Below are 115343 nucleotides of genomic sequence, written 5' to 3'. Positions count from 1 at the left end.
ACGCGACGATTCTGCTGACCGGCGAAAGCGGCACCGGCAAGGAAATGGTCGCCCGAGCGATCCACAAACATGGCAATCGCGCTGACAAACCGTTCGTGGCGGTCAACTGTGCGGCGATCCCCGAAGGCTTGCTGGAAAGCGAAATGTTCGGCCATCGCAAAGGCGCGTTTACCGGCGCCGTGGCGGATCGGATCGGGCGTTTCCAGCAGGCGGACAAGGGCACGTTGTTTCTCGATGAGATCGGCGAAATGCCCTTGGCGTTGCAGGCGAAAATCCTCCGCGCCTTGCAGGAACGGGTGATCGAACCGGTGGGCGATCCGCGCGAGCGCAAGGTTGATGTGCGGGTGATCGCCGCCACCAACAAGAACCTGCTGGACGCGGTCGCCAACAAGGAGTTTCGCGAAGACTTGTATTACCGCCTCAACGTGTTCCCGATCCCGCTGCCGGCCCTGCGCGAACGGGTCGAAGACATCGCCCCGCTGGCCCGGCATTTCGCGCATACGCTGGGTGCTGCGGCGGGTAAACGCTTCAGTGGTTTCAGCGCGGCGGCGTTGCAGGCGATGGCTAATTACTCGTGGCCGGGGAATATTCGCGAACTGCAGAATTGCGTGGAGCGCGCGACGATTGTCGCGAGCGGGTCGGTGATTGAAGAGGATGATCTGCCGGCTTATCTGTTTGCCTCACGGCCGAGTGACAGTGGCGTGCTGATTGAGAACAACGGCGTACCGGCGGACCTCGAAGCAGCGCTGGCGCAAGTGGAGAAAAGCTACATCCTGGCAGCCCTGCAACAGAGCAACGGCGTGCAAGCCGCGGCGGCGCAACTGATCGGAATTTCCGAGCGCAGCTTCTGGTACCGGCTGAAGAAATTGGGGATTCATGTGGACAAAATCGTCCGTTAGGCCCCGCTGATCGTTCCCACGCTCCGCGTGGGAATGCAGCCCTTGAGGCATTCCCACGCAGAGCGTGGGAACGATCACACGATCAGGGGGACGGGGTCAGTTGTTGACGGTGCCGCCCTTCGCCTCACTCATGATCTGCCGGATCGCCCCGACAAAGGTCTCCACCGGCTGCCCGCCACTGACCGCATATTGCCCGTTGAACACCACCGTCGGCACCGAACTCACACCCCGCGATAGCCACAACTGCTCCTCTTCGCGCACCTCTTTGACGTACTCGTCGGACGCCAGGATCGCCTCGGCCCGCTGCCGATCCAGCCCCACACTTTCAGCGATCTGCGCCAATTGCGGGTGATCGGACGGGTTACCGCCGTCGGTGAAATACGCCTTGAACAACGCCTCTTTCAGATTGAACTGCAACCCTTCCAGCCCCGCCCAGTAAAGCAGCCGATGGGCGTCGAAGGTGTTGTAGATGCGGCTGCTGCCGTCGGTGCGAAAGGCAAACCCGACCTCGGCGCCACGGGCGCGGATCATCTCGCGGTTTTTCTGCGATTGCTCGGGGGTCGAGCCGTACTTTTCGCTGATGTGTTCGGTGATGTTCTGGCCGTCGGGACCCATGTTCGGGTTCAGCTCGAAGGGCTGGAAGCGGATCTCGGCCTGCACCTCGTCACCGAGCAAGTCCAACGCTTGGGTCAGGCCGTACAAACCGACGACGCACCAGGGGCAGGACACGTCGCTGACAAAATCGATTTTCAGGGAGTTACTCATCGCGTACCTCGCAGGTTGCATCGCACCGGAAAACCTCAACGATACACCCGACTGCCCCAGGACCGCAGCCCTCCCCCTGTAGGAGCGAAGCTTGCTCGCGAAGGGGCCATCACATTCAACATTGATATTGGCTGACACACCGCTTTCGCGAGCAAGCTTCGCTCCTACGGGGAATGGGGGATTACAGGAGGTTCGGCGTCGCCACCGGTTCAATCTGCGCCCAATGCGAGGTGTCTTCGCGGTGGGTCTGCAAGTACGGCAACACCGCCGCCAGTAATGGCGCCTTGAATGCTTCCTGGAAACGATGGGCCATCCCCGGAATCAGTTTCAACTGACTGCCCCGGATATGCGCCGCCAGGTGTACGCCGTGCATCACCGGCAACAGCGGATCCGCCGTGCCGTGCACCACCAGCGTCGGCACCCGCAATTGGTTGAGCAACGCCACCCGGCTCGGCTCGGCGAGGATCGCCATGATCTGGCGCTTCACGCCTTCGGGGTTGAATGCCCGGTCGTACGAGGCCGCCGCTTGCTGCAACAACTCCTGCCGATCATCACTCACCGACGGACTGCTCAGGGCCGCAAGTAAATCGGCCTGTTGCTCCAGCGCCACCTCGCGATTCGGCGCCCCCCGGCGCGACAACAACTGCACCAGCGCCGCGCTCGGCGCCGGCAAGCCTTCAGCGCCCGAGCTGGTCATGATCAGTGTCAGGCTCTCGACCCGTTGCGGTGCCATCGCCGCCATATGCTGGGCGATCATCCCGCCCATGCTCGCGCCCAGCACGTGGAATTGCTCGACGTGCAAGGCATCCATCAGGCCCAGCGCGTCCTCGGCCATGTCCGTCAATGTGTATGGCGCCGAGACCGGCAAGCCCAGTTTGTAGCGCAGCACTTCGAAGGTCAGGTTGGCGTTGGCCGGGGTCTGGCGCCAGGTCGACAACCCGACATCGCGATTGTCATAACGAATCACCCGAAAGCCCTGCTGACACAGCGCAACCACCACCTCATCCGGCCAGTGGATCAGTTGCCCACCCAACCCCATCACCAGCAGCAATGCCGGATCGGAGGCACGACCGATGCTCTGGTACGCCAGGCTGACCTGGTCCAGATCGACATGTTCAGTCGGGACATTGACATCGCAACGCGATGCCGCAAAGGACGCCAGGCTGAAAAGCAGCGCCGCCAGAAAAAGAAATACACGCATGAAAAAACACCGAAACGCAGAACCCCAGTAGAGCGCGAGTCTGATGAAGTTTGTTCAAGCGCGCTGCCACAGTTGCGTGACAGTTTGATGAAGATTGCCGAGCGGTCGCCCCAGCGCCTTTACCGTTCCTGTCGGGAGAAAGGCAAACCACTCATCGGAAGCATCCCTTTACCTGTTAGTTCTGACAGTTGTCGGTCACCAGAGCTGAGTATTCAATCAACGAAGAGCAAACAAACCAATATCGCCATCCGCCGGAGACTTCCATGAGCATTGACAACCGGTCCGAAACTCCTCAAGCCCCGGCGGTCGCAGGCCTTACTCGCCCAGCACTTGAAATTCCCGGCGCGATTACGCTGGTCGAAGAAGCCGACGTTGGTGTCAATCGAGCCTTGATCGGAGCGCAAGGTCTAAAGATTGTCATCCAGTCCTATGCCCTCAACCCGGGCGATAACGTGTTGGTGTACATCGATAACCGGCTGGTTCTGGTGTGGCCGGTCGAGAACGATTGCGGCGGCCGGCCCATCAGCCAATACATCCCGGCGAAGTTGATACCGGAAGGATTTATCACCCTGACTTACAGGGTAAACGTTGAAGTGTCAGCCCCCTTGAAAGTACTGATCAAAACCCTGTTGCCCGGTGGCATCGATCCGCAACCGGACGCTGCGGGGCACTACCTGTTGGCCCCGCCGCTGCTTACCTCAACCACCCTGAACGGCCAACAGGATGAAACGGTTTATGTCGCGCCCTATGACGACATGCGCCAAAACGATGTGGTAACGCTGATCGTCGGCAACTCGGCCTTGCCCCACACCGTAACAGCCACCGAGGTCGGGCAGTCCCTGACGTTTACCCTGTCCAGGGATCTGGTGGGCAGCAATGGCGATGGCGGAGTCGTTCTGTACTACACAATCCGCGACGAAGTCGGCAATCGCGCCACCGATCATTCATTGAGTGTTTCGGTGATGATCCAGACCGGCTCTGCTGCGCCAATACCGCCGACGGTGACGGGCATTGGTGAGCAGAACACCCTCTATTTGAGCCAGTTGGGGAGCCAATCGGTCATCGTCAGCCTCGACACCCGGGCCTTTAGACCCGGCGACGTACTGACATTGTTCTGGATGGGGCTGGACCGCACGGGTATGCCCACGTCGCTCACCGAGGTGCAAACCCTGAAATCCCAAACGACGCTGGATTTCACCATTGCCAATGCGGTGATCCAGACGCTCGCCGGGGGGAGCGCCCGAATATTTTTTACCCGCACCGACGCCCAGGGCGGCAAGCAGCAATTACCGTCCAAGGAAATTCTCATTGTCGGTAACACGCGCAGGATCAGCGCCTCGAATGAGACACAGAATCAGGAGGCGGTTGGCGGTATCCTTGCGGCTCCTGAAAACAGCGTCCTGAAGATTATCCCGCCGATCATCCTGGGCAGGACTGAGCCGGTGGTGGGCGCCGACTGCGGGGTCGCGCTAGCGATTTACGATAACAACTTCCCCAACGGGGCCGACGTCATTATTGATTCCTTCGTTGGCGCGGCGGCGTTCGATGTCATCGACCTCCTGCTCAATGGGAACATCGTCGACACGGAGATCGTTCGACCCGGGACAGAGAATGCCCGGCACTCGATGACAATCCCCAACGGGCTACTCAACCCGAACGCCGTGAACACACTGGAGGCCACGGTCAGCCGGGTCAGTAACAATACCCAAAGGTCCACCCCACTGCTGGACGTCCTGTACAACGCCATCCGCCCCGGGAACAGGGACATCAATTCCATCCCTGGGCACTCGGAACTGCAACTGAAGTTGCCGCAAGACATACTCGACAATGGCCTGGACGCCGCGCGTGCAGCACTGGGTGTCGAGGTTAGCTTTTGCTATCCCTACTGCCGGGCGCACGATGTCGTCGAGTTGCGCATGGGAAGCCTCACCGTTCGCTTCACCGTCCTGCCGAGGGAGGCACCGCAGTTCGGAGGTATTGCGCCAATCTGCATCGTGCGCACGTTGACAGCGCAGCAGTTTCAACAGGCTGGCGACAGTCCGCAGTTCACTTTCACCTACACCGTTCATGACCAGATCACCAACGGTGCAGACCCGTCCGACCCGTTCTCGGTGCCCGTGGTGATTGATGTCGATCTCGCCGGGGTGCGTCGTCCTGCTCCGATTTTCTTCGATAACCCGAACGATACTGACTCGGCCATCATTGATCTGGAGCAGTTGGGCAGTAACAACCTGAGCATGCTGGTCAGAACCTTTGCGCCACAATTTGCTATCGGCGACACCATCAGGGCCAGGTACAGCAGCCCACCCAGTCCTGATTTCTTTGTGGACGGGACGATTACCGGGCAGTTCGGGCAACCCAACCCGCTTGCGTTGGAGGTACCCAACAACCTGGTGATCTCCGGGCGCTTGGTGACCGGCAGTTATGTGCAATCCAGAAGCGGGGTAGCGATTGCCAACTCGAGAATCGCCACGGCCCGCGTCATCGGCCAAGGCATGCCGGATTTGCCCCCCCCTATTGTGCTGGTCGCACCCAACGGCGTGCTGGATCCGAAGGACAACCCGCAAGGGGCCGTGGGTCGGGTGACCGTGCCAGGCTTCACCCCGGGCGATCAGGTGCAATTGGTTGTGCGCGGTAGCGCCGGTGACGGCTCTCCCACCTTCGCCCCCCTGCCCTTGAACGCTGCCGGTCAAGCGGATTTCCCGCTGAGCCTGGCCTTTATCAATGCCAATCTGGGGCAGGTTGTCAGGATCACCTACCTGTTGATTCGCGGTGCTGCCCAACAGGAATCACGTGTACTGGACCTCACCGTCCTTAACGTGACTGCCACGCCCACTATCACCTCGGTGACCTCCGGCGGCGGGGTTGTACCCGACCGAGGCCAGACCTACTACCGAAGCCTCGGCATCACCGGTACGGGGCCGACGGGCCAGTCGGTAGAGGTGCTTATCAACAACGTTCCGATCGGTCAGTACCCGGTCAATTCCAACAACGTATGGACCGTTCCCGCTCGGGTCTTCATTCCCACCACCCATACCATCACGGTTCGTACCATTGATGGCAGCAATAAGTCCTCGACACGCGTCGTCATCGTATTGGAAGGGCTGTCCCTTCATATCGCACAATTTGCCCACCAGGATATGGGCGGATGGACATGGGGTGGTGCAGGCAGGCACGACGATTTTTCCTGGAAAGCTTATCCTGCGCAAAACTATTACCACCTGCATAATTACACCTATACCAACAATTCAAGCGGGGTAGTTTTGCAGAGGACTTTCAACAACCTGACCCCAGGCGCCACCTACCTACTGTCGTCGGGCGTCTTCCGCTCAAATACACCGTACGTTCACCCTCAACTTCAGCTGGGAAACAGCGCGGGAGACCGTTCTCCCAATTACTACCTTTCCGTTATCCATCAGTTGATATCGATGCAACTCACGTTCATCGCGACATCTCCCGTGATGACGATGTATTACATTAACAATGAGGCTTCAGGAACCGGCAATGACTGGTACACAACGCATATTCAGGTGCAACGAATGAGTTTGTAAAACGCAACGGATCCATTTGATTGCGAATAAATATGCAAATAAGAGCAAGCAAATAGCAAATGACCAAATAAGGACCAAATAAGGGGACAGATCTATTTAATCCCCTTGATATTCAACCCAACAAAAAACCCGCTGACCGTCACCGGTTCAGCGGGTTTTTCATTGCTGCATCAACAACATCAATTCATTAAGCCAACTGACTGCGCAACTGCCGCGCCGCCGCCACCATATTCACCAGCGCCGCCTCAGTCTCCGGCCACGCCCGAGTCTTCAACCCGCAATCCGGATTGACCCACAACCGCTCAGCCGGAATGCGCTTCACCGCTTTACTCATCAACTTGACCATCTCGGTCGTGTCCGGTACCCGTGGTGAGTGGATGTCATACACGCCCGGGCCGATGTCGTTCGGGTAGTCGAAGGCTTCGAAGGCCTCGAGCAATTCCATATCCGAACGGGAGGTTTCGATGGTGATCACGTCGGCGTCCATGGCCGCGATGGATTTGATCACGTCATTGAATTCGCTGTAGCACATGTGGGTGTGGATCTGGGTTTCGTCCCGCACCCCGGACGCCGTGAGACGGAACGCTTCCACCGCCCAGTCGAGGTATTCCTGCCATTGCGCCCGGCGTAGCGGCAAGCCTTCGCGGAATGCCGCTTCGTCGATCTGCACGATCTTGATCCCGGCGTTTTCCAGGTCCACTACTTCGTCGCGCAGGGCCAGGGCCAGTTGTTGTGCCTGGATTTTGCGCGACACGTCTTCGCGCGGAAACGACCACATCAGCATGGTCACGGGACCGGTGAGCATGCCCTTCATGACCTTGTCGGTCAGGCTCTGGGCGTAGGTAATCCAATCGACAGTCATGGCGTTCGGACGACTGAGGTCACCGTAGATGATCGCCGGTTTCACACAGCGCGAACCGTAGCTCTGGACCCAGCCGAACCGAGTGAACAGGTAGCCGTCCAGTTGCTCGGCGAAGTATTCGACCATGTCGTTGCGCTCGGCTTCACCGTGCACCAGCACGTCCAGGCCCAGGCGTTCCTGGACTTGCACCGCGTGGCGGATTTCGCTGTGCATGGCGTCGGTGTAATCGTTGGCCGACAGCTTGCCCTGCTTGAAGGCCTGGCGAGCGAGACGGATCGAACCGGTCTGCGGGAACGAGCCGATGGTGGTGGTCGGGAATGCCGGCAATTGCAGGCGAGCACGTTGTTGTTCGATGCGCTTTGCAAACGGCGAATGCCGTTGGCTGTCCTTGGCGCCGACAGCGGCGATGCGCGCCTGAACTTCAGCTTTGTGGATGCGTGGCGATTGCGCACGGCTGGCCTGGATCGCCCGGCTCTCGGCCAAGGCCGTTTGCACCTTGGGTGATTGCGGGTCGTTCAAGGCATCGCGCAGCACAGCAATTTCCCCGCACTTCTGCACCGCAAAGGCCAGCCAGGATTTCAGCTCGGGATCGAGTTTGTCTTCACGCTCCAGATCAACAGGGCTGTGCAGCAACGAGCAGGAACTGCTGACCCACAGGTTGTCGCCGAAGCGCTCTTGCGCCGGTTGCAGTTGCGCGAGGACTTGCTCCAGTTCGCAGCGCCAGACGTTGCGACCGTTGACCAGACCCACCGAGAGAATCTTGTAGGTCGGCAGGCGATCCAGCACTTGCCCGAGTTGATCCGGCGCGCGCACGGCATCGATGTGCAGGCCTTGCACCGGCAGGCTGACGGCCAGGCCGAGGTTATCTTCCAGGCCGCTGAAGTAGGTGGCGACCAGTTTGCGCAGCGGCGAGTACTGCAGAATGTGGTAAGCGCGCTCGAAGGCACTTTTCCAGGCTTGTGGCAGGTCGAGGGTCAGGATCGGTTCGTCAATCTGCACCCATTCCACGCCTTGCTCGGCGAGGCGACCGAGAATTTCGTTGTAGACCGGCAACAGACGTTCCAGCAGGTCGAGTTTGTCGAAATCGTTGCCTTTGGCCTTGCCCAGCCACAGGTAAGTCAGCGGGCCGATGATCACCGGTTTGACGTTGTGGCCCAGGGCCTTGGCTTCCTCGACTTCGTCGAACAACTGTTCCCAGCTCAACTTGAACTGTTGGTCAGCGCTGAATTCCGGGACCAGGTAGTGGTAGTTGGTGTCGAACCACTTGGTCAGCTCTTGGGCGTATTGCGCTTTAGTGTGTTCACCGCCGCAGCAGCCAGTGGTCGCGCCGCGAGCCATGGCGAACAGGGTGTCGAGGGTTGGCTGGCCGCTTGCGCCAAGGGTGCTGTCGAAACGCTCGGGTATCACGCCGAAGACCAGGGAATGGCTCAGCACTTGGTCATACCAGGCGAAGTCACCAACCGGCAGCAGGTCGATGCCGGCGTCTTTCTGCAATTGCCAGTGGGTGGCGCGCAATTGGCGGCCGACGGCTTTCAACGCGTCCTGATCGAGATCGCCCTTCCAGTAGGATTCCAGGGCTTTTTTCAGTTCGCGGTCAGCGCCGATACGCGGGAAACCAAGTGTGTGGGCCAGAGCCATGGTGAATTTCTCCCTTTCAAAGATGATGTAAAACGTGGCCCTATTGTCGACACCCAAGCCAACATGAGACAAACTCAACCTTTTCGTGTTGATCACAAGTTTTCCTCATGGAGCCCCCGGTGCTTGAAATCCGTCACCTGAAGACCCTGCACGCCTTGCGCGAAGCCGATAGCCTGGTGGATGCAGCCGACCGCCTGCACCTGACCCAGTCCGCCCTGTCTCACCAGTTCAAGGAACTGGAGGAGCGCATGGGCATGCCGTTGTTCGTGCGCAAGACCAAACCGGTGCGCTTCACCAGCGCCGGTTTGCGTTTGCTGCAACTGGCCGACGCCACCCTGCCACTGCTGCGCGGCGCCGAGCGTGATATCGCGCGGCTGGCCGGTGGCACCGCCGGGCGTTTGCACATGGCGATCGAGTGCCACAGTTGTTTCCAGTGGCTGATGCCGACCATCGACCAGTTCCGTGATGCCTGGCCGGAAGTCGAACTCGACCTGGCCTCGGGCTTCTCCTTCGCCCCGCTGCCGGCCCTGGCCCGTGGCGATCTGGATTTGGTGGTGACCTCCGATCCGCTGGAACTGGCCGGGATCACCTATGTGCCGTTGTTCACCTATGAAGCGATGCTCGCGGTGGCCAATCAGCACCGCTTGGCAAACAAGGCGTACATCGTTCCGGAAGATTTGCTCACCGAAACCTTGATCACCTATCCGGTGGAGCGAGATCGGCTGGACATCTTCACCCGCTTCCTGGAACCGGCCGATGTGGAACCGGCGCAGGTCCGCACTTCGGAACTGACGGTGATGATGATGCAACTGGTGGCCAGCGGTCGCGGCGTGTGCGGCATGCCCCATTGGGCGCTGCATGAATACAGCTCACGGGGTTATGTGAAGGCCAAGCGGCTGGGCGAGAAAGGCTTGTTTGCGACGCTGTATGCGGGGATTCGCGCGGACATGCTGGATGCGCCGTACATGCGCGATTTCCTGCTGACGGCCAAAGACACCTCGTTTTCGACCCTCGACGGCGTAAGCGCGGTTCGCTAACACCGTACGACTGATCGTTCCCACGCTCTGCGTGGGAATGCCTCAACGGACGCTCCGCGTTCGGCTGTTGATGGGACGCGGAGCGTCCCGGGCTGCATTCCCACGCGGAGCGTGGGAACGATCAGGTCCACGGTGGCTTCAGAGCTCGCGCCACATGTGGATTTTGTCGAAGTAGTCCTCGCCGACCCGCACAGCTAAAGGCTCGAGGCCGTACTGGATGAAGCCGCAGCGCTGGTACAGCTTGAACGCAGCTTCATTACCCGCCGTCACGGTCAATTGAATCAACCTCAATCCGGGATGGTTCTGCGCCTCGGTCAACGCCGCCTGCACCAGTTCAAACCCCACGCCACGCTGACGAACCTTGCCAGACACATACATGCCGAACAACGTCGCCTTGTGCCGGGCTTTTTCCCGAGGTTCGAACGCCAGGCCGACGATGCCCGCCAACTGGCCGTCCTCGAACGCGCCGAACACCACGTCCAGCTTGCTGGTCAACCGCGACTCCCACCAACTCAACGGCATCACCGCGCGTTCACGCACGCTGGAGGTGAACGCCTGCGGGTGCAAGTCGTAGGCTTCGAGCATCAGCGCCCGGTAGTCCAGGGCATGGCTGGCATCCAGTCGTTCAATCCACATGGTCAAGCCGTCCTGCGTTGCTCAAGCATCAGTCGCACCGCGAGTGCCGCCAACACGAAGCCCATGAAATAACGCTGCACGGCCAGCCAGGTCGGGTTGTTGACGAACCACGAGGCGATGCCCGCCGCGAATACGGCGATCAACAGGTTGACGCAAAAACTCACGCTGATCTGGGTCAGCCCGAGGACGATGCTCTGGGTAAACACCGAGCCGTGTTCCGGGCTGATGAATTGCGGAAACACCGACAGGTAAAACACCGCGATCTTCGGGTTCAGGGCACTGGTCAGAAAACCCATGGTGATCAGTTTGCGCGACGAATCCGGCGGCAACTGCTGGGCTTCGAACGGTGAACGCGCGCCGGGTCTGACTGCCTGCCAGGCCAGCCACACCAGGTATAGGGCGCCGGCCCATTTCAGCACTTCATAAGCCATCGGCACCGCCAGGAACACCGCGGTCAAACCGGCCGCGGCGGCGAACAGGTGCACGAAGAACCCCGCCACCACTCCGAGCAACGAGGTCACGCCGGCCTTGCGCCCCTGACAGATCGACCGGGAGATCAGGTAGATCATGTTCGGCCCCGGCGTCAGTACCATCAGCAACGCGGCGGCGGCGAAGATCAGCAAATCTTGAAGCGGGATCATGGGGCAGTCCTTGGTCTTGTCTTGGTCAGGCGATCGCGGTCAACGAGGCTCGATAAAACGGCAGGATCACGTCCCGTGTCAATGGTGCCAGCGTGAGTTGGCCGTCGGTGGCAGGATCGATCCAGCGTACCTCTTCGATCTCGGCCGCCGGGCAGACGTCTGAATCGATGGTCAGCAGGAAGAGTTCGGCCTGGACGACAAAACCCGGTTCGTTGGCGGCCGGCGCCGAGAACCGGCCCAGATAAGTGGCTTGCGCGGTGTCGATAACCAGGCCCAGTTCTTCTTCCAGTTCGCGGGCCAGGGCGTGGGCCGGTTGCTCATGGGGCTCGATCTTGCCGCCCGGTTGCATGAAGGCCTGGGTGCCACGTTTGCGTACCAACAGGGTGCGGCCGTCGGGACCGATCAACAGGGCGGCGGCGATGTGGATGATGCGGGGCTCAGTTGACATGGATCGAGGTTGGCCTAGGTTAAAAGGCCATAAGAATAACCTGTAGGAGCCAGGCTTGCCCGCGATGGCGTCCGTGAAATCGCCATCGCGGGCAAGCCTTGCTCCTACAGGTCTACGACGTTTCGCGCTCCAGAAGTGCTTCGACTTCCTCGGGGACTTTCACGAACACGCTGTACTTCGCGCCTTCCATGGTTTCAAAGGCAATCAATTTATCCACCAACGGCCCGTTCAGCACTTTGCCGGCATTGAGCAGCAACATGCCGTTGTCGGCATTGAGGTTGCGCGCCAGGATCATGCCCGGCGCCAGGTCGCGGGTGGTCAGCACTTTGACCGTTGGATCGGCCAGGGTCACGTCACTGAGGTACGCGGCGCAGACCTGAATGAAATCCTCGACCAATTCCGGATCGTAGAGCCGCCCGGCATAGCTGCGGATATACACCAGCGCTTCGTCGCTGTTCATCTGCCGCTCAAGGATCAACCCGCGCTGCAATTCGATGAAATCCACCGCCAGTTTCAACAACCGCGAACCAAACGGAATCGCTTCACCCTTGAGCCGGTCCGGAAACCCGCTGCCGTCCCAACGTTCCTGATGGTGCAGGATCAGCCGCGCGGCATCCTTCATCGGGTCGAGGGTCATCAGCAGCGATTCGCTCTGCTTCGGATACTCGCGATAACGGTCGCGATCAAGGTGATGCAGCATGTCCGACGGCGTGATCATCATGCTGTCGGTCCAGCTCAGCTTGCCGATGTTGTAGAGCGCGGCGGCCATGGTCAGGTCGCGGCTGGTGCCTTCGTCCAGGCCGTGGAGTTTGCAGTACACCCGCACCAGCTCGATGATCTGGCGGTTGGTCTGCTTGGCCGGCGGCAGGCGCAGGTTGGCCAGCAACGAGAACACCTCGGTGCCGGTGACATAGCTGTGTTTGAGCTCTTCATAGGCCAGGTCAAGCATGTCGGCGGTCTGTTGCAACTCGGACGTGCGCGCCGCGACGTGTTTTTCCAGGGTGGAATTGAGGGTTTTCAGCTGATCGTTCTGCTGCCGGGTCAATTGCACCAGGCGCCGGCGTTCGCGCTCGGAGTGCTGGTGTTCCAGGGCCTGGCGCAGGGTCAGGAGCATTTCCTCGTCGTTCCAGGGTTTGCTGATGTAGCGGTGAATCTGCCCGTCGTTGATGGCTTTAATGATGGTCGGCAGGTCGGCGTACCCGGTGAGCAGGATGCGCGTGGTGGTCGGATAGAGCTGATGGATGTGCGCCAGCAGCGTCGCGCCGTCCATATTGGGCATGCGCGCGTCAGTCATCACCAGGTCGATGCTGTGCTGCGCCATGAGCTCCAGGGCCTGGGCACCGCTGGTGGCCAGCAGCACATCGAAGGGCTGGCCGCGTAACAGGCGCCGCAGGCTGTTGAGGATTGATTCCTCGTCGTCGACCAGCAACACCTTGGGTTTATCGGTCAAAGTCGTAGGGAGTTGCTCTTCCATGGCGTCACCTCGAGTGAAACGGGTCTATCGCGTGTCAGGCCACGGCAAACATCCACTCTTGCCGGAGCCTGAGCTACAGGCTAGATGATTTTCAGACACTGCCCGCAACTCATTCATTCCATTCCCCCAAGCGAACTCCAGACAAAGGACTATGCTCAGCTGACTCGGATCCACATTCTGTAACCGTTCGGCCAGGTGATCAGGGAAAGGATGCCCCTATGAACAGACCGTTTCGAACCGCTGTCACCCAGGGTGCATGCCTATGAATGCGCTGCTGACACGGACCAACCGACGAATCCTCATCGTCGACGATACCGCTTCGATCCATCAGGATTTCGCGAAGATCCTCAGCCCGCAGTCGATTGAAGACGAAGATCTGGACAGCACCGAACGGGCGCTTTTCGGATCAACGGCGGCCGTCACCCTGCAAAGCTTCAGCCTCGACTCGGCCTTTCAGGGGCTTGAAGCCCTGGACATGGTCGAAACGGCGCTGGCCAACGACATGCCCTACGCCATGGCCTTCATCGACATGCGCATGCCGCCGGGCTGGGATGGCCTGGAAACCATCGAACGGCTGTGGCAGGTCGACCCCAAGCTGCAAGTGGCGCTGTGCACCGCTTATTCCGACTATTCCTGGGAAGACATCGACGAACGTCTGGAGCTGGGCGATCGCCTGTTGATCCTGAAAAAACCCTTCGATGCCATTGAAATCCGCCAGATGGCCAGTGCCCTCACCGCCAAATGGCAGATGACCGAAGACGCGGCGCTGAAAATGTCGCTGCTCGAGCAAGCGGTCGAAGAACGCACCCTGGAGCTGTCCGATGCCAACATCATTGTGCAAAACAGCCCGACCATCCTCTATCGACTGCGCGGCGAGCCGTCGTTCCCGCTGATGTACATCTCCCACAACATCACCAAGTACGGGCACATCGCCGCGCAACTGGTGGCGTCGGCCAATTGGTCCAAGGAGCTGATTCACCCGGACGACCTGTCGAAAGTCGACGACGCCATGGAGCGGGTACTGGACCGGCATGCCGAGGGCGCTTCCATCGAGTTCCGCATGCGCACCGGCGACGGCGCCTGGCGCTGGGTCGAAAACCGCTACATCCCGGTGCGTGACGCCGAAGGACGCTTGCTGGAGGTCGAAGGCATCATCCTCGACATCACCGAACGCCGGCTCGCCGAAGAGAAAATCGCCTTGCTCGCCCGCACCGACGGACTGACCGGGCTGGCCAACCGCGCCACGCTGATCGAGCGCTTGCACCAGGCGTTCGCCGCCAACCGTCGAGGCGCCACCGCGTTTGCGATTTTTTACCTGGACCTGGACCACTTCAAGCGTATCAACGACACCCTCGGCCATCCGGTGGGCGACCTGTTGCTGCAAGAAGTCGCCCGGCGGATCAAGGCCTGCGTGCGGGAAAACGACGTGGTCGCGCGCCTCGGCGGTGACGAGTTCGCGATCCTGCAGCTCGATGTCAGCGACCCGACCCAATCCGCGGCGCTGGCGGTCAAGGTCCGCGATGCGCTGGTGCAGCCCTACTCCCTGGGCGGCAACGATGTGCGGGCCTCGGTGAGCATCGGCATCAGCAGCTGCACCCCGGACATGCTCAGTGCCGACAGCCTGCTGACCCAGGCCGACATGGCGCTCTATCGCTCCAAGGAGCAGGGCCGCAACCAGTACCACTTCCATTCCGAGGAGATCAATCAGGAAGTGGTCGAGCGCATGACCATCGCCAGCGACCTGAAAACCGCTATCGACAACGAAGAACTCGAACTGCATTACTGGCCGGAAGTGGACCTGAGCACCGGCAAGATCCTCGGCATGGAAGCCCAGGTCAGCTGGAACCACCCCACACGCGGCTTACTCGAAGGCCCGGCGTTCCTGCCGGCGGCGGAAAAAACCGGGACCATTGTTGCCCTCGGCCACTGGGTGCTGGATCAGGCCTGCCGGCAGATGCGCCAGTGGCGCGACGAGGACATGGCGCCGCCGGTGATTGCGATCAAGCTGTCCCTGGCCCAGCTCAAGAGCGGTCCCGAGCTGATCTACGACGTGCTGCGCACCACCGCGCGTTGGGAACTGTGCCCGTGGGATTTACGCTTCGACGTCACCGAAGCGACCCTGGCCCAGACCAAATGGACCCACAACGATGTGCTGCCGCGCCTGCGGGAGCTGGGGGTGAAGATCGCCATCGACGACTTCGGCACCGAGTATTCCTCGTTCGATTACCTCAAGACCTACCAGGTCAATCACCTGAAACTGGCCCAGGCCTTTATCGACACCGCCGCCCAGGATCCGGCCAGCGCCAATACCTTGCGCGCGATCATCAACTTTGCCCGTGACGTGGGGATCGGCATCATCGCCGAGGGCGTCGAAACCCAGGAGCAACGCAGTTCGCTGATGGCCACCGGTTCGCCGATGAACGCCCAGGGCTATTTCTTCAGCAAGGCCGTCAGCAGTCAACAGGCCGCCGAACTGCTCAAGGCCGGGAGCATCGTACCTTCAGGTAACGAGCCAGGTTCGCCCCTGGACAACCTGCCGCGTTCGACGGAGGACAACGGATGAAGGCCCCCTTCGTACGGACCAACCGGCGCATCCTGATCATTGACGACACACCGTCGATTCATCTGGATTTTCGCAAGATCCTCGACCCCGACGCGGAAGAGGAACAGACACTGGCCGGCACCGAAGAAGCGCTGTTCGGCACCCTGCAACCGGACCGGCTGACTTTTCAGCTCGACTCCGCCTACCAGGGCCAGGAAGCCCTGGACCTGGTCAAGCGCGCCCGGGCCGAAGGTCGCCCCTATGCGCTGGCCTTCACCGACATGCGCATGCCACCGGGCTGGGACGGCCTGGAAACCATCGAACAACTGTGGAAAGCCGATCCGAGCCTGCAAATCGCCTTGTGCACCGCGTATTCGGATTACAGCTGGGAAGCCATGGCCGAACGGCTGGAATTCGGCGACCAGTTGTTGGTGCTGAAAAAGCCCTTCGACAGCCTGGAAATCCGCCAGATGGCCAGTGCCCTGACCTGGAAATGGCAGATGGCCCAGGACGCGGCAATGAAAGTCCTGAGCCTGGAGCAGACCATCGAGGCTCGGGTGCATGAGCTGCTCAAGGTCTCGCACCTGTTGCAGTACGACATCCTCACCGAGTTGCCCAATAGCACGTTGCTGGGCGATCGGCTGAACCAATCCCTGGCCCTGTCCCGGCGTCATGACAAACAACTGGCGGTGATGTTTCTCGGGCTCGACCGCTTCAAGCGCATCAACAATGCCCTGGGGCATCCGGCCGGCGACGAAATGCTCAAGCGTGTCGGCCAGAGCCTGGTGGCGACGGTGCGGGAATCCGACTCGGTGTTTCGCTACGGCTCCGACGAGTTCGTGGTGATCCTGGCCGACGTGCGCCACCCGCAGCAGACCAAGGGCATCGCCGAAAAACTGTTGAATGCCATCCGCGCGCCGCAACACATCGCCGGCCACGACCTGAGCGTGACCGCCAGCCTGGGGATCAGCATTTACCCCGAGGATGGCCTCGACGCCATCGTGCTGATCAAGAAAGCCGAAACGGCGATGCGCAACGTCAAGGAAAACGGCCCGAACGATTTCAGCTTTTTCATCGACGAAATGAACCAGCGCGCCCGGGAGCAGCAGAGCATCGAGTCGGGGATTCGCCTGGCCCTGGAACGCAATGAATTTGTCCTGCACTACCAGCCGAAAATCGACTTGAGCAGTGGTCAGGTGGTGGGCGCCGAAGCACTGATCCGCTGGAAAAAACCGGGGCAAGGCTGGGTCTATCCATCGGACTTTATCGCGGTGGCCGAAGACAGCGGCCTGATTGTGCCGCTGACCAAATGGGTGATGGCTCAGGCCTGTCGCCAGGCGTGTATCTGGAAGACCGCCGGGCTGCCGAAAATCTGCATCTCGGTGAACGTCTCGGCCATCGACTTCCGGCAGCGCGACTTTGTCGAGAGCATCGAGTTGATCCTCAAGCAGACCGGGATGGACCCGACCTTGCTCGAACTGGAGATCACCGAAGGCGTGTTGATGCAGAACGTCGATGCCACCGTGACCGCGCTGAACCGGATCAAGGCCCTGGGCGTGCGCCTGGCCATCGATGACTTCGGCACCGGTTATTCCAGCCTCAGTTACCTGCGCCGGTTTCCCATTGATGTGCTGAAAATCGACCAGTCGTTCATTCGTGGCCTGAGCCGTGACAGCAGCGACGCCGCCCTGGTCAGCGCCATCATCAGCCTGGGCAAGAGCCTCAAGCTGACCGTCATCGCCGAAGGCATCGAAACCCTCGAACAGCTGGATTTCCTCAAGGCCCACCATTGCGAGGAAGGCCAGGGTTACTACTTCAGCAAAGCCGTGGCGCCGGATGCTTTTGCGCATTATCTGATGTTGGTGAAGCCGCTGCCTTCAGCCCAGACATGAGCGACGCACTACGACACCCAGGCCAACCGCCAAGGAATCATCCGATGTCGCCCTCCCCTGCCTTTGCACTCGCGGTGTTTGTATTGGCGATCAGCCTGACCGCCAGCGGCGCACCGCTGGACGAACCGCTTAAACCGTTACCCGCCGTGCCACAACAGAATCCCCTGCGGGTCGAACTCGGTCGCCAGTTGTTCAATGAGCCACGGTTGTCGGTCAACAACAGCCTGTCCTGCGCCGGTTGCCATCGACTGGAAAGCGGCGGTGCCGACAACAAGCCGTTTTCCATTGGGTTCAACGGCCACCCGGTGGCCGTTAATACCCCTAGCGTGTTCAACGCCACCCTGAACTTCCGGCAGTTTTGGAATGGCCGGGTCGGCACCCTGGAAACCCAGGTCCACGAAGTGGTGCAGAGCCCCGCCGAAATGGGCAGCAACTGGGAACACGTGGTGCAGACGCTGAGCGCCGACCCTATCTATAAAGCCGCGTTCGCCAACGCCTACCCGGACGGCGTGACCATGGGCAATGTGCAAAATGCCCTGGCCACCTACGAGCGCACGCTGCTCAGTGCCAACTCGCGCTTTGATCAATACCTGCAAGGCAATACCGACATTCTGACGCTCGATGAAAAGTACGGTTATCAGCGCTTCAAGGACTACGGCTGCATTACCTGCCACCAAGGGGTGAACATCGGCGGCAACATGTTCCAGAAATTCGGGGTCATGGGCGATTACTTCCAGACACGGGGCAACCCCACCGAATCCGACCTGGGACGCTACCTGGTGACCAAGGATGAAGAGGACCGCAACGTGTTCAAGGTCCCGAGCCTGCGCAACGTCGCCGTGACCGCGCCGTATTTCCATGACGCCTCGGCAACAACCCTCGAAGAGGCGGTGGATGTGATGTTCACGTTCCAGCTCGGGCGCGTGCCTTCGGACGAAGACAAGGCCCTGATCATCCTGTTCCTCAAGACTCTGACCGGTGAATGGGAGGGCAAGCCTTTATGAGAATGTCCCGCCGTCGCAGCATGGTACTGCTCAGCCTGATAGCCCTGGGCCTGGCCTCGACGCTGCTGTTCCTGTACCTCAAATCCAGCTCTGACCAGACCTCGACCTACACCGAATCCCGGGACGTGATTACCCGGATGAAACAACTCAACGCGCAGTGGGAAACCGAGATCCTCAAGGCCCGGGTCGCCATCAGTCACAACTACGATCCGCTGGTCTCGCCCCTGACCGAGATGACCCAGCTGTGGGAGCGGTTCGACAGCATGGAGTCGAACCATGGCCGCAACGACTCGCCTGCCTGGAACAAAAGCCATGACGCCTACCTGGCCGCCATCCAGGAAAAAACCCGCCTGGTGGAACAGTTCAAGTCCCACAACGCGGTGCTGCGCAACTCCCTGGCGTTTTTACCGACCGCCGAGGACGACATCCAGCAACCCCTGACCCAAGTGACCGATGGCGACCAACTGCAACTGCACAACATCGCCACCGACACCTACGACCTGGTGCTCAGTGCCCTGGAGTTCGCTCAGGTCACCTCTGACGACAAGGCCGCGGATATCCTGTTGGGCCTGAATAAAATGGGGGTGAACAAACTGCGGCTGCCGGAGCCTTTCCACAGCCCCGTCGATATTCTGAACAACCACATTGCGCTGATCCTGCGCGAACAACCGATCGTCAACCGCCTGCTGGAAAACATCGAAGCCATCCCCGTCGCCGAACGCCTGGACGACATCACCAACCTGCTGAACGAAGATCAGCAGCAGTCCGATGCGGTCTATCAGCGCTACCACTTCTACATGCTGGTGTTTTCGGTGCTGCTGGTGCTGGTGCTGGTGTATCTGGCGATCCGGCTGATGCGCAGTTACACCGAGATCAGCCGCGTCAACAAAGCGCTGCAAACGGCTAACGATGACCTGGAACTACGGGTTGAAGAGCGCACCCGGGAACTGCGCGATACCCAGAGCGAACTGCTCGACACCGCGCGCCAGGCCGGCATGGCCGAGATCGCCACCAACGTGTTGCACAACGTCGGCAATGTGCTCAACAGCGTGAACATTTCCGCTGATCTGGTTACCCGCAAACTGCGCAGCAGCAAGGCTTTGGGGCTGGGCAAGGCGATGCAACTGATCAACGAACATCCCGCAGACCTGGGCAGTTTTCTCAGCGAGGACGCCAAGGGCAAATTACTGCCCGGCTACCTCAATCAACTGGTGGACGCGATTGCCCTCGAACAACAGGGCATGACCGACGAACTGGCCCAACTGACTAAAAGCGTCGACCACATCAAGGACATCGTCGCCACCCAGCAATCCTACGCGGGCGCCAACAGCCTGATGGAACCGCTGCACATCAGCGAATTGCTGGAGGACGCCCTGCGCATGAACTCCGGCGCCCTGACCCGACACCACGTCACGGTGGTCAAGGAGTACAGCGACGTACCCCGGGTCATGGGCGACAAGCACCGCTTGCTGCTGATCCTGATCAACCTGATCAGCAACGCCAAATACGCGATGTCCGATCTCAGCGACCGTCCTCGGCAGATGACCCTTGGGGTGAAAATCGTCGACGACACGATTCTGCAAGTCAGCGTCAAGGATGACGGCGAAGGCATCCCCGAGGAAAACATGACGCGAATCTTTGCCCACGGGTTTACCACCCGCAAGGAGGGCCATGGTTTCGGCCTGCACAGTTGTGCCCTGGCCGCCATCGAGATGAACGGCCACCTCACCGCCCATAGCGACGGGCCAGGCAAAGGTGCACAGTTCACGCTGCAGATTCCTTTGAAAACCGTAGCAGGTGACGCATGAAAGAACTTTCGAATCGACGCATTTTGTTGATCGATGACACACCGTCCATTCATGTCGACTTTCGCAAGATCCTCACCCCGAACCCTGTGCAACACGTGGAACTGGATGAGATGGAGGCCGCGCTGTTCGGCGCTGAAGCCAAATCCGCCAGCGCATTGTTCGAACTGGACTCGGCCTTCGGCGGCCAGGAAGGCCTGGGCAAACTCAAATTCGCCATGAAGGAAAACCGTCCCTACGCCATGGCGTTCGTCGACATGCGCATGCCCGATGGCTGGGACGGCGCGCAGACCATCGAACACTTGTGGCAGGAAGACCCGCGCCTGCAAGTGGTGGTGTGCACCGCCTATTCCGATTACTCGTGGGATGAACTGCTCGACCGTTTGCAGGCCCATGACCGGCTGCTGATCCTGAAAAAGCCGTTCGACAATATTGAAGTACAGCAGATGGCCAATACCCTGCTGACCAAATGGGACATGACCGAACGCGCCTCGGTCCAGATGCACCACCTGGAGCACCTGGTGGACCAGCGCACGACGCAGTTCAAACAGGCCAGCGAAGCCTTGCAGCGGGAAATCGACGAGCGCAAACAGCTTGAATCGCAACTGGTGCAATCGGAAAAACTCGCCTCGCTGGGGCAGCTGGCGGCCGGCGTCGCCCATGAAATCAACAACCCCATCGGCTTCATTTCCTCCAACCTCGGTTGCCTGGAAGGCTACTTCAAGCAACTGCAGGAAATGCTCGACGCCTACCGCAGTGCCGAAGAGGCGATTACCTCAACCGAGGTGATGGAGCGCCTGGGCGTGCTGCGCGAACGCATCGAGCTGGAGTTCCTGCGCGAAGACATTCCGCTGCTGATCAAGGAGTCCAAGGACGGCATCAGCCGGGTCGGGCAGATCGTCAAGGATCTGAAGGATTTCTCCCGGGTCGACTCCAACCAGGAATGGCAGTGGGCCAATCTGCAACAGGGCATCGACTCGACCCTGAACATCGTCGCCAACGAACTCAAGTACAAGGCCGACGTGGTGAAGGCCTATCAGGTGCTGCCGGAAATCGAGTGCCTGCCGTCGCAAATCAACCAGGTGATCATGAACCTGATCGTCAACGCCTCCCAGGCCATCGGGGCGGAACGCGGCACCATCACCCTGAGCACCGGGCTGGCGGGGGAAACCGTGTGGATCGAAGTCGCCGACACCGGCTCGGGCATCGAGCCGCAGACGTTGCAGAAAATCTTCGACCCGTTCTTCACCACCAAGCCGATTGGCCAGGGCACCGGGCTGGGGTTGTCACTGTCGTACGGGATCGTGAAAAAGCATCACGGGGATATTTCGGTGCGCAGCGTCGTCGGGACGGGCACGACGTTCCGCGTCGAACTGCCAGTGCGCCAGACCAAACTGGCGAGCTGAACACCAGTCCTGTAGGAGCGAGGCTTGCCCGCGAAGAACGATGACGCGGTGTGTCAGACCCGCCGCCTTCGCGAGCAAGCTTCGCTCCTACAGGTATATGCAAGTCAGGTGGCTTCCTGGAAATCCATCTCCGGCGGCTGGCGACGGAACCCGCCCGTCAGCACCGCCAGGTACACCACGCCAATCGCCAGCCAGCTCAGGCCCAGGTAAATCGCCAGGTGATCGAGGCTGACCATCAGCCACAGGTCCGCGACCAGGCCAATGAACGGGAACACCAGGAACAGCACTAGCTCACGCGGGCCTTTCTTCTCGCCGCCGATCCAGTAATGGAAGATCACCGACAGGTTCACCAGGCTGAAGGCCAGGAAGGCGCCGAAGTTGATGAACGAGGTCGAGGTGGTCACGTCCAGTTTCAGGGCGAGCAACGCCACCACCGCGCACAACAGGATGCTGTTGACCGGCGTGCCGAATTTCTCATGCAAGGTGCCAAAGAACGACTTGGGCAACACGCCGTCGCGGCCCATGGCAAAGAGCAACCGCGAACCACTGGCCTGGGCCGACAGCCCCGACGCGAATTGACCGACGATCAGGCCGATGAGGAAGATTGAGACGAACAGGTCGCCGCCAATGTTGCGGGCAATTTCATAAGCCGCCGAGTCGACACTGTCGAACTGGAACGACGGGTGGGCGATCTGCACGAAGTACGACACGCCGACAAAAATCAGACCGCCGATCAGGGTAATCAGCATAATCGCCCGGGGAATGGTGCGGCGCGGGTCGCGGGTTTCCTCGGTCAGGGTGCTGACCGCATCAAAGCCCAGGAACGAGTAACAGGCGATGGCCGCGCCGCTCATGATCAGCGGCAGGTGCATGTCGCCGTTGAAGAACGGTTTGACTGTCCACAACGGTGTGCTCGCATCGCCGCCGATGTAGTGGATGCACAGCGCGACGAAGGCGATCAGTACCAGGAATTGCACCAGCATCAGCAAGGCATTGATGCCGTTGGCCAGTTTCAGGCCGACGATATTGATCGCGCTGGTGATGCCGATGAACGCCAGCACCCAGATCCACTGCGGCACGGCCGGGAACGCGGAGTTGAGGTAAGCCGCGCCGATCAGCCAGATCGCCATCGGCAGGAACAGGTAATCGAGCAGCACCGCCCAACCGGCGATGAACCCGAGTTTCGGGCTGATGGCTTTGCGCACATAGCTGTAGGCCGAGCCGGCGACCGGAAACGCGGCGGCCATGCGCCCGTAGCTCATGGCGGTGAAGAACATCGCCACCAGCGCCGCCAGGTAAGCGGCCGGGACCATGCCCGCGGTGGATTGAGCGAGGATGCCAAAGGTGCCGAGCACAATGATCGGCGTCATGTAGGCGATGCCGAACAGCACCACCGAACCCAATGACAGGGTGCGTTGTAAACGAGCCATGAGCGACTACTCCGAATTTATTAGATTTATGGCAGAGCCGAGTTCGGCGCAATGATCGTTCCCACGCTCCGCGTGGGAATGCCCGCGTCCCCTTCAGAGCCGAACGCGGAGCGTCCGTGGAGGCATTCCCACGCAGAGCGTGGGAACGATCGGATCAACTTACTTCCCTGGAATCAGCAACTCCCGCAATCCATTGGCATGCTCAACAATCTCCCCCGGCAACTTCAGCCGCTGATCATCCAGATACCGATAATCCTGCCGCGCCGCCGCCAACCGGTTCAGGTCCAGCTCCACCGCAAACTGCCCCTCCTCGCGCCCGGCTTCGAACAGCAACGTACCCAGCGGATCCACCAGCGCACTGCCGCCGGCAAACAACAAGCCGCCATCGCCTGCTTCCACCCGGTTGACCATCAGCGCAAACGCCTGGTTTTCCTGGGCGCGGGCCATGATCGCGGTGCGGTGAGTCGGGCCGTACGGGTCCATGTTGCCGTTGGTCACCAGCAGCACTTCAGCGCCCAGTTGCGCCAGGGCGCGGGCGGTTTCGGGGAATTCGATGTCGTAGCAAATCAGCAGGCCGACCCGCACACCGTTCCACAGACAGGTGGCATAACGATCACCGGGTTCGTAGACGCCGCGATCCGAGGCCCACAAATGCGTCTTGCGATAACGCAGGGCAATGCCTTCGGGAGTAATCAGCAGCGTGGTGTTGTAGAAACGGCCGTTGTCGTTCTCGGCCATGCCCACCACCACCGCGATCTTGCGTTCGCGGGCGGCGGCGATCACGGCGCTGACGGTCGGGCCGTCCAGCGGCTCGGCGACCTGGGCCACGGTCTCTTCCGACGCAAAGCCCATCAAGTGGCCTTCCGGGAACATGATCAGTTGAGTGTCGGCGGCGCAGCCGGCAATCGCAGCCAGGGCGCGTTCGAGGTTGTAAGCCGTGTCATTGTCACGGCCCGCCAATTGGGCGAGTTCGACCTTCATGGGTATTCCTTGTTATGAGCGCCGGGGATGCAGAAAGATTGCCCGGTCGTTGTCTGTGCGCCAGTATGCGCAGCAAGCAACCGGCCAGGGAATTACGCGGCCGGGGTAACCCGATAGGGGTAGATGCATGACTCTCTCGCTGGATGACATCGCCTGGCACCGTTCGGTGGGGCAACTGATCGACGCCCTCGACAAGCCGAACTTCTGGACGCAACTGGTCCGGTTGCTGGATCAGTACGTGGATTTCGACAGCTGGGTGGTGCTGCTTTTCAGCGCCGACCAGCACCCGCAGGTGTTCGCCGAATGCCCTGGCGAGGACGGCAGCCCCGATCAACTGTTCCAGGATTACCTGCGCGGCTTGTACCTGCTGGACCCGTTCTACATCGCCTGCCGCGAACAGTCGCGCACCGGGCTCTATCGCCTGTCGGAAGTGGCGCCGGAGCACTTCGAGCTGACCGAGTATTACCAGCGCTACTTTCGTCTGAATGTGGTGGCCGACGAAATCCAGTTCAATTGCCAGCTCGAAGGCGACCGTACGCTGTGCCTGTCGTTGGGCAGCAAGCAGCGTTTCAGCGGCCAGCAGATCGCCTTGCTGTCGCTGATCCAGCCGTGGGTGCTCGGCCTGTTGCGCCAGCGCCTGCCCTATGAAATCAACGAAGTCGTGGCCCTGGCCCCCGCGCCGCCGCAGGTCGACTGGCGGGTGCAGCTGGAAGCCTCGGTGCAGCAACTCAAAGGCGCGCAACTGACCGCCCGGGAACTGGATGTCGGGCGTTTGATGCTCAGCGGTTGCTCCAGCAAAGAAATCGCCCGTAAGCTGGAAATCTCCGTAGAAACCGTGAAAGTCCATAAGAAACACATGTACAGCAAGCTGGGGATCAAGTCCCAGTCGGAGCTGTTTTCGATATTCCTGCAGGCGCAAAACGCCTGAAACACCACCGTCCCGTAGGAGCGAAGCTTGCTCGCGAAGAGGCCGTCAAATTCAACATTGATGGTGGCTGATACACCGCTTTCGCGAGCAAGCTTCGCTCCTACAGGGATAGCGTGTTGCACATAACCGAGTCCGAACCCAGGGAAACCGTATGAGCCTGTCACTCCTGAGCCGCTACGCCTTCTTTGCTGCCTGTGTGATTTTCACCCTCGCCAGCCTGCCCTTCCTGCAACACGACTGGCTCTGGCCGATCACCGCCATCACCGGCGTGCTGAGCCTCGTCGGCCTGTTCGACCTGCTGCAAAGCCCCCACGCCGTGCGCCGCAACTACCCGATCCTCGGCAACATCCGTTATCTGGTCGAAGGCATCCGCCCGGAAATCCGTCAGTACCTGCTCGAATCCGACAGCGACGCCCTGCCCTTCTCCCGGGCCCAGCGTTCGCTGGTGTATTCGCGCGCCAAGAACGAAAGCGCCGACAAACCGTTCGGCACGTTGATTGACGTGTATCAGTCCGGCTTCGAATTCATCGGCCACTCGATGCGCCCGGCACCACTGAGCGACCCGAGCGGTTTTCGCGTCATGGTCGGCGGTCCGCAGTGCACCCAGCCGTACTCGGCGTCGGTGTTCAATATCTCGGCCATGAGCTTCGGCTCCCTCAGCGCCAACGCCATCCGCGCGTTGAACCAGGGCGCCAAGCTCGGCAACTTCGCCCATGACACCGGCGAAGGCAGCATCAGCGCTTATCACCGGGAAAACGGCGGCGACCTGACCTGGGAACTCGGCAGCGGCTACTTCGGTTGCCGTACCGCCGAGGGCCGCTTCGACCCGGAACGCTTCGCCGCCCAGGCGCAAACGCCGCAAGTGCGGATGATCGAAATCAAGATGAGCCAGGGCGCCAAACCCGGCCACGGCGGGATCTTGCCCAAGCACAAAGTCACCAAGGAAATCGCCGAAACCCGCGGCATCATGATGGGCGAAGACTGTATCTCGCCGTCGCGGCACAGCGCGTTTTCCACGCCGATCGAACTGATGCACTTCATCCAGCAACTGCGTGAACTGTCCGGCGGCAAACCGGTGGGCTTCAAGTTCTGCCTCGGCCACCCGTGGGAATTCATGGGCATCGCCAAGGCCATGCTGGAAACCGGCATCCTCCCGGACTTTATCGTCGTCGACGGCAAGGAAGGCGGCACCGGCGCCGCACCGGTGGAGTTCACCGACCACATCGGCGTGCCGATGCGCGAAGGTTTGCTGTTCGTGCACAACACGCTGGTGGGCTTGAACCTGCGGGACAAAATCAAACTCGGCGCCAGCGGCAAGATCGTCAGCGCTTTCGACATCGCCAGCGTCCTGGCCATCGGCGCCGACTGGGCCAACTCCGCGCGCGGCTTCATGTTCGCCATCGGCTGCATCCAGTCGCAAAGCTGCCACACCAACAAATGCCCGACCGGCGTGGCGACCCAAGACACCCTGCGCCAGCGCGCGTTGGTGGTGCCGGACAAGGCCCAGCGCGTATTCAACTTCCACCGCAATACCCTGAAGGCCCTGGCTGAAATGCTGGCGGCCGCCGGGCTGGAACATCCTTCGCAACTGTCGGCAAAGCATCTGGTACGACGCATGTCGGCGACCGAGATTAAATTGTTCTCGCAGTTGCATGTGTTCTTGAAGCCGGGGGAATTGTTGACCGGGGAAGTGAACGGCGAGTTTTATTCGCGGATGTGGCAGATGGCTCGGGCGGATAGTTTTGAGCCGGGTGAGGTGGCTGCTGCGTAAGCGTTATTTGCACACTAGCCTCATCAGAGGCTGGCGCTGCATCGAGAATGAAGAGGCGGGCCTCGATACCCTCACCTTTGATAGTCAAGGTTTGCTTCCAGTTATTTGCCAACAACTCATGATTCTCTGGTTTGGATGCGTCGGTTATCCACCAGATCCTTTTCGCGGTTTTCAATGCGTCAACATCATTGAAAAAAATCCAATGCCGATGTTCAGGTATGAGTGCATACCCCCCCGATCCAGGCGTCTCCTGAATGTGTCCATCGAAGATCTGATGTGAAACCTCGGCTGGATATTCGTGGTGTTGTAGTAAGTGAATGGCAAGAAATAAATCAACGTGTCGAGAACCACTTCGTCACCGGGAAGGGCCTGCCGATTGATCTCACAAGTTATTTCTTCCAGTCCGGAATACTTGCGAAGACTGGTTCCATTCACTTCCTGACTGTAACGAACCGAGACGGGTAGTAATGCCAGTAACACTGAAGCCATCCAAGTTGCCCTTCGTATTGCAATCAGGCTCATCAGCCTGATGCACAATAACAACGTTCCAACATCGAACAGAGCACTCAGAATTCGCGCCGACAGAACACCGTTACCAAACAACAGCATCCAGTAATGCAGCAAGAAATAGTACAGAGGCGGATGAACGTCCCGTGCGCTAATGGACCAGATTTGCCAAGGCGTCTGCTATGCCAGCAACAAGCTAAAGGCTTCGTCATACCAAACGGCGGGCACGGTACTGCCGTGAAGCCGAATGGCTAGCGCAAAAATCGTTACCGCCATCAACCCGATCGCATCGGCAAATAAGCGCGGAGAAACCTTGCGGTGCGTGAGCGTCAAGTCGCTGATTGGCTGAAGGTTACTGTTCATGCCTCACGCCCACGAGCCAGCACAAACTTCGAAAAGAAGAACCCGCACACAAGGCATAACAATGAAAACGAACTCACCGTCACCAGACCGTGAAGCTGCCATACATCGCCGAAATGCCCGACGCCATAACTCATGACGCCCATAAAACCAATGAACAGCAAATACACCAATACCGACGCTTTGTTATCCAGGGTATAGAGCGTATTGACATAGAAGGAAAAGGTCGCCGCGACGCAATAGGCCGCTAAATTACTCGCCGCCTGGCTGAGTTCAGCGGCAGTGGAGAGGACATAAAACAGCTGCCAATGAATTAATGTATTGGCCAATCCAATGAATGCGTAGGTGGAGAATCCTTTCCATATGGGTTTCATGCCGACTCCCGCGTTGCCGTTGCAGGTGCCCTTGAAACTAAAATCACGACGTCGTGCCGTCTACTGTCAGAAATTACAGGTCTCACGCTGTTCCGGACCAACGGTCACCAATGCAGTTCAGTGATCGGCTTCGGTTCCTTCATCACGATAAAACCGTAATCCCCGAGTAAATAAATGCGGTAGTACTGGCTATCCACCAATGGCACAAACCCCTGATACCCGACCCGCGTCGCATTGCGCCGCTCCCGCTCGGCCACCACATTGGTGATGCCGGCCTTCGGCAGGTTTTCGGCGAGCATGTAGTAGTCGGTGTTGAGCAAATAGTGCAGCACCGGCAGTTGCTTGAATGACCCGGCCGCACCGATCAGCCAGTGGTCGGAGTAAGTCACCGACAGGTAAATGCGCTTGGCATCGCGCAGGGCCGGGCGGGAGGCGATGTCGTAGCTCAGGGCATTGAGCGCGGTGTTGGCGAAGGTCTTCTGCAGCACGAACACCCGGCCATAGGCGAAGGACAGCGAGAGCATGGCCAGCAGCGGGATCAGCAACAGCAGCGGCAGTCGTGGGTGCAAGGCCGTCAACGCCAGGTGACTGAGGTAGAACAGCAACAGCAGCACCACGGAAAACCCCATCAGGGTCCGGGCGCCTTCGTTGAAGTCACGGAAAAACAGCGCGGCGCCGGGTACCAGAAACACCACGACCGGCACGATCAATACGCAAACAAACCCCATCACGATTTTCTTCGGCCCCGTCTCCTGCCGTCCGATGAGCAGGACAGCGCCGGCAGCCGCACACAGCAGCAGCCCCGCAAACACCCAGCCGAAGCCACCGTGAAACAGCAACATGACCTTTTCCAACACCCGGGCCGCGCTGGTTTCGATTTGCAGCAGGGGCGCCACCTCCCCGTTCAACAGTTGGGTGCGTTGCTGATTCATGTAGGCCCCCGCCGTGGCGAAGTAGATCAACCAGGCCAGCGCCACTTGCGCGGCTTTCCAGCCGATCAACCGCCACCACTCGGGCCAGGGCAATCGGGCACTCGCCGTACGCAGCAGCTCCAGGGCACACAACCCGAGAAACACATTGATGCTGACCTGATACATCCCCAATCCCAGGGCAATCAGCAACGCGGGGACGACCAGTTGCTGAACGCGGGAGGCACTGCGAAAAGTTATCGCGAAGATCACCGCCACCAGGCTCAACGCCATGGCCGGCCCGTCATATTGATAGGACAGGTTTTGCAGCAGGAATGGGTTGTACCAGAACGCCAACACTACCAGGCAATGGGTGACTGTCGGTTCGGCAAAGTAGTGGAAGGTCAGGCGGCTCAATGCCCAGGCCATCGCCACTGTGGCGATCAGCAAGGGCAGCGGGAAAATGTTCGGCGCCGCATCGGTGAAGGTCAGCCCGTTGTAAAACAGCTGCGTGAATAAGCGACCCTCCCCGGCCCAACCCATGCCGGCGGCCAGGGAACGCCAGTTGTCATCGATATACGGGTAGTCGGCGAGGATCAATGGCAGGACGTAGGCAAAGGTCGCCATGAGAAAAAACAGCCAGACCCGACGGCCACCGAGTTCTCTGTCGAGCCAATCGCCCATCCTCATGTCGGTGCCCCTTGGGGTACTGCATTCGACCCATAACGTATTGAACCCGCGGCAAGCTGTAGATCACTGGTTTTTAGACAGACGGTGAGGCGGGGCAATATCCCGTAATATCCCGACTTTGCAATTGCCGGCCAATCACGCCACCCTGCGCGCCGCCCATCCGCGGCACGCAATACTCCTTTTTCATACCGTTCAAGAGCCCTCAGTCATGACGTCTGAACGCGATCACCGAATCGACTTTTTTCGAGGCCTGGCCCTGATCTTCATTTTCTGGGATCACGTGCCGCACAACCCGCTCGGCCAAATCACCCCGCGTAACTTCGGTTTCAGCGATGCCGCGGAGATTTTCGTGTTTCTCGCCGGGTACGCGGCGGTGCTGGCCTACGGCAAGATTCTCAAGCGTGACGGTTACCTGATCGCCTGCGTGAAAATCCTGCGTCGCACCTGGGTGCTTTACGTGGTGCATATCTTTTTGCTGGCGATGCTGATGGGCATCGTGTTCTTCGCCAACAGCCACGTGGAAACCCGCGACCTGGTGGAAGAAATGGGCATGCATCACTTCATCACCAACCCCCAGCAGGCGCTGACGGATGAGTTGCTGTTGCGCTTCAAACCCAACCTCATGGACCCGTTGCCGCTGTACATCGTGCTGCTGGCGGGTCTGCCGTTGGTGCTGCCTATGCTGTTGCGCAAACCCTGGGCGGTGGTGGCGGTGTCGTTGACGGTGTACCTGCTGGCGCCGTGGTTCGGCTGGAACCTGGCCGCCATCAAGGATGGCGTGTGGTACTTCAACCCGGTGGTCTGGCAACTGTTGTTTGTGCTCGGTGGCGCCGCCGCTGTGCATGGGCAGCGCCCGCGACAGCCCGATACCCGCCCGCTGCTGCGCCAGCCATTGTTTGTCAGCGCAGCGGTGTACGCGATGCTCGCCGGGGTGATTACGATCGCCTGGCGCTGGCCGGAAATTCACGACGCCGTGATGCCGGCGTGGCTGAGCAACCTGCTGTACCCGATCAGCAAGACCGACCTGTCGCCGGTGCGCTTACTGCATTTCCTCGCGCTGGCCTACGTCACCGCCAAGCTGTTGCCTGACAGCGGCTGGACGCAAAACTGGCTGGCGCAACAGAGTTGCCGCATGGGCCGTTACTCACTGGAAATCTTCTGCCTCGGCGTGCTGTTGGCGCCCTTGGCGGACATGGTCAATGCCATGACCGACGATGCCTTTGCCATGCAGATTTTTACTGCGCTGGTGGGGGCCGGGTTGATGGCGGTGTTGGGGGCCTGGCTGGATTTCAACAAGCGCCTGACTCAATCACCACAAATCGCGACAGCCTGAAACGAAAAAGCCCCGGCCAATTGACCGGGGCTTTTCATTCACGCGTTACATCTTACGAAGCCGATCGCACCGCACCTTGCGTCGCATTGGTCGGTTGCAGCTTGAACACATAGAACAACACCGTCAGCAGCACCAGGAACGCCGGGCCGACATACAACGCCACGCGGGTATCCGGGAAGTACGCCATCAGCCCAACCACCAGCACCAAAAATGCCAGCGCCAGGTACGAGCTGACCGGGTACAGCCACATCTTGTATTTCAGAGCGGCCCGTTCGCTGGCGCTCAGGCCTTTGCGGAATTTGAGCTGGGCCAGCAGGATCATCACCCAGGTCCAGATCGCGCCGAAGGTGGCAATCGCGGTGACCCAGACGAAGACTTTCTCCGGGACCATGTAGTTGAGCAGCACGCCCAGCAACAGCACGAAGATCGACAACAGCAACGCGCGACGGGGTACGCCGTTACTCGATGTGGTGGCGAAACCGGCCGGGGCCTGGCCGTTCTGCGCCAGGCTGTACAGCATACGGCCGGTGCTGAAGATGCCGCCGTTGCAGGACGACAGCGCCGCAGTAATCACCACGAAGTTGATGATGCCGGCGGCGGTCTTGATGCCAAGACGCTCGAAGGTCATCACGAACGGACTGCCCTGGGTGCCGATTTCATTCCACGGGTAGATCGACAGAATCACGAACAATGCGCCGACGTAGAACAACAGGATCCGCCAGAACACCGAGCCGATCGCGTTAGGAATGGTCTTCTGCGGGTTCTTCGCTTCACCGGCGGTCAGGCCGATCATCTCGACGCCGAGGTAGGCGAACATCACCATTTGCAGGGACATCAACACGCCTTGCACGCCGTTGGGCATGAAGCCGCCATGGGCCCACAGATTGGAAACCCCCAAGGCCACACCGTCATTGCCGAAGCCGAACGCGATCACACCGATACCGCCGATCACCATGGCAATGATGGTGACGATCTTGATCAGGGCGAACCAGAACTCGAACTCGCCGAAGGCCTTCACCGCGATCAGGTTGATGGTGCCCATGCTGACCAGCGCCGACAGTGCCCAGATCCAGCGGGGCACCTCGGGGAACCAGACGCCCATGTACACCGCCACTGCGGTGATTTCCGCGACGCAAGTCACCAGCCACAGGAACCAATAGTTCCAACCGGTCAGAAAGCCCGCCAACGGGCCGAGATAGTCTTGAGCGTAACGGCTGAAGGAGCCGGCGACCGGGTTGTGCACGGCCATTTCGCCGAGGGCGCGCATGATCACCAGGATCGCCAGACCACCAATGATGTAGGACAGCATGATCGCCGGGCCGGCCATTTCGATGGCCTTGGCCGAACCGAGGAACAGGCCGACGCCGATACAGGCACCGAGTGCCATCAAGCGAATATGCCGTTCGCCCAGTTCGCGTTTAAGCGGGCCGCCCTGAGCGGTCTCGCCTTGGGGCAGATGATTGCCTGCTGGCATAGGGGTACAACCTCGTCTTGTTATTGGATATGACCACCGAGCATCGAAGCGTCGACCGATAAGCCGTTGCTTGCCTGAAACCGGACCTGCCTTTTGGGCAAACCCGTCTTGTAGGACAAAACCTGCAAGATCAGCGGGGCGTGCAGTATAAAAAGCTTCCGACAGGGTTTTTCACTCTATAAACCACAACATTCAGCGAGAACTCTCGCTAAAAGCGGCGTTTACGGAGGGGCATTAACTGGCTTTTGCCGCAATAGCCATCGTGAAAAACGGCGGTGAGTATTGCACAGCATTGGTGCATCGTCATGGGTCGACCTTAGTCGGGTTTACTCCTTTAAGGCTCTAACACGGCTATCACAGAGGATGAGTCCCTGTGGCGAGGGAGCTTGCTCCCGCTCGACTGCGCAGCAGGCGCCAACCCTTCAATGAGTTTTGCCTGACACACCGCGGTGGCTGGTTTTGGGCTGCTTCGCAGCCCAGCGCGAGCAAGCTCGCTCGCCACAGTTGCTGGTCGCCACATTGAGTCCTTCAACCGATTCGGAATTCTCATACAGCAGTTGCCGGCTCAAGTAGGAAGCTGGCGGGCTAGGGTCATTTCAGATCACGGCAAAAGGACGCAATGGAATGCAAAAACATCCAAATTCCCATCGGCTACGTCATGGACGATATTCAGAACAAGGGCGAGGCTATCTGATCACGGCCGTCGTATATCAACGTCGTAAGGTTTTCACTGATTGGCGATTGGGACGACTCTTAGTGGCTGAATTCAGGCGAGCCCATGAACAACAATGGGTCAATTCGATTGCCTGGGTCATCATGCCGGACCACTTTCATTGGCTGGTACAACTTGAGCAGCGTTCCCTGGCGCAACTCATGCAAGCTATAAAATCCCGCAGCACATTGAGCATTAACCGAGCATCAGGCACTCAGGGGGCTTTTTGGCAAAGCGGCTATCACGACCGCGCTATCCGCGATGGTGAAGAACTTCTGCCATTTGCTCATTACATCCTCGCCAATCCGGTACGTGCAGGGCTTGTTGAGGAAATCGGCGACTATCCGCTTTGGGATGCTTACTGGCTTTGACAGAACCTCTGAGGCTCCGTGGCGAGGGAGCCTGCTCCCGCTTGAGTGCGCAGCGCTCATACAAAGGGGCTGCTTCGCAGCCCAGCGCGAGCAAGCTCGCTCGCCACAGGGGGACAGTGTTCGACTGAATGGCTTTGGTGGCCGGCATCCGATCCTGGTTTCGAGCAAAACTTCCAAACCTCACCGCTCATTGTGGCGAGGGAGCTTGCTCCCGCTTGAGAACGCAGCGCTCACACAAAGGGTCTGCTGCGCAGCCCAGCGCGAGCAAGCTCGCTCGCCACAGGGGGCAGTGTTCGACTGAATGGCTTTGGTGGCCGGCATCCGATCCTGGTTTCGAGCAAAACTTCCAAACCTCACCGCTCATTGTGGCGAGGGAGCTTGCTCCCGCTTGAGTGCGCAGCGTTCATACAAAGGGGCTGCTTCGCAGCCCAGCGCCAGCAAGCTCGCTCGCCACAGGGGCAGTGTTCGACTGAATGGCTTTGGTGGCCGGCATCCGATCCTGGTTTCGAGCAAAACTTCCAAACCTCACCGCTCATTGTGGCGAGGGAGCTTGCTCCCGCTTGAGTGCGTAGCGCTCACCCAAAAGGGTCTGCTGCGCAGCCCAGCGCGAGCAAGCTCGCTCGCCACAGGGGCGGTGTTCGATTTGATACCTCACTCCCCGTAGCAAACAACCACCCATACGATTTCGAAATTTCTCTATTCACAATTTTTTCATCATCGCCAACCACCGTCTAAGCTTCAGACAAGTCCGATCAATCTGCGTGAATGGATCAGTCGACTATGGGCGCGTTATGGCAAAGCGATTCGAGTAAAACCGTGGTTCCGACTGAACGTGTGGATGATGCGCCTTTACCTGAAAAACCCCGTCGTGCCAAACACGGCTGGAAGGCGTTCTGGTTGTTGCTGCTGATTATCCTGGTGGTGCTGGGCCTGGCCGCCGCCAAGGAAATGCGCACGTCGAAGTTTCAGGCCCGGGAAGTCAGCAAATTTGCCGCGTCCCTGAGCTATGAAGTGCAACCCGGTCCGAGCGATGCGATTCGCTACCCCGGGGCCGGTCCGTTCGATTTGCGTTTGGGCTACAGCTCCATGGGGGATTTCCTGCCGCGGCTGCTCAAGCGCAATTACGTGATCGCCGCGCAAACCCGATTTTCACCGGCGCTGATGAGCTATAGCGACAAGGGCTTTTTTGTCCCGTATTCGGAAAAAATCCAGGCGGGACTAACGATCACCGATTGCCGGGCGGCGCCGGTGTATCAGTTCAACTATCCACAGCAGCTCTATTCCAGCTTCGACTCGATTCCACCGGTGGTGGTCAACAGCTTGCTGTTCATCGAAAACCGTTTCCTGCTGGATCCCAAACAGCCCCTGGCCAACCCGGCCGTGGACTGGCCGAGGTTCGGCATGGCCGCATGGTCCCAGGTGGCCAAGCTGATGCACCTGCCAGGCCAGTCGGCCGGCGGCAGTACCTTGGCGACGCAGCTGGAGAAATACCGCCACTCCCCCGACGGCTTGACCGTGTCCGGCGCGGAGAAGATCCGGCAGATGATTTCCGCCAGCGTGCGCGCTTATCAGCCCGGCCCGCAAACCTTGCAGGTGCGGCAAAATGTGGTGCGCGACTACCTCAACAGCGTGCCGCTGTCGGCGGTCCCCGGTCACGGTGAAGTGCATGGCATGGCCGAAGGTTTGCGGGTCTGGTACGGCGCCGATTTCAACAAGGCCAATGAAAAGCTGGCCAGCACCGCCACCGACCCGAAAACCATGGCCGACAAAGGCCTGGCCCTGCGGGAAATACTGTCCTTGATGATCGCCCAACGCCGCCCTTCCTATTACCTGACCAAGGGCCACGAAGAACTGGCCAATCTCACCGACAGCCACGTTCGCCTGCTCGCCTTGAACAACGTCATCGATGCGCCACTGGCCGCCGCCACACTGGCCAGCAAGGTGACGTACCGCGACTGGCAGACCCAGCCGACCCTCCAGCCGATCGAAACCAACAAAGGCATCAGCACCGCCCGCAGTCGCCTGGCGTCCATGCTCAACCGGCCGCTGTATGATCTCGACCGTCTCGACCTGTCGGCCACCAGCACCTTGCAAAGTGACTTGCAGGCGCAAGCCACCGAGTACCTGAAACACCTGGCCGACCCGGTGTTCGCCGGACAGATCGGCCTGATCGGCGAACGCCTGCTCACCCCCACCAGCACCACGGCGGTGCGCTACAGCTTCACCCTGTTCGAGCTGACCCCGGACGGTTCCCGCGTGCGGGTGCAGACCGACAGCACCGACCAGCCGTTCGATATCAATGAAGGCAGCAAACTGGAATTGGGCTCCACCGCCAAGATGCGGGTGCTGACCACCTACTTGCAGATCATCTCCGAGCTGCACGACAAGTACGGCGACAAGACTGTGGCCGAGCTGAAAAAAACCGATGTCCCGGACCAGGATCGCCTGAGCCGCTGGGTGGTCGATTACCTGATCCAGAACACCGACCGCAGCCTGCCAAAAATGCTCGGCGCCGCCCTCGACCGCAAATACTCGGCCAGCCCCGGCGAGGCGTTTTTCACCGGTGGCGGCCTGCACGTGTTCCACAACTTTCGCAACGAAGACAACGGCCGCATGCCGACCCTGCGCGATGCCATCCGGGAGTCGATCAACCTGCCGTTCATTCGGCTGATGCGCGACATCGTGCGCTACACCACCTACTCCGGCCCCAACAGTAGCGCCGAACTGCTCAAGGACGACCGCAACCCACGGCGTCAGGAATACCTGGCGTCGTTCGCCGACAAGGAAGGCACGTCGTTCCTGCTCAAATTCTGGAAAAAGTACAGGAACAAGGACACCGACGCGCGCCTGGAAACCTTCCTCGACAGCATGCGCCCGACCCCGATTCGCATGGCCGCCGTGCACCGTTATCTCTACCCGGACGCCGAACAGACCGCCTTCAACACCTTCGTGCGCGCACACCTCAAAGGCGCCAAGGTCACCGAAAAACTCACCGACGAACGTCTTGAACGGCTCTACCTGAGCTACGGCCCTGGCTCTTATGATTTGCCCGACCAAGGCTTCATCGCCAAGGTCCACCCGCTGGACCTGTGGCTGATCGGCTACTTGCTGGGCCACCCGGACGCCAAGTGGAGCGAGATCGTCAAGGCCAGCCAGTTTGAACGCCAGGAAGTCTACAGCTGGCTGTTCAAGAGCAAACACAAGGGCGCCCGGGACAGTCGCATCCGCACCATGCTGGAGATCGAGGCGTTCCTCGACATTCATCAGCGCTGGCAGAAAGTCGGCTACCCGTTCGATCACCTCGTGCCTTCCCTGGCTACAGCCATCGGCAGCTCCGGCGACCGCCCTGCCGCGTTGGCCGAACTGATCGGCACCATCCTCAACGACGGCATCCGCATGCCGACCCTGCGCATCGACAGCCTGCATTTCGCCGCCAATACGCCGTATGAAACCCAAGTGATCAACGACCCCAACGTCGGCAAACGGGTCATGCCATCGGAAGTCGCCACCGCCATGCGCGAAGCCTTGTCGCACGTAGTGGACGCCGGTACTGCGAAGCGGGTCTCCGGCAGCTTCAAGACGCCGGACGGCACCGCGCTGGCCATGGGCGGCAAGACCGGCACCGGGGATAACCGTATCGAAGCCATTGGCTCCGGTGGGCGGATTCTCAGTTCCAAATCGATCAACCGTACCGCGACCTTCGTGTTCTACATTGGCGAACACCACTTCGGCACCTTGACCGCGTTCGTGCCGGGGCGCTCGGCGGAATCCTTCAAGTTCACCTCGGCATTGCCGGTGCAGGTGCTCAAGGGCATGGCGCCGATCCTGACGCCGTATCTGCAACCGGGGCGCAACACCGAGTGTCTGGCGCCGACCGTCACGGCGAGCAATTAAACCTCGGAGTCCCAGATCACCGTCACATCACCGGAGAATCGCGCGCTGCCCAGGTCGAGCATCTGCTTGACGCCGTCCCGCTCCACGGAGAAATGCAGCGTCCCGGGTTTGCGCGCCACGTACAGGCTCGGCTCGAAACGCTCGGTGCCCTGACCGTCGAGGCGCAAGGGTTGGCGGTTGACCGCCTGGCCGTTGCGCGTCAGGCCATAGGGCAGGCTCACCGCCACGTGCACCGGCACCCGATTGCCCGCCGCATCTTGCAAGCCGCAGGTGTTCCCCAGGTCGATGGCACAGCCCAATTGCATCTTGAATGGCGTCGACGCGTAGATATTGAAGGTCTGATCGCGCAGCAACCGGGTCGGCTGACGGCGCCGTTGCAACCACGCCTGCCAGCCTTCCTGCGGCACCAATTGCACTGCGTTACCGCCGGGTGGCATTTCCACGGCAAGCACGTGATTCACGGTCAAGGTGAAGTGGAGCTGGATACTGTTGGTGCTGGGCCGCATGACATCGCCCATGTCGAAGTCGGCTCCCGGGCCGACGCTGTACACCATCGAACCGGTGTAGGTACCCGGGGCCATTTTCAGCGGATTGGGTGTGCGCAACTCATAGGCGAAATCCACGCTTACATAGCTGAGTTCGGGGATATCGAATGCCGCCTGCTTGGAACACACACCGACCACCGGCGTCCTCCAGAAAAACGTCCAGCTCCAATCGTCGATGCCGGAAGCGGGACCATCCGTGCAGGGTAAAGGTGCGGCGAGCCAGTCCCCGCTGGACCACAGCCGGTTATGAGCCGGATAAGGGTTCATTTCTACGCCGATCAGTTCCTGGACCCGACGCGACAACCGATATTTGCCCCCGATGCCCGCCATACGAATCTGTACTACGGCATTGTTGAGGTCACCCTCATCCGTGACATTCACATCTCTCCAGTCCGCGGGCGCGTTGAACATCGCCCCCTGGCGCGGGTTGGGGTGACGGGCGGCAATCATCTGATCGGAATTGACCGAAATGGCAGTGGCAATGCTGAAAATCTTCCATCGTGCGCAGTCAGCCGGCAAGGTGGCGCAGTAACCGCTATTGACCGTCGTATTCTTGAATTCATTGACCTGCGGCCGCGCCGGATCCGGCGTGAAAGCGGCCGTGATCTCGATAACCTCGGCCAACGCCGGCACCGCCAACGCATACAACAACACTGCTCCGGCACCTCGGGCGAAAACGCTACTCACGCTCATGGATTCACCGCATCAAATATCAATTGCACCGTCCCGTAATACTGGCCAGGGACGTAGCCTTCGGCGGGTTGCATCGCGACGATGTCCAGGCGCACCCGCTGACCGATGCGGGCCTGCTGTTCTTCCACCACCGGGGAATCGAGCAACGACAACGATTCGCCGTTGAACCATACCTTGAGGTCAATACGCTCCCGGCCATTAAACAGAAACGGCTCGGCTGCCAACCGCGCGGAGATACTGCCGCTGGCGTTTTTCACATCGAAATGCTCGCGCAATGGACTGAGTTCGGCACTGACCGGGTTCCACGCCATGACCTGCTCGCGCTCCAGAAACCCCGGATTCACCGGCAGCACGTAAAACTCGCTGGTAGGAATGGTCACCGAGACGTGAAAGGTTTGCTCTTCCCGCACCGCCAGCGCGTGATTGCAGGCCAACAGCAACGCGGCGCACAGGGTGATCTGGATTCCGCGCTTGAGACCTGAGCGATTCACCCTTTCACCTCATAGTTTTTCTGCGCCGCCCCTTCCACCAGTTTGAACCGGTACTGACGCCCCGCCTGCTTCTCGAAACGAAACGCCTTGCCCGGCAGTACATGGTTTTTGGTGATCGGCTGGCAGTCGTTTTCATCGCTGGCGGCGCAGTCCTTGAAGTCGTCGACCACCACCACGGTGTTGCCGTTATTGCTCAACGCATACTGGCCGGCACGATCGTCGATCTGCGTGTTGAAACGCGCATCCTTGGGTCGCACAAAGAAAATCGTGCCGTACCCGGCCAACACGTTGACCCCGGCCGAGAGGGTCTTTTTGTACTCGTCGCGCTCCTCGCTGGATACCGCGAACTCGTCCTCCTTTTCCGGTACCACCGGCACGAAGCGCACGCGGAAATAACGTTCGCGCTCGCGCTCGCCCATAAACAACAGGCGGGTGCCCTGCATGCCGTTCACCGGCACAATCAAGCGCGCCGGGCTGGCCATCAGACCGTCCCGGGCGCTGCTGTCGGCCTGGGACTTGATCGGCAGTTCCGTGGGTTTGCCCTCGGCGTCATAGACGATTTCGTGAATGTTGATCTTGACGAAGGCAGTACTGTCGCCGCCATTGAAGACCCGTTTCAGGTAGGTGCTTTTGTCGCCATCCAGGTAGTCATAGACCACCCCGACATTGATCGCCGGCCCGGCCTCGGCCAACAACGGTAACAAGCCTGCACCCAGCAGTGCCCACAGACGTTTCATCGCTTTCGATCCCTCAAGTAAACGCTGCCCGGAAACCTTCCGGCAGCCATGATCAAATTTCCGAACTCCAGATAACCGTGACGTTGCCCGAATAGGTCTTGCCCACGCCGGTGAGCATCTCTTCGACTTTTTCCCGGGCAATTTCGAAGTGCAGCACACCGGGTTTGCGGTCAACGTAATGCCCCGGCTGGAACAGTTCGGTGCCACTGCCATCACGCAGCAACGGGCGGCGGCTGACGGGCTGGCCGGCGGCATCGGTCAAGCCGCTGGGCAAGGTCACACTGATGTTCAACGGCACCGCCCCGCCGGACTCCGGCTCGCGCACCAGGCACTCGTTGCCGCCATCGCCGTACTGGCAGTCGAGCTGCATCTTGAAGCGGCTGGAGACTGAGATATTGAAGGTCTGGTCGCGGAACAATCGCTCCGGACGCCGATTACGTTGCAGCCAGGCCTGCCAGCCACCTTGCGGGACCAATTCGACCCGATTACCGCCGGGGGGCACTTCGACCTTGAGGGTGTGTTGCACGTCCAGGTTGAAGTTAAAGGTCAAGAGGCTGTCGTTGGGAATCATGATGTCGCCGAAGTCAAAATCCTGATGCGGCCCAACCGTGTAAGTGATCGATCCGGTGTAATGCCCGGTGGACATGCCCAAAGGATTGGGCGTTCTCAGTTCATAGGCGTATTCGAAGTTGACATACCTGAGCTCCGGCACTTCGACAACGTGAGTCAGGCTGCAGGTCCCAGCCCCTTCAGGCACAACCCAGAACCACAGTAAATATTGGCTGGTGCCGGTCCCCATCCCAGTCGTCAAACAAGGCGCCGGTGCGTAGACAAAGGTTCTAGGCGACCATGAATGGATGGTTCCGGGACGGGTAACATCAAAGCGATTGCCAATCCCGGCTATTCGTACCTGAACCGTTTCCCGCTCGCCTTTGTCGGAAACCACTTCCAAGCTGCGCCACTCGGAAGGGACTTTGAACATCACTCCTTTACGCACATCTACAGGCCCTGGCCCAACATGATTAAGTACCAGCGGCGTATTGGACGTGAAATTGATATCCCATGTACGAATGCTGAAAATCCCAAGGGCCTCGCATCGAGCCGGCATGTGCCCCGGACACACCCCGCTTTGAGGTGTGGTATTGACGAATTTGTTCAGCAGCGGATTGCTCGGGTCAGGTTTGAACACCGCCGTAATCTCTTGCGTGGCGGCAGCAGCGCAAAGCGTGACTAGCCACAGCAATGCAACGGCAACCCTACAACACGCTTTAATCATTTGTTTTTTCATGTGCATGGTTCCGTGTTCCCAAAGGGCTCAACCTGCCGTGTGAGAGGTAATAGTGGTGTCGGCCAGGGTGTCAGGCGTGCAGCGCAGCTCACCGATCATCAACACATCCTGCTCAAGCCGGGCCTTGCTCGGGTCGAGGCGGAACTGGCACAGCAACTGATCGCCACGGCGCACTTGCAGGGTCGGTGAACCGGCGTTCATTTCCATGGAGAAGAAGCCGTCGACCTCGCTCACCCCACGGCTGGCGTGGTTGATGATGTGATGGCCCTTGAGCGGCTCGCCCTGGGGATCGAGCAGGCGCCCGAGCACGGTCACGGTTTTCATCACCTGGACCTTGCGATACGCCACGCCGCCCTTGTTCAGGTGATAACTCATGCGCGCTGGTTGAATGCTCGCGGCGGGTACGTGGTTGCCTTCGAAATCGAAACTCACCGAGCCGCTCTTGTAGGCAGTGATTGGCACAAAGTTGCGCCCCGCACGCAGTGCAGTGCTGCCGCCGCTGAGGTCGTCAGCGCGCAGGGCGATGGCGTCCACGTCGGATTCCACATCGATGATCATCCCGGCGCCCCGGCCCTGGTACTGACTGGTCAGGACCATTTTCTGCCCGCCGACGGCGAAGGTACTGTCCAGGTTCAAGCCGCCGGTGACGTCGCCGCTGAAGGACGAGCGCTGGGCGAAGGCGTCGCCGAGTACGGTGTCGGTCATGAAGTTCGCGGTGCCCGACACACCGAGGCCGTAGGTGTCGGTGATCGCGGTGGCCGAGACGCTTTGCAGCACAAAGTCCTGCAAGTCTTTGCGATAGGTCAGCGAGGCGTTGTTGTCGCGCCCGCCATCGCGTGAAGTGCGCGAGCCGATGCTGCCGGAGATTTGCTCGCCCGGACCGCCAAGGGCCAGGCTCACGCTCAGGTCGACGCCGCGATTGCGCTTGTCGCCGCTGCTGGTGCTGCCCGGCCGGTCGAACACGGTGAAGCGCCAATTGGCATCGCTGCCAAACAGATTGCCGCGCTGGGTCCAGCCCAGGTCGAGGCCGACGCCTTCGACATTGCCCTCGCTGTGGGACACGCGGCCATTGAGCGAGGTGCGGTTGTTCAGGCGATGGGTCAGGGACAGCGACGAATTGCTGGTCTGGCCGGTGAACACATTGCGCTGGCGAATTCGCGTACCGTCGGGCAGGGTTTCGTAGGTGTTGCGGGTGTCGAGCCAGCTGCGATTGTGGCTGACGACCACATTGCCCAGGCCATAGCTGTAGAGCCCCTGGAAATCGAGGCCGGTGCCGTGGTCCTCAGTCTGATAGACGTTGGCGAACAGGCTGGCGTTGTTGGCCACGGTCCAGTCGACGGACGTGCCGTACTGCAATTGATCCCGCACCTGACGCCCGGACAAGCCCAGCACCACCCGTGGGTGCAGCAGGTAATTGAGCGCGGCGCCGGCGGTCATGTCGCCCTCGGCCTGTTCGTCCCAGTTGCTCAGCAACTTGCTCTCGCGCCCGGCAAACAGGTTGTAGCGCCAGCGCTCGTCGTGATTGCGCCAATTGTTGGGTTTGTAGACCAACTCCTGCGTGGTTGAGGTGATCTGACCGTCCTCGATCAAGCGCACTTCGACCTCATAGATGCCGCCGGGCAGCGGCCGGGTATCGAGGGTTTGCAACCCGGCGGGCACCGGTTGTGTGTTGATCAGCAGGCCATTGCGATAGATCTCCACCGAGCCGAGGCGGTTGGCGGTGACGTAGATCGGATACACGCTGGGCTTGGGGTTGTTGATCGCCAGGCTGTCGGAGCTGCCGTACATCACGCCGACCGCCGTGTCCGGGCTCGCACCGAACGAACGGGGCTGGCGACTCAGGCCTTCGGAGTTGGGCATGAAATAACCCAGGCGCAGAAACTGGCCTTCCAGCTCACGTTGGGTGTAGAGCTCGTGAACCGCGTGGTAGAGCTGATCGTCCGGCCCACCGAGCCGGGCCAATTGCAGGTTGACGCTCTGGGTCCAGTTGCCGAGGCTGCTGCTGGCCTCCAGGCCGAACCGGCCGCCGAGGTCTTGATCCTGGCCGCCGTTGAGGTTCAGTTGATTGCGCACGATCAGACCGGTGCTGCCTCCGGGTGGCTGCTCGTAATACGCCTGGGGCTGGTCTTCGCGTTCAGCGTTTTCGGTGACCAGCGAGACCAGGGAATTTTCAAGGTTGTAATGCACGGCCAACAGGTTTTCCGGGCAACTGTTAGTGCAGGCTCCCAGTGGCGCGCCTTGTTTGAGATACGTCACCAATGCCTCGCGCTCAGCGGCTTTTACATCGCTGTCACGAACATCGGTTACTTCAAGTAAGGTAATGCGGTCATCACGGGATAACACCACCATCGCCTCACCGAGAAACTGTTGATCACGTTCAATTCGAACCGCCAGCGGAACATCAAAGAAGTGCTCTTCGAACTCGGCCGGTAACCCCTTGGCCTGAGCGATCAAAGAGCGCGGCATATAATTACCGTTAGTGGGCGCGGCCAAGGCTGCTGAACAAAACAGCAAGGCAAGCGCTGCCGCGATGGGCGTCATCGGGAACATGGACCGGATACTCTGAAGGCGGACAGTAAATACGTTGAAACCCGGTCGGCCAGTCAGTTAAACGGGCCGATCGGGGCGTGTCAGTCAACGAACAGAAGGGTTGCCCTTCAGCGCGCGACCGTACGCGGCACGGCGTCGAACATCACCACCGGGTTGCCGGTGAACAGGCCGACCTGGCCATCTGTCGGTTTGGCGGCGGTGATCACCATATCGGCCTGCATGCCAGGATTGGATGGCGCGTCGGCGGCGACTTCTTTTGGCGTGGCGCCCAGTACCACGCCGCCGATGGCGATGGTCAGCGGGATGGCTGTCGAGCCGTTGTACAACGCAGCGGTGCCGCCTTCGATGTAGGCGTCGATCGAGCCGTCGGTGTTTTTCAGGTCGTAGACCTGGCGCAGGATGCTCAGCTCACCACTCACATTGTTGTAGATCATGGTCTCGTCCCGACCGAAGTTCGGATCCCGCGGCTGGGCATGGAACTGCTTCGGTGGAATGTCAGCCTTGATGTTGATGGTGGTGCTGGCGTCATCCTTGGCCAGTGCAGCAGTCGAACCGAAAACCAGAACAGCCAGAGGGGCGAGGATTGCAAACTTCTTGAACATGGTTAAGTCCCTGTTATTTCAATAGAGAAGATCATTAAAGGTACGAACAAGTGATCAACTTGAACGTTCAACGCCGGGGCATGATCAACCAATTGAAATATGAAGTAAGCAGGACATGTCCGGTGAACATGTAGTTCGGAGGGCATTTAACACAGCGAAAAAACGCCAAAAATTGAAAAAAGAGAAGAGTGACCGTAAGAACCAGACTACAAACAGATTAGTTGGTTTTTCCATACAGAAACATCGACTGTAAGAAGTGCATGACAGCCTCAATAAACAATAGACGAAAACACTGCTTTAGAGAATTAGCACTAAACCTGACTGCGCGGATATATACAAGGTTTCACTTTTTCTGACCGCCCACGCGGCACAGAATAATCAGACATTTTCCCGGGAAAAAATCCCACTCGCTGCCGAGCGATGTCTTGCACCGTTGGTCGAAAGGCCTTGCATCGTCGTTAAGATATATCTTAAGTTGTATCTAAACACGACAAGAGAAAGCAGAAAATGAGAGACCATCATTCCCACCGCGAACACGGTGACGGCCGCGACGGCTTCGAGAAACGCCCTGGCCGCGAACGCGGTGGCCGTGGCCCACGGGTCTTCGCTCCCGGTGATTTGAAATTGCTGTTGCTGGCGTTGATCGCCGAACAGCCGTGCCACGGCTATGACTTGATTCGCCAGATCGAAGGCATGTTCGATGGCGCCTACAGCCCCAGCCCCGGGGTGATCTACCCGACCCTGACCTTTCTCGAAGAAAGCGAAATGATCGAGGGCGATACCGAGGGCGGGAAAAAACGCTACCGCGTGACCGATGCCGGGCGCCTGTCCCTGGGCGACCAGGCGATTGCCCTGGAAGGCGTGCGGATGCGCATCGACGTCAGCAAACGCTCGCTGCGCGGTCACGATCGCCCGGCGGAAATCCATGAAGCGGTGCACAACCTGCGGCATGCCCTGCAACTGCATCACGGGCGCTGGAGTGCGGAGGAAATCATCCGCGTCGCCGCCCTGCTCAACAACACCGCCAAAGCCATCGTCGACGGCCCCGCCGTTCAAGCTGCCCAGGAGAACGCCGAATGAATGTCGTTTTTGAAAACCAGACCATTCACCGTGTCATGCACGAGATCAAACGCCGGCGCCTGGAAGTGTTGCGGGTGGTCGACCTGACCCCGCGCATGCGTCGAATTACCCTCGGCGGGCCGGAACTGGCGGGCTTCGTCAGCCTTGGCACGGACGACCATGTAAAGCTGCTGTTCCCACAGAACGCGGCGGAAACGGCAGCGCTGGAAACCCTGGTACTCGGCGCCGGCAAAACCGATCAGCCGATGCCGGCCATGCGCGACTACACGCCGCGGCGCTATGACCTGGACACCCTGGAACTGGACATCGATTTCGTCCTGCACGGCGACGGCCCTGCCTCGACCTGGGCCGAGCAGGCCCAGCCCGGGCAATTCCTGCACATCGGCGGGCCACGGGGTTCGATGATCGTGCCGGACATCTTCGACAGCTACCTGCTGATCGGCGACGAAACCGCCCTGCCCGCCATCGCCCGACGCCTGGAAGGCTTGGCGGCCAACCGCCGGGCGCTGGTGGTCATCGAGGTGGAGAACGGCGCAGAGCAACAGAAGTTGGAAAGCCCCGCGCAGGTCAATGTGATCTGGGTCTTGCGCGAAGGCGGGAAGAACAATCTGCTGAACACCGTGAAAGAGCTGCAAGTGCCCAGTGGCAATCTGTATGCGTGGGTGGCGACCGAGACCAAAGTGTCGCGGCAGATACGCCGGGTGTTGCTCGATGAGCATGGGCTGGATGAGCAGCTGGTCAAAGCGGTGGGTTACTGGCGGGCGGATGGCAGCATCGAAGAGTGATCGATATTTTGTGGCGAGGGGGCTTGCCCCCGTTCGACTGCGAAGCAGTCGCAGAATCAACAAACGCAATATGCCAGATAAAATTCGATTGCAGGTTTTGGCGCCGCTTCGCGGCGCAACGGGGGCAAGCCCCCTCGCCACAGTTGGCTCACCTTCGAGTTGAGCGCCAGCGATCCAATCCCACGATCAACAGCGCCATCGCAACAAACCCCAGCAATATCCCCCCGGCATTGAGAAACACCTGTGGATAACCCAGCGTGCTCACATCAATGAATGGATACGGGTAGGCCGCGAGCAGATGCCCGCGCAGCAGTACATACGCGAAATACACCAGTGGATAAATCACCCACAAGGCGATGTGCCCCAGGCGCAGCGTGCCTTTGGGTACGCAGTACCACCAATACACCAGAAACAGCAGCGGCATGATGTCGTGCAGCAACTCATCGGCGAGCAGTTGCCAGCCTTCGGGATGCCACAGATGGCGCAACAACAGGCTGTATGCGAGGCCGACCACGGCGATGCTCACGGCAATCGCGCTGCTGACCGATGGCCGTAAAAACCAGCGGCGCGCCGCCGACTCCCGCGATGTCAGCTCGCAGGTCAGCACCACGGCCACCAGGGTATTGGTCAACACGGTAAAAAAACTGAAGAAACTCATCAGCCCACCCAGCAGGCTGGCGCCCATGCTCCAGCGTGTGCCGAGAATCAGGTACAGCTGAACACTCAGGGCGAACCAGCCCAGCACCGCAGCCACGGCAACACAACGACGCCTCGCGGCAGCCCCCGGCGTCGAGAGGTTGAGCATGGTCAGACCGGGCGCTTGGTGCGCATCAACTTGACGTACAGGCGCTCGACCTTCTCCCGCGCCCACGGGGTTTTACGCAGGAAGGTCAGGCTCGACTTGATGCTCGGATCGCTCTTGAAGCAGCGAATATCGATACGCTCGGCCAGCCCCGACCATTCGTAGTGTTCAACCAGGGCGTTGAGGATCTGTTCCAGAGTCACGCCGTGCAGCGGATTGGTGTTCTGTTCGGTCATGCCGGGCCTTTGCGCGAAGAAAGAATAAAGAAGCCGCGCACCTTAGCCGAGGGCTTCGATGGGGGGAAGGACTCAGTTAACTGTAGGCCACAGACAACCATCTGTAGGAGCAAAGCTTGCTCGCGATGACGGTTTTCCAGTCGGTATCTTCGCGACTGACAGACCGTCATCGCGAGCAAGGTTTGCTCCTACAGGTTGTGCATTGGTTTGCCGATTAATCTCCTGTGGCAACGGGTCGCAGACGACTGTTACCAAATCCGAAATGATCCATGTCAGTAAAAGCGCTTTCTCTCTTTGTTACAGATCTTTATCCTGCCGCCCTTAAGCTGAAACGCTTCACTGCCCGTTCCACCTCGTTGCGTTCAGTTCACCCCCAGAAAAAGATCAAGAATTTCTACTTTATGCCCGACTTTCCAACTCCGCGAGACAGCGCTGTCTGCATCCCTATGGCCCAGCGAAAAGCCCTGAATCTGATCGGCGGCCTCAGCGCCTTCGGCCTCGCCACCTGCGTACACGCGGCCCCGGCCTTCGATAGCGAATCGCCGTGGATGCTCGGCGACTGGAACGGCACGCGCACCGAACTTGCGGAAAAAGGCTACGACTTCAAAGTCGATTACACCGGCGAGATGGGCAGCAACCTGCACGGCGGCTATGACCACGATCGCACGGCGCGCTACAGCGATCAGTTCGGCCTCGGCACGCACCTGGATCTGCAGAAGATCCTCGGTTGGGACGATGCCGAATTTCAGCTGACCATCACCGAACGCAACGGCAACAACATCAGCAACGACCGGATCAATGATCCACGGGTCGGCGGTTTCACCTCGGCCCAGGAAGTCTGGGGGCGCGGCCAGACCTGGCGCCTGACGCAGATGTGGTACCAGCAGAAATTCTTTGACCAGAAGCTCGACATCAAGGTCGGCCGCTTTGGCGAAGGCGAAGATTTCAACAGCTTCCCGTGCGACTTCCAGAACCTGGCGTTCTGCGGCTCTCAGGTCGGTAACTGGGTCGGTGGCATCTGGTACAACTGGCCGGTCAGCCAGTGGGCGATGCGGGTCAAGTATCACCTGACGCCGGAGTTGTACGCACAGGTCGGCGCCTACGAGCAGAACCCGTCGAACCTTGATCGCGGCAATGGCTTCAAGCTCAGCGGCAGCGGCACCCAGGGCGCGATCCTGCCGATTGAACTGGTGTGGACGCCGAAGCTCAACGGCCTGCCGGGCGAATACCGCGCCGGTTACTACTACAGCAATGCCAAGGCCACCGACGCCTATAAAGACAGCAATGGCCAGCCCGCTGCTTTGAGCGGCGAGGCGTATCGCAGCGCGTCGAGCAAGCACGGCGTGTGGCTCGGTGTGCAACAGCAGATCACCAGCCGTGCCAGCGATAATTCCCGGGGCTTGAGCGTGTTTGCCAATGGCACGATGCACGACAAGAAGACCAACGCCATCGACAACTATGTCCAGGCAGGCGTCGTCTACAAAGGCTTGTTCGATGCCCGGGCCAAGGACGACATCGGTTTCGCCCTGGCTCGCGTCCACGTCAACCCGGCCTATCGCAAGAACGCCGAGGCGACCAACCAGGCCCGCGCCGTTTATGACTACGACGATCCATCGTTCCTGCCGCCGCAAGACACCGAATACAGCGCCGAACTCTATTACGGCGTGCACGTCACCAACTGGCTGACCGTGCGCCCGAACCTGCAATACATCCGCCACCCCGGTGGCGTGGACAAGGTCGATGACGCGCTGATTGGCGGGATCAAGATCCAGTCATCGTTCTAACCGCACCGCATAGCCCTTGCAGGAGCAAGGCTTGCCCGCGAAGGCGGAGTGTCAGTCGACATATGTGTTGGATGTGCCGACGCCTTCGCGGGCAAGCCTCGCTCCTACAGGGACAGTTTCACTTTTATAACTGAACCATGCCCACGCCAGATCGTCATCTACAGTGAACTTGCGCGGGACTACTTAAAACGTCACGGAGAACCACACTATGAGCACTGATGGTGCTTTGAGTCGAAGCCGTCTGCTACCGAGCCTGCTCGGTATCCTGCTTCTGCTAATGGGCCTGGCCATGCTGGCCGGGGGGATCAAGCTGAGCATGCTCGGCGGCTCGCTGTATTACCTGCTGGCCGGTATCGGCTTTGCACTGACCGGCGTGCTGTTGATTGCCGCCCGTCGCGCGGCGCTGGGCCTGTACGCACTGGTGCTGTTCGCCAGTACCGTCTGGGCGTTGTGGGAAATCGGTCTCGATTGGTGGCAACTGGTGCCGCGCTTGTCGCTGTGGTTTGCGCTGGGTGTGGTCCTGCTGTTGCCGTGGTTCCGCCGTCCGTTGCTGCGCGATGGCGCCGCACCGCTGGGCACTGCGGCGCTGAGCGTGGCCGTGGTTCTGGCGGGCGCCACCGCCGTGGCCAGTCAGTTCACGAATCCGGGTGAAATCCTGGGCGAGTTGGGCCGTGACACCACGGACCTGACCAGCACTGCCCCGGCCATGCCGGACGGCGACTGGCAGGCCTATGGCCGCACCGAATTCGGTGACCGTTACTCGCCGCTGAAGCAGATCACTCCGGCCAACGTCGGCAAGTTGCAGGAAGCCTGGCGTATCCAGACCGGCGACCTGCCGACTGCCGATGACCCGGTAGAACTGACCAACGAAAACACCCCGCTGAAGGTCAACGGCATGCTCTATGCCTGCACCGCCCACAGCAAAGTGTTGGCGCTGGACCCGGACACCGGCAAGGAACTGTGGCGCTTCGACCCGCAGATCAAGAGCCCGGTAGGCTTCAAGGGCTTCGCCCACATGACCTGCCGCGGTGTTTCGTACTACGACGAGAACGCCTACGCCAAGGCTGAAAATGCCTCGGCCGCCGTCATCTCCGATGCGGGTAAAGCCGTTGCCCAGGCCTGCCCGCGTCGTCTGTACCTGCCGACCGCCGATGCGCGCCTGATCGCGATCAACGCCGACACTGGCAAGGTCTGCGAAGGCTTCGGCACTAACGGCGTCGTTGACCTGACCCAGGGTATCGGTCCGTTCACCGCCGGTGGTTACTACGCCACGTCACCGGCCGCGATGACCCGCGATCTGGTGATCATGGGCGGTCACGTCACCGACAACGAATCGACCAACGAGCCTTCCGGCGTGATCCGCGCTTACGATGTGCACGACGGTCACCTGGTCTGGAACTGGGACAGCGGCAACCCGGACGCTACCGAGCCTTTGGCCCCGGGCAAGACCTACACCCGCAACTCGCCGAACATGTGGTCGCTGGCCAGCGTCGACGAGAAACTGGGCATGGTCTACCTGCCTTTGGGCAACCAGATGCCTGACCAGTACGGTGGCGACCGCATGCCGGGCGCCGAGAAATTCAGCGCCGGCCTGGTGGCTCTGGACCTGGCCACCGGCAAGGTGCGCTGGAACTACCAGTTCACTCACCATGACCTGTGGGACATGGACGTCGGCAGCCAGCCAACCCTGCTGGACCTGAAAACCGCCGACGGCGTGAAGCCGGCGCTGATCGCGCCGACCAAACAGGGCAGCCTGTATGTGCTCGACCGTCGCGACGGCACGCCGATTGTGCCGATTCGTGAAATTCCGGTGCCGCAAGGCGCGGTCAAGGGCGACCACACTGCCCCGACCCAGGCCCGTTCGGACCTCAACCTGCTGGCTCCGGAACTGACCGAAAAAGCCATGTGGGGCGCCAGCCCGTTCGACCAGATGCTGTGCCGCATCCAGTTCAAGGAACTGCGTTACGAAGGCCAGTACACCCCGCCGTCGTTGCAGGGCAGCCTGGTCTACCCGGGTAACGTAGGTGTGTTCAACTGGGGCAGCGTGTCGGTCGACCCGGTTCGCCAGATGCTGTTCACCAGCCCGAACTACATGGCGTTCGTCTCGAAAATGATCCCCCGCGCTGAAGTGGCGGCGGACAGCAAGCGCGAAAGCGAAACCGCTGGCATCCAGCCTAACGCTGGCGCGCCGTACGCCGTGACCATGCACCCGTTCATGTCGCCGTTCGGTGTACCGTGCCAGGCCCCGGCCTGGGGCTATGTCGCCGGTATCGACCTGACCACCAACAAAGTGGTGTGGAAGCGCAAAAACGGCACCAGCCGCGACAGCTCGCCACTGCCTATCGGCTTGCCGATCGGCGTGCCAAGCATGGGCGGCTCGATCGTCACCGCGGGCGGCGTCGGCTTCCTCAGCGGCACCCTCGACCAGTACCTGCGCGCCTATGACGTCAATAGCGGCAAGGAACTGTGGAAGTCGCGCCTGCCGGCCGGCGGCCAAGCCACCCCAATGACCTACACCGGCAAGGACGGCAAACAATACGTATTGCTCGTCGTTGGCGGCCACGGCTCGCTGGGCACCAAGATGGGCGACTATGTGATTGCTTACAAACTGCCGGAATAAGCGTCAGCGGCAGTTAAAAACAGGGCGGTTACCTTCGGTAGCCGCCCTTTTTTGTGCCTGCGGGTCTGCTGATCGGGGCTGGGATGCCCAGGCCAAATCAGGCAAGATCGGTCGTCATGACCGGGACAATGTCCTGTTGAATTGCTGCGCACTCAAGGAGAAATTCCAGGCATGAACCGGCCTCCCCCCTCGCTCGACCTGAGCCTGCTCACCGGCAAAATAACTTTCGACGACCTGTCGCTCTTGTCCGACCAGCCCCTCGCCAGCCAGATCGACTCGCTCAAGGAAGACCTGCTGCAAGTCGAATACGGCGAGCACCTGCTGCTGGATGTCGGCTGGTATCCCGAGTTCGATGAGGATGGCGCCTTTCAGGTGGTGGTGATCAAGGATCGGGATTGGGGTCAGCCGCAGTGGACGGGGCGGGCGAAAACCCTGGCAGAACTCACCACACGCCTGACCGAAGCACAACGCGAGCTGCACGCATGGCTCGACCGGGAAGACCTCCATGGATAGCCCGACGAAGCAAATTGTCGTCCCGTTAAGTCTGGCAGCCTTGCGGCGCCTGGACTTTGATCAAAGCCTGTCGGGTGACCTCGAAACGTGGACGTTGAGCGCCGAGCACTACCAGCATCTGTGGGACTGCGGCCTGATCCAGCGCCTCAACAAGGTTCTGGGCTGCTTGATCGATGACCATGAAGACGCCAGCATCCAGGGCGTCACCGCGCTTAAAAGGGTTCAGACCCTGTTGGAGCAGTCAGCCCTGCCGGCAGACCTCAAGGCACGCCTCCAGCAGTTGACCAGCCTGGCTCGCCGCAAAGCCACCGGCCTGTTTTTCTACTTTTGATCGCTCGGCCGAAATGTTCAGGGCTCCATCACCTGTCAAAACCCTGAACACACACCCTGAAATATCCACTGCCATTGAAACCACCCCCCACCTGCCCCATCTAAGACCCATACCCCATTGCGCAGGTGCCCCATGAGCGACCAGCAAGAATTCCCGGAAGACCCGAGCGAATACGCCGAAACCGACCACATCGAACACCATTCCACCGGCAAAGGCCTTGCCCTGCCGGGTCAGAACCTGCCGGACAAGGTCTACATCATCCCGATCCACAATCGCCCGTTCTTCCCGGCCCAAGTGCTGCCGGTGATCGTCAACGAAGAACCGTGGGCCGAAACACTGGACCTGGTGAGCAAATCCGATCACCACTCCCTGGCCCTGTTCTACATGGACACACCCCAGGAAGATCCGCGCCATTTCAATACCGATGCACTGCCGCAGTACGGCACCCTGGTCAAGGTGCACCACGCCAGTCGTGAAAACGGCAAATTGCAGTTCGTCGCTCAGGGCCTGACCCGGGTGCGAATCAAAACCTGGCTCAAGCACCATCGCCCGCCATACCTGGTGGAAGTTGAATACCCGCACCAGCCCACCGAGCCGACCGACGAGGTCAAGGCTTACGGCATGGCGCTGATCAATGCGATCAAGGAATTGTTGCCGCTCAACCCGCTGTACAGCGAAGAGTTGAAGAACTACCTCAACCGCTTCAGCCCCAACGATCCATCACCGCTGACCGACTTCGCCGCCGCCCTGACTTCGGCCACTGGTGGTGAACTGCAAGAAGTGCTCGACTGCGTGCCGATGCTCAAGCGCATGGAAAAAGTCCTGCCGATGCTGCGCAAGGAAGTCGAAGTCGCCCGTCTGCAAAAAGAAATCTCCGCCGAAGTGAACCGCAAGATCGGCGAGCATCAGCGCGAGTTCTTCCTCAAGGAACAACTCAAGGTCATCCAGCAAGAGCTGGGCCTGACCAAGGATGATCGCAGCGCCGACATCGAGCAGTTCGAGCAACGCCTGGAAGGCAAGGTCCTGCCGCCCCAGGCGCAAAAACGCGTCGAAGAAGAAATGAACAAGCTGTCGATCCTCGAGACCGGTTCGCCGGAGTACGCGGTCACCCGCAACTACCTCGACTGGGCAACCTCGGTGCCGTGGGGCGTGTACGGCGAGGACAAACTCGACCTCAAGCACGCGCGCAAGGTGCTGGACAAACACCATGCCGGCCTCGATGACATCAAGGACCGCATCCTCGAATTCCTCGCGGTCGGAGCCTATAAAGGCGAGATCAGTGGTTCCATCGTGCTGTTGGTCGGCCCGCCAGGCGTGGGCAAAACCAGCGTCGGCAAATCCATCGCTGAATCCCTCGGCCGGCCGTTCTACCGTTTCAGCCTCGGTGGCATGCGCGACGAGGCCGAGATCAAGGGCCATCGCCGCACCTACATCGGCGCACAGCCGGGCAAACTGGTGCAGGCGTTGAAAGACGTCGAAGTGATGAACCCGGTGATCATGCTCGACGAGATCGACAAGATGGGCCAGAGCTACCAGGGCGACCCGGCCTCGGCGCTGCTGGAAACCCTCGACCCGGAACAGAACGTCGAATTCCTCGACCACTACCTGGACCTGCGCCTGGACCTGTCGAAAGTGCTGTTCGTCTGCACCGCCAACACCCTGGACTCGATCCCCGGCCCGTTGCTCGACCGGATGGAAGTGATTCGCCTGTCGGGCTACATCACCGAAGAAAAAATCGCCATCGCCAAGCGTCACCTGTGGCCGAAGCAGTTGGAAAAGGCCGGCGTTTCCAAAGGCAGCCTGAGCATCAGCGACAGCGCGTTGAAAGCATTGATCGACGGCTATGCCCGCGAAGCCGGGGTGCGCCACTTGGAAAAAGAACTGGGCAAACTGGTGCGCAAAGCCGTGGTCAAGCTGATCGACGAGCCGAAAGCGGTAATCAAGATCGGCCCCAAAGATCTTGAAGCCTCGCTCGGTCATCCAGTGTTCCGCAACGAACAAGTGCTGTCCGGCACCGGCGTGATCACCGGGCTGGCCTGGACCAGCATGGGCGGCGCGACCCTGCCGATTGAAGCGACGCGCATCCACACCCTCAACCGTGGCTTCAAACTCACCGGGCAATTGGGCGATGTGATGAAAGAGTCGGCGGAAATCGCCTACAGCTACGTCAGCTCCAACCTGAAATCGTTTGGCGGTGATCCGAAGTTCTTCGACGAAGCCTTCGTCCACCTCCACGTTCCGGAAGGCGCCACCCCGAAAGACGGCCCGAGCGCCGGCGTAACCATGGCCAGTGCCTTGCTCTCCCTCGCTCGTAACCAGGCGCCGAAAAAAGGTATCGCCATGACCGGCGAACTAACGTTGACCGGGCACGTACTGCCGATTGGCGGGGTCCGCGAGAAAGTGATTGCGGCGCGGCGGCAGAAGATCTTTGAATTGATCTTGCCAGAGCCGAATCGCGGCAGTTTTGAGGAGTTGCCGGATTACCTGAAAGAAGGGATCACCGTGCACTTTGCCAAGCGCTTTGCGGATGTGGCGAAGATATTGTTTTAACAATGATCGCTGCCGGATATCACTCCGGCAGCGACTCTTTAACTGGAAGAACTAACGGAGCATAGCAAAACGATATAAAAAACTGTCATTTATTACAGGTCCCAGCACTTCTATCTCCCTGCAGACTAATCAGCAGAGCTTGCCCATTGCAAGCCACTTGAACGCCATTTCGAGGATTAGCCAATGTCTGATAATAAATCATCCACGCGGGTAGCTCGTGATGAGTTCAATGCCAATTTTTCGGGTGGAATAATTGTTGTTCGTGCCCCCCACTTATATGACGACGGCACCCATTTTCAAATATCCGCCACTGATTTCGACACTATTTACCATCCCCAGTTTTTCATAAGGATAGCCAAATCCACACTCAACGGCCCGCACCCTTTTCAGCCAGGAATCAACATTTCACACTTCACCTACAGCGAAAACTATGGGTTTCTGATCAACGCCGTTAGCGGGGTATACGAGGTCGACTTCAACCTGCCGACAAAAAAGTATTACATGAAATTCAACTTAGTATTCCAACCCCAAATGAGTCCAATCGTGATCAGCGGCGACTTCACCCTCCACGGTGATTAAGCAACTTCCGAAATGCTTCCGACGCGAACTTCCTTGAGGCCCGTATCGGTAACCGCGAAGACTTCCAGGCAGAAGGAAACTTCGTTTTTACGTTGGACGCCTAGCTGATTGAATCCAGGGTTGCTGTGATTAGCCTGCACAGGAACGATCACGGCAAGCCCTCCTTGTCACACTTTGTCTCATCTTCGGTTATGCTCGCCGTTCGTCGTGAATGCCGGAGCCACTGACCTTATGTCCCCCACCCGCCTGTTAGTCCCCCTCGCCCTCGCCCTGCTGGCCGGCTGCGCCTCGCAGCAGAACCAGAACGTGAGCGTGGAAAAACAAAGCGAATGCCCGGCCAAAATGACCAAGGGGCAAAACCTGATCCTGACCCTGCCGAGCAACCCGACCACGGGTTATCGCTGGGCGATCCAGGATTCCGCCGGTGGCGTGCTGCGTGCGCTCAGCCCCGAGGTCTACAGCAACCCGGAAGATGCCGGGATCGTCGGCAGTGCCGGGATTTCCACCTGGCGTTTCCAGTCTTTCGCCACCGGCACCGGCCGTTTGCGCCTGACCTACTCGCAACCGTGGGCGCCGGAAGTCCCGGCGGTGAAAACCTTCGATTGCGCGATTTCGGTTAACTGATCGTGGGCTGGCTGATCCTGGCGCTGATGGGCGCGGTGACGTTCCTCTACGGCGTCAGCGTACATGCGGCGTTGCTTTGTCTGCTGGTCAAACCGCTGCCGGTATTGGCGCTGCTCGGTTGGTTGCATGACGCACCGCCTACCGAGTATCGACGCTGGATCAGCCTCGGACTAATTTTTTCCCTACTCGGCGATGTGCTGCTGGCATGGCCCGGGGACTTGTTTGTGTTCGGGCTCGGGGCGTTCTTGGTCGCGCACCTGGCGTATCTGAAGGCCTATTTGAGTGATTGCCGACGGGTAGCGGTGTTGCCGCTGATCATCGCTTTGGGCATCGGCGCGGTGTTGTTGGGGATCTTGATTTCCAATGGGCTGGGTCCGCTGCTGATCCCGGTGATCGTCTACGGTCTAGCCATCAGCGCCATGCTTTGGCGGGCGCTGGCTCGACTCGGCACTGACGTGCCCAAACGCTCGGCGCTGCTAGCGGCCGCAGGCGCGGTGGCGTTCGTGCTCTCCGACACCGTGATTGGTATCAACCGTTTCGTCTCGCCGTTCAATGCTGCGCCTTACATCATCATCCTCAGCTACTGGCTGGGACAGTGGGGCATCGCCGCATCAGCGTTTACCAGTAAAACAAATAACAATAACAACTAAACGAAAAACCATTACAGCAGAATCGCTTACTTATTTCAAAAAGTGATAAAAACCTGTCAGATCTGACAGTAGCCGAGTTCTTCCCACCTACTTAATATTTAAGTGGCTTCACCCCACCACGAATATTATGCAAGGAAGAAGATAATGAGTTTTTTTAAAAGCAAAAATGCTATTGCTGGTGTAGAACCAGTTATTACTGTCAGCGCGGAAACTGTGGCTAAAGTTTCCAATCGCGTAAATTTCAACACCCAAATCGTTGAATTTGACGCCGATACAAACAGCAACCTGATCGCCTTGGTCAGTCGGGCTAATACCCAAGACTACTCGCATAGAAGCAAAAAAGGGCTAGTTCTTATATTTGATAAAAACATCAACTCCGGCACATATTCGGTTACCGATCAAGACTTCCCCTTCGACCAGGCTTACTATTTTGAAACCGGAACAATTCCTGGACTCACTACATCCTTTGAATATGAACCTAAAAGTGGTTCCTTCAACGTAGAAGTTATTCAAAACACACCGGAAAAGCTTCATTATCAAATCAGCTTTGATTTCAAAGGTGTGGACAAGCGTAATGAGGAGCTGAAAGTTGTGGGCACATCGACTTTTATCGTACTAATGCGCCCCGTGTAGTCAAGTACTGAGCAATGAATGGCCAAGCCTGATGTGAAACTTGGCCATTCATCTGAACTTCACAACTTTCTATCGAGCTAATCGCCCTGAATCTTTACGGGGCAGAGGCTTGTACGTACCTTTGCCACGGTTTATCAGACAACCCGCGCATCCCCCGGTCAATTTGGCTAAAATGCCGGCCTTTTCAACCGAAGCTGCTGGAACCGCCGTGAGCAAAGAACCCGATCGCCTTTTCGCCCAGCCTTTGGCCCAGGTACCTGACTTCGCCTTTAACGAGGACGTGGTGCGGGTGTTCCCGGACATGATCAAGCGCTCGGTGCCGGGTTATCCGACCATCGTCGAAAACCTCGGCGTGCTCGCCGCGCAGTTCGCGCAACCGAACAGCGTGCTCTACGACCTCGGCTCGTCCCTCGGCGCGGTAACCCAGGCCTTGCGCCGTCATGTGCGCACCGACGGTTGCCGCGTGATCGCTGTGGATAACTCCGCCGCGATGGTCGAGCGTTGCCGCGAATACCTAAACGGTCAGGACTCGATGTTCCAGGAGTTGCTGCCGGTGGAAGTGATCGAAGGCGACATCCTGGCCCTCGAATTCCAGCCAGCCTCGGTAGTGGCGCTGAACTTCACCCTGCAATTCATCGCCCCGGAGCAGCGCACCGCGTTGCTCTCGCGCATCCGCCAATCGTTGTTGCCGGGCGGCGCGCTGATTCTGTCGGAGAAGCTGCGCTTCAACGATCTTGAAGAACACGCGCTGCTCACCGACCTGCACGTGGCCTTCAAACGCGCCAACGGCTACAGCGAACTGGAAATCGCCCAGAAGCGCAGCGCCATCGAAAACGTCATGAAGCCCGACAGCCTCGAAGAACACCGCGAACGCCTGTTGGCCGCCGGGTTCTCGAAAGTCGTGCCGTGGTTCCAGTGTCTTAACTTTGCCTCGTTGATTGCCTTGCCATGATTGATCTGTCCCCCCTCGCCCGCCGTCTGGCCGGCACCCCGCTGGCCGATTGGGCCAACACCCTGCAAGCGCAACTCGATAAGAAAATGGAGAAGGGCCACGGTGACCTGGAGCGCTGGCAAAGTGCGCTGGACGCGTTGCCGAAGATCCAGCCAAGCGAAGTGGATTTGCTCAATGGTCTGACTCTGGACACCGATTGCGACGATGAAACCCGTGCGCAGATGCGCACCGCGCTGATGGGGCTGTCGCCGTGGCGCAAGGGGCCGTTCGACCTGTTCGGCGTGCACGTCGACACCGAATGGCGCTCGGACTGGAAATGGTCGCGGGTTGCGCCGCATCTGGATTTGAAAGGCAAACGCATCCTTGATGTCGGCTGCGGCAACGGTTATTACATGTGGCGCATGCTCGGCGCCGGTGCCGACAGTGTGATCGGTGTCGATCCGAACTGGCTGTTCTTCTGCCAGTTCCAGGCCGTGCAGCGTTACCTGTCCGAGCCAAATGCCTGGCACCTGCCGTTCCCCTTCGAAGACCTGCCGCCGAACATGGAAGGCTTCGACACCGTGTTTTCCATGGGCGTGTTCTACCACCGCCGTTCACCGATCGAGCATTTGCTTTCGCTGAAGGATTGCCTGGTCAAGGGCGGCGAACTGGTGCTGGAGACGCTGGTGATCGAAGGCGATCAGCAGCAAGTGCTGGTGCCGGAGGACCGTTATGCGCAGATGCGTAACGTGTGGTTCCTGCCGTCGGTGCCGGCGCTGGAGTTGTGGTTGCGTCGGGCCGGGTTCAGCGATGTACGGTGCGTGGATGTCAGCGTGACCACCGTTGAGGAACAGCGCGGGACGGAGTGGATGAAGTATCAGTCGTTGAGCGATTTCCTGGATCCCGAAGATCACAGCAAGACGATTGAAGGGTTGCCGGCGCCGATGCGGGCGGTGATCGTCGCCCGCAAATAAACTCCGCTTTGATCGTTCCCACGCTCCGCGTGGGAATGCCGCCCGGGACGCTCCGCGTCCCTTCGCAAGCGTGACGCAGAGCGTCACAGGATGCATTCCCACGCAGAGCGTGGGAACGATCATTTAACGGGTTGCCCGACGGGCCTTGAAGAACTCGCTGAGCACCGTCCCACACTCCTCTGCCAACACCCCGCCTTCAAACAACACCCGGTGATTCAAGAAGCCCTGGGTGAAGAACTGCCCCTGACTCTGCACAATCCCGGCCTTGGGCTCCAGGGCGCCGTACACCACCCGCGCGATCCGCGAATGCACGATCAGGCCGGCGCACATGCTGCACGGCTCCAGGGTCACGTAGAGGGTGCTGCCGGGCAGGCGATAGTTGCTGGCGGCGGTGGCGGCGGCGCGGATCGCGACCATTTCGGCATGGGCGCTGGGGTCGTTGCCGCTGATCGGGCAGTTGAAGCCGCGACCGATGATTTCCCCGTCCTGCACCAGCACCGCGCCCACCGGCACTTCACCGAGGGCGGCGCCCTGGGCGGCGAGGGCCAGGGCTTCGCGCATGAAGTCCTGGTCGCGGCTGCGGTCGATGATCGCCGCGGGACGAATCTGGCGCATCACGCCACCTCGATAGCGGCCATCAGGCCGGTTTCCATGTGATCAATCACATGGCAGTGGAACATCCAGATCCCCGGGTTATCCGCCACCAATGCCACCTGCGCGCGCTCGTTCTTGCCCAGCAAGTAGGTGTCGGTGAAGTACGGGATGACCTTGTGCCGGTTCGAGGCAATCACCTTGAAACTCATGCCGTGCAGGTGAATCGGGTGCTGGTATTGAGTCATGTTCTTCAATTCGAAAATGTAGCTTTTGCCCTTTTCAAGCTTGGCAATCGGGCGGTCGGCGCAGGTCTTGTCGGTGATGTCCCAGGCCTTGCCGTTGATCTGCCACAGGCTCGGCGGCTTGCCGTTGTCGACGTTGACCGACACCGAGCCGACCCATTCAAAATTGAAGTTGAGTTTCTCGGCATTGGCCAGGTCCGGCTCCGCCACCGGGTTGGCGGGCAGCGCGGGCGGCCACTGGGTCGCGGCGTCGCTATTGGCCACCGAGCGGAACGTACCTACGCGTACAGGACCGTTACGCAAGGATAGCTCTTCACCGGCCGGTGGGGCCTTGATCGCCAGGCAGATACGCATGCCCGGGCCGAGCCAGTATTCCTTGCCCAATGGCCGCGGTTCGATCGGGTTGCCATCCAGCGCATAGATCTGCGCTTCGACGCCGGGGATGTTCAGGCGATAAGTCAACGTGTTGTCGAGGTTGAGCAAACGCACGCGGGTGATCTGCCCGGCGGGCAAGTCGATCACCGCTTGCGGCACGCCATTGATCGTCGACAATCGTCCCGCCGTGCCACCACGCGCCGCTTCACGGGGAATGCTGAAGGCGACGAACGCGCCCTCTTCATCAACGTGCCAGCTCTTCAGGCTCAGGGTTTTTTCGTATTTGAAACCGGTCGGCTCGCGCTCTTCGATGATCAGCGGGCCGACCAGGCCACGACCGAGTTCTTCGCTGCTGTTCACGTGCGGGTGATACCAGTAGCTGCCGGCGTCCGGCACGCGGAATTTGTAGTCGAAGTATTCGCCCGGCAACACCGGAAGTTGCGAGACGTAGGGCACGCCGTCCATTTCCAGCGGCAGGCGGATGCCGTGCCAGTGGATGGTGGTCGCGACCGGCAGGTGATTGATGAAGCGCACCCGCAGCCACTCGCCCTGGCGCACACGCAACTCGGTGCCCGGCGCCGACGGGCCGAACGCCCAGGCTTCGGTCTTGTGCCCGGCGACCAGCTCGACATCCAGCGGCGCGGCGATCAGCTCATAGTCGTGGCCCGCGTCGGCGTCGGCCATCTTGCCCAGCCAGTAACGCGACGCGCCACCGGCCCCCACGCCAACCACCACAAGACCGGCCAGACCACCCAGTATTTGTCGACGGGTAAAGGACATGAACTCAACTACCTCACGTATCAGCGGCAGGCCAGGGGCCCGCAAAAGGCGAATACGATACACCTGCGGTTGAGAAACAGTAAGGGCGGGGCGGCGGATGGCCGCAGGCTGGCTGGTAACCGATCATTCCCACGCTGATCGTTCCCACGCGGAGCGTGGGAATGCTTCCTGTGACGCTCTGCGTCACGCCAACGAAGGGACGCGGAGCGTCCCGGGCGGCATTCCCACGCGGAGCGTGGGAACGATCATTGTGGGAGGCCGGTGATCAGATGCACCACTCCGTCTTCCAGCATCATGAAACCTGGCACTCCCGCCACATTCAACGCCTGCCGGTCCACCCGCCCCACATCCCGCAACTCCACCCGCACCCGGGTCAACGCCACAGGCTGCTGCGACTTGAGGTTATCCACACCGCCCAACGCCGCCACGATATCCGTCGCCAGGCCAGTTACCGGTTGAACAACCTGCTTGGGCTCATCCACCACCAGATCCGGGGTCAACGCTTTCCAGAACGCCCGCTGCATTTTCTCGAACATGCTCAGTTCTCCAGAACCAGTGAAGTATCGACCGTGGCCTCGTGATACAGCCGCAACGCCTCGCGCACCTGCTCGGCGCTTTCCAGCCCCAGCACTTGCTGGGCGATGGCCTGGCAGTCCACCAGATCCACTTCACGCACCGCCGCTTTCACCGCCGGAATCAGCGGCACACTCACCGACAATTCATCTATCCCAAGCCCCAGCAACAGCGGGGTCGCCAGGGTTTCCGAGGCCAGCGCACCACACACGCCCACCCATTTACCGTGGGCATGCGCTGCTTTGACGGTGCTGGCGATCAAACGCAGTATCGACGGATGAAAGCTGTCGGCCTGACTGGCCAGGCGCGGATGATCGCGGTCCATGGCCAGGGTGTATTGGGTCAGGTCGTTGGTGCCGATGGAGAAGAAGTCCACTTCGGGCGCAAACAGATCCGCCATCAATGCCGCTGCCGGCACTTCGATCATGATCCCCAGTTTTGGCAGCTCCGTGAGGCCCAGCGCCAGCGCCTCCTCTTCCAGCAGTTGCCGGGCCTGACGCAATTCCGAGAGCTGCGCGACCATCGGCAGCATGATGTGCAAACGGGCCAACCCGGCGCTGCTGAGGATCGCCTTGAACTGATCGCGCAACAGTTGCGGACGCTCCAGGCACAAGCGAATCCCGCGCATGCCGAGGAACGGATTGGTTTCGCTGTCCATCGGCACGTAGGCCAGCGGTTTATCGCCGCCGACATCCAGGGTGCGCACCACCAGATTGCGGTTCGGCCCCAGGGCGCGGGCGATGGCGCTGTAGGTGGAGGCCTGTTCGTCGTGGCTCGGTGCGTGGTTGCGCTCCAGATAGAGAAATTCCGAACGCAACAGCCCGACGCCCTCGCCGCCCAACGTCATGGCTTGCTCGGTTTCCGCCAGTGAGGCGACATTGGCCGTGACCTCGATGTGATGACCGTCGCGGGTACATGCGGCGAGCGAGGCGTGGGCCAGTTCATGTTGCTGGCGTTTCTGTTGTTGCTGACGATTGGCTTGCAGTTGTTCGATGGCGGCCAGATCCGGGTCCAGGTGCAGTTCGCCCTTGTCGGCATCGAGCAACACTTGGGTGCCATCGGCCAGCGTCAGCACGTGCACCGGTAACCCGCAGATTGCCGGCAACCCAGCGGCACGGGCCAGAATCGCGACGTGGCTGGTGGCGCCGCCACCGACCGTAGCAAACCCCAGCACTTTGCGGGTATCGAGCCCGGCGGTCTGGGACGGTGTCAGTTGTTCGGCGATCAGGATTGCCCCGTCCGGCAACTCCAGCGCACGGTCCTGCACACCCAGGATCTGCTTGAGCACCCGTTGGCCGACATCCGCCAGATCCGCCGCTCGCTCCGCCAGTAGTGCATTGCCGAGGCTTTTGAAGTGGGCCGCCGTCGCCTCGGTCGTCGCTCGCCAGGCGAACCCGGCGCTTTTACCTTCGCGGATCAACGTCTCGGCCTGATCCAGCAGGCTAGGGTCATCGAGCAATTCCTGATGCGCTTTGAAGATTTCGGCCTGGGCGTCGCTGGTGGCGTTGTCGCGCAGTTGCTGCAAGTCGCCCAGCGCGGCGAGCAATGCCCGAGACAAAATCGCACCCTCAGCCTGCGCGCCCTTGCCGAACTCGCTCACGTCCAGCGTCTGCTCGGTAATCTGCACCACCTGGCCAAACGCCGACCCCGCCGATGCGCAAACCCCGCGCAGCACCGTCAATTTGGAGACCGTTTCCGGCGCCACAACCGCCGCCACCGTTTCGCCACAACCTGCGACCAGCAGTTCCGCCAACGTCTTGATTGCTGCCTCGGCATCCGCACCCGCCGCGCTGACTTGCAGGACATCACCGTGGGCCGTCTGCAACGCCATGATCGCCACCAGGGATTTGGCGTTGGCGCTCTGCTGCTGTTTATGCAGATAAATGCTCGCCGAGAAACCTTTCGCCGCTTGGGCAAACACCGCTGCCGGCCGCGCATGCAAGCCGTTCGGGTTGGCCAGGGTCACTGGTTTGGAGAACAGTGCGTCGCCCTCCTCCACGACCATTTCTTCCGTCGCCTGCCCGGCAGTGTTCAACCCCAACAGCGGCTGACCGATGTCCACCAGACCCGTTTCGGGCACCAGCCAGGTGAACGGTTCGCCACTGACCACCAGCATCAAGGTCAACAAACTGCGCGCATGCAAGGCGATGTAATCGGCATCGAATTCGATCAGCGCTTGTCCCGCTTCGACGCGTTGGCCTTCCTCTACCAACCGGGTAAAGCCCTTGCCCGCCAGGTTCACGGTGTCGAGGCCAATGTGCATCAACACCTGCACACCGTTGTCGTCGGTGATGCTGACCGCATGCCCACTGGCCTGCACATTGCTGATCACCCCGGCCAACGGCGCGAGCAGGGTTTGTGAAGTCGGGTCGATGCACAGACCGTCACCGATCACGCGGCTTGCGAACACCGGATCGGGCACCTGGTCCAGCGGCATCAGCACGCCGGACAGCGGCGCGAGCAGTTGCAAATGTTGGGGTGTGGCCATGACGTCACCTGCTGTTTTGTTCTTTGAAGTGCCGATGGAGCGCGAGGCTCCGACAGCATCGCTTATTTCCACCAGTACTCGACCTGCATTCCGACGTTCGAACCGTGTCGCGCCGTGCCGAAGGCACCGGTATCGGACAACGCCGAGCCCGCCGCCAGTTCATTGGCTGCCCGCTTGGCCGCCTCGTTCCAGCTCGCATAGGTGTAATACAGGCGCACCTCGGGGCGCGCCCAGAATTCCGGGCCCTTGGGCGACCAGGTCGGGGCGAAGGTGAATTTGCTCAACTTGCGCGTCCCGCCTGGAGCCTCGACCTGATCGTGACCCAGTTCGGTCACCAGTTTGAACTGCTCGGTGATCGCATAGGCCGGGCGCACCCCGAGGGACAGCCAGTTCTGATCGGCGCCATCCGGGCGAATGTCTTTCTGATACACCGCCTCGATCTGTCCACCGAAACGCGGCGTCACCTGCCAGTCGAAGAACTCCACCACCCGATAACTTTTACTGCGGTCGTCGAGTTGCACGTTACCGGTATAGCCCAACCCGGTGCCGGGACCTTCGCCGTACTGGAAGGCCAGTTTGTTCTTGCCGCCGAGAAAGCCTTTCTGCACATGCTGGGCGGTGACCGCCCAGCCACGGTGTGCGTCGCGGCTGTCGGGTTTGTCGATGTAGCTCAGCCCCAGTTCCAGCTCACCGCCGGGGTTGGTGTCGAACCCGGCGACGTTGAAGTCATGCCGGTTGATGTAGTCCTTCTGGTACAGGTTGTCCTTGCGCGAGTAGGCATAGCTGTATTTCAGATCGCCAATCAACACGTCCTCGATACCGCCGCCGGTGGCGCTCTGGTTCCAATAGTAGAAGTCGGAAATGTGGATATCGTTCCGCTTGTAATAACGCCGACCAGCCCATAGCGAACCGCCGTTGAGGCTGGGCATGTTCGACCATTGCGCGTACATCTGCGGCATCCGTACCGAGCCGTTGTCGCCGTTGAACGTCAGGTCCTTGTCGTACTGGTTATACAGGGAAGCCATGCCATCGACGCTCAACACCGAGCCGTCATCAAGCGTGTACAAATCCTGGCGCAATTCCAGTTCGGCGTACTGTTCGCATTCGTTGCCCAGGCGGTATTTGGTCTGCGCGCCCGGCAGTTGGAAGCACTGTTGTTTACCGCTGTTGGTCGACGTCCCGACGCCGCTGCGTACGTATCCGGCGAACTCCAGCGCCTGGGCCGAAAGTGGAAAAGCCAGGCACACGCCTGCTGCTACAAGGCTGCGATTTATTGTTGTTTTCAAGTGCTACCCCATTATTTTTATTGTGTGCTGCAGCAAAAACGGCGCGCAAAACTCCCCCGCGCAGTGTTCTGCGTGTTTTTTGAAACCGGTGTTTTTTAGTGGTTGGTCAGGTGCAGCACGAACGACTCAAAAGGCCGTAGAAACACCTGGCGATTACGCGGCGGACAGTCCGGGTAGTTGCTGATCACCAGCCGTTGCGTCATGGCTTCGCTGATCACTTCTTCCGGCAATTCAACTTCGCACGTTGTGCCGTAGAAGTTGTTCAGCACCAGCAATCGCTCATCCTGGCCTTCCCTTGTATACGCCCAGATTTGCGTGTGCTCCGCCAGCAACTGGCGGTACACACCGTCGGACATCAGCGCTTCGTTGCGGCGTAACGCGATCAATTGACGATAGTGATGCAGCACCGAGTCCGGGTCGTCGAGCTGGCTGGCGACATTGATCTGCGCGGCGTTGGCCGGCACGCGGATCCACGGTTCGGCGACGCTGAAACCGGCATTCGGCTCGGCGTTCCAGTGCATCGGCGTACGCCCGTTGTCCCGGGATTTCTGCATGATCGCCGCCATGTTGTCGGCATCGCTGACCCCGGCGTCGCGCTGGAGGCGATGGATGTTCAGGGTCTCGACATCGCGGTACTGATCGATGTGATCGAAGCCCGGATTGGTCATGCCCAATTCTTCGCCCTGGTACACAAACGGCGTGCCCTGGAGGAAGTGCAGCGCGGTGCCGAGCATCTTCGCCGAGACCTGCCGATGCTCGCCGTCGTGACCGAAGCGCGACACCACCCGCGGCTGATCGTGGTTACACCAGAACAACGCATTCCAACCACCGCCAGCCTGCATGCCGGTCTGCCAGTCGGAAAGGATGCGCTTGAGTTGCAGGAAGTCGAAGTCAGCGCGAATCCACTTTTGCAGGTTCGGGTAATCAACTTTCAGGTGATGGAAATTGAAGGTCATCGACAGCTCTTTCGACTCCGGCCGCGAGTAGCGAATGCAGTGTTCAAGACTGGTGGATGACATCTCGCCAACGTTGATCAGGTCGTGGCCTTCAAACACTTCGCGGTGCATCTGCTGCAAGTACTCGTGGACGTTCGGGCCGTCGGTGTAGAAGCGCCGACCGTCGCTGTTGTCCTCGGGGAAGTCCGCCGGTTTGGAGATCAGGTTGATCACGTCGAGACGGAAACCGCCCACGCCTTTGTCACGCCAGAACCGCATCATCTTGAAGACTTCGGCGCGTACCTTGGGGTTGTCCCAGTTGAGGTCGGCCTGGGTGTGGTCGAACAGGTGCAGGAAGTACTGGCCAGTCTGGGCTTCGTACTCCCAGGCCGAACCGCCGAACTTGGATTCCCAGTTGTTCGGCTGGTCGCGCCAGATGTAGAAATCGCGGTACGGGTTGTCGAGGCTGCTGCGGGCCTGCTGGAACCATTTGTGCTCGATCGAGGTGTGGTTGACCACGATGTCGAGCATCAACTTGATCCCGCGCTTGCCGGCCTCGGCGATCAGCAACTCACAGTCGGCCATGGTCCCGTAGCTCGGGTCGATGGCGTAGTAATCGCTGATGTCGTAACCGTTGTCGCGCTGGGGCGAACGCAGGAACGGCGTGATCCACAGGCACTCGACACCCAGCCAGTGCAAGTAGTCGAGCTTGGCCACGACGCCGAGCAAATCCCCGGTGGGGTTGCCGGCGTGGCTGTGAAAGCTTTTCGGGTAGATCTGGTAGATCACCGAACGTTGCCAGTCTTGCATGGCGGATTCCTTCAACAAATTGATGTGGCGACCGTCAGGCAACCCGATACCCAGGCCGGACAATCTTCATGCTCAACCCACAGGTCAAAACAAACGGCACGACCATGGCGATGATCATCCCGATCACAAACATCGGGATGAACTGCGGAATGATCGAGATAAAACCGGGCAGGCCACCGACACCAATCGCCGAGGCCTGGACCTTGTTCATCGACAGGAAGATGCAGCCCAGGGCCGAGCCGATCAGCGCCGAATAAAACGGGAATTTGTAGCGCAGGTTGACGCCGAACATCGCCGGCTCGGTGATGCCGAAATACGCGGAAATCGCCGAGGTCGAGGCCATGCTTTTGTCCCGCACGTTGCGGGTCATGTAGAACACCGCCAATGCCGCGCTGCCCTGGGCGAGATTGGACATGACGATCATCGGCCAGATAAAGGTGCCGCCCTGGGTCGAGATCAACTGCAAGTCCACGGCGAGGAACATGTGGTGCATGCCGGTGATCACCAGCGGCGCGTAGAGCATGCCGAAAATCGCCCCGCCAACCATCGGCGCCAGGTCAAACAGGGTGACCACGCCTTCGGTGATCAGGATCCCGAGGTGCCGGGTCACCGGGCCAATCACCGCCAATGCCAGCACGCCGGTGACGACGATGGTGGTGATCGGCACCACCAGCAATTGCACGGCATTCGGCACCCGTGCCCGCAGCCACTTCTCGATGACGCTCATCACATAGGCCGCCAGCAGGATTGGCAGGATCTGTCCTTGGTAACCGACCTTCTCGATCTTGAACCAGCCGAAAATATCGAAGTACGGCAGGCTCTGCCCATCGAGCCCGGCTACTGCCTTGCCGTAGTTCCAGGCGTTGAGCAGGTCCGGGTGCACCAGCATCAGGCCGAGCACGATGCCGAGGATCTCGCTGCCACCAAAACGCTTGGCCGCCGACCAGCCCACCAGGGCAGGCAGGAACACGAACGAAGTGTTGGCCATCAGGTTGATCAGGCTCCAGATGCCATCGAGGCTCGGGTACGCATCCAGCAGCGTCTTGCCCTCGATGAACATGCCCTTGGCGCCGATCAGGTTGTTGATGCCCATCAGCAGGCCCGCAATGATCAGTGCCGGCAGGATCGGCATGAACACGTCGGAAAACACCCGCACCAGACGTTGCATGGCGTTGATCTTGTCTGCGCTCTTTTGTTTAACGTCGGCGATGGTCGAAGCGGCGAGACCGGTTTGCCGGCGCAGTTCGGCGTAGACCTTTTCCACTTCGCCGGGGCCGATCACCACCTGAAACAGGCCACCGGTGAAGAACGAGCCCTTGACCAGATCGATCTGGTTCAGCGTGGCGCTGTTGACCAGGCTCGGGTCCTTGAGGGCCAGGCGCAAGCGGGTTACGCAGTGCGCGGCCTGCTCAAGGTTGTCGCTGCCACCGAGGCTGACAAGCAGCTCGCTGGCGATATTCGGATAGTCGTGGCTCATGCTTGATCTTCCGCTGTAGTTTTTTGTTATTGGCAGCACGCCGAAACGAAAAGTACTCGTCTGTACGAGTTAAAGCAACAACTCGTACAGACGAGTTTAATTTTGTTTGTCACAAGCCCGACCGGCGGCGACATTTCCTACCTCCGAAGTCAAAGAAACCTATTGCCGCATGGACAATTGCCTACCCTGCCCTTAAGGTTCAAAACCTTGAGTACAGCGCGGCATAGAGCCATCCCATGAGTAAATACAACCAGATCTACACCGATCTGCTTGCCAGCATCACCACCGAACGTCTGGAACGTGGCGCGCGGTTGCCCTCCGAAACCGAACTGATGGACAGCTACCAGGCCAGCCGCGGCACCGTGCGCAAGGCCATCGAGCAATTGCAGGAGCGCGGCTTCGCGCAGAAAGTCCACGGCAAAGGCACCTTCGTGCTGTCGACCAACCCGATCGAATTTCAATTGGGTGGCATCGTCAGCTTTCAGGAGACGTACCCGCGACTGGGCAACGACGTCAGCACCGAAGTGGTCGAGTTTGATCAGATACCGCTTGAGGGCGCGCTGCTGGAGCATATCCAGGCTGAAGCAGGCAGCCTGATCACACGGATCAAGCGTGTACGGCGCATCGACGGCAAACGGGTGATCCTCGATATCAACCATTTCGTCAGCGACGTGATTCCCGGCCTGTCCCGCGAGATCGCCGAGCAATCGATCTACGCCTTCATCGAACAGACCCTGCAACTGCAAATCGCCTACGCCCAGCGCACCATCGAAGCGGTGCCCCGGGGCAAGGACGATCAATTGTTACTGGATCTGGATGGCCAGAGCCATGTGATCGTGGTCAGTAACCAGACGTTTTTGCAGGATGGACGGCAGTTCGAGTACACCGAGTCGCGGCATACGCTGGATAAGTTCTACTTCTCGGATGTGGCGCGACGTTGAAACGCAAAAGGCCCGGTGAACTTGTGTTCACGGGACCTTTCGGGTGTTACGGACGATCAAAGACAGCCGAGGTAAAACTATTTAAACCATCGAAAGCTCGCGATTTTCATCATGAACATTGCGGGTCCACTGAGCCAAAAATGCCGCCAGTTTTTCTTCAATGTGGCTCTCGATGGTTCGCAGACGAAGCAATGGAATATCGCATTTTTGCAGGATGCTGTTTTTCAGGGCATCTCGCTCGGCCTGGTCAGCTTCACCATGTGAGCCTCCATCGACCTCGATGATGCCCAGCGGCTTCTTCCCTACGGTGTAATAGAGCACGAAATCGCAGCTGGCTCCTTGACTCATGAACGCCTGCTCCCGCGCCGTCAGGCTCGGGTTGGCGATGGAGGCCAACTGGTTCAGCGCGATCTGGGAGTGAAACGTGATCCCCTGGAATGCAGGCTGGTCCAGCGCTTCGCGCAGTAGCTGCGCCACGATTTGCTCGGATTTGTACTCGGAATCACTGCGCCTCAATCGGCCATTAAGACGCTCGAGCGATTGGTCGTATTCCTTGTAAAGCAGATCGAAGGCCGATATCACCGGTGCGCGGTGGAGCTGCCCTTCTTGTGCGTAGTATTCGATGTAGCGCACCAGCGCGGCGATATGCCCGTTGCTCGCGGTGAAGACTTCGTCCCCCGTGACCAGGGTGAACCGATTCTTAGCCCGGGATACCGCCACATTGACCATGCGAGGATCATCGACGAACGCCAGGAGTCTCGGCGTGATGCTCTTCTTGTCCAGCACGGTGGAAAAGACAATCTCGTCGCACTCGCGCCCCTGGAACTTGTGAACGGTGTCTTTGACGAAATCATCAGGCAAAAGCGTGCCCGAAAGCGCAGCCTGATTCTTGAACGGAGCAATGAAGCCTCTGCCGTCCCCGCCCTCCCAGGCACTTTCGCCCTCGCCTTCCAGCACTGCCAGAAGCGAATCCAGCTCCCGCAGGTTGGTTTTATATCGAGTGTGATTTCCCTTGGCGGTGACCAGCAACGACAGCGGTTTTTCCCCGCGGTCCTGGGTCATCGGAACCAGTTGATTGGCGTAGAACTGCTGATTGCAGAACTGAATGATCTGCGGGTGACAGCGATAGTGTTCTTTCAAAAGCGTCATCGGAATCGAATCATTGAACACACTGACGCACGAATCGAGCAGGCTGTACTTCTCGCAATCGTAGTGCCCCTGATCCTCGGGCGCAGCCCTGCCCAACTTCGCCGGAATGTGCGCCAACTGTTTCCTGTCGCCCACAATGATCAGGTTTTTCGCACACCCCAGCGCCAGTATTCCCGGAACGATGTCCTGCTGCGAGGCCTCGTCGATGATGACGTAGTCGAGCACTGCGCCCGGTTTGAGGGAGTTGACGATCGAATGCGTACCACTGGCAATGACCGGATAGCGTTTAAGGAACTCATCGAATTTATCCTGCCGATAAGTCTTGGCATCGAAGCATTCAGCGCTGGGTGCATGTTGATGCAGGTACTGCTTCAGGTACGTCATCGAAGCGCTCGTCAGTTCCTCCAGAAGCGCTTCGTAGTTGCCCAGTCGCAACGCATCCTGATGGCTGGCCAGCGCCGCTTTTCTTTCCAGCAGCGCCTTGTCGTAGTAATGAAGCTGCAAGCCGTAGAAGACTGATTTGCGCTTTGCCCAGTCATCGAACGGCTTCATGCGCAGGATCTTGAAGTTGAACAGCATCTCGATCCTGTCCTTGATCCGCACGCGTTTGCCTGCAAGGTGCGTCAGGTATGCCATCAGGTCAGCGGACTTTTGCGGGGACAGGTTGTACTTGCCCAGAGCGACGCTGTCCTGAACACCGTTATCCTGCTGCCATTGCCGCAGGTAGCTTCGCTCGATCTCCAGTTCACTGATTTCAATCTGCAGTTGTGCCACTGCGTTGCGGCCAGACAGATGGCGCTTGAGCCGCTGCAAGATGCTCTGAATGTGCTCCATTGAGGGAGCGGTTTCGGCAATGGCAGTTGGCCGAGAGCGAGGATTGTCGAAGAATGCCTTTCGGTTTTTCTCGTTGCCCAACTTGGCAACCAGGTAATCGAGCCCGGACTTGCCCAGTTTTTCACAGACATTACTGACTGCCGGATTGTTGTTGGAGACCACTGCCACGGTTTTTCCATGCAGCAGGATATTGGCGATGATGTTGAGAATGGTCTGTGTCTTGCCGGTGCCTGGCGGTCCTTCGATCAGACTTATCTGCGAAGTGAACGCCTGTTCGACTGCCTTGAGCTGACTTTCATTGAGCCCGAAGGGAAAGATGAAGTTACCCGCTTGCTCCTGTCGCCTATTCTGCCCCGTGCAGTAGGCGTGCAATGCCGTGTTCGAACTGGGAAGGATCGCGTTCAACTGGCGCAACACGTTTTCGGCAATCGTCTTGTCGTTCGGTGACGCGGCCTGTTCGACCCTGCCATTGGCGACTGAAAGGAAATAGCGAAATGTCGACTCGTCCTTCATCTTCGTCGGCGCGACAAGTTCGATAGTGTCCATCTTGAACACGTACTTTGTGGTCTTGCCGGGATACTGAACGACCGCATATTTCTCGCCGTAGATCACTACCTTTTCGACGGGGTTTAGCACTGAGCTGCCCTTTCTTCGAAGAAGAGTGTCTTGCAGCTCTCGGGTAGGATCGACCTTGCAGTCAGCGAGCGGGCGAAAAAAATGCTTGCCGGAGGGGAAGTGACACGTCAGGGAGAGCCCTTCGGATTTGTCATTCTTTATGACCCAGTCGCTGATCTGCCGGGTCTTGTCTTCACCGCACACGTAGATAGAAACCATAAATCCCTTATGTTGGCTCATCAGAGCCTTTACACATCCATGTCATCCGAATCCACCGACCCGGCCAATTTGAAACTATATTGCCATCACTCCTTGCACGCCAGTGTCCGTTTGGCGCGGGTTCGCTCAACCCTCAGAAACGTTTCTTGCAGATGCAACAAGGGCGCCTCGCGGCGCCCTTGTTGTTCAGCTTATTCCCACTCAATCGTCGCCGGCGGCTTGCTCGACACGTCATAAGTAACGCGGGAGATGCCTTCGATTTCATTGATGATGCGACCGGAAACGGTTTCCAGCAGTTCGTAAGGCAGGTGAGCCCAACGCGCGGTCATGAAGTCGATGGTTTCCACGGCACGCAGGGCTACAACCCAGGCGTAACGACGGCCATCGCCAACGACGCCAACCGATTTCACTGGCTGGAACACTACGATAGTCCGGCTGACCTTGTGGGAACTTCGCCGACCTTGAAGGCACACTTGGCCAATAACGCCGCCACTTGTCTGGACGATGGACAAGCGATTTGTCGATCATCAGCCCCTATTCTTCTGGCGAAGCAGCTTGTTACCGTTGAGTTATGCAGCGACCTGACAAACAAAAACAACCTCCCGTAGAATGCCTTCGTGGCTATGGAACACCTTCCTTCTAAACCTCCTATGACCTAGGGGTTCCGCTCTCCACACCGCGCCTGCTTCTTGCAGGCGTTTTTATATCGGCTGTAGACACGATGCTGCGGCTCGTTCACGACGGCGGCCAAGGGAGAAAATCAAGGATGAATCAGGAGCTGTTCCTTCGTCGCCGTACCAGAGTTCACGTCCCGATGGGCACTGGCGGTGCCACGCGCGCTCAGGTCGCGTCGGCTGTCCGGGAAGTCGCAGCGTTCCGATGCGTACTATCAGAGCCTCTGATTGAGCAACTCGGCAGGTTGTCACCGACAGAACTCAAGCATTGGCTGCGTGAGATTGTCAGAGTCCTCCGGCGGGAGAATGGCGCTCATGTGCACCACCGACCGTTTTATCCTGACTTTCCAGAGCAAGTTCTGACGGCCTCAGAGGCGGAGTTGTACCTTAACGCCGTCATGCACTACCTCACGCTTCGGCGTTTACCACCCAGTGAACACTCGCGACCTGCGATGCTTGAAGGCAACTTCATATCCCGCGTTATCGAACCGGGTAGCGTCGCTGAGTTCGAGTCATTGCTCGAGCCGCTGGTTTCATCGCGCACCTCGCTCTCCGAACAGGAAACTGCCGATGTCGTCTGGTTTGTTCGAGAGTACAAAAGCGATGTGTTCCGTCTGCTGCCGGAGGTCGTCCCGTTTCGGGAAATTCGTGCACAGCTTGGCGGCGCACTTATCCAGCATGTAGCCAACGATGCACGAGTGGACGCATTCCTGGAGCGAAATGTCGAAACGGCGACTGACGTGCTACGACTCGCGGTAGCGCTGAATGGAGGAGACGTGTCGCTGGCGACAGCTTCGACACGTTTCACAGCGATGAAGCGCTCCATGCGCCGTCTGCTGTTGCGCCTGCTCGACCACATTCCCAACGCTACAGAAGACGTAATGCGGCATGTTGAGCGCTGGAAGCGCCTGGCGGAAGTACTGCATCCGGGCGACTACGCCGACAAATACCCACAAGCGCTCGCCGCCATCACGGCGGCGCGTCACAACGAAGCGCCAGCCTCGTTTGGATCACGTGTCGAAACATTGTTTGCCCAGCGTCACATCGCCACGCTGACGCTCATACTACAGAGCCGTCCTGGTGAGTTCGCACGACGTCTGGACGCGACCCTACGACGCGCGACGGAACCAGAGCCTGTTCTAGACGCGTTCGAGGCTGTTGCGACACAAGTGTCGTCACCTGTCCTGCTGCAGTTGCTGGCCCAGGTACGCGCTCCGCGCCCCCTGCCCCTGCGGGCCTTCACACCGAAAGGTTCATTCGCCAAAATCTATGGCATCAAGGATCGACGCGAACCTCTCGCACCCGACGTGTTGGCTCGGGCTGCCCGAATCTGCGAGGACGCTCTCGTAATGCGTTTTGCGTCGCTGCCGCCACTAGGCCGCTGCTTCATCGATCCAGCATTAAGCGAATACAAAGTGCCGCTGGCACAGCGTGCCTCATCGAAGTCGCTTCGTACGCTGGTGCGGGGCAGTCGGTTGCATATGCCTGACACACGTTTTATTCGCCTGTTCCTGTGGTGGAAAAACGGTCGTGAACGCACTGACATTGACTTGTCAGCCGCTTTTTTCGACGCCAACTTCGTGTTCACACAAACGGTCGCGTACTACAACCTGAAGGATTTCGGCGGCTACCACAGCGGCGACATCGTCGACGCGCCCAACGGGGCTGCGGAGTTCATCGACCTCGACCTTGATGTCCTCGTCGAGAAGGGCATTCGCTATGTCGTCACGTCTATCAACTCATACACCGAGCAGCCGTACTGCGATCTTCCAGAATGCTTCGCTGGCTGGATGGCCCGCGCCGACGCGGCGTCAGGTGAAGTATTCGAGCCGCGATCCGTGGTCGACCGTATCGATATCGCTTCCGACACGGTTATCTGTCTGCCATTCGTGATGGACTTGCAGGAACGACGCATGATTTGGGCTGATCTGGGGCTCACTTCATCTCCGCGGTGGAACAACGTCGGAAACAACCTCAGTGGAATATCGTTGATGCTGCGGGCATTGGTGCATACACCACGGCCTGATTTGGAGACGCTGTTCGATTTACATGTACGCGCACGGGGGGAACGAGTCGCTTCGCCGCAGCAGGCGCAGGCGGTGTTTGCGCCTGATCAAGGGATAACACCGTTCGATACGGATCTGATTCGATCACAGTTTCTCTAATACCTACGCCAGCCTTTGCCGTTCATTGAAAACCACAGCTCTTGCTTCGTAGCTTTCCCCCAGAAACAAAAATGCCAGTCAGCATAACTGACTGGCATTGGCTAACCCCCTTCCCTGCGCTCCTCCGAATCTAGCGCTGCACGCTAGTCAGTGCCGATCAGGGCCGGGCGTCCAATCACTCCCACTCAATCGTCGCCGGCGGCTTGCTCGACACGTCATAAGTAACGCGGGAGATGCCTTCGATTTCATTGATGATACGGCCGCTGACGGTTTCCAGCAGTTCGTAAGGCAGGTGCGCCCAACGCGCGGTCATGAAGTCGATGGTTTCCACGGCACGCAGGGCCACGACCCAGGCGTAACGACGGCCGTCGCCTACCACGCCAACCGATTTCACTGGCTGGAACACCACGAACGCCTGGCTGACTTTGTGGTACCAGTCGGCCTTGCGCAGTTCTTCGATGAAGATGTGGTCGGCGCGACGCAGCAGGTCGGCGTATTCCTTCTTCACTTCACCGAGGATCCGCACGCCCAGGCCCGGGCCCGGGAATGGGTGACGGTAGACCATGTCGTACGGCAGGCCGAGTTCCAGGCCCAGGCGACGGACTTCATCCTTGAACAGTTCGCGCAGCGGCTCGACCAGTTTCAGGTTCATTTCTTCCGGCAAGCCACCCACGTTGTGGTGCGACTTGATCACGTGAGCCTTGCCGCTCTTGGCGCCAGCCGACTCGATCACGTCCGGGTAGATGGTGCCTTGGGCGAGGTACTTGATGTTGTCCAGTTTATTGGACTGGGCATCGAAGACGTCGATGAAGGTACGGCCGATGATCTTGCGCTTCTTCTCTGGATCGCTTTCGCCAGCCAGGTTGTCGAGGAACTGATCTTCAGCGTTGGCGCGGATCACCTTGACGCCCATGTTCTCGGCGAACATGGCCATCACTTGCTCGCCTTCGTGCAGACGCAGCAGGCCGTTGTCGACGAAGACGCAGGTCAGCTGGTCGCCAATGGCTTTGTGCAGCAGCGCGGCAACGACTGAGGAGTCCACACCGCCGGACAGGCCGAGCAGTACGTTGTCGGTGCCGACCTGGGCGCGGATGTTGGCGATAGCGTCTTCGGCGATTTTCGACGGCGTCCACAGGGCTTCGCAGCCGCAGATGTCGAGGATGAAGCGCGACAGGATGCGACCGCCCTGCTTGGTGTGGGTCACTTCCGGGTGGAACTGCACGCCGTAGTAGCCGCGAGCGTCGTCGAACATGCCGGCAATCGGGCAGCTCGGGGTGCTGGCGAGGATGTGGAAGTCCTGCGGCATCTTGGTGACTTTGTCACCGTGGCTCATCCACACGTCGAGGCCGAACAGGCCGTCAGCGTCGATGTGGTCTTCGATGCCGTCGAGCAGGCGGCTCTTGCCGACTACGTCAACGCGGGCATAACCGAACTCACGCAGCTCGGAACCTTCGACCTTGCCACCCAGCTGTTCAGCCATGGTCTGCATGCCGTAGCAGATACCGAAGACCGGTACGCCCAGGTCAAACACCGCTTGCGGGCAGCGCGGGCTGTCGGCGACGTGCACGGACTCGGGGCCGCCGGCGAGAATGACGCCTTTTGGAGCGAATTCGCGAATCGCTTCGTCGTCCATGTCGAACGGATGCAGTTCGCAGTACACGCCGATTTCACGCACGCGGCGGGCAATCAGCTGGGTGTACTGGGAACCGAAGTCGAGGATCAGGATGCGGTGGGCGTGAATGTCGAGGGCCATGATTCAGTCTCGTCTAAGTAATTCAGAAACAGTCGTGATTCAGAAACAACTCGGGGCTGAATAAAACAGCCCCGGTTACTTAACTTATTGCTGGAAGCCTCAACCTACGCGGTAGTTTGGCGCTTCCTTGGTGATTTGTACGTCGTGCACGTGAGACTCGGCCATGCCAGCGCCGGTGATCCGCACGAACTCAGGCTTGGTGCGCATTTCTTCGATGTCGGCACTGCCGGTGTAGCCCATCGAGGAACGCAGGCCGCCCATCAGTTGATGGATGATGGCGCTCAGGGTGCCCTTGTACGGAACACGCCCTTCGATGCCTTCCGGAACGAGTTTCTCGGCGCCTGCCGAGGAGTCCTGGAAGTAACGATCGGAGGAACCTTGAGCCTGAGACATGGCGCCCAGCGAACCCATGCCGCGGTAAGCCTTGTACGAACGACCCTGGAACAGTTCGATCTCGCCCGGCGCTTCTTCAGTACCGGCGAACATCGAGCCCATCATCACGCAGGAAGCACCGGCAACGATGGCCTTGGACAGGTCACCGGAGAAACGGATGCCGCCGTCGGCGATCAACGGCACGCCACTGCCTTCAAGGGCGGCGGCGACGTTGGCGATGGCACTGATTTGCGGGACGCCGACACCGGCGACGATGCGGGTGGTGCAGATCGAGCCAGGGCCGATACCGACCTTGACCGCGTCGGCGCCAGCTTCGACCAGGGCCTTGGCGGCAGCGCCGGTGGCAATGTTGCCGCCGATGACCTGCACGTCAGGGAAATTCTGTTTGACCCAGCGAACGCGGTCGATCACACCTTTGGAGTGACCGTGGGCGGTGTCGACCACCACCACGTCAACGCCGGCAGCAACCAGTGCCGAAACACGTTCGCCAGTGTCTTTACCGGTGCCGACCGCAGCGCCAACGCGCAGACGACCTTGATCGTCCTTGCTGGCCAGCGGGTAAGCCTTGGCTTTTTCGATGTCGTTGACGGTCATCATGCCTTTGAGGGCAAACTTGTCGTCGACGATCAGCACGCGTTCGATGCGGTTTTTGTGCAACAACTCGCGAACGTCGTTCTTGTCGGCGCCTTCCTTGACCGTGACCAGACGCTCTTTAGGCGTCATCACTTCACGGACGGTGGCGTCCAGACGGTTTTCGAAACGTACATCGCGGGAAGTGACGATGCCGACCAGGTCGCCATCGTGCAAAACCGGAACGCCGGAGATGTTGTGCATGCGGGTCAGTTCGAACAGTTCACGCACCGTGGCGTCAGCCTCGATGGTGATCGGGTCCTTGACCACGCCGGCTTCGTAACGCTTGACCTTGCGCACTTCGGCAGCTTGCTGCTCGATGGTCATGTTCTTGTGGATGATGCCGATGCCACCTTCCTGAGCCATGGCAATTGCCAGACGGGCTTCAGTAACGGTGTCCATGGCGGCAGAAACCAGAGGAATATTCAGCTCGATGCCACGGGTTAGGCGGGTCTTGAGACTGACTTCGTTAGGAAGCACCTCGGAATAACCGGGCACTAGGAGAATGTCGTCGAATGTCAGAGCTTCTTGGCTGATACGCAGCATCGCGGGGGCTCCCGAGCGGGAAAATGGAAGCGCGCCATTATAGTCAGACACCCCCTCGGGTTCAATGTAAAACTCTGTCTATTATCGACACGGTCGATCGACGGGTATTTCACGCCAAAAACCTGTAGGAGCGAGGCTTGCCCGCGAAGGCGTCTTCACGGGCGCTAAAAGCTTCGCGGGCAAGCCTCGCTCCTACGGTTTCGGTTTCGGTTACAGCTCGACTTTCACCAGGCTGACAGGCTGGTCAAGCCAATCGGCAAATTCGTCGATAAAGCTCTGCTTGAACCCCGCCTCGGCCCAGTTGTTGAAGATGAAGCCGAGGTTGGAAAAGCCGCATTCCTGCAGGAACAGAAACCCGTTGATGTCATCTTCATGCCCGCACTCGGGGCAGGTGAAGTTGTCGGTGCGGCCCGGCATCCACTCTTCCAGGCTTTCGAACAGCGCTTCGCCGACTTCCTTGCGGCACTCGGCGCATCCCGCCTCTTCCAGGAAACCCTTGGCCGGCGTGTAGATGCAGCGTTTGGTGATGATTTCCAGGCCATTGACCGGTTCGCCGAACGGCAGCGCTTCAGGGTGCAGGACCACGGCCCGGGCGCCATCCGCCAGCGCGTAACCCATGCGATTGCCGGTACGCCCGCAGGTGGTCAGCTCTTCCTTGACGATATTCTTGCGCACCAGCCAACGCACGACCGCCCGGGCCCGGGGTTCGTGTACCGGCAGTGTGGAAATTTTCGGGACGATGATGCTTTGGGAATTCATGGTGCAAGCCTACTGCGTCAAATGGGGAGTTTTGCGGCGTGGCGGGTGGCGCCTTCGCGGGCAAGCCTCGCTCCTACAGGTTTCGCGCAGATCCTTGTAGGAGCGAGGCTTGCCCGCGAAGACGTCAGAACGGCCGGCAGCTTAATCCCTGACACACTCAGGTCAAGTACTCAAATACCGCCCGATCAAAGCAATCCCGCTGGCCAGCACCAACCAGGTCACCAGCCGCACGAACGCCTCCCGGGACAGCTTCATCGTCAATCGTCGGCCGATCCACAACCCCAGCGCCATGGCCGGCAACAAGCACACGGCCAATACCAATAAGGGTAGCTCGGCATACACCCCGGCGACGGCAAACAGACTCAAACGCACCACGGTGCTGCAACTGATCAGCGCACTCTGGGTCGCCCGGGCCGCGTCCTTGGGCAAGCGACTGTTCAGATAGATCGCATATAAAAAGCCACCGCTGCCAAACAACGCCCCAAACATCCCGCCCACCGTGCCCATCGGCACCGCCCAACCCGCTGACAATTGCGTCGACCGGGTTTTGACCCACAGGCTATAAACCGCATAGGTGCTGATAAACAGGCCCATCAATAGCAGTAACAGGTCGGAATGGAGATTCAGCAGGAAGATCACCCCCAGCGTGCAGCCCACCGCCATGCACGGCAGCAATCGCAACAGCTCGGGCCTGGCCACATCCCGTCGCGAGGGCAGCAGATTGCCGAAGGCCGCGACGAAATCCAGCAGCACCAGCAACGGCACGATTTTCGACAACGGCATAAACAGGATCAGGATCGGCCCCGCCACCAGTGCGGTACCGAAACCGGCGATGCCAAACACGATGTACGCCAGGGCAATGCCCAGCCCGATCACCAGCCAATCCGTTGCGCCGAACGGCCATTGGCTCAACAACTCAAGCACATTCATTTGCAGGGTTTTTCCTTGAAGACCTGTGATGACTTTAGCCAGCGTCGAGCCTTGCGACTAATATCTTCAAAGTCACCCACCCATCTCGAAAAGGCATGCCTTGTGCTTTCAACCCGCCAACTACGTTATTTCGTGGAAATCGCCGAGTGCGGCAGTTTCAGCGCTGCGGCCGAACGCCTGTTTATCGCGCAGTCCGCCCTGAGCCGGCAAATCAAGGACATGGAAACCCGTCTGCAAACGCCGCTATTCGAACGCACCGCGCGCCAACCTCGCCTGACAGCCGCGGGCGAAGCGTTTTTGCCCCGCGCCAGAAACCTGTTGAATGAGCTGACCAAGGCCAGCGAGATGGCGACCCAGGTCGGCAACGGCCAGCTCGGTATTTTGCGCCTGAGCCATTCCAGCACCGTGCCGATGAGCGGTCGGCTGCTACGCGGCATCAGTGCTTATCTGGATCAACACGCTGGTGTGTCCATGGACATCGTCAAACTGTCGTCCGAAGCGCAACTCGAAGAGCTGGCCGAAGGTCGCCTGGATGTTGGTTTGCTGCGCTTGCCGGTGCTGCGCCAGCGTGAAGGGGTGCAGATTGTGCCTTTATATAGCGAGCGTTTACTGCTCGCCGTGCCACCCAATCATCGGCTGGCTGTGGATAACTCGGGACAAGGCATCGATCTGGCGCAGTTGAAGGGTGAAGCATTTATCTCGATTCCTCATCCGCAACGCGGCGGCCTGAGCTATCTGTCCGCCGAGTTGTGCATGCGCCAGGGCTTTTTTCCCAAGGCCGCGCGCGTGGTGTCGCGCAAAACCACGCAACTGCAATTGATCCAGGCCGGGTTCGGCATTGCCTTGTTGCCGGAGTCGATGCAGGACATCGCCCCGGCCGATATCCACTTCCTGCCGCTGGCCGACCCGGATTGCCACAGCACCGTCGCCCTCGCCTGCCGGCAAAATCCCACCGCATTGGTCCAACAATTCACCCAATCCCTGTAGGAGCTGACGAAGGCTGCGCCTACCGGGGATCGTGCATTCCCCTGAAGAATGCCTTTATCATGCGCCCCATGATTAAAGATCCCTTTGCAAGACTCGGCCTGGACCGTGAAGTCCTGACTGTCAGCCAGCTCAACGGCCGCGCGCGGGTGTTGCTGGAAGACGTGTTCAGCAATATCTGGGTCGAAGGCGAAATCTCCAACCTCGCCCGCCCGGCGTCCGGCCATGTGTATTTCACCCTCAAGGACAGCGGCGCCCAGGTGCGTTGCGCGTTGTTTCGGCAGAACGCGGCCAAGGTTCGCCAAGCGTTGAAGGATGGCCTGGCGGTCAAGGTGCGGGGCAAGGTCTCGCTGTTTGAGGGTCGTGGCGACTATCAGTTGATCCTCGACACCGTAGAGCCGGCCGGTGACGGCGCCCTGCGCCTGGCCTTCGATGCGTTGAAGGAAAAGCTCAGCGCCGAAGGCTTGTTCAGTGCCGAGCGCAAAGTACCGCTGCCGGCCCATCCGCAACGCATCGGCATCATCAGCTCGCCGACCGGCGCAGTGATCCGCGACATCATCAGCGTGTTCCGCCGTCGGGCGCCGCAGGTGCAATTGACGCTGATCCCGACCGCCGTACAAGGTCGCGAAGCCACCGCACAGATTGTCCGTGCACTGAAACTGGCCGACGCCCGCGGCTTCGACGCATTGATCCTGGCCCGTGGTGGCGGTTCGCTGGAAGACCTCTGGTGTTTCAACGAAGAAGCCGTGGCCCGCGCCGTGGATGCCTGCGTGACGCCGATTGTCAGCGCCGTCGGCCATGAAACCGACGTGTCGATCAGCGACTTCGTGGCCGACGTTCGCGCGCCGACACCCTCTGCCGCCGCCGAACTGCTGGCGCCTGACTCCAGCGATTTGGTGCGCCGGGTCGAAAGCCTGCATCGACGCCTGGTGATGCGCATTCGTGACCGCTTGATGCGCGATCGCCTGCGCCTGGAAGGCATGTCCCGCCGTTTGCGTCATCCCGGTGAACGCCTGCGTCAGCAAGCGCAACGTCTGGACGATCTGGACATGCGCCTGCGTCGCGCGTTTGAACGCAACCTCAATACCCGTCGCGAACGCCTGATCCGCCTGGAAACCCGCCTCGCCGGGCAACATCCGGGACGGCAACTGGCAATGCTGCGCCAACGCCTCGACAGCCTCGCCGAACGCCTGCCCCGCTCGATGCGCGAAGGCCTCAAGGCCCGGCGCCTGCAACTGCAAAGTCAGATGCAGACGCTGCATGTGGTCAGCCCGCTGGCGACCCTTGGCCGTGGCTACAGCATTTTGCTGGACGAGCGCGGCAACGCGATTCGCAATGCCGCCCAGACCCACCCCGGCCAGCGCCTGAACGCCCGGCTCGGCGAAGGCGAGTTGCAAGTGCGTGTCGAAGACAATCACCTGACGCCTGTCACCCTTTCTTTACTGGATTGATCCATGCCGCGTTTCTTAGCTCCGCTGTTCCTGCTGTGCCTGACCTTCAACGCCCACGCCGACAGCTACATCACTCGCCAGCTGAACAAACCGGTGCCGGGCGGCGTGGCGGTCGTGGACCTGGGCACGTCCGCCCAGGCGCCGAAAGCCACGTATCAGGGCAAACCGGTGCTGGTGGTCAAGGAACAGAGCAATTGGCTGGCCATAGTCGGTGTGCCGTTGACGGTCAAACCGGGCACCCAGCAAGTGAGCAGTGGTGGCCGCAATCTGAGCTTCACCGTCGGCAACAAGAAATACCCGGAACAACGCATCACGCTGAAGAACACGCAACAGGTCAATCCAAACCCGGAGAACCTGAAGCGCATCGAAGGCGAACTGGCCGAGCAGATCCAGGCGTATCGCAGCTTCAGCCCCGTCACCCCGAGCAACCTGCTGCTGGACAAACCGGTCAACGGGCCGCTGTCGAGCAAGTTTGGCGTGCGTCGGTTCTTTAACGGTGAAGAGCGCAATCCACATGCCGGCCTGGACTTCGCAGTGCCAGCGGGCACGCCGATCAAGACCCCGGCGGCGGGCAAGGTGATTTTGACTGGTAACTACTTCTTTAACGGCAACACGGTGTTTGTCGACCATGGCCAAGGCTTTATCAGCATGTTCTGTCACATGTCGAAAATTGATGTGAAGGTCGGGCAGCAATTGGCCCGTGGTGGCGTGGTGGGCAAGGTCGGTTCGACGGGTCGGGCGACCGGGCCGCATATGCACTGGAACGTCAGCCTGAATGATGCGCGGGTGGATCCGGCGATTTTTATTGGGGCGTTTCAGCCTTAAAAAAGTCGCTGGTGCTACCGGCTTCTTCGCGGGCAAGCCTCGCTCCTACAGGTTCGCGGTGACCGCGAATCAGCACACAACCTTTAGGAGCGAGGCTTGCCCGCGAAGGCGGAATCACAGGCACCCCATCACCAACCTTCAATTGCGCATCCCACAAACCCTGCGCAAACATCAAAACAATCGCCCCATATCCCAGCAATAAAATCTCGCCAATCCCGCCTTTTCGAGTATTCCTCTCAATTTTTTTCGACTGCTTGCCAACCTCAACCCCGGCGGTTAGGGTTGAAGACATGAAAACCTCTCACACCCTCATTCAGCTTCGCCAGCACCGCAGCCTGTGCCTCGTCAGCGCACGACTGCCAGGCTGAATCGCGGTGCCTCGCCTTACACGTTTTCCCAACAACTTTTGATCCACCGGCAGGCCGCCTTTTTTCGGCCCACACAATAAGGATTTCCCGATGAGCATGCTCAAAGACCCGTCTTCGAAATACCGCGCGTTCCCGACCATCGATATCCCGGACCGCACTTGGCCGTCGAAGACCATCACCGCCGCGCCGATCTGGTGCAGCTCCGATCTTCGCGACGGCAACCAGTCGCTGATCGAGCCAATGGACGCGGTGAAAAAGCTGCGTTTCTGGAAAACCCTGGTGCAGGTCGGCGTGAAAGAAATCGAAGCGTCGTTCCCGGCCGCTTCGCAAACCGACTTCGACTTTGTGCGCACCCTCATCGAAGACGGCCACATCCCGGACGACACCACCATTCAGGTGCTGACCCAGGGCCGTGAAGACTTGATCGAGCGCACCTTCGAATCCCTGCGCGGGGCGAAGAAAGCCATCGTTCACCTGTACAACGCGACCTCCCCTTCTTTCCGCCGCATTGTCTTCAACCAGGACAAGGACGGGATCAAGGCCATCGCCGTGAACGCCGCCAAGCTGTTCGTCAAATACGCCGCCCAGCAGCCGGACACCGAGTGGACCTTCGAGTACTCGCCGGAAACCTTCAGCGCCACCGAACTCGAATTCGCCAAGGAAGTGTGCGATGCAGTGATCGAAGTCTGGAACCCGACACCTGAGCACAAGGTGATCCTCAACCTGCCGGCCACCGTCGAATGCGCGACCCCGAACATCTACGCCGACCAGATCGAATGGTTCGGCCGTCACATCAACCGTCGTGACAGCGTGATCATCAGCCTGCACACCCACAACGACCGTGGCACCGGCGTAGCCGCCACCGAACTGGGCCTGATGGCCGGCGCCGACCGTGTCGAAGGCTGCCTGTTCGGCAACGGCGAGCGCACTGGTAACGTTGACCTGGTGACCGTGGCATTGAACCTCTACACCCAGGGCATTCACCCTGAGCTGGACTTCTCCGACATCGACGGCGTGCGCAAAGTCGTCGAAGAGTGCAACCAGATCCAGGTGCACCCGCGTCACCCGTACGTCGGCGACCTGGTTCACACCGCGTTCTCCGGCTCGCACCAGGACGCTATCCGCAAAGGCTTCGCCCAGCAGAAACCGGACACCCTGTGGGAAGTGCCGTACTTGCCGATCGACCCGGCCGACATCGGCCGCAGCTACGAGGCGGTGATCCGCGTCAACAGCCAGTCGGGCAAGGGCGGTATCGCTTACCTGCTGGAACAGGAATACGGCATCAGCTTGCCGCGTCGCATGCAGATCGAGTTCAGCCAGGTTGTACAGCGTGAAACCGATCGCCTCGGCCTGGAAATGACCGCCCAGCAAATCCACGCGCTGCTGCACAGCGAGTACTTGCAGGCCAACACCCCGTACGCGCTGGTCAGCCATCGCTTGCAGGAAGAGAACGGCAACAGCTCGGTGGAAGTGGAAGTCTCGGGCAAGGGCCAGGGCGAAACCAACCTGCACTGGCGCGGCAAGGGCAACGGCGCCCTGGAAGCACTGGTAGCCGGTCTGCCGATCCCGGTGGAAATCATGGACTACAACGAACACGCCATCGGCGCGGGCACCAATGCCAAGGCGGCGGCCTACATTGAACTGCGAGTTGAAGGTCAGCGTGCGGTGCACGGCGTGGGCATTGATGAAAACATCACCACCGCCAGCTTCAAGGCACTGTTCAGCGCGCTGAACCGTTCGTTGAGCCAGCCGGAAGCGAAAGAAGCGGCATAAGCGTTCGCGGAAATGCAAAAGGCCCCAAGGTGAAAACCTTGGGGCCTTTTTGTTGATCGTTCCCACGCTCCGCGTGGGAATGCCTCAAGGGACGCTCTGCGTTCCAGCTCCCGAATGGGACGCGGAGCGTCCCGGGCTGCATTCCCACGCGGAGCGTGGGAACGATCAGTTAGAGCGTGGTAGCGATCGGTTAGGTGAACTCGAAGGTATCGGCATCCAGATTCGCCGGAAACCGCGTGCGATAGGCCGCCAGTTCCGCCGCATCCAGCACCACCTGAAACACGCCATCCGCCTCGCCAGCGCTGAGCAATGTCTCACCCTGGAAGTCCAGCACCTGACTGTCGCCGGTATACGCAAAGCCCTTGCCGTCGGTGCCAATCCGGTTCACCGCCGCCACGTAACACAGGTTCTCGATGGCCCGGGCCGGCAGCAAACGGTTCCAGTGCTGACGCCGCGCACCCGGCCAGTTGGCGGTGTACAGCAGCAAATCGGTGTCCTGAGCATCACGGCTCCAGACCGGGAAGCGCAGGTCGTAGCAAATCAGTGGCCGAATCCGCCAACCCTTGAGTTCGAACTGCACCTGACGCTCGCCGGGGGTGTAGTGGTTGTGCTCGCCGGCCATGCGGAACAGGTGGCGCTTGTCGTAATGCAACACCTCGCCGTCCGGCCGCGCCCAAAGCAGGCGATTGCGGTGACTGCCATCGGCGGCCTGCACAATCACGCTACCGGTGATCACCGCCTCAAGCTTGGCCGCCTGAACCCGCAGCCATTTGCTGGTCGGACCGTTTTCCGCTTCGGCGAGCGTCTCGGACTCCATGGAAAACCCGGTGGTAAACATCTCCGGCAGGATAATCAAATCCGCGCCGCGGGCCTGCTCCAGCAATTGCTCGAAATGCTCCAGGTTGGCCTGGCGATCGTGCCAGGCCAGGGTGGTCTGGATCAGCGCGATGTTCAGGTTGGGCAATGCACTCAGATCACGCATAGTTTTTCCGCTGCTTCACGCAGGGTCTCCTCGCGTTTGGCGAAGCACAAGCGCACCAGGCGCTGGCCTTCGGGCGGGTTCTGGTAGAACACCGAGATCGGGATGCTCGCCACGCCGTGTTCGCGGGTCATCCACAGGGCCATCTCGACATCGTTGAGGTCCGGGCGGATCTGCGAATAATCGACCAATTGGAAATAGGTGCCGGTGACACGGGTCAAGCTGAAGCGCGACGGTGCCAGCAGGTCGCAGAACAGATCGCGCTTGGCCTGGTAGAAACCTGGCAGTTCTTCGACGTGTTCCGGGTGTTCGGCCATGAAGTCGGCCAGGGCAAACTGCAGCGGGGTCACGCCGCAGAAACTGACGTACTGGTGAACCTTGCGCAGTTCCGCCGTGAGGGCTGGCGGTGCGACCACGTAGCCGGTTTTCCAGCCAGTGACGTGATAGGTTTTTCCGAAGGAGCTGACCACGAACGCGCGCTGATACAGCTCTTCGTGATTGAGTACGCTGACGTGGGGCACGCCGTCAAACACCAGATGTTCGTAGACTTCATCGCTGACAAGGTAGATGTCGCGATCACGAATCAGATCCGCCAATTGATCCAGCTCGGCACGGCTGATCAGTGCGCCACTTGGATTGTGCGGCGAATTGATCACGATCATCCGCGTACGCGGCGTGATGGCCTCTGCGAGCTTCTGGAAGTCGATGGAAAAGTCATCCAGCCCGAGCTGCACGTGGACGCAACGGCCACCGGCCAGCTGCACCGACGGCTCGTAGCTGTCGTAGCACGGGTCGAAGACGATCACTTCGTCGCCGCTGTGGATAACCGCCTGAATCGCACAGAAGATCGCTTGAGTCGCGCCCGGGGTGACCGTCACTTCAAGGTCAGCATCCACGTTGACGCCGTAGCTGCGGGCAATCTTCGCTGAAATCTGCTGGCGCAACGCCGGCAGGCCGGTCATCGGCGAATATTGGTTGTGACCTTGGGCAATGTGCCGGCCGACCGCATCGCACAACGCCTGGGGAGCATCGAAATCGGGAAACCCCTGGGACAGGTTGATCGCCCCGGTCTGCGCTGCGAGCTGAGACATCTGAGTGAAGATAGTGATGCCGACATTCGGCAGCTTACTGGTGATCATCGGTGGTTCCCTGCTCTACACCCGGCTCTAACGGCGGCGCGGGAGAGCCCGAGGATAGCCCATACGGCGCCCATAAAAAAAGGGCACCCATTGGGCGCCCTCTCTATATTGATCGTTCCCACGCTCTGCGTGGGAATGCAGCCATGGACGCTCTGCGTCCAACGCGTATGTGGCGCAGAGCGTCACGGGATGCATTCCCACGCGGAGCGTGGGAACGATCAGGTACTCACCTGAATCAGCGCTTATCGCGGCGCTTTTTGTCGGCTTTCTTGTGGTGCGACATCATGCGGCGTTTCTTGTTGACCTGACGGTCGGTCAGCGAAGTCTTATTACCTTCGTACGGGTTCTCGCCGCCCTTGAACTCGATGCGGATCGGCGTACCGACCAGCTTCAAGACACGACGGTAAGTGTTTTCCAGATAGCGCACGTAAGACTTCGGCACCTTCTCGATCTGGTTACCGTGAATCACGATGATCGGCGGGTTGGCACCACCCAAGTGGGCATAACGCAGCTTGATCCGGCGGTTGTTGACCATCGGCGGCGCGTGCTCACCCACCGCATCTTCCAGAATGGTGGTCAGGCGGTTGGTTGGCCAGCGAGTGACCGCAGACTTGAACGAGTTCTGTACGGAGGCGTAGAGGTTGCCCACGCCCGTGCCGTGCAGGGCCGAGATGAAGTGGATGTCGGCGTAGTCAACGAAGAACAGCCGACGTTGCAGCTCGACTTTCACGAAGTCGCGCTCGCTCGGCGTCATGCCGTCCCACTTGTTGATCGCGATCACCAGCGCACGACCCGACTCAATGGCGAAGCCCAGCAGGTTAAGATCGTGATCGACCACGCCTTCGCGGGCGTCCATCACAAAGATCACCACGTTGGCGTCTTTGATCGCTTGCAGGGTTTTGACCACGGAGAATTTTTCAACTTCTTCGTGGATCTTGCCGCGCTTGCGCACACCGGCGGTGTCGATCAGCGTGTACTTTTCGTCGTTACGTTCGAACGGGATGTAGATACTGTCGCGGGTGGTGCCGGGCTCGTCATACACGATGACACGGTCTTCACCGAGCATGCGGTTGACCAGGGTCGACTTGCCGACGTTCGGGCGGCCGATGATGGCGATCTTGATCCCGTCTTTTTCGCTTGGACCAGGAATGCGCTTGGCTTCCTCGCCTTCGGCCACGATCTCTTCTTCGCCTTCTTCCAGCTCGTCATCGTCTTTCGGGAAGTCGCTGAGGGCGATTTCCAGCATCTGGGTGATGCCACGACCGTGGGCACCTGCGATCGGGATCGCGTGGCCCATGCCCAACGGGGCGAACTCGGCGCGGGCCATTTCAGGGTCGATGTTGTCGACCTTGTTGGCAACCACGTAGGAACGCTTGTTACGTTTGCGCAAATGCTCGGCGATCATCTGGTCGGCGGCGGTGAAACCGGCCTTGGCATCTACCAGGAACAGAACGACATCGGCTTCTTCAATGGCCAGCAGCGACTGCTCGGCCATTTTTTCGTCCATACCGTGCTCGTCACCGGAGATACCGCCGGTGTCGACCAGAATGTAGGAACGCCCTTGCCACTTGGCCTCACCGTATTGGCGATCACGGGTCAGACCGGACAAGTCGCCGACGATGGCGTCGCGAGTCCTGGTCAGGCGGTTGAACAAGGTGGATTTGCCGACGTTCGGTCGGCCCACCAGGGCGATTACGGGAACCATGCGGCTCTCCACTTCGTTAATTCAGAAAATACAAAAGCCGCTGCGAGGCAGCGGCTGGTGCTCGGGGCAGCGCTTGAAGGCGCCGCAAGCCTTGCAGAACAAGGCCGCCTGGGGGTTAAACCCCAAGCATAGTCAAATCTTTACTTAATGGTCAGGGCTTCCAGTTTGCCACTGTTGCCATACACATAAATCGTGTCACCCACCACCAGCGGACGGGCGCGCAGGCCGTCGCTGTCGATGCGCTCGCGGCCGACGAAACGACCGTCCACCTGGCTCAGCAGGTGCAGGTAGCCTTCCATGTCGCCGACTGCAACGTAGCTGGAGAACACTTCCGGAGCCGACAGTTGACGGCGAGCCAGCGAATCGTTGCTCCACAAGGCTGTGGTGGAACGTTCGTCGACGCCTTCAACGGTGCCCGAAGACAGGCTCACGTAGACGCTGCCAAAACCCTGGGCGACGCCGGCATAGCTGGAAGCATCACGCTGCCAGAGCTGACGACCGCTTTGCAGGTCCAGTGCCGCAACGCGACCCTGGTAGCTGGCGACGTACAGAGTTTCGCCGGACAGCAGCAGACCGCCGTCGATATCGACTACGCGCTCCAGTTCCGAACGACCCTGTGGGATCGCAACCCGTTGTTCCCACACCGGCACGCCGTTGGAAATATCGAGAGCAACCACTTTACCGGTCGACAGGCCAGCCACCGCGAGGCGGTTGGTGACGACTGGCGCACTGGTGCCGCGCAGGGTCAGGACCGCTGGCGTGCTGTCATACAACCAGCGCTGGGTGCCGGTAGCCGCGTCCAGGCCGATCAGACGATCGTCCTGAGTCTGAACCACCACAACGTCGCCGTTGTTGGCCGGCGGTGCGAGGACTTCGCTGGTCACGCGAGCGCGCCATTTCTCTTCGCCGTTGGTCGCGTCCAGGGCAACGATTTCACCCTTGAGCGTACCGATCGTGAGCAGACCGTAACCCACGCCAACGGCGCCGGAAACTGGCAAGTCGAGATCTTTCTTCCATTTGACGTCGCCATTGCTGCGATCCATCGCCACGACTTCACCCGTGACGTCGGCGGCATAGATGGTATCGCCATCGATGGCCGGCACCAGCATGTTGTAGGTTTCGCCCTGACCGTCACCGATCGAACGACTCCACTGCTTGTGCAGAACCACTTCTTCTTTGAAGTCGGTCAACTCGGCCGGCGGCAATTCTTTTTTGCTGTTGCTGCTGCAACCCGCGGCCAGAACGGCCAGAGCCAGCAATGCTGCATGTTTCCAACGGATCACGTCACGCATCCCCTTTGGCCAGGTCGTCCAGCTTGATTTGTAGGCCACCGACTGCCGCTTCATCCGACAGTGCTGCCTTGGCTTTTTGATACGCCGTGTTCGCTTCATCGGTACGACCCAACTGCACCAGCAGGTCGCCCTTGAGTTCTTCGCGAGTGGCCAGGAACGACTTGTCGGCATCGCCTTCAAGCAGTTTCAGGGCGTCCTCGACCTTGTTCTGTGCAGCCAGAACCTGGGCCAGACGCTGACGGGCGATTTCGCCCAGCGCCGGGTTGGCCGGTTTGTCAGCAATGGCTTTCAGCTCACTGGCCGCGTCGTCCAGCTTGCCGCTGTCGACCGCGACTTTCGCGACGAACAGGCTGCCGTATTGCGCGTAAGCAGAACCGCCGAACTCACTGTTGAGCTTGCCGGCCAGGTCCGCAACACGGGCTGCGTCAGGCTTGCCGTCAGGCGTCAGCGTGGTTTCCAGCAGTTGCTGATAGAGAATCGAGGCGCCTTGCGACTGATTGCTCTGATACTTGTGAAAGGCCTGCCAGCCGAACACGATGACCAGCGCCAACAGGCCGCCAGTGACCAGGGGCTTGCCGTTACGTGTCCACCAGTCTTTCAAATCCGCCAGTTGTTCGTCTTCGGTACTCGACACCCCAATACTCCTTAATCGCTAAATCGGCTGTTTGACAGCTTCAACCCTGCACGACGCAGGTGGCCAGGTGTGCAGCGAGCGCATCCCAGGCAATGCTTTGTTGTTCGCCCTGGCCACGCAGGGGTTTGAAACCTACCACTTGCTGGGCCATCTCGTCGTCACCGAGGATCAGCGCATACAACGCACCGCTCTTGTCGGCTTTCTTGAACTGACTTTTGAAACTGCCGGCGCCGGCATTGACTTGCAGGCGCAGGTTGGGCAATTGGTCACGCACACGTTCACTCAAGGCCAGACCGGCCAGCTCGGCGGCTTCACCGAAGGCGCAGAGGTAGACGTCGACCTGACGGGAGATCTCTTGCGGGATCTGCTCCAGGGTTTCCAACAGCAGCACCAGGCGCTCGATGCCCATGGCGAAACCAACGCCAGGGGTCGGCTTGCCGCCCATCTGCTCCACCAGACCATCGTAACGACCACCGGCACACACGGTGCCCTGGGCGCCCAGCTTGTCGGTGACCCATTCGAAAACGGTCTTGCTGTAGTAATCCAGCCCGCGAACCAGCTTCGGGTTGATCACATAAGGAATGCCGGCAGCGTCGAGGCGAGCCTTGAGGCCCTCGAAGTGCACGCGGGATTCGTCGTCGAGGTAGTCGGCCATTTTCGGCGCGTCGACCAGGACCGCTTGAGTGTCGGCGTTCTTGGTGTCCAGGACCCGCAACGGGTTGGTCTTCAGACGGCGCTGGCTGTCTTCGTCGAGCTTGTCCAGGCGAGCCGAAAGGAACTCGACCAAGGCCTCGCGATAACGACCACGGGACTCAGCGGTACCCAGGCTGTTGAGCTCAAGCTTGACCGCATCACGGATGCCCAGCTCGCCCCACAGGCGCCAGGTCAGGATGATCAGCTCGGCGTCGATGTCCGGACCGTCGAGGTTGAACACTTCGACACCGATCTGGTGGAACTGACGATAACGGCCTTTCTGCGGACGTTCGTGGCGGAACATCGGGCCGATGTACCAGAGTTTCTGCACCTGGCCGCCGCCGGTGATGCCGTGTTCGAGCACCGCACGCACGCAGGCCGCCGTGCCTTCAGGGCGCAGGGTCAGGGAATCGCCGTTGCGGTCCTCGAAGGTGTACATCTCTTTTTCGACGATGTCGGTCACTTCACCGATGGAGCGCTTGAACAGCTCGGTGAACTCGACGATCGGCATGCGGATCTGCTTGTAACCGTAGTTATCCAGCAAACGCGAGACGGTGCCCTCGAAATGACGCCACAGGGGCGTCTGCTCGGGCAGGATGTCGTTCATGCCACGTATGGCTTGCAGAGACTTGCTCACAAAAAATCCTTAAATTCGTTTGATCAGCCGCGAGCGATTACAGCTGCGTCGGCTTCGACCTTTTCGGCCGCTTTCTGGCGGATCAAACGTTCAAGCTCATCCACCAGATTGTCATTCGTCAGTTTCTGCGACGGTTTGCCGTCGATGTAAATCAGGTTTGGCGTGCCGCCGGTCAAGCCGATATGGGCTTCCTTGGCTTCGCCCGGCCCGTTGACCACGCAACCGATGACCGCAACATCCAGCGGCACCAGCAGGTCTTCAAGGCGCACTTCCAGCTCGTTCATGGTCTTGACCACATCGAAGTTCTGCCGCGAGCAGCTCGGGCAGGCGATGAAGTTGATACCACGGGACCGCAGGTGCAGGGATTTGAGAATGTCGTAGCCGACTTTCACTTCCTCGACCGGGTCAGCCGCCAACGAGATGCGAATAGTATCGCCAATCCCTTCGGCGAGCAGCATACCGAGGCCCACGGCGGATTTCACCGTGCCTGAACGCAAACCACCGGCTTCGGTGATGCCCAGGTGCAGCGGCTGGACGATTTCCTTGGCCAGCAAGCGGTAGGCGGCGACGGCCATGAACACGTCGGACGCCTTCACGCTGACCTTGAAGTCCCTGAAATTCAGGCGTTCCAGGTGCTCGACGTGACGCAGGGCCGATTCGACCAGCGCGGCCGGGGTCGGCTCGCCGTATTTCTTTTGCAGGTCTTTTTCCAGGGAACCGGCGTTCACGCCGATACGGATCGGGATCCCGCGGTCACGGGCAGCATCGACCACCGCACGTACGCGGTCTTCACGACCGATGTTGCCCGGGTTGATGCGCAGGCAGTCAACGCCCAGTTCGGCTACGCGCAACGCGATCTTGTAGTCGAAATGAATGTCGGCCACCAAGGGCACCTTGACCAATTGCTTGATCTTGCCGAACGCTTCGGCGGCATCCATATCCGGCACGGAAATGCGCACGATATCGACGCCTGCGGCTTCCAGACGATTGATCTGGGCCACGGTGGCGGCCACGTCATTGGTGTCGCTGTTGGTCATGCTCTGCACAGCGATGGGCGCATCGCCGCCAACAGGCACGTTACCGACCCAGATCTTGCGGGATTCGCGACGTTTGATTGGAGATTCGCCGTGCATGACTTATTGACCCAACTTCAGGCGAGCAGTCTCGCCACTGGTGAACGGAGCGACATCAACCACCTGACCGTTGTAGCTGACCTGCGCGCCACGGGCAAAGCCCAGACGCACGGCAAACGGCGGCTTGCCGCTGACGGAAATGTTTTCGCCTTTGCGCTTGAGACCGCTCAACAGCACTTTGCCGGAGCCATCGGTCACTTGCGTCCAGCAATCGGCGGTGAACAGTAGTTGCACCTGGCCTTGACCGGCCACTGGAGCGGCGGCGGCAGTGGCGGTCGGAGCAACGGCGGCAGGTGCAACCGGTGCGGCCACGGTTGGTGCTGGAGCGGCTGGCGCTGGAGCAACTGGCGCGGCGACTACCGGGGCGGCGTTGTGAACCGGTGCGGCAGGGGTTGCTGCCGGAGCGACGGGCGCTGGAGTCGGCGCGGTGGCTTCAGCCTCGGCCGGTGCTTCAGACGACGTCTCGGACTGCGGCAACGCCAGCGTGGTTCCAGCTTCAGTCTGACCTTCCGCGACAGCCTGGTCTTCCGGCTCGTCCAGCGGATGGATCTGGGTGGTGCCGTCGGCGCCTTCGACTTCTACGTGTTCCGGGGCCAGCGTGGCCAGGTCCTTGGTGCGCAAGGAGGTTTGATCCTGCCACCAGACAAAACCACCGCCAATCACCGCGATCAGCAACAGCAGGCTGACAATGCGCAAAATGGTGTGGGATACCCGAACCGGCTCTTCGATACGACCCAGGCTGTGGACGTTGCTGCCTTGGGAGTCGGTGCCGGTGGATTGGTCGAATTGCTGCACCAGAACGGTCTGGTCCATGCCGAGCAATTTGGCGTACGCACGAATGTAACCGCGAGCAAAGGTATGCCCCGGCAGCTTGTCGAAAGCGCCGGCTTCCAGATTACCCAGGGAATTGACGGTGAGGTTGAGCTTGAGGGCCACTTCGGCCAGCGACCAGCCATTGCTTTCGCGGGCCTGGCGCAATGTTTCACCGGGGTTAACGCGATTCGCTGCTACAACTTCGGGATGCGCCGCTTTCATCATTGCTCCGACAGGTATTGCTGATATTCCGGCGTACCGGGATAGAGTCGTTTTAATTGCAGGCCAAAACTGGCGGCCTTGTCGCGATCTTCAAACACTTTTGCCAGCCGAACGCCGAGCAATAGACTACGTGCATTTTGTTCGGTGAGCAGGCTAAAACGGTCGTAATAGTCACGCGCGGGCACATAATGCCTGTCTTCGTAAGACAACTCAGCCATTTCCAGCAATGCGCGTGGTTGTTGGCGGTTCAAACGCAGGGCTTTTTCCAGTTGCTGCTGGGCCAGGTCACGCTGACCAAGCTTGGAAGCGGTCATGCCAAGGTTCTCGAACACCCGTGAACGCTCAGGATACAGGGTATCGGCGGCGGCTTGCTCAAAGCGCTCGTAGGCTTCCTTGTAACGTTTCTCTTCGTACAGAAAACTGCCGTAGTTGTTCAGGATGCGTGCATCGCCGGGACGGGAGGACAGCGCCTTGCGAAAATGCTGGTCGGCCAGCTCCGGCTCCATCTCGGCCTGGAACACCAGACCCAACGCCGCGTTGGCGTCAGGGTCGGAATCGTCCAGGTCCAGGGCCTTTTTCAATGGCACCTTCGCCCGCTCGGTCATCCCTTGCTGCAAGTACCCCAGCCCCAGTTGCACGTAGGCGACACGCGCTTCATCGCGGCCCTTGCTGGTCTTCATCGGGTTGAAATCGCCCGACAGGACACAACCAGCACAGAGGCTGGCCAACAGCACAAGCAGCGCAAAGCGCAGGGACATAGAGATCCTCTCTTTAGTTGTTGTTCGCTGCGTTTTGCGCCAGATCGTTTTCGGCGCTCAATTCACGCACCGCGATATAACGTTCGCTGCGACGGGTGCGATCCAGCACCTGTCCTACCAATTGGCCACACGCGGCGTCGATGTCTTCACCACGGGTGGTGCGGACGGTGACATTGAAGCCGGCATGGTGAAGCTGATCCTGGAAACGGCGAATGGCGTTGTTGCTCGGACGCTCATAGCCGGAATGCGGGAACGGGTTAAACGGAATCAGGTTGATCTTGCACGGGACGTTCTTGAGCAACTCGATCATCTCGACCGCATGCTCAACCTTGTCGTTGATGTCCTTGAGCATGGTGTACTCAATGGTCAACACACGCTTCTCGCCCAAGGTCGCCATGTAGCGCTGGCAAGATTCGAGCAGCATCTTAAGCGGATATTTCTTGTTGATCGGCACCAATTGGTTACGCAATGCGTCATTCGGTGCGTGCAGCGACAACGCCAGGGACACGTCGATGTGCTTGGACAGCTCATCGATCATCGGCACCACGCCCGAAGTGGACAGGGTTACGCGGCGCTTGGAGATCCCGTAGCCCAGGTCATCCATCATCAGATGCATGGCGGCCACGACGTTGTCGAAGTTCAGCAGCGGCTCACCCATGCCCATCATCACCACGTTGGTGATGGCACGGTCGGCGGTCGCCGGGATGCTGCCGAACGATTTATTGGCGATCCACACCTGGCCGATGACTTCGGCGGCGGTGAGGTTGCTGTTGAAACCTTGCTTGCCAGTGGAGCAGAAACTGCAATCCAGGGCACAGCCTGCCTGGGACGAAACGCACAGAGTGCCGCGCTTGCCCTGGGGAATATAGACGGTCTCGACGCAGCTGCCGGACGCCACACGCACCACCCATTTACGGGTGCCGTCGGTGGAAATGTCCTCGCTGACGACTTCAGGACCACGAACTTCAGCAATCACCTTGAGCTTGTCGCGCAAGGCTTTGCTGACGTTCGTCATGGCGTCGAAATCATCGACGCCAAGGTGGTGAATCCATTTCATTACCTGACCGGCACGGAAACGCTTCTCCCCGATTGAGTCGAAGAATTTTTCCATTTCCAGCTGAGTCAGACCCAGCAGGTTAGTTTTTACAGTCGATGTAGTCATGGATTCACCTTCACTCATAAGCCAATGCTTAGCGAGTGGTTACTTCAGTAGCTGCGAAGAAGTACGAGATTTCGCGAGCAGCAGCGGCTTCGGAGTCCGAACCGTGTACAGCGTTGGCGTCGATGGAATCAGCGAAGTCAGCGCGGATGGTGCCGGCAGCAGCTTCTTTAGGGTTGGTAGCGCCCATCAGCTCACGGTTCAGAGCGATAGCGTTTTCGCCTTCCAGAACCTGAACGACAACCGGACCGGAGATCATGAAGGAAACCAGGTCGCCGAAGAAACCACGAGCGCTGTGCTCAGCGTAGAAGCCTTCAGCTTCGGCTTTGGACAGTTGCTTCAGTTTCGAAGCTACAACGCGCAGGCCAGCTTTTTCAAAACGAGTAGTGATCTCGCCGATAACGTTTTTTGCAACTGCGTCAGGCTTGATGATGGAGAAAGTACGTTGAACAGCCATGGTGTAACTCCAGAAACGGTAATTTGTGAAAAATTAAACCCGCGAATTATACGCGGGTTCTTGGGTATTGCCTAACTGCGTACGGTGCAGACTCAGTCTGCTTCTTCGATCCAGGCGGCCTGAATGGCTTCAAGCACCTTCTCGCCACCGCGGGTCGGATCATCACTGAACTCCGGCAATGCCAGCACCCACTGGTGCAGTTCGACGAAGTTCACGTAACGCGGATCCACATCCGGCTTGGTTTCAGCCAGTTGGATCGCGATTTCCAGCACATCAACCCATTTCAGACTCATGTCACTTCCTTGAATCAGTGCGGCGCTTCGGCTGCATGGTTGAGCGAGTATTTCGGAATTTCAACGGTCAGGTCTTCAGTCCCGACGATCGCCTGACAGCCTAGACGAGATTGCGGCTCAAGGCCCCAGGCCCGATCAAGAAAGTCTTCTTCCAGCTCATCGGCTTCTTCGAGCGAGTTGAAACCTTCGCGAACGATGCAGTGGCAAGTGGTGCAGGCACAAACGCCGCCACAGGCACTTTCCATCTCGATATGGTTGTCATGGGCCACTTCGAGAATGGACTTACCGGTTTCAGCCTCGACAACCATTCCGTCCGGGCAATGTTCGGCGTGAGGCAGAAAAATGATCTGCGGCATCAGTTATTCCTCGATTTCATTCAGGTTGCGCCCCGCCAGCGCGGCTTTCACCGTCGAGTCCAGGCGGCGGGCAGCAAAGGCGTCGGTCACTTGCGACAGACGCTTGGTCTGCTGCTCGATGGCAAAACCATCGGTGCCTTTCATCAATTCGGTCAGTTCCTGCATCTGCAACTCGATGACCATGCGCTCTTCGGCGTCGAGCAGGCGTTCGCCGTCGACATCGAGGGCGCCCTGCACCGCTTCGATCAGGCGCTGGGCATCGACTTGCTGCTCGCGCAATACGCGGGCGACTTTGTCGTCGTTGGCGTATTCGAACGAATCCTTGAGCATCTTGGTGATTTCACCGTCGGTCAGGCCGTAGGACGGCTTGACCTGGATGCTGGCTTCAACGCCCGAACCCAGTTCGCGGGCGGCAACGCTGAGCAGACCGTCGGCATCGACCTGGAAGGTCACGCGAATTTTCGCCGCACCGGCCACCATCGCCGGAATACCGCGCAATTCGAAGCGTGCCAGGGAACGGCAGTCGCTGATCAGCTCGCGCTCGCCCTGCAACACGTGGATCGCCATGGCCGACTGGCCATCTTTATAGGTGGTGAAGTCCTGGGCGCGGGCGACGGGGATGGTGGTGTTACGCGGAATCACCTTCTCCATCAGGCCGCCCATGGTTTCCAGCCCCAGGGACAACGGAATCACGTCGAGCAGCAGCAGTTCGCCGCCATCGCGCTTGTTGCCAGCCAGGGTATCGGCCTGGATCGCGGCACCGATGGCCACCACTTGATCCGGGTCGATTTCGGTCAGCGGTTGGCGACCAAAGGCTTCGGCGACGGCATCGCGAACACGAGGTACACGGGTCGAACCGCCGACCATGACCACAGCGTGAACGTCTTCCAACTCGATGCCGGAATCACGCACGGCACGGCGACAAGCTTTCAGGCTGCGGGCAACCATCGGCTCGATCAGCGCATCGAAGGCTTCGCGGGTGAGTTGAGCTTTCCAGTCGCCGTAAGCCACTTCGACGCTTACGACCGTAGTCAGCGCTTCTTTGGCCGCGCAGGCGGCTTGCAGCAGATGACGTTGCGCACCCGGATCGAGGTCGGCGGACAAACCGGCGCTCTCGATGATCCAGCCAGCAATCGCGTGATCGAAGTCATCGCCGCCCAAGGCACTGTCGCCCCCGGTGGCCAGCACTTCGAAGACACCGCCGGTCAGGCGCAGAATCGAAATATCGAAAGTACCGCCGCCCAGGTCATAAATAGCAACCAGGCCTTCAGCGTGTTGATCCAGACCGTAAGCCACGGCAGCTGCGGTCGGCTCATTGAGCAAACGCAACACATTCAGACCGGCCAGTTTGGCCGCATCCTTGGTGGCTTGACGTTGAGCGTCGTCGAAATAGGCCGGAACGGTAATCACCGCGCCGACCAATTCGCCACCCAACGTGGCCTCGGCGCGCTGACGCAGCACCTTGAGGATTTCGGCGGAGACTTCGACCGGGCTTTTCGGACCTTGCACGGTGTCGATGAACGGCATGTGCGACTCGCCACCGACAAAGCGGTATGGCAGTTGGTCGCCCAATTGCTTGACGTCGGACAGACCACGACCCATCAAGCGCTTGACCGACAGCACGGTGTTCAAGGGATCGGTAGCGGCGGACAGCTTGGCGGATTCGCCAACCTCGACGCGATCGGCGTGATAGCGCACGGCGGACGGCAGGATGACCTGACCGTTGGCGTCGGCCAGAGGCTCGGAAAGACCACTGCGCAATGCAGCGACCAGCGAATTGGTAGTGCCCAAGTCGATCCCCACAGCCAGACGACGCTGGTGCGGTTGAGGACTTTGGCCGGGTTCGGCGATCTGCAGTAGGGCCATCGTAATCAGGACTTATCTGTATATCAGGCGTGCGACCGGAGCGGCACTGGGTTAATCGTCGAGGCGCTCTTCTAACTGGCGCACTTCGTAGGTGAGCTTGTCGAGGAACTGCATGCGCCGCATCAGGCGTTCGGCCTGCTCACGTTGCGCTGCGTCATCCCAACAGGCTGCGAAGCTTTCGTTCAGCTCATCCTGCGCAACCTTCAAGCGACGCTTGAACACGGCAATGCCGGCCAGGTCGGCGCTGTCTTGCAGGTCTTCGAGTTCTTCGCGCCATTGCATCTGCTGCAGAAGAAACTCCGGATCGTGCACCGTGACCTCCAGCGGCAACTCACGACCACCCATGGCGAGCAAGTAACGCGCGCGCTTCGGGGGATTCTTGAGCGTCTGGTAGGCCTCGTTGAGGTTCGCGGATTGCTCGAGCGCCAGCCGCTGCTCGCGCTCGGAAGCGTCGGCGAAGCGGTCCGGATGAACACCGCGCGCCAACTCACGATAGCGCGTGGCCAACTGCTCGAGATCCAGACGGAAGCTCGGCTGCAGTTCAAATAAAGCGAAATGACAAGGAGTACCCACGCGCAGCCTCAGATGTTGAAGCTTTCGCCGCAGCCACATTCACCGCGTACGTTGGGATTGTTGAACTTGAAGCCTTCGTTCAACCCTTCCTTGACGAAATCGAGCTCGGTGCCGTCCAGGTATGAGAGGCTTTTCGGGTCGATGATCACTTTCTCGCCGTGACTTTCGAACACCTGATCCTCTGCAACCACCTCGTCGACGAACTCCAGCACGTAGGCAAGGCCGGAACAGCCTGTGGTGCGAACACCCAGACGAATCCCTTCACCTTTGCCGCGCCCGTTGAGGGAGCGTCGCACGTGTTGAGCTGCCGCTTCTGTCATGCTGATAGCCATCGGTGACTCCTTACTCGTCGCCAAATCTTGAAAGTCAGATCAAGCCTTTCTTCTGCTTGTAGTCGCGAACGGCCGCTTTGATAGCGTCTTCAGCGAGTACGGAGCAGTGAATTTTTACTGGCGGCAAGGCCAGTTCTTCGGCCAGCTGAGTGTTCTTGATGGTCTCTGCTTCATCCAGAGTCTTGCCTTTCATCCACTCGGTCGCCAGGGAGCTGGAGGCGATAGCCGAACCGCAACCGTAGGTCTTGAACTTGGCGTCTTCGATGATGCCTTGCTCGTTAACCTTGATCTGCAGGCGCATCACGTCGCCGCACGCCGGAGCGCCGACCATGCCAGTGCCGACATCCGGGTCTTCCGCGTCCATCTTGCCGACGTTGCGCGGGTTTTCGTAGTGGTCGATGACCTTTTCGCTGTAAGCCATGATTCTTAATCCTCACTCATCAGAGAGTCGCTCTTGAGCCCTGAAACCTTAAGTTCACAGGGCCGGTTTGCGGCGACTTGAAATCAGTGTGCCGCCCACTCGATTTTCGAAATGTCGACACCGTCTTTGTACATGTCCCACAGCGGCGACAAAGTGCGCAGCTTGGTAACGGCCTCGCAGACTTTCTGCGCGGCGTAGTCGATTTCTTCTTCGGTGGTGAAACGGCCGAAGGTGAAGCGAATCGAGCTGTGTGCCAGTTCGTCGTTGCGGCCCAGGGCGCGCAGTACGTACGAAGGCTCCAGGGAAGCCGAGGTGCAGGCCGAACCGGACGAAACCGCCAGATCCTTGAGGGCCATGATCAGCGACTCGCCTTCAACGTAGTTGAAGCTCAAGTTCAGGTTGTGCGGTACGCGGGCGGTCATGCTGCCGTTGATGTACAGCTCTTCCAGGTCTTCGACCTGTTTGAAGAAGCGGTCGCTCAGGGCTTTGATGCGCACGTTCTCGGCAGCCATGTCTTCCTTGGCTACGCGGAATGCTTCACCCATGCCGACGATCTGGTGGGTCGCCAGGGTGCCGGAACGCATGCCACGCTCGTGTCCGCCGCCGTGCATGGTCGCTTCGATGCGAACACGCGGCTTGCGGCTGACGTACAGCGCGCCGATGCCTTTAGGGCCGTAGGTTTTGTGGGCAGAGAACGACATCATGTCGACTTTCAGCTTCTGCAGGTCGATCTCGACCTTGCCAGTGGACTGAGCGGCGTCGACATGGAACAGGATGCCCTTCGAACGAAGCAGTTCGCCGATGGCTTCGATGTCGTTGATGGTGCCGATTTCGTTGTTCACGTGCATGACCGAAACCAGGATGGTGTCGTCACGCAGTGCAGCTTCGATCATGGCTGGCGTTACCAGGCCATCAGTCTGAGGCTCGAGGTAGGTCACTTCGAAACCTTCACGCTCCAGTTGGCGCATGGTGTCGAGGACAGCCTTGTGCTCAATCTTGGTGGTGATCAGGTGTTTGCCCTTGGTCGCATAGAAATGCGCCGCACCCTTGATTGCCAGGTTGTCGGACTCGGTGGCGCCGGAGGTCCAGACGATTTCACGCGGGTCGGCGTTGACCAGGTCAGCGACCTGACGACGAGCGTTTTCAACGGACTCTTCAGCTTTCCAGCCGAACACATGGGAACGGGACGCCGGGTTACCGAAGTTTCCGTCGACCAGCAGGCATTCACTCATCTTTTGCGCGACACGCGGATCAACCGGGGTGGTCGCAGAGTAATCAAGGTAAATCGGCAATTTCATGGACTATCTCCTAAATCAGGCTGGCTGGCGTGCCGCTAGCTCTTTGGCTGTCATTCGACGGCGGACGCTTCAATCTTGTCCAGGCGTGGCGCCTTGCCATTGCAACGGCGCTGGTCCTGACGCTGGGCTACTTCTTGCACCTCACGGCGAGTCACAAGGTCAGCCAAGCTGATACCGCTCAGAAACTCGTGAATCTGCAGGCTCAGATCGCACCACAAGTGGTGGGTCAGACAGGTGTCGCCTTGATGGCAATCACCCTGGCCCTGGCATTTGGTTGCATCGACCGATTCGTTTACCGCATCGATCACCTGGGCGACCTGGATGCCCTGCATCTCGCGGGACAGCTGGTAACCGCCGCCCGGACCACGAACGCTGGAAACCAGATTGCTGCGGCGCAATTTGGCGAAAAGCTGTTCGAGGTAGGACAGGGAGATGCCTTGGCGCTCGGAGATATCGGCCAGGGACACCGGCCCGTGCTGCGCATGCAACGCCAGGTCAAGCATGGCGGTCACGGCGTATCGGCCTTTTGTAGTCAGTCTCATGGACAATTACCACGGAGTTCAGAATGGGGCGAGTATGCTATTCCCGAGTACTTTAGTCAACTATAAGACCTAGTGCTTTAGTCAGGATTACCCGCAAAAGAGCGCGCGCATCATAGCAAAGCCTGGCGGCGCACAGCCAGCAATTGCGCGTTATCGTTCTTCGCGGGCACGCCTCGCTCCTACAGGGAATGCGCCGCACCTGTAGGAGCGAGACTTGCCCGCGAAGGGATCAATGCGGTCTAGCCGGCCTTGGTTTCGTCCTTGCCTTTTACGCAGGCGAAGTCTTCTTCGCGCAGCTCAGGCAGATCCTTGGCGCAGTAATTACTGCCAAGATCCTTCAGCGCGCCGCACATGCCCTCCAGGCGACCATCGACCGCCTGCAAGTGATCCAGCAGTTGACCAATGGCACGAGCTACGGGATCCGGCATGTCTTCACCGACACCATAGGCATCAAAACCAATCTTCTCGGCCATGGCCTTGCGCTTGGCGTCCTGCTCATCATCGGACTTGACGATGATCCGCCCCGGAATACCGACTACCGTCGCACCCGGCGGCACAGCCTTGGTCACCACTGCATTGGAACCGACCTTGGCACCGGCCCCTACCGTGAACGGACCAAGCACCTTGGCGCCCGCCCCCACCACAACCCCATCTTCCAGGGTCGGATGGCGCTTGCCTTTGTTCCAACTGGTGCCGCCCAGCGTCACGCCTTGATAAAGGGTGACGTCATTGCCGATCTCGGCGGTTTCACCAATGACAATGCCCATGCCGTGGTCAATAAAGAAGCGACGACCGACCTTCGCGCCCGGGTGAATTTCGATCCCGGTCAACCAGCGACCGAAGTTCGACACCAGCCGCGCCAGCCACTTCCAGCCCATGCCCCACAGCGCCGAGGACAGGCGATGAATCCAGATGGCGTGCATGCCGGGGTAGCAAGTCAGGACTTCAAAAGCGTTACGCGCAGCCGGATCACGGTGGAAAACACTCTGGATATCTTCACGCAAACGCTCGAACATTTTTAATCCTTCCGCTTAAGAAGCTCGCCACGGGCCGCTTTCTGGGTTTCCGTGAGGATGCCACGCAATATATTCATTTCCGCCCGGCTGACCGAGCTTCGTCCGTACAACCGACGCAGGCGCGCCATCAAGTGCCGCGGCTTTTCCGGGTCGAGGAATTCGATGGCCACCAGGGTTTGCTCCAGGTGTTCATAGAATCGCTCCAGCTCATCCATGGTCGCCAATTCGCCACTTTTGGTGGACGCCACTTCATCCTTCTCGACCTTGCTCGGCTGGCCCTGGGCCGCGAGCCAAGACATGCGCACTTCATAACTCAACACCTGCACCGCTGCCCCAAGGTTCAGCGAACTGAACTCAGGGTCTGATGGGATGTGCACGTGATAATGACATCGCTGCAGCTCTTCATTGGTCAGGCCGGAATCTTCACGACCGAAGACCAAGGCAATCTCCGCACCTTGCGCCGCCTCCTCGACCACTTTCGTACCGCATTCGCGGGGATCGAGCAGCGGCCAGGGAATACGACGGTCACGGGCGCTGGTGCCGAGCACCAGATTGCAGCCGACCAAGGCATCTTCCAAGGTGGCGACGACTTGCGCGTTTTCAAGGATGTCGCCGGCACCTGAGGCACGGGCATCGGCCTCGTGGTGCGGGAACAACCGCGGTTCGACCAGCACCAGCCGCGACAGGCCCATGTTCTTCATGGCACGCGCAGCCCCGCCGATGTTGCCGGGATGGCTGGTATTGACCAGGACGACACGAATGTTATGCAGCACGGGAGGCGTTCTCGAACACAAAATGGGGAGCAGAATCTTACAGTTCATCCTACCGTTAAGCTATGAAAGCGAACACCGACCTTCACCTGTAGAAAAGTTCTGATAGAATGCCCGGCTTTCTTTAACAACCTTAGGTGACACATCCATGCAGCCCATGCTGAATATCGCGCTGCGCGCCGCCCGCAGCGCCAGTGAATTGATCTTCCGCTCCATCGAGCGCCTGGATACCATCAAGGTCGACGAAAAAGACGCCAAGGATTACGTATCCGAGGTGGATCGCGCCGCTGAGCAGAAAATCATCGACGCGCTGCGCAAGGCTTACCCGAACCACTCGATTCTCGGTGAAGAAACCGGCATGCACGCCGGCAACGGCATCGAAGGTGAAGAGTACCTGTGGATCATTGATCCCCTGGACGGCACCACCAACTTCCTGCGCGGCATTCCACACTTCGCTGTCAGCATCGCCTGTAAATACCGCGGTCGCCTGGAACACGCTGTTGTTCTGGACCCGGTTCGCCAGGAAGAATTCACCGCCAGCCGTGGTCGCGGCGCTCAACTGAACGGTCGTCGCCTGCGCGTCAGCGGTCGCACCAGCCTCGACGGCGCCCTGCTGGGTACCGGTTTCCCGTTCCGTGACGACCAGATGGACAACCTCGACAACTACCTGGGCATGTTCCGCGCCCTGGTTGGCCAGACTGCCGGCATCCGCCGCGCCGGTTCGGCAAGCCTGGACCTGGCCTACGTGGCTGCCGGTCGTTTCGACGCGTTCTGGGAGTCGGGCCTGTCCGAGTGGGACATGGCTGCAGGCGCCCTGCTGATTCAAGAAGCTGGCGGCCTGGTGAGCGACTTCACCGGTGGTCACGACTTCCTTGAGAAAGGCCACGTTGTTGCCGGTAACACCAAATGCTTCAAAGCAGTGCTGACGGCGATCCAGCCGCACCTGCCGGCCTCGCTGAAACGCTAAGCGAAGGCCCACAAAAAAAGCACCTTTCGGGGTGCTTTTTTTATGCCCGGAATTTGCCAGGGCAAGCTATAGGTGACTGATAAACAGCGGGCACAAAAAAGCACCCTTCCGGGTGCTTCTTTTTGAATCCAGCAATCAGCTCATCACTGAGCCGGTTCGTTCTGCGACAGAACCAGTTTGCCTTCTTTATCGACCGGAATCTGGTTGCCCGGATCACGATCCATCCGCACTTTGCCTTCCTTGCCGTCCAGCGAATAACGGACGTCGTAACCGACTACCTTGTCGCTGATGTCATTGACGGTGTTACAGCGAGTCTGGGTCGTGGTGTAGGTATCGCGATTCTGCATACCTTCCTGGACCTTGTTCCCCGCGTAGCCACCGCCGACAGCACCGGCAACGGTCGCGATCTTCTTGCCATTACCGCCGCCGATCTGGTTGCCGAGCAAACCACCGCCCACCGCCCCCAGAACCGTACCGAGGATCTGGTGTTGATCCTTGACCGGCGCCTGCCGGGTCACTGCAACGTCCTTGCACACTTCACGTGGAGTCTTGATCTGTGTTTTTACCGGTTCAACGGCCAACACTTGCGCATACTCAGGGCCGCTTTTAACCAGGCTGTAGGTGGCAACAGCGCCCCCGGCAGTCACACCGACAGCACCCAGTACCGCACCAACCAGCAACGACTTGTTCACATGAACCTCCTGACCATCACATGCGGGTCAAAGCCCGCGCTTCTCCCAGCCTTGGAGCATAAAAAAAGGCGCGAGTTCAACTCGCGCCTTTTTTGGCAGACAACCGGGAAAGCGATGGCCGTTATGGACGGTCGTCAACTTCCTTATCGGTCGCCGCAGGAGGAATCAAATCCTCGCTGCTCAGGTTCAGCCAGATCAGCACCACGTTCGCGATGTAGATCGACGAGTAAGTACCCGCCAGAACACCGATAAACAGGGCAATGGAGAAGCCGAACAGGTTATCGCCACCGAAGAACAACAGCGCCGCGATCGCCAGCAACGTGGAGATCGAAGTGGCCATGGTCCGCAGCAGGGTTTGCGTGGTCGAGATGTTGATGTTCTCGATCAGGCTCGCCTTGCGCAATACCCGGAAGTTCTCACGAACCCGGTCGAATACCACAATGGTGTCGTTGAGCGAGTAACCGATGATCGCCAGTACCGCCGCCAGCACCGTCAGATCGAAGGTGATCTGGAAGAACGACAGGATACCGATGGTCACGATCACGTCGTGGATCAGCGAAACGATGGCGCCGACCGCGAACTTCCACTGAAAGCGGAAAGCCAGGTAGATCAGGATGCCGCCGAGCGCCATGAGCATGCCGAGGCCGCCCTGGTCGCGCAGCTCTTCACCGACCTGCGGGCCGACGAACTCGACGCGTTTGACCGTCGCCGGGTTGTCGCCGCCAACCTTCAGCAGCGCTTCAGCGACCTGGTGACCCAGTTGCGGGTCTTCGCCAGGCATACGCACCAGCAGGTCAGTCGTCGCGCCAAAGCTCTGCACGATGGCTTCGTGGTAACCCGACTCAGTAAGTTGGGTACGCACCTTGGAAACATCGGCCGGACGCTCGTAGGTCAGCTCGATGAGCGTACCGCCGGTGAAGTCCAGGCCCCAGTTCATGCCCTTGTGCCAGCAGCTGAACAACGCCAGTGCGGTCAGGAACAATGTGACGCCGAACGCGAAGTTGCGAACGCCCATGAAGTTGATTGTACGTAACATGGCAGCCCCTTAAATCCACAACTTCTTGAAGTCCCGACCGCCGAAGATCAGGTTGACCATCGCGCGGGTCACCATGATGGCCGTGAACATCGAGGTAAAGATCCCGAGGGACATGGTCACTGCGAAGCCTTTGACCGGGCCGGTGCCCATCGCAAAGAGAATCCCGCCGACCAGCAATGTTGTCAGGTTGGCGTCGAGAATCGCGGTGAATGCCCGGCCGAAGCCTTCGTTGATTGCCCGTTGTACCGTCATGCCCGCCGCGATCTCTTCACGAATCCGCGAGAAGATCAGTACGTTGGCATCGACCGCCATACCCATGGTCAATACGATACCGGCGATACCCGGCAGGGTCAGCGTTGCACCCAGCAGCGACATCAGGGCCAGCAGCAGCACCATGTTCACGCCCAGCGCGACGGTGGCGATGATGCCGAAGAAGCGGTAGATGGCGATGATGAACAGCGAGACAAACAGCATGCCCCACAGCGATGCATCGATACCCTTGGTGATGTTGTCCGCACCCAGGCTCGGGCCAATGGTGCGCTCTTCAGCGAAGTACATCGGTGCAGCCAGACCACCGGCACGCAACAGCAGCGCCAGTTCGGACGACTCGCCCTGGCCGTTCAGGCCCGTGATACGGAATTGAGCACCCAGTGGCGACTGGATGGTCGCCAGGCTGATGATCTTCTTCTCTTCCTTGAACGTTTGCACCGCGACGTCTTTCTCGACGCCGTTAACCATTTGCTTGGTGTAAGTGGTGATCGGACGCTGCTCGATGAAGATCACCGCCATGCTGCGACCGACGTTGCTGCGGGTCGCACGACTCATCAGCTCGCCACCATGACCATCCAGACGGATGTTCACTTCGGGCGTGCCGTGCTCGCCGAAGCCAGCCTTGGCGTCGGTGACCTGGTCACCGGTGATGATCAGGCCACGCTCGATCTGTGCCGCAGGACGATTGCCTTCACGGAACTCGAACGATTCGGAAGTGGCTTTCGAAGCACCTGGCTCAGCCGCCAGACGGAACTCGAGGTTGGCCGTCTTGCCGAGGATACGCTTGGCTTCTGCGGTGTCCTGCACGCCTGGCAGCTCAACCACGATGCGGTTGGCGCCCTGACGCTGGACGATCGGCTCAGCAACACCCAGCTCGTTGACGCGGTTACGTACCGTGGTCAAGTTCTGCTTGATGGAGTATTCACGGATTTCCGCCAGCTTGGCCGGGGTCATCGCCAGACGCAGTACCGGCTGGCCATTCAGGTCGGCCGGAACAATGTCGAAATCGTTGAAGTTCTTGCGGACCAGCGCACGGGCCTGTTCGCGGGCTGCTTCGTCAGTGAAGCCCAGCTGAATGGCGCCATTGAGTTGCGGCAGGCTGCGATAGCGCAGTTTCTCTTTACGCAACAGGCTTTTCACATCGCCTTCGTACACTTTCAAGCGTGCGTCGAGGGCTTTGTCCATGTCCACTTCCAGCAGGAAGTGCACACCACCGGACAAGTCCAGACCCAGCTTCATCGGGTGCGCGCCGAGGCTGCGCAGCCATTGCGGGGTGGTTTGTGCCAGGTTCAGTGCAACGACGTAGTCATCACCCAATGCCTTGCGCACGACGTCTTTGGCCGGCAGCTGGTCTTCAGCCTTGGTCAGACGGATCAGGCCGCCCTTGCCGTTGGCCGACAGCGTGGCCGCCTTGACGTTGATCCCGGATTCCTTGAGCGCCGTGCTCACACGATCCAGATCAGCCTGATTGACCAACAGCGCGGTGCTTGCACCGCTGACCTGAATGGCCGGGTCATCAGGGTAAAGATTGGGAGCGGAATAAATCAGACCGACCGCCAGCACCGCCAGGATCAGAATGTATTTCCACAGAGGGTATTTGTTCAGCATCACGCCGCCCGCTTATGACGCGGGGCGCCTTGCGCGCCCCGTCGATTGAGTAGAAGTTGAAACTTAGATCGCTTTTAGCGTGCCTTTTGGCAGCGTGGCGGCGATGGCGCCCTTCTGGAACTTCATTTCCACGGTGTCGGAAACTTCCAGAACCACGAAATCGTCTGCCACTTTAGTGATCTTGCCGGCGATACCACCGGTGGTCACAACTTCGTCGCCTTTTTGCAGGCTGCCGAGCAGGTTCTTCTGTTCTTTGGCGCGCTTGGCCTGTGGACGCCAGATCATCAGGTAGAAGATGACCAGGAAACCGACCAGGAAAATCCACTCAAAACCGCCGCCCAGTGGGCCTGCAGCTGCCGGTGCAGCAGCGTCGGCCATGGCATTAGAGATAAAAAAGCTCATTTAGCACTCCAGTTGCAAATGTTGAATCTTGGGGTCAGAAAACTCAGTCCAAAGGCGGAACAGGTAGCCCGCGTTTGGCGTAGAAGGCATCGACAAAGGCGGCCAATGTACCCTGTTGAATAGCCTCGCGCAAACCAGCCATAAGCACCTGGTAATGGCGCAAATTGTGGATGGTATTCAACATGCTACCCAGCATTTCGCCGCACTTGTCCAGATGGTGCAGATAAGCACGGGAGAAGTTCTGGCAGGTGTAGCAATCGCAGGTCGGATCCAGCGGCGAATCATCATGGCGATGGAACGCGTTACGGATCTTCAGCACGCCTGTATCAATGAACAGATGCCCATTGCGGGCATTACGGGTTGGCATCACGCAATCGAACATGTCCACACCGCGGCGCACACCCTCAACCAGATCTTCCGGTTTGCCAACGCCCATAAGGTAACGAGGTTTGTCAGCCGGCATCAGGCCTGGCAGGTAATCCAGCACCTTGATCATCTCGTGCTTGGGCTCGCCCACCGACAGACCGCCAATGGCCAGGCCATCGAAGCCGATCTTGTCGAGGCCTTCCAGGGAGCGCATGCGCAGGTCCTGGTGCATGCCGCCCTGAACGATGCCGAACAGCGCCGCCGTGTTGTCGCCATGCGCATTTTTCGAACGCTGGGCCCAACGCAACGACAGCTCCATCGACACGCGAGCGACGTCTTCGTCGGCCGGGTACGGGGTGCATTCGTCGAAAATCATCACGATGTCGGAGCCCAGGTCACGCTGGACCTGCATCGACTCTTCCGGCCCCATGAACACTTTCGCGCCATCAACCGGAGAGGCGAAGGTCACGCCCTCCTCCTTGATCTTGCGCATCGCGCCGAGGCTGAACACCTGAAAACCGCCGGAGTCTGTAAGAATCGGGCCTTTCCACTGCATGAAATCGTGCAGGTCGCCGTGCTTCTTGATCACTTCGGTGCCAGGACGCAGCCACAAGTGGAAGGTGTTGCCCAGAATGATTTCCGCGCCGGTGGCGGTGATATCCCGCGGCAACATGCCCTTGACGGTGCCGTACGTGCCCACCGGCATGAAGGCCGGGGTCTCGACGGTACCGCGCGGGAAGGTCAGACGACCGCGACGAGCCTTGCCGTCAGTGGCCAGCAGTTCAAACGACATACGACTCATACAGTGTCCTCAGGGCCCGATTCTTTAGGGGCAGTCGGCGCAGGATTACGGGTGATAAACATCGCATCACCGTAGCTGAAAAAGCGGTAACCATGCTCCACCGCTGCTTTATAGGCAGCCATGGTTTCGGGATAACCGGCGAACGCCGAAACCAGCATCAACAGCGTGGATTCGGGCAAATGGAAGTTGGTGACCAGGGCATCGACCACATGAAACGGCCGGCCCGGGAAGATAAAGATGTCCGTGTCGCCACTGAACGGCTTGAGCACGCCATCGCGGGCGGCGCTTTCCAGGGAACGCACGCTGGTGGTCCCCACCGCCACCACCCGACCACCGCGCGCACGGCAAGCGGCCACCGCATCCACCACGTCCTGGCCGACTTCCAGCCATTCGCTGTGCATGTGGTGATCTTCAAGCTTCTCGACCCGCACCGGCTGGAAAGTGCCCGCGCCGACGTGCAAGGTCACGAACGCCGTCTCGACGCCCTTGGCCGCAATGGCCTCCATCAGCGGCTGATCGAAATGCAGCCCCGCCGTCGGCGCCGCCACCGCGCCCAGGCGCTCGGCGTACACGGTCTGATAACGCTCGCGGTCCGAACCTTCGTCCGGGCGATCTATATAGGGAGGCAACGGCATGTGCCCGACGCGATCCAGCAGCGGCAATACCTCTTCGGCAAACCCCAACTCGAACAACGCATCGTGCCGCGCCAGCATCTCTGCCTCGCCGCCACCGTCGATCAGGATCTTCGAACCGGGCTTGGGCGACTTGCTGGAACGCACATGCGCCAGCACGCGATGACTGTCGAGCACCCGCTCCACCAGAATTTCCAGCTTGCCGCCGGAAGCCTTCTGGCCAAACAGCCGCGCCGGAATCACCCGGGTATTGTTGAACACCATCAAATCGCCCGGGCGCAAATGCTCGAGCAAATCAGTGAATTGACGGTGTGCCAGGGCGCCGCTGACCCCATCAAGGGTCAACAGGCGACTACCGCGACGCTCGGCCAAAGGGTGGCGAGCAATCAGCGAATCAGGGAGTTCGAAAGTAAAGTCAGCAACGCGCATGATGGGGTTCGTCTAGCAGGGGCCGGAAGTCTAGCCGAAATAGTGAAAATTCTCTATGTACCTGATTGACCGACGGTAATCTCATCTCTATACTTCGCCGCCATTGAGCCCTGATGGCGGAATTGGTAGACGCGGCGGATTCAAAATCCGTTTTCGAAAGGAGTGGGAGTTCGAGTCTCCCTCGGGGCACCATATAGCAGTATCTGAAAGTCTCTACCAGACTTTCAGACCCAGAGAAACCGGCCACTTGGCCGGTTTTTTTGTGTCTGTCTATCTACCCCTGTCTCTCCCTATACGTTGTATCCCTGTATCCCTGCTTGTATCCTGAGAAAAATACCGAACTTTGGGATACAAGGATGAAGCGCGCAGATATCAAGCGTCGCCCTCTCGCTGACACGACACTTGCGGGGCTGGAGCCGGAATCAAAGGAATACCGGGAGCTCGACGGAAACGGCCTCTACTTCAGGGTCAAACCGGATGGTGGTAAATCCTGGCAGCTTCGCTACAAACGTCCGGCGGGCAATTGGGCTTGGATGGGGCTCGGGGGCTACCCGGAAGTAAGTGGTGCGTTGGCACGGGACAAAGCTGCCGAGCTACGCAAAGTAGTGAGTAGCGGTGCCGATCCCCTTGAACAAAAGCGATCCGCGAAAGCTGCTGCTGATACGGCCAAAACCCGCACCTTTCGAGCTGCTGCCGACGCCTGGCTCAAGGCAAAAGAAGAGAAGGGCCTTGCACCCTCCACTCTCAACAAAATCCGTACCTACCTCGACAAGGACATACTTCCGGCATTGGGAGACAAGCCTCTCGACGAGATCACCCGTGCCGATTGCGCAAAACTCCAAGCATCCATCGAAGCTCGAGACGCGCACAACGTAGCGGAAAAGTGCCGTACCTGGATCAATCAGATATTCGGGCGAGCCATCGGCTTAGGTCTGACTGAGAACGATCCGGGTAGTCGCCTTCGCGACATTGCGGCCCAAGCGCCCAAGACTCAACAGCACCCACATTTACTAGAACCTGAGCTGGGTGAATTCCTCACGGCACTCAAAAACACCCCCAGCAGACTGACGGCCCGCACTGCTGCGTGGCTTTGCATTTGGACGGCGTCACGGCCGGGAATGGTTCGCTTGGCCGAATGGAAGGAGTTGGATCTAGAGAGAGCCATTTGGACAACGCCTGCTGCCAAGATGAAGATGCGCCGAGACTTTGTGTGCCCTCTACCCCGCCAAGCTGTTGCTGCCCTGAAGGATTTGCACTGCCTAACCGGACGTAGTCGCTGGCTCTTCCCCGGTGTCGGAGCGAAAAATCCAACCATCAGCGAAAACACGATCAATAAGGTATTTGCCACGATTGGCTACAAAAGTCGCCTGGTTGGGCATGGTACTCGGCACACAGCGAGCACACTGCTTCGGGAACATGGCTGGCCTAAAGAGCACGTCGAAGCGCAGCTTGCCCACAAAGAGGAAGGTATCTCAGGGGTATACAACAAAGCTCAATACCTTGAGCACCGCGTAACGATGATGCAGTGGTATGCCGATCATCTTGATGTACTGGCGGACGGCAATGTAGTGCAAGGACAGTTCGGAAAGGCGGTATAAACAAACATTCTCCCCCGCCCCTCAAAAACCGGTGTAACGGGTGTTACAGATGTAACGCAAAGGCCCAACTAATTGAATATAAAGAACTTTATTCATGTAACACATGACAAAAGGAAACCGTACACGCGGTGTGACATGCTCATGCCGTGTAACACGGGAGCCTTCTCTGGTTCCCCATGAAGGTTGGAGTCAACTGAGGGGATCGCTGCTCTGCGTCTTATTAGCGGGGTGCCGGGGATGATTGCCTCGCTGGAGTTATTCCTCGCAGGGGGTATGATCATTAGGCGACAGAGGCTTATAGCCACTACAAAGCGATTAAGCATACTTAGGGAAAAGTGAATGCAGTCTGTTACGTATCGTGCTGATCTGAGCCCATGTACACCGCTTAAGTACCAGCAAGACATTGAGAAGTACGCCGGTAACATCGAATGTAGCGAGTGCGAAGCAAGAGCCTGGTTCGTTCGAGGATCTTTAGGTGGGGTTCGCGAAAAAGCAGCATGCTTTGCGGCCCACCATGAAGACGGCTGTCAGATAAAGACGGTCATTCTAGTAATCGATGGAGAGGATTCTGGGCCTTCTGATGGCGCCGACACTGCACAGATCGTCGTAGATCTTGATAAGCGCTCATCCCAGACCATCATGGCTCCGGAGCCCTCTAACAAACCTCCGGTGTATTCTCCTTGGGGCAACCTTCAGAAAAAGTATGCCAACGCCTCCGACTACCCGATCAATAAGTCACTGAGACAGATCCTCTCCCACCTGATCCGCAATCCAAACTATCCCGAAGATGATGCCACGATCAAAGTCGTAACTGACGGCGGGCGGGTAGCACTTGAGGGTTCCATTCGCAGCCTTCTGTCCTCTCAGCATCAGCTCTCCAATATAGAGCTGGGCTCAGTCAGGCTCTTTTGGGGACTCATCACAAACGTCAACCGAAGGAACGGCCTTGTCTGGTTGAACTGCGGTGATTACCTCACGGAGCCCAGCCTTCTTGTCAGTGATGAGAACCTAGAGGAGGAAATGCTATCCGCGTTCAAACTGCACGACATGAACGAGCTGGCGGGCGCCAGATTCATTGTTATCGGGTGGCTTTCGGGGTCGGAGAAAAAGCCGATCATTAATTTCGGTTTTGCCAAATACATCGCGTTCGTGAAATATCGAATCAAAGACGAGGAAGAACAAGAAAAATGATTTCGTCACTGATATCACGCCTTCGCCATCTCGCCAAACCTCCCACTCCAAGGGATACCGCTCGTCGGAATGAAGCTCAAAAAAAGCTCGCGTTTCCGTGCCATTCCGCTCTATTTCCGCTTATTAACGAACTCGAATAATCTCTTATTTTCTTTGCCTCC

The 115343-nt window shown here is 59.5% G+C and carries 98 protein-coding genes, 1 tRNA gene and 1 pseudogene (1 of these 100 running past the window's edge); 36 read left to right on the top strand and 64 right to left on the bottom strand.

Annotated elements, in window-relative coordinates; translation table 11 throughout:
- On the top strand, positions 1 to 899 hold the 3' portion of the coding sequence (locus HKK53_RS27100) for a sigma-54-dependent transcriptional regulator (protein WP_169373294.1). Its footprint begins 490 nt before the window's first position; 899 of the gene's 1389 nt are visible here — the last part of the coding sequence; its start codon lies beyond the left edge, outside the window; its stop codon occupies positions 897 to 899.
- Between the two features lie 96 nt (positions 900 to 995).
- Here HKK53_RS27100 and HKK53_RS27095 read toward each other — a convergent pair whose 3' ends face one another.
- Both HKK53_RS27095 and HKK53_RS27090 read right to left on the bottom strand, forming a co-directional pair.
- Complete coding sequence (locus HKK53_RS27095; protein ID WP_169373293.1) at positions 996 to 1664, bottom strand: DsbA family oxidoreductase; 669 nt, start codon at positions 1662 to 1664, stop codon at positions 996 to 998.
- 181 nt (positions 1665 to 1845) lie between these two features.
- The gene (locus HKK53_RS27090) at positions 1846 to 2865 is read right to left on the bottom strand and encodes an alpha/beta fold hydrolase (protein ID WP_169373292.1); all 1020 of its coding nucleotides are present in this window, start codon (positions 2863 to 2865) and stop codon (positions 1846 to 1848) included.
- Positions 2866 to 3128: 263 nt separating this feature from the next.
- On the opposite strand from HKK53_RS27090, the gene HKK53_RS27085 reads away from it, so the two are divergent.
- Positions 3129 to 6416, top strand: a complete 3288-nt coding sequence (locus HKK53_RS27085; protein WP_169373291.1) for a hypothetical protein — start codon at positions 3129 to 3131, stop codon at positions 6414 to 6416.
- 187 nt (positions 6417 to 6603) lie between these two features.
- On the opposite strand, the gene metE is transcribed toward HKK53_RS27085, so the two are convergent.
- Positions 6604 to 8916 carry a 5-methyltetrahydropteroyltriglutamate--homocysteine S-methyltransferase gene (gene metE / locus HKK53_RS27080; protein WP_169373290.1) on the bottom strand — a complete coding sequence of 771 codons (2313 nt, stop codon included), beginning with the start codon at positions 8914 to 8916 and terminating at the stop codon, positions 6604 to 6606.
- A gap of 119 nt (positions 8917 to 9035) precedes the next feature.
- Here metE and metR point away from each other — a divergent pair, with 119 nt between their 5' ends.
- Positions 9036 to 9953, top strand: coding sequence for a transcriptional regulator MetR (gene metR / locus HKK53_RS27075; RefSeq protein ID WP_123515140.1), 918 nt, complete (start codon positions 9036 to 9038; stop codon positions 9951 to 9953).
- A gap of 138 nt (positions 9954 to 10091) precedes the next feature.
- Here the strand turns inward: metR and HKK53_RS27070 are convergent, their stop codons facing one another.
- The 4 genes from HKK53_RS27070 to HKK53_RS27055 all read right to left on the bottom strand — a co-directional run bounded on the left by HKK53_RS27070 (position 10092) and on the right by HKK53_RS27055 (position 13152).
- Entirely contained in the window at positions 10092 to 10589 is a 498-nt protein-coding gene (locus tag HKK53_RS27070) for a GNAT family N-acetyltransferase (protein WP_169373289.1), read from the bottom strand.
- Positions 10590 to 10591: 2 nt separating this feature from the next.
- Positions 10592 to 11230, bottom strand: a complete 639-nt coding sequence (locus tag HKK53_RS27065) for a LysE family translocator (RefSeq protein WP_169373288.1) — start codon at positions 11228 to 11230, stop codon at positions 10592 to 10594.
- 25 nt (positions 11231 to 11255) lie between these two features.
- Positions 11256 to 11678, bottom strand: coding sequence for an NUDIX hydrolase (locus tag HKK53_RS27060; protein ID WP_169373287.1), 423 nt, complete (start codon positions 11676 to 11678; stop codon positions 11256 to 11258).
- A gap of 112 nt (positions 11679 to 11790) precedes the next feature.
- The gene (locus tag HKK53_RS27055; protein ID WP_169373286.1) at positions 11791 to 13152 is read right to left on the bottom strand and encodes an HD domain-containing phosphohydrolase; all 1362 of its coding nucleotides are present in this window, start codon (positions 13150 to 13152) and stop codon (positions 11791 to 11793) included.
- A 256-nt stretch (positions 13153 to 13408) separates the two neighbouring features.
- Here HKK53_RS27055 and HKK53_RS27050 point away from each other — a divergent pair, with 256 nt between their 5' ends.
- Genes HKK53_RS27050 through HKK53_RS27030 form a run of 5 tightly spaced genes read left to right on the top strand, consistent with a single transcriptional unit; the run spans position 13409 to position 21801 of the window.
- Complete coding sequence (locus tag HKK53_RS27050) at positions 13409 to 15715, top strand: putative bifunctional diguanylate cyclase/phosphodiesterase (RefSeq protein ID WP_169373285.1); 2307 nt, start codon at positions 13409 to 13411, stop codon at positions 15713 to 15715.
- Complete coding sequence (locus HKK53_RS27045; protein WP_169373284.1) at positions 15712 to 17586, top strand: putative bifunctional diguanylate cyclase/phosphodiesterase; 1875 nt, start codon at positions 15712 to 15714, stop codon at positions 17584 to 17586. The genes HKK53_RS27050 and HKK53_RS27045 overlap by 4 nt, the downstream gene beginning before the upstream one ends.
- Positions 17587 to 17630: 44 nt before the next feature.
- Complete coding sequence (locus tag HKK53_RS27040) at positions 17631 to 18590, top strand: cytochrome-c peroxidase (protein ID WP_169373283.1); 960 nt, start codon at positions 17631 to 17633, stop codon at positions 18588 to 18590.
- A complete protein-coding gene (locus HKK53_RS27035) occupies positions 18587 to 20398 on the top strand; it encodes a DAHL domain-containing protein (RefSeq protein ID WP_169373282.1) in 1812 nt (603 codons plus the stop codon). The genes HKK53_RS27040 and HKK53_RS27035 overlap by 4 nt, the downstream gene beginning before the upstream one ends.
- Positions 20395 to 21801, top strand: coding sequence for an ATP-binding protein (locus HKK53_RS27030; RefSeq protein ID WP_169373281.1), 1407 nt, complete (start codon positions 20395 to 20397; stop codon positions 21799 to 21801). The genes HKK53_RS27035 and HKK53_RS27030 overlap by 4 nt, the downstream gene beginning before the upstream one ends.
- 104 nt (positions 21802 to 21905) lie before the next feature.
- Here the strand turns inward: HKK53_RS27030 and HKK53_RS27025 are convergent, their stop codons facing one another.
- Positions 21906 to 23231 (bottom strand): APC family permease, encoded by a 1326-nt coding sequence (locus HKK53_RS27025; protein ID WP_169373280.1) that lies wholly within the window; start codon positions 23229 to 23231, stop codon positions 21906 to 21908.
- A 159-nt stretch (positions 23232 to 23390) separates the two neighbouring features.
- Positions 23391 to 24212 carry a carbon-nitrogen hydrolase family protein gene (locus HKK53_RS27020; protein ID WP_169373279.1) on the bottom strand — a complete coding sequence of 274 codons (822 nt, stop codon included), beginning with the start codon at positions 24210 to 24212 and terminating at the stop codon, positions 23391 to 23393.
- A 127-nt stretch (positions 24213 to 24339) separates the two neighbouring features.
- Between HKK53_RS27020 and HKK53_RS27015 the strand changes: the two genes are divergently transcribed.
- Complete coding sequence (locus HKK53_RS27015) at positions 24340 to 25140, top strand: helix-turn-helix transcriptional regulator (protein WP_169373278.1); 801 nt, start codon at positions 24340 to 24342, stop codon at positions 25138 to 25140.
- A gap of 151 nt (positions 25141 to 25291) precedes the next feature.
- Entirely contained in the window at positions 25292 to 26911 is a 1620-nt protein-coding gene (locus HKK53_RS27010; protein WP_169373277.1) for an FMN-binding glutamate synthase family protein, read from the top strand.
- Between the two features lie 171 nt (positions 26912 to 27082).
- On the opposite strand, the gene HKK53_RS32705 is transcribed toward HKK53_RS27010, so the two are convergent.
- The 4 genes from HKK53_RS32705 to HKK53_RS26995 form a co-directional block, all read right to left on the bottom strand.
- Positions 27083 to 27520, bottom strand: a complete 438-nt coding sequence (locus HKK53_RS32705; RefSeq protein ID WP_237150619.1) for a hypothetical protein — start codon at positions 27518 to 27520, stop codon at positions 27083 to 27085.
- 78 nt (positions 27521 to 27598) lie between these two features.
- Positions 27599 to 27781, bottom strand: coding sequence for a hypothetical protein (locus HKK53_RS32700; RefSeq protein ID WP_237150617.1), 183 nt, complete (start codon positions 27779 to 27781; stop codon positions 27599 to 27601).
- Positions 27778 to 28152, bottom strand: a complete 375-nt coding sequence (locus tag HKK53_RS27000; RefSeq protein ID WP_169373276.1) for a GtrA family protein — start codon at positions 28150 to 28152, stop codon at positions 27778 to 27780. The genes HKK53_RS32700 and HKK53_RS27000 overlap by 4 nt, the downstream gene beginning before the upstream one ends.
- A gap of 104 nt (positions 28153 to 28256) precedes the next feature.
- On the bottom strand, positions 28257 to 29750 hold the full coding sequence (locus HKK53_RS26995) for a glucosyltransferase domain-containing protein (protein WP_237150616.1): 1494 nt from the start codon (positions 29748 to 29750) through the stop codon (positions 28257 to 28259).
- Between the two features lie 208 nt (positions 29751 to 29958).
- Between HKK53_RS26995 and HKK53_RS26990 the strand changes: the two genes are divergently transcribed.
- Positions 29959 to 31083, top strand: coding sequence for an OpgC family protein (locus HKK53_RS26990; protein WP_169373275.1), 1125 nt, complete (start codon positions 29959 to 29961; stop codon positions 31081 to 31083).
- 52 nt (positions 31084 to 31135) lie between these two features.
- Here HKK53_RS26990 and HKK53_RS26985 read toward each other — a convergent pair whose 3' ends face one another.
- Positions 31136 to 32557: an amino acid permease gene (locus HKK53_RS26985; protein WP_169373274.1), complete on the bottom strand. Its 1422-nt coding sequence runs from the start codon at positions 32555 to 32557 to the stop codon at positions 31136 to 31138.
- Between the two features lie 624 nt (positions 32558 to 33181).
- Here HKK53_RS26985 and HKK53_RS26980 point away from each other — a divergent pair.
- Both HKK53_RS26980 and HKK53_RS26975 read left to right on the top strand, forming a co-directional pair.
- Complete coding sequence (locus tag HKK53_RS26980; protein ID WP_133840163.1) at positions 33182 to 33640, top strand: REP-associated tyrosine transposase; 459 nt, start codon at positions 33182 to 33184, stop codon at positions 33638 to 33640.
- Positions 33641 to 34420: 780 nt separating this feature from the next.
- Positions 34421 to 37534 (top strand): transglycosylase domain-containing protein, encoded by a 3114-nt coding sequence (locus HKK53_RS26975; protein ID WP_169374301.1) that lies wholly within the window; start codon positions 34421 to 34423, stop codon positions 37532 to 37534.
- On the opposite strand, the gene HKK53_RS26970 is transcribed toward HKK53_RS26975, so the two are convergent.
- From HKK53_RS26970 to HKK53_RS26945, 6 genes are all read right to left on the bottom strand, one after another.
- Positions 37531 to 38772, bottom strand: coding sequence for a hypothetical protein (locus tag HKK53_RS26970; protein ID WP_169373273.1), 1242 nt, complete (start codon positions 38770 to 38772; stop codon positions 37531 to 37533). The genes HKK53_RS26975 and HKK53_RS26970 overlap by 4 nt on opposite strands.
- Positions 38769 to 39263, bottom strand: coding sequence for a CS1 type fimbrial major subunit (locus HKK53_RS26965; protein WP_237150614.1), 495 nt, complete (start codon positions 39261 to 39263; stop codon positions 38769 to 38771). Before HKK53_RS26965 ends, HKK53_RS26970 begins: the two co-directional genes overlap by 4 nt.
- Positions 39260 to 40000, bottom strand: coding sequence for a molecular chaperone (locus tag HKK53_RS26960; protein ID WP_169373272.1), 741 nt, complete (start codon positions 39998 to 40000; stop codon positions 39260 to 39262). Before HKK53_RS26960 ends, HKK53_RS26965 begins: the two co-directional genes overlap by 4 nt.
- 52 nt (positions 40001 to 40052) lie before the next feature.
- Positions 40053 to 41288 (bottom strand): hypothetical protein, encoded by a 1236-nt coding sequence (locus HKK53_RS26955; protein ID WP_237150612.1) that lies wholly within the window; start codon positions 41286 to 41288, stop codon positions 40053 to 40055.
- Between the two features lie 27 nt (positions 41289 to 41315).
- Positions 41316 to 43838, bottom strand: coding sequence for a CS1-pili formation C-terminal domain-containing protein (locus tag HKK53_RS26950; protein WP_169373271.1), 2523 nt, complete (start codon positions 43836 to 43838; stop codon positions 41316 to 41318).
- A gap of 107 nt (positions 43839 to 43945) precedes the next feature.
- Positions 43946 to 44440, bottom strand: coding sequence for a CS1 type fimbrial major subunit (locus HKK53_RS26945; RefSeq protein ID WP_169373270.1), 495 nt, complete (start codon positions 44438 to 44440; stop codon positions 43946 to 43948).
- Between the two features lie 507 nt (positions 44441 to 44947).
- Between HKK53_RS26945 and HKK53_RS26940 the strand changes: the two genes are divergently transcribed.
- Both HKK53_RS26940 and HKK53_RS26935 read left to right on the top strand, forming a co-directional pair.
- A complete protein-coding gene (locus tag HKK53_RS26940) occupies positions 44948 to 45520 on the top strand; it encodes a PadR family transcriptional regulator (RefSeq protein ID WP_169373269.1) in 573 nt (190 codons plus the stop codon).
- Positions 45517 to 46305, top strand: a complete 789-nt coding sequence (locus HKK53_RS26935) for a siderophore-interacting protein (protein WP_169373268.1) — start codon at positions 45517 to 45519, stop codon at positions 46303 to 46305. Before HKK53_RS26940 ends, HKK53_RS26935 begins: the two co-directional genes overlap by 4 nt.
- A 148-nt stretch (positions 46306 to 46453) precedes the next feature.
- On the opposite strand, the gene HKK53_RS26930 is transcribed toward HKK53_RS26935, so the two are convergent.
- Both HKK53_RS26930 and HKK53_RS26925 read right to left on the bottom strand, forming a co-directional pair.
- On the bottom strand, positions 46454 to 47110 hold the full coding sequence (locus HKK53_RS26930; RefSeq protein ID WP_169373267.1) for a Pr6Pr family membrane protein: 657 nt from the start codon (positions 47108 to 47110) through the stop codon (positions 46454 to 46456).
- Positions 47111 to 47112: 2 nt separating this feature from the next.
- Positions 47113 to 47343, bottom strand: a complete 231-nt coding sequence (locus HKK53_RS26925) for a VF530 family DNA-binding protein (protein WP_007941719.1) — start codon at positions 47341 to 47343, stop codon at positions 47113 to 47115.
- Between the two features lie 401 nt (positions 47344 to 47744).
- Between HKK53_RS26925 and HKK53_RS26920 the strand changes: the two genes are divergently transcribed.
- The 6 genes from HKK53_RS26920 (at position 47745) to HKK53_RS26895 (ending at position 55720) form a co-directional block, all read left to right on the top strand.
- Positions 47745 to 49127 (top strand): carbohydrate porin, encoded by a 1383-nt coding sequence (locus tag HKK53_RS26920; RefSeq protein ID WP_169373266.1) that lies wholly within the window; start codon positions 47745 to 47747, stop codon positions 49125 to 49127.
- A 208-nt stretch (positions 49128 to 49335) separates the two neighbouring features.
- A complete protein-coding gene (locus HKK53_RS26915) occupies positions 49336 to 51747 on the top strand; it encodes a glucose/quinate/shikimate family membrane-bound PQQ-dependent dehydrogenase (RefSeq protein WP_169373265.1) in 2412 nt (803 codons plus the stop codon).
- 171 nt (positions 51748 to 51918) lie between these two features.
- Entirely contained in the window at positions 51919 to 52260 is a 342-nt protein-coding gene (locus HKK53_RS26910; RefSeq protein WP_178117467.1) for a hypothetical protein, read from the top strand.
- A complete protein-coding gene (locus tag HKK53_RS26905; protein ID WP_169373264.1) occupies positions 52253 to 52591 on the top strand; it encodes a hypothetical protein in 339 nt (112 codons plus the stop codon). Before HKK53_RS26910 ends, HKK53_RS26905 begins: the two co-directional genes overlap by 8 nt.
- Before the next feature lie 132 nt (positions 52592 to 52723).
- Entirely contained in the window at positions 52724 to 55141 is a 2418-nt protein-coding gene (lon, locus tag HKK53_RS26900) for an endopeptidase La (protein WP_169373263.1), read from the top strand.
- A gap of 183 nt (positions 55142 to 55324) precedes the next feature.
- Positions 55325 to 55720: a hypothetical protein gene (locus HKK53_RS26895; protein ID WP_169373262.1), complete on the top strand. Its 396-nt coding sequence runs from the start codon at positions 55325 to 55327 to the stop codon at positions 55718 to 55720.
- On the opposite strand, the gene HKK53_RS26890 is transcribed toward HKK53_RS26895, so the two are convergent.
- On the bottom strand, positions 55717 to 55872 hold the full coding sequence (locus HKK53_RS26890; RefSeq protein WP_169373261.1) for a hypothetical protein: 156 nt from the start codon (positions 55870 to 55872) through the stop codon (positions 55717 to 55719). The genes HKK53_RS26895 and HKK53_RS26890 overlap by 4 nt on opposite strands.
- Before the next feature lie 79 nt (positions 55873 to 55951).
- Between HKK53_RS26890 and HKK53_RS26885 the strand changes: the two genes are divergently transcribed.
- From HKK53_RS26885 to cmoB, 5 genes are all read left to right on the top strand, one after another.
- Positions 55952 to 56344 (top strand): protease inhibitor I42 family protein, encoded by a 393-nt coding sequence (locus HKK53_RS26885; RefSeq protein ID WP_169373260.1) that lies wholly within the window; start codon positions 55952 to 55954, stop codon positions 56342 to 56344.
- A 2-nt stretch (positions 56345 to 56346) separates the two neighbouring features.
- Entirely contained in the window at positions 56347 to 56994 is a 648-nt protein-coding gene (locus HKK53_RS26880) for a lysoplasmalogenase (protein WP_169373259.1), read from the top strand.
- Between the two features lie 144 nt (positions 56995 to 57138).
- Complete coding sequence (locus HKK53_RS26875; protein ID WP_169373258.1) at positions 57139 to 57627, top strand: hypothetical protein; 489 nt, start codon at positions 57139 to 57141, stop codon at positions 57625 to 57627.
- A gap of 172 nt (positions 57628 to 57799) precedes the next feature.
- Positions 57800 to 58579, top strand: coding sequence for a carboxy-S-adenosyl-L-methionine synthase CmoA (cmoA, locus tag HKK53_RS26870; RefSeq protein ID WP_178117466.1), 780 nt, complete (start codon positions 57800 to 57802; stop codon positions 58577 to 58579).
- A complete protein-coding gene (cmoB, locus tag HKK53_RS26865; RefSeq protein ID WP_169373257.1) occupies positions 58576 to 59532 on the top strand; it encodes a tRNA 5-methoxyuridine(34)/uridine 5-oxyacetic acid(34) synthase CmoB in 957 nt (318 codons plus the stop codon). Before cmoA ends, cmoB begins: the two co-directional genes overlap by 4 nt.
- A gap of 123 nt (positions 59533 to 59655) precedes the next feature.
- Here the strand turns inward: cmoB and tadA are convergent, their stop codons facing one another.
- The 7 genes from tadA to treP form a co-directional block, all read right to left on the bottom strand.
- Positions 59656 to 60147, bottom strand: a complete 492-nt coding sequence (tadA, locus tag HKK53_RS26860) for a tRNA adenosine(34) deaminase TadA (RefSeq protein ID WP_169373256.1) — start codon at positions 60145 to 60147, stop codon at positions 59656 to 59658.
- The gene (locus HKK53_RS26855) at positions 60147 to 61523 is read right to left on the bottom strand and encodes a multicopper oxidase family protein (RefSeq protein ID WP_169373255.1); all 1377 of its coding nucleotides are present in this window, start codon (positions 61521 to 61523) and stop codon (positions 60147 to 60149) included. Before HKK53_RS26855 ends, tadA begins: the two co-directional genes overlap by 1 nt.
- 245 nt (positions 61524 to 61768) lie before the next feature.
- Entirely contained in the window at positions 61769 to 62059 is a 291-nt protein-coding gene (locus HKK53_RS26850; protein ID WP_169373254.1) for a PTS transporter subunit EIIB, read from the bottom strand.
- 2 nt (positions 62060 to 62061) lie between these two features.
- Positions 62062 to 64584, bottom strand: a complete 2523-nt coding sequence (ptsP, locus tag HKK53_RS26845) for a phosphoenolpyruvate--protein phosphotransferase (protein ID WP_169373253.1) — start codon at positions 64582 to 64584, stop codon at positions 62062 to 62064.
- Positions 64585 to 64646: 62 nt separating this feature from the next.
- Positions 64647 to 65870, bottom strand: coding sequence for a maltoporin (locus tag HKK53_RS26840; protein WP_169373252.1), 1224 nt, complete (start codon positions 65868 to 65870; stop codon positions 64647 to 64649).
- 95 nt (positions 65871 to 65965) lie between these two features.
- Positions 65966 to 67615, bottom strand: coding sequence for an alpha,alpha-phosphotrehalase (gene treC, locus HKK53_RS26835; RefSeq protein ID WP_169373251.1), 1650 nt, complete (start codon positions 67613 to 67615; stop codon positions 65966 to 65968).
- Between the two features lie 34 nt (positions 67616 to 67649).
- A complete protein-coding gene (gene treP / locus HKK53_RS26830) occupies positions 67650 to 69092 on the bottom strand; it encodes a PTS system trehalose-specific EIIBC component (protein ID WP_169373250.1) in 1443 nt (480 codons plus the stop codon).
- Positions 69093 to 69328: 236 nt separating this feature from the next.
- Between treP and treR the strand changes: the two genes are divergently transcribed.
- Positions 69329 to 70033: a trehalose operon repressor gene (gene treR, locus HKK53_RS26825; protein ID WP_169373249.1), complete on the top strand. Its 705-nt coding sequence runs from the start codon at positions 69329 to 69331 to the stop codon at positions 70031 to 70033.
- 81 nt (positions 70034 to 70114) lie between these two features.
- Here treR and HKK53_RS26820 read toward each other — a convergent pair whose 3' ends face one another.
- Positions 70115 to 72850: an AAA domain-containing protein gene (locus HKK53_RS26820; protein ID WP_169374298.1), complete on the bottom strand. Its 2736-nt coding sequence runs from the start codon at positions 72848 to 72850 to the stop codon at positions 70115 to 70117.
- 191 nt (positions 72851 to 73041) lie between these two features.
- A pseudogene (locus tag HKK53_RS26815) lies at positions 73042 to 73296 on the bottom strand (GMP synthase (glutamine-hydrolyzing)); the annotation flags it as partial.
- Between the two features lie 320 nt (positions 73297 to 73616).
- Between HKK53_RS26815 and HKK53_RS26810 the strand changes: the two are divergent.
- Complete coding sequence (locus tag HKK53_RS26810; RefSeq protein ID WP_169373248.1) at positions 73617 to 75689, top strand: TerD family protein; 2073 nt, start codon at positions 73617 to 73619, stop codon at positions 75687 to 75689.
- A 175-nt stretch (positions 75690 to 75864) separates the two neighbouring features.
- On the opposite strand, the gene guaA is transcribed toward HKK53_RS26810, so the two are convergent.
- The 4 genes from guaA to HKK53_RS26790 all read right to left on the bottom strand — a co-directional run bounded on the left by guaA (position 75865) and on the right by HKK53_RS26790 (position 80700).
- Positions 75865 to 77442, bottom strand: a complete 1578-nt coding sequence (guaA, locus tag HKK53_RS26805) for a glutamine-hydrolyzing GMP synthase (protein ID WP_074873964.1) — start codon at positions 77440 to 77442, stop codon at positions 75865 to 75867.
- A gap of 99 nt (positions 77443 to 77541) precedes the next feature.
- Entirely contained in the window at positions 77542 to 79011 is a 1470-nt protein-coding gene (gene guaB, locus HKK53_RS26800) for an IMP dehydrogenase (RefSeq protein WP_133840191.1), read from the bottom strand.
- Positions 79012 to 79221: 210 nt separating this feature from the next.
- The gene (locus HKK53_RS26795; protein ID WP_169373247.1) at positions 79222 to 79770 is read right to left on the bottom strand and encodes a sugar ABC transporter ATPase; all 549 of its coding nucleotides are present in this window, start codon (positions 79768 to 79770) and stop codon (positions 79222 to 79224) included.
- Between the two features lie 162 nt (positions 79771 to 79932).
- Positions 79933 to 80700 (bottom strand): sulfite exporter TauE/SafE family protein, encoded by a 768-nt coding sequence (locus HKK53_RS26790; protein ID WP_169373246.1) that lies wholly within the window; start codon positions 80698 to 80700, stop codon positions 79933 to 79935.
- A gap of 102 nt (positions 80701 to 80802) precedes the next feature.
- Between HKK53_RS26790 and HKK53_RS26785 the strand changes: the two genes are divergently transcribed.
- The 3 genes from HKK53_RS26785 to HKK53_RS26775 all read left to right on the top strand — a co-directional run bounded on the left by HKK53_RS26785 (position 80803) and on the right by HKK53_RS26775 (position 83960).
- The gene (locus HKK53_RS26785) at positions 80803 to 81687 is read left to right on the top strand and encodes a LysR family transcriptional regulator (protein ID WP_169373245.1); all 885 of its coding nucleotides are present in this window, start codon (positions 80803 to 80805) and stop codon (positions 81685 to 81687) included.
- Positions 81688 to 81755: 68 nt separating this feature from the next.
- Positions 81756 to 83135: an exodeoxyribonuclease VII large subunit gene (gene xseA, locus HKK53_RS26780; protein WP_169374297.1), complete on the top strand. Its 1380-nt coding sequence runs from the start codon at positions 81756 to 81758 to the stop codon at positions 83133 to 83135.
- Positions 83136 to 83138: 3 nt separating this feature from the next.
- Positions 83139 to 83960, top strand: coding sequence for a M23 family metallopeptidase (locus HKK53_RS26775; RefSeq protein ID WP_169373244.1), 822 nt, complete (start codon positions 83139 to 83141; stop codon positions 83958 to 83960).
- On the opposite strand, the gene HKK53_RS26770 is transcribed toward HKK53_RS26775, so the two are convergent.
- Positions 83938 to 84252, bottom strand: a complete 315-nt coding sequence (locus HKK53_RS26770) for a hypothetical protein (RefSeq protein ID WP_169368745.1) — start codon at positions 84250 to 84252, stop codon at positions 83938 to 83940. The genes HKK53_RS26775 and HKK53_RS26770 overlap by 23 nt on opposite strands.
- Before the next feature lie 166 nt (positions 84253 to 84418).
- Here HKK53_RS26770 and leuA point away from each other — a divergent pair, with 166 nt between their 5' ends.
- A complete protein-coding gene (gene leuA / locus HKK53_RS26765) occupies positions 84419 to 86101 on the top strand; it encodes a 2-isopropylmalate synthase (protein ID WP_054045357.1) in 1683 nt (560 codons plus the stop codon).
- 190 nt (positions 86102 to 86291) lie between these two features.
- Here leuA and HKK53_RS26755 read toward each other — a convergent pair whose 3' ends face one another.
- The 21 genes from HKK53_RS26755 to trmJ all read right to left on the bottom strand — a co-directional run bounded on the left by HKK53_RS26755 (position 86292) and on the right by trmJ (position 105192).
- A complete protein-coding gene (locus tag HKK53_RS26755) occupies positions 86292 to 87083 on the bottom strand; it encodes an amidohydrolase (protein WP_123509369.1) in 792 nt (263 codons plus the stop codon).
- Entirely contained in the window at positions 87071 to 88219 is a 1149-nt protein-coding gene (locus HKK53_RS26750) for a pyridoxal phosphate-dependent aminotransferase (protein ID WP_169373243.1), read from the bottom strand. Before HKK53_RS26750 ends, HKK53_RS26755 begins: the two co-directional genes overlap by 13 nt.
- A gap of 235 nt (positions 88220 to 88454) precedes the next feature.
- Positions 88455 to 89924 (bottom strand): ribosome biogenesis GTPase Der, encoded by a 1470-nt coding sequence (gene der / locus HKK53_RS26745; RefSeq protein WP_008147761.1) that lies wholly within the window; start codon positions 89922 to 89924, stop codon positions 88455 to 88457.
- Positions 89925 to 90064: 140 nt separating this feature from the next.
- The gene (bamB, locus tag HKK53_RS26740; protein ID WP_169373242.1) at positions 90065 to 91216 is read right to left on the bottom strand and encodes an outer membrane protein assembly factor BamB; all 1152 of its coding nucleotides are present in this window, start codon (positions 91214 to 91216) and stop codon (positions 90065 to 90067) included.
- A complete protein-coding gene (locus tag HKK53_RS26735; protein ID WP_169373241.1) occupies positions 91209 to 91850 on the bottom strand; it encodes a tetratricopeptide repeat protein in 642 nt (213 codons plus the stop codon). Before HKK53_RS26735 ends, bamB begins: the two co-directional genes overlap by 8 nt.
- 40 nt (positions 91851 to 91890) lie before the next feature.
- A complete protein-coding gene (gene hisS, locus HKK53_RS26730; protein ID WP_123410235.1) occupies positions 91891 to 93180 on the bottom strand; it encodes a histidine--tRNA ligase in 1290 nt (429 codons plus the stop codon).
- Positions 93181 to 93203: 23 nt separating this feature from the next.
- Complete coding sequence (ispG, locus tag HKK53_RS26725; protein ID WP_169373240.1) at positions 93204 to 94313, bottom strand: flavodoxin-dependent (E)-4-hydroxy-3-methylbut-2-enyl-diphosphate synthase; 1110 nt, start codon at positions 94311 to 94313, stop codon at positions 93204 to 93206.
- A 3-nt stretch (positions 94314 to 94316) separates the two neighbouring features.
- Positions 94317 to 95348, bottom strand: coding sequence for a RodZ domain-containing protein (locus HKK53_RS26720; RefSeq protein WP_169373239.1), 1032 nt, complete (start codon positions 95346 to 95348; stop codon positions 94317 to 94319).
- Positions 95348 to 96106, bottom strand: coding sequence for a type IV pilus biogenesis/stability protein PilW (pilW, locus tag HKK53_RS26715; protein ID WP_149658076.1), 759 nt, complete (start codon positions 96104 to 96106; stop codon positions 95348 to 95350). Before pilW ends, HKK53_RS26720 begins: the two co-directional genes overlap by 1 nt.
- A gap of 13 nt (positions 96107 to 96119) precedes the next feature.
- On the bottom strand, positions 96120 to 97268 hold the full coding sequence (rlmN, locus tag HKK53_RS26710) for a 23S rRNA (adenine(2503)-C(2))-methyltransferase RlmN (protein WP_169373238.1): 1149 nt from the start codon (positions 97266 to 97268) through the stop codon (positions 96120 to 96122).
- A gap of 28 nt (positions 97269 to 97296) precedes the next feature.
- Positions 97297 to 97722, bottom strand: coding sequence for a nucleoside-diphosphate kinase (gene ndk / locus HKK53_RS26705; protein WP_042560926.1), 426 nt, complete (start codon positions 97720 to 97722; stop codon positions 97297 to 97299).
- Between the two features lie 92 nt (positions 97723 to 97814).
- Positions 97815 to 98015, bottom strand: a complete 201-nt coding sequence (gene iscX / locus HKK53_RS26700) for a Fe-S cluster assembly protein IscX (protein WP_169373237.1) — start codon at positions 98013 to 98015, stop codon at positions 97815 to 97817.
- A gap of 14 nt (positions 98016 to 98029) precedes the next feature.
- A complete protein-coding gene (gene fdx, locus HKK53_RS26695; RefSeq protein ID WP_123410229.1) occupies positions 98030 to 98371 on the bottom strand; it encodes an ISC system 2Fe-2S type ferredoxin in 342 nt (113 codons plus the stop codon).
- Positions 98372 to 98374: 3 nt separating this feature from the next.
- Positions 98375 to 100237, bottom strand: a complete 1863-nt coding sequence (hscA, locus tag HKK53_RS26690; RefSeq protein ID WP_169373236.1) for a Fe-S protein assembly chaperone HscA — start codon at positions 100235 to 100237, stop codon at positions 98375 to 98377.
- Between the two features lie 51 nt (positions 100238 to 100288).
- The gene (hscB, locus tag HKK53_RS26685; RefSeq protein WP_123410227.1) at positions 100289 to 100810 is read right to left on the bottom strand and encodes a co-chaperone HscB; all 522 of its coding nucleotides are present in this window, start codon (positions 100808 to 100810) and stop codon (positions 100289 to 100291) included.
- 8 nt (positions 100811 to 100818) lie between these two features.
- Entirely contained in the window at positions 100819 to 101142 is a 324-nt protein-coding gene (iscA, locus tag HKK53_RS26680; RefSeq protein ID WP_054045385.1) for an iron-sulfur cluster assembly protein IscA, read from the bottom strand.
- Between the two features lie 34 nt (positions 101143 to 101176).
- Positions 101177 to 101563: a Fe-S cluster assembly scaffold IscU gene (gene iscU / locus HKK53_RS26675; RefSeq protein ID WP_003443374.1), complete on the bottom strand. Its 387-nt coding sequence runs from the start codon at positions 101561 to 101563 to the stop codon at positions 101177 to 101179.
- An 83-nt stretch (positions 101564 to 101646) separates the two neighbouring features.
- Positions 101647 to 102861: an IscS subfamily cysteine desulfurase gene (locus tag HKK53_RS26670; protein WP_169373235.1), complete on the bottom strand. Its 1215-nt coding sequence runs from the start codon at positions 102859 to 102861 to the stop codon at positions 101647 to 101649.
- 50 nt (positions 102862 to 102911) lie between these two features.
- A complete protein-coding gene (gene iscR / locus HKK53_RS26665; protein ID WP_121734138.1) occupies positions 102912 to 103403 on the bottom strand; it encodes a Fe-S cluster assembly transcriptional regulator IscR in 492 nt (163 codons plus the stop codon).
- A gap of 239 nt (positions 103404 to 103642) precedes the next feature.
- Complete coding sequence (gene cysE / locus HKK53_RS26660) at positions 103643 to 104419, bottom strand: serine O-acetyltransferase (protein WP_090180462.1); 777 nt, start codon at positions 104417 to 104419, stop codon at positions 103643 to 103645.
- A gap of 2 nt (positions 104420 to 104421) precedes the next feature.
- Positions 104422 to 105192 carry a tRNA (cytosine(32)/uridine(32)-2'-O)-methyltransferase TrmJ gene (trmJ, locus tag HKK53_RS26655; RefSeq protein WP_054613614.1) on the bottom strand — a complete coding sequence of 257 codons (771 nt, stop codon included), beginning with the start codon at positions 105190 to 105192 and terminating at the stop codon, positions 104422 to 104424.
- Between the two features lie 145 nt (positions 105193 to 105337).
- Here trmJ and suhB point away from each other — a divergent pair, with 145 nt between their 5' ends.
- Positions 105338 to 106156 carry a type III secretion system regulator SuhB gene (suhB, locus tag HKK53_RS26650; RefSeq protein WP_092278434.1) on the top strand — a complete coding sequence of 273 codons (819 nt, stop codon included), beginning with the start codon at positions 105338 to 105340 and terminating at the stop codon, positions 106154 to 106156.
- A gap of 143 nt (positions 106157 to 106299) precedes the next feature.
- Here the strand turns inward: suhB and HKK53_RS26645 are convergent, their stop codons facing one another.
- The 6 genes from HKK53_RS26645 to queA form a co-directional block, all read right to left on the bottom strand.
- A complete protein-coding gene (locus HKK53_RS26645; protein ID WP_169373234.1) occupies positions 106300 to 106848 on the bottom strand; it encodes a glycine zipper 2TM domain-containing protein in 549 nt (182 codons plus the stop codon).
- A gap of 121 nt (positions 106849 to 106969) precedes the next feature.
- On the bottom strand, positions 106970 to 107884 hold the full coding sequence (secF, locus tag HKK53_RS26640) for a protein translocase subunit SecF (protein ID WP_169373233.1): 915 nt from the start codon (positions 107882 to 107884) through the stop codon (positions 106970 to 106972).
- A 9-nt stretch (positions 107885 to 107893) separates the two neighbouring features.
- Positions 107894 to 109762 carry a protein translocase subunit SecD gene (gene secD, locus HKK53_RS26635; RefSeq protein WP_169373232.1) on the bottom strand — a complete coding sequence of 623 codons (1869 nt, stop codon included), beginning with the start codon at positions 109760 to 109762 and terminating at the stop codon, positions 107894 to 107896.
- Positions 109763 to 109825: 63 nt separating this feature from the next.
- The gene (gene yajC / locus HKK53_RS26630) at positions 109826 to 110164 is read right to left on the bottom strand and encodes a preprotein translocase subunit YajC (protein ID WP_169373231.1); all 339 of its coding nucleotides are present in this window, start codon (positions 110162 to 110164) and stop codon (positions 109826 to 109828) included.
- 43 nt (positions 110165 to 110207) lie between these two features.
- Positions 110208 to 111323 carry a tRNA guanosine(34) transglycosylase Tgt gene (gene tgt / locus HKK53_RS26625; protein ID WP_161807656.1) on the bottom strand — a complete coding sequence of 372 codons (1116 nt, stop codon included), beginning with the start codon at positions 111321 to 111323 and terminating at the stop codon, positions 110208 to 110210.
- 5 nt (positions 111324 to 111328) lie between these two features.
- A complete protein-coding gene (gene queA / locus HKK53_RS26620; protein ID WP_149658086.1) occupies positions 111329 to 112393 on the bottom strand; it encodes a tRNA preQ1(34) S-adenosylmethionine ribosyltransferase-isomerase QueA in 1065 nt (354 codons plus the stop codon).
- 107 nt (positions 112394 to 112500) lie between these two features.
- Here queA and HKK53_RS26615 point away from each other — a divergent pair.
- The 3 genes from HKK53_RS26615 (at position 112501) to HKK53_RS26605 (ending at position 115182) form a co-directional block, all read left to right on the top strand.
- Positions 112501 to 112585, top strand: a tRNA-Leu gene (locus tag HKK53_RS26615).
- Positions 112586 to 112749: 164 nt separating this feature from the next.
- A complete protein-coding gene (locus HKK53_RS26610) occupies positions 112750 to 113991 on the top strand; it encodes a tyrosine-type recombinase/integrase (RefSeq protein WP_123509317.1) in 1242 nt (413 codons plus the stop codon).
- Positions 113992 to 114330: 339 nt separating this feature from the next.
- Positions 114331 to 115182 carry a hypothetical protein gene (locus tag HKK53_RS26605; RefSeq protein ID WP_169373230.1) on the top strand — a complete coding sequence of 284 codons (852 nt, stop codon included), beginning with the start codon at positions 114331 to 114333 and terminating at the stop codon, positions 115180 to 115182.
- Positions 115183 to 115343 lie beyond the last annotated feature (161 nt).

The organism is Pseudomonas sp. ADAK7 (assembly GCF_012935675.1).
In the GTDB taxonomy this organism is placed as follows: Bacteria; Pseudomonadota; Gammaproteobacteria; order Pseudomonadales; family Pseudomonadaceae; genus Aquipseudomonas.
Note: the sequence above shows the minus strand (reverse complement) of the source record. Positions and strands in the feature narration are given on the sequence as shown.

Excerpts from the sequence above, each read along its gene's own strand:
- iscX (WP_169373237.1), bottom strand. The coding sequence starts at position 98,015 with ATGAGTCTGAAATGGGTTGATGTGCTGGAAATCGCGATCCAACTGGCT.
- HKK53_RS32705 (WP_237150619.1), bottom strand. The coding sequence starts at position 27,520 with ATGCTGTTGTTTGGTAACGGTGTTCTGTCGGCGCGAATTCTGAGTGCT.
- HKK53_RS27020 (WP_169373279.1), bottom strand. The coding sequence starts at position 24,212 with ATGAAGGTCGAACTCGCCCAATTGGCGGGCCGTGACAATGACACGGCT.
- HKK53_RS26820 (WP_169374298.1), bottom strand. The coding sequence starts at position 72,850 with ATGGTTTCTATCTACGTGTGCGGTGAAGACAAGACCCGGCAGATCAGC.
- HKK53_RS26910 (WP_178117467.1), top strand. The coding sequence starts at position 51,919 with ATGAACCGGCCTCCCCCCTCGCTCGACCTGAGCCTGCTCACCGGCAAA.
- HKK53_RS26930 (WP_169373267.1), bottom strand. The coding sequence starts at position 47,110 with ATGCTCAACCTCTCGACGCCGGGGGCTGCCGCGAGGCGTCGTTGTGTT.
- guaB (WP_133840191.1), bottom strand. The coding sequence starts at position 79,011 with ATGCTGCGTATCAGCCAAGAAGCTCTGACATTCGACGACATTCTCCTA.
- HKK53_RS26750 (WP_169373243.1), bottom strand. The coding sequence starts at position 88,219 with ATGATCACCAGTAAGCTGCCGAATGTCGGCATCACTATCTTCACTCAG.
- hscA (WP_169373236.1), bottom strand. The coding sequence starts at position 100,237 with ATGGCCCTACTGCAGATCGCCGAACCCGGCCAAAGTCCTCAACCGCAC.
- HKK53_RS26915 (WP_169373265.1), top strand. The coding sequence starts at position 49,336 with ATGAGCACTGATGGTGCTTTGAGTCGAAGCCGTCTGCTACCGAGCCTG.
- HKK53_RS26850 (WP_169373254.1), bottom strand. The coding sequence starts at position 62,059 with ATGTTCGAGAAAATGCAGCGGGCGTTCTGGAAAGCGTTGACCCCGGAT.
- HKK53_RS27070 (WP_169373289.1), bottom strand. The coding sequence starts at position 10,589 with ATGTGGATTGAACGACTGGATGCCAGCCATGCCCTGGACTACCGGGCG.
- HKK53_RS26795 (WP_169373247.1), bottom strand. The coding sequence starts at position 79,770 with ATGAATTCCCAAAGCATCATCGTCCCGAAAATTTCCACACTGCCGGTA.
- HKK53_RS26670 (WP_169373235.1), bottom strand. The coding sequence starts at position 102,861 with ATGAAATTGCCGATTTACCTTGATTACTCTGCGACCACCCCGGTTGAT.
- HKK53_RS27085 (WP_169373291.1), top strand. The coding sequence starts at position 3,129 with ATGAGCATTGACAACCGGTCCGAAACTCCTCAAGCCCCGGCGGTCGCA.
- iscR (WP_121734138.1), bottom strand. The coding sequence starts at position 103,403 with ATGAGACTGACTACAAAAGGCCGATACGCCGTGACCGCCATGCTTGAC.
- secF (WP_169373233.1), bottom strand. The coding sequence starts at position 107,884 with ATGTTACGTACAATCAACTTCATGGGCGTTCGCAACTTCGCGTTCGGC.
- ispG (WP_169373240.1), bottom strand. The coding sequence starts at position 94,313 with ATGCACGGCGAATCTCCAATCAAACGTCGCGAATCCCGCAAGATCTGG.
- HKK53_RS26790 (WP_169373246.1), bottom strand. The coding sequence starts at position 80,700 with ATGAATGTGCTTGAGTTGTTGAGCCAATGGCCGTTCGGCGCAACGGAT.
- HKK53_RS26925 (WP_007941719.1), bottom strand. The coding sequence starts at position 47,343 with ATGACCGAACAGAACACCAATCCGCTGCACGGCGTGACTCTGGAACAG.
- HKK53_RS26955 (WP_237150612.1), bottom strand. The coding sequence starts at position 41,288 with ATGAAAAAACAAATGATTAAAGCGTGTTGTAGGGTTGCCGTTGCATTG.
- HKK53_RS27030 (WP_169373281.1), top strand. The coding sequence starts at position 20,395 with ATGAAAGAACTTTCGAATCGACGCATTTTGTTGATCGATGACACACCG.
- HKK53_RS27025 (WP_169373280.1), bottom strand. The coding sequence starts at position 23,231 with ATGGCTCGTTTACAACGCACCCTGTCATTGGGTTCGGTGGTGCTGTTC.
- HKK53_RS26875 (WP_169373258.1), top strand. The coding sequence starts at position 57,139 with ATGAGTTTTTTTAAAAGCAAAAATGCTATTGCTGGTGTAGAACCAGTT.
- iscA (WP_054045385.1), bottom strand. The coding sequence starts at position 101,142 with ATGGCTATCAGCATGACAGAAGCGGCAGCTCAACACGTGCGACGCTCC.
- lon (WP_169373263.1), top strand. The coding sequence starts at position 52,724 with ATGAGCGACCAGCAAGAATTCCCGGAAGACCCGAGCGAATACGCCGAA.
- secD (WP_169373232.1), bottom strand. The coding sequence starts at position 109,762 with ATGCTGAACAAATACCCTCTGTGGAAATACATTCTGATCCTGGCGGTG.
- treP (WP_169373250.1), bottom strand. The coding sequence starts at position 69,092 with ATGAGCCACGACTATCCGAATATCGCCAGCGAGCTGCTTGTCAGCCTC.
- HKK53_RS26975 (WP_169374301.1), top strand. The coding sequence starts at position 34,421 with ATGGGCGCGTTATGGCAAAGCGATTCGAGTAAAACCGTGGTTCCGACT.
- yajC (WP_169373231.1), bottom strand. The coding sequence starts at position 110,164 with ATGAGCTTTTTTATCTCTAATGCCATGGCCGACGCTGCTGCACCGGCA.
- HKK53_RS26605 (WP_169373230.1), top strand. The coding sequence starts at position 114,331 with ATGCAGTCTGTTACGTATCGTGCTGATCTGAGCCCATGTACACCGCTT.
- HKK53_RS26885 (WP_169373260.1), top strand. The coding sequence starts at position 55,952 with ATGTCCCCCACCCGCCTGTTAGTCCCCCTCGCCCTCGCCCTGCTGGCC.
- HKK53_RS27015 (WP_169373278.1), top strand. The coding sequence starts at position 24,340 with ATGACTCTCTCGCTGGATGACATCGCCTGGCACCGTTCGGTGGGGCAA.
- bamB (WP_169373242.1), bottom strand. The coding sequence starts at position 91,216 with ATGCGTGACGTGATCCGTTGGAAACATGCAGCATTGCTGGCTCTGGCC.
- HKK53_RS26935 (WP_169373268.1), top strand. The coding sequence starts at position 45,517 with ATGAATGTCGTTTTTGAAAACCAGACCATTCACCGTGTCATGCACGAG.
- HKK53_RS26895 (WP_169373262.1), top strand. The coding sequence starts at position 55,325 with ATGTCTGATAATAAATCATCCACGCGGGTAGCTCGTGATGAGTTCAAT.
- HKK53_RS26775 (WP_169373244.1), top strand. The coding sequence starts at position 83,139 with ATGCCGCGTTTCTTAGCTCCGCTGTTCCTGCTGTGCCTGACCTTCAAC.
- ptsP (WP_169373253.1), bottom strand. The coding sequence starts at position 64,584 with ATGGCCACACCCCAACATTTGCAACTGCTCGCGCCGCTGTCCGGCGTG.
- HKK53_RS26960 (WP_169373272.1), bottom strand. The coding sequence starts at position 40,000 with ATGAAACGTCTGTGGGCACTGCTGGGTGCAGGCTTGTTACCGTTGTTG.
- HKK53_RS26905 (WP_169373264.1), top strand. The coding sequence starts at position 52,253 with ATGGATAGCCCGACGAAGCAAATTGTCGTCCCGTTAAGTCTGGCAGCC.
- HKK53_RS27050 (WP_169373285.1), top strand. The coding sequence starts at position 13,409 with ATGCCTATGAATGCGCTGCTGACACGGACCAACCGACGAATCCTCATC.
- HKK53_RS26755 (WP_123509369.1), bottom strand. The coding sequence starts at position 87,083 with ATGCGTGATCTGAGTGCATTGCCCAACCTGAACATCGCGCTGATCCAG.
- HKK53_RS27055 (WP_169373286.1), bottom strand. The coding sequence starts at position 13,152 with ATGGAAGAGCAACTCCCTACGACTTTGACCGATAAACCCAAGGTGTTG.
- metE (WP_169373290.1), bottom strand. The coding sequence starts at position 8,916 with ATGGCTCTGGCCCACACACTTGGTTTCCCGCGTATCGGCGCTGACCGC.
- HKK53_RS27065 (WP_169373288.1), bottom strand. The coding sequence starts at position 11,230 with ATGATCCCGCTTCAAGATTTGCTGATCTTCGCCGCCGCCGCGTTGCTG.
- HKK53_RS32700 (WP_237150617.1), bottom strand. The coding sequence starts at position 27,781 with ATGAACAGTAACCTTCAGCCAATCAGCGACTTGACGCTCACGCACCGC.
- HKK53_RS26995 (WP_237150616.1), bottom strand. The coding sequence starts at position 29,750 with ATGAGGATGGGCGATTGGCTCGACAGAGAACTCGGTGGCCGTCGGGTC.
- HKK53_RS26720 (WP_169373239.1), bottom strand. The coding sequence starts at position 95,348 with ATGAAAGCGGCGCATCCCGAAGTTGTAGCAGCGAATCGCGTTAACCCC.
- guaA (WP_074873964.1), bottom strand. The coding sequence starts at position 77,442 with ATGGCCCTCGACATTCACGCCCACCGCATCCTGATCCTCGACTTCGGT.
- rlmN (WP_169373238.1), bottom strand. The coding sequence starts at position 97,268 with ATGACTACATCGACTGTAAAAACTAACCTGCTGGGTCTGACTCAGCTG.
- tadA (WP_169373256.1), bottom strand. The coding sequence starts at position 60,147 with ATGCGCCAGATTCGTCCCGCGGCGATCATCGACCGCAGCCGCGACCAG.
- HKK53_RS27000 (WP_169373276.1), bottom strand. The coding sequence starts at position 28,152 with ATGAAACCCATATGGAAAGGATTCTCCACCTACGCATTCATTGGATTG.
- HKK53_RS26980 (WP_133840163.1), top strand. The coding sequence starts at position 33,182 with ATGCAAAAACATCCAAATTCCCATCGGCTACGTCATGGACGATATTCA.
- cmoB (WP_169373257.1), top strand. The coding sequence starts at position 58,576 with ATGATTGATCTGTCCCCCCTCGCCCGCCGTCTGGCCGGCACCCCGCTG.
- HKK53_RS26920 (WP_169373266.1), top strand. The coding sequence starts at position 47,745 with ATGCCCGACTTTCCAACTCCGCGAGACAGCGCTGTCTGCATCCCTATG.
- HKK53_RS26990 (WP_169373275.1), top strand. The coding sequence starts at position 29,959 with ATGACGTCTGAACGCGATCACCGAATCGACTTTTTTCGAGGCCTGGCC.
- queA (WP_149658086.1), bottom strand. The coding sequence starts at position 112,393 with ATGCGCGTTGCTGACTTTACTTTCGAACTCCCTGATTCGCTGATTGCT.
- HKK53_RS26940 (WP_169373269.1), top strand. The coding sequence starts at position 44,948 with ATGAGAGACCATCATTCCCACCGCGAACACGGTGACGGCCGCGACGGC.
- HKK53_RS26945 (WP_169373270.1), bottom strand. The coding sequence starts at position 44,440 with ATGTTCAAGAAGTTTGCAATCCTCGCCCCTCTGGCTGTTCTGGTTTTC.
- HKK53_RS26950 (WP_169373271.1), bottom strand. The coding sequence starts at position 43,838 with ATGTTCCCGATGACGCCCATCGCGGCAGCGCTTGCCTTGCTGTTTTGT.
- treR (WP_169373249.1), top strand. The coding sequence starts at position 69,329 with ATGAGTAAATACAACCAGATCTACACCGATCTGCTTGCCAGCATCACC.
- HKK53_RS27090 (WP_169373292.1), bottom strand. The coding sequence starts at position 2,865 with ATGCGTGTATTTCTTTTTCTGGCGGCGCTGCTTTTCAGCCTGGCGTCC.
- xseA (WP_169374297.1), top strand. The coding sequence starts at position 81,756 with ATGATTAAAGATCCCTTTGCAAGACTCGGCCTGGACCGTGAAGTCCTG.
- HKK53_RS26770 (WP_169368745.1), bottom strand. The coding sequence starts at position 84,252 with ATGTCTTCAACCCTAACCGCCGGGGTTGAGGTTGGCAAGCAGTCGAAA.
- HKK53_RS27060 (WP_169373287.1), bottom strand. The coding sequence starts at position 11,678 with ATGTCAACTGAGCCCCGCATCATCCACATCGCCGCCGCCCTGTTGATC.
- HKK53_RS26985 (WP_169373274.1), bottom strand. The coding sequence starts at position 32,557 with ATGCCAGCAGGCAATCATCTGCCCCAAGGCGAGACCGCTCAGGGCGGC.
- cmoA (WP_178117466.1), top strand. The coding sequence starts at position 57,800 with ATGCCGGCCTTTTCAACCGAAGCTGCTGGAACCGCCGTGAGCAAAGAA.
- ndk (WP_042560926.1), bottom strand. The coding sequence starts at position 97,722 with ATGGCTGTTCAACGTACTTTCTCCATCATCAAGCCTGACGCAGTTGCA.
- HKK53_RS27035 (WP_169373282.1), top strand. The coding sequence starts at position 18,587 with ATGAGAATGTCCCGCCGTCGCAGCATGGTACTGCTCAGCCTGATAGCC.
- HKK53_RS27045 (WP_169373284.1), top strand. The coding sequence starts at position 15,712 with ATGAAGGCCCCCTTCGTACGGACCAACCGGCGCATCCTGATCATTGAC.
- HKK53_RS26855 (WP_169373255.1), bottom strand. The coding sequence starts at position 61,523 with ATGTCCTTTACCCGTCGACAAATACTGGGTGGTCTGGCCGGTCTTGTG.
- HKK53_RS26810 (WP_169373248.1), top strand. The coding sequence starts at position 73,617 with ATGAATCAGGAGCTGTTCCTTCGTCGCCGTACCAGAGTTCACGTCCCG.
- HKK53_RS27095 (WP_169373293.1), bottom strand. The coding sequence starts at position 1,664 with ATGAGTAACTCCCTGAAAATCGATTTTGTCAGCGACGTGTCCTGCCCC.
- pilW (WP_149658076.1), bottom strand. The coding sequence starts at position 96,106 with ATGTCCCTGCGCTTTGCGCTGCTTGTGCTGTTGGCCAGCCTCTGTGCT.
- HKK53_RS27040 (WP_169373283.1), top strand. The coding sequence starts at position 17,631 with ATGTCGCCCTCCCCTGCCTTTGCACTCGCGGTGTTTGTATTGGCGATC.
- fdx (WP_123410229.1), bottom strand. The coding sequence starts at position 98,371 with ATGCCGCAGATCATTTTTCTGCCTCACGCCGAACATTGCCCGGACGGA.
- cysE (WP_090180462.1), bottom strand. The coding sequence starts at position 104,419 with ATGTTCGAGCGTTTGCGTGAAGATATCCAGAGTGTTTTCCACCGTGAT.
- treC (WP_169373251.1), bottom strand. The coding sequence starts at position 67,615 with ATGCAAGACTGGCAACGTTCGGTGATCTACCAGATCTACCCGAAAAGC.
- HKK53_RS27010 (WP_169373277.1), top strand. The coding sequence starts at position 25,292 with ATGAGCCTGTCACTCCTGAGCCGCTACGCCTTCTTTGCTGCCTGTGTG.
- HKK53_RS26610 (WP_123509317.1), top strand. The coding sequence starts at position 112,750 with ATGAAGCGCGCAGATATCAAGCGTCGCCCTCTCGCTGACACGACACTT.
- HKK53_RS26970 (WP_169373273.1), bottom strand. The coding sequence starts at position 38,772 with ATGAGCGTGAGTAGCGTTTTCGCCCGAGGTGCCGGAGCAGTGTTGTTG.
- suhB (WP_092278434.1), top strand. The coding sequence starts at position 105,338 with ATGCAGCCCATGCTGAATATCGCGCTGCGCGCCGCCCGCAGCGCCAGT.
- leuA (WP_054045357.1), top strand. The coding sequence starts at position 84,419 with ATGAGCATGCTCAAAGACCCGTCTTCGAAATACCGCGCGTTCCCGACC.
- tgt (WP_161807656.1), bottom strand. The coding sequence starts at position 111,323 with ATGTCGTTTGAACTGCTGGCCACTGACGGCAAGGCTCGTCGCGGTCGT.
- iscU (WP_003443374.1), bottom strand. The coding sequence starts at position 101,563 with ATGGCTTACAGCGAAAAGGTCATCGACCACTACGAAAACCCGCGCAAC.
- der (WP_008147761.1), bottom strand. The coding sequence starts at position 89,924 with ATGGTTCCCGTAATCGCCCTGGTGGGCCGACCGAACGTCGGCAAATCC.